Origin of the sequence: Mariniflexile sp. HMF6888 (assembly GCF_044335535.1) — a bacterium.
In the GTDB taxonomy this organism is placed as follows: domain Bacteria; phylum Bacteroidota; class Bacteroidia; order Flavobacteriales; family Flavobacteriaceae; genus Mariniflexile.
This window is the reverse complement of record NZ_JBIQVZ010000005.1, coordinates 173,015-288,357: the sequence shown is the minus strand read 5'-3', so window position 1 is coordinate 288,357 and position 115,343 is coordinate 173,015. Positions and strand designations below refer to the sequence as shown.

Genomic DNA, 115,343 nt, shown 5'->3' with positions numbered 1-115,343 from the left:
AGTGGGTACGCACAGTGCTGTTAAAGTAAGTAATTATAATTCACAGGGCTTAATTACTGGAGCCGATGTCGTTGGTTCAAATAAAATATATCTTTCTGGTTATTCAGAATCTGACGCCACACCTTTTTTAATAGAAATATATAATTTAGATATAAATGCACCTTTAAATCTTGATGTGTTTGCAAACAGTAAAAGTGTTAAGTTAAACAACTTTCTACCTTTGGGAAATCAAGTAGAAGGTATTTGTTTTATAGAAACAAATGGTTTTAGCGATACACTTTATATTTCGAACGAAAAATTGGTTGCAAGCATTTTTACCTTTCCTTCTAAAATAAGAGCATTAACCATTGATAATTCAACCTTAAGGGCGTTTAATTTCACAAAAAATGATGTCTTTATTATCTGTCCAAACCCCTTTGAAAATGAAATAAAACTCAGTGATAATGCTGAAGAAATTAAAATTTACAATAGTTTGGGCAGTTGCGTATTAAGTCAAAATGCAACCAATTTTATTGATACATCAGAGCTAAGTCCTGGTTTTTACACTATTTCAGTGACATACAAAAAAACGCTTGTTACTAAAAAAATGATAAAATAATAAGGTTTTAGTCAAAACAAAATACCCCTACCACTTATCAACCAATAGCATCCAATACTATTTTTTACGCATATATACACTTACAGGAACGCCTGTAAAATCGAAATGTTCACGTAATTTGTTTTCTAAAAAACGTTTGTATGGTTCTTTTACGTACTGCGGTAGGTTGCAGAAAAAAGCAAACTGTGGTTGTGGCGTTGGCAATTGCATGATGTATTTAATTTTCACATACTTTGCTTTATTTGCCGGTGGTGGATAGCTTTCAATAATAGGCAACATCACATCATTAAGCACACTTGTTTTAATCTTTTTGGTTCGATTATTATAAACCTCAACAGCCGTTTCTATAGCTTTATAAATACGTTGCTTAGATAATGTAGAAATAAATATAATGGGCACATCGGTAAACGGTTCCATTTCCTTTCTTATAGCTTTTTCATATTCAAGGGTTGTTTTATGGTCCTTTTCTACCAAATCCCATTTGTTAACTAAAATTACAACACCTTTTCTATTTCGTTCTGCCAACCAAAATATGTTTTGGTCTTGCCCATCAAATCCACGGGTTGCATCTAAAACCAATAAACAGACATCACTATGTTCAATAGCTCGAACACTACGCATTACTGAATAAAATTCTAAATCTTCTTTTACTTTAGATTTTCTTCGGATTCCTGCCGTATCAACTAGATTAAATTCAAAACCAAAACGGTTGTATTTGGTATCGATAGAATCCCTGGTAGTACCAGCAATATCAGTTACAATATATCTGTCTTCACCAATCAATGCATTAATGAATGACGATTTTCCTGCATTTGGGCGACCCACTACAGCAAAACGTGGTAGTTCTTCATTAACAACCGTTTCTTTTTCTGGTAAGGCTTCCACCAAAGCATCTAATAAATCGCCTGTACCACTTCCATTAATACTGGCAACGGTATAGTATTCGCCTAAACCCAATGAGTAAAATTCCACCGCATCTTCTGCTCGTTTGGCATTGTCAACTTTATTCACTACAAGAAATACAGGTTTGTTCACTTTACGTAATAGTTTTGCAACATCTTCGTCCATGCCAGTGACACCACTTTCTACATCAACCATAAAAATAATAGCATCAGCTTCATCAATAGCCAACTCTACTTGTTTATCTATTTCGGCTTCAAAAACATCGTCACTTCCCAACACATACCCTCCAGTATCTATAAGCGAAAACTCCTTTCCATTCCAATCACTTTTGCCATAATGGCGATCTCTTGTAACCCCACTCACAGCATCAACAATAGCTTCCCTACGTTGGATTAAGCGATTAAAAAATGTTGATTTCCCTACGTTTGGGCGACCTACTATAGCAACTATATTACTCATAATCTTTAAATTGTATGCAACAGCCTCAGGCTGATTTATTTATTTAACAAGATTTGCTAAATTTTTTGCAAAAATAGGAAATATACTCTACGCATTGGTGTTTTTTGGCAACTATTAAATTGTTTACTTTTTAGAAGAAAAAATAGTATTTTACAATCCTTAAAAACACAAACTAAATGCCAACTACTAACACCATTGTTTTACGGCCTCGTTTTAAAATTGAAATAAACAAAAATAACGAAACGGTGTTGCAAATGTTTCAGGATGCTAAAAAAACATCATCTGAGTTTATTATTAGTAGAATTGACGACCACGTATTTATAAAATTTCCAAAGTATAAACAACATTTTTGGTCTCCACAATTGCATTTAGAAATTAACGCTGTTGATAGCGATTCCTGTTTACTTCATGGTTTATTTGGTCCCAACCCCACCGTTTGGACACTGTTTGTATTTTTACACTTTATGGTTGCGGGCCTATTTATTGCCTTTGGTATTTGGACATATAGCAATTGGTCTTTAAAAATGCCCTATACTTTTCAATTTAGCCTCATGCTACTTATGGTAATCGTTTGGATTGCCTTATATTTTGTGGGAAGTATTGGTAAAGCTTCAAGTAAGGACGAGATGGCAGAGCTTTGCGATTTTATGAACAAAATCTTGGAGACTGTATCTTAATCTCTTGAAGTTAATTATTGTACCCAAACCTTCTTAATTGGTTTTGATTGCTTCGCCAATTTTTATTTACTTTCACATAGGTCTCCAAGTGAATTTGTTTACCAAAAAAAGCTTCCAAATCTTTTCTGGCTTCAACACCAACTCGTTTCAAGGCACTTCCTTTATGCCCAATGATAATCCCTTTTTGGGTTTCGCGTTCTACCATAATTACGGCACGTATTCTGATAATCTCTTCTTCTTCAAAAAATTCTTCGGTTTCAATTTCAACGGCATATGGGATTTCCTTTTTGTAATGAAGCAGAATTTTTTCGCGTATGGTTTCGTTTATAAAAAAACGTTCTGGCTTATCTGTTAATTGGTCTTTTGGATAAAATGCAGGTGACTCTGGAAGCAAATCAATAATTCTGTTAAATACTTCTTTTACGTTAAAACCTTCTAATGCAGATATTGGGAAAATCTCAGCATTTGGCACTTTTTCTGCCCAAAGTTGTACTTGGGTTTCTAATTGCTCTTGGTTTGACTTATCAATCTTATTTAAAAGCAACAACACAGGAATTTTTGAATTGGTTATTTTATTAAAAAAGGCTTCGTCTTTTAATTCTTGCTCACCAATTTCAACCATATACAACAGGATATCGGCATCTTCAAAAGCAGACTTTACAAAACCCATCATACTTTCTTGCAACTCGTATGCTGGCTTTATAATACCTGGGGTATCAGACAAAACCATCTGAAAATCGTCACCATTCACAATACCTAAAATACGGTGTCTTGTGGTTTGCGCTTTTGATGTGATGATGGATAGCTTTTCACCAACAAAGGCATTCATTAGCGTTGACTTACCCACATTGGGGTTACCAATAATATTTACAAAACCTGCTTTGTGGTTCATGACTTTTGTTTTTAAGATGCTACAAATTTACAACCTTGTTTGGTTTATTGGGTTATTTTAAGCTTTTAAACAAAAAAAACAGAAAGTTTCCCTTCTGTTTTTTTTGTTTAAACTAAGTATGTTTGTTACTTATTTAACTATTTCCAATAATTCAACTTCGAAAATTAAAGTAGAATATGGTTTGATTTTTTCGCCTGCTTGTCTTGCTCCATAGCCTAAATCTTGAGGAATGAAGAATTTATATTTAGAACCTACAGACATCAGCTGTAAACCTTCTGTCCATCCTCTAATAACTTGACCAACACCAAACTCAGTTGGCTCGCCTCTATCTACTGAGCTGTCAAACACAGTTCCATCAATTAATGTACCGTGGTAATGTACTTTTACTTTAGATTCCGCAGTTGGTTTTGCTCCAGTTCCTTCCTTTAAAACAATATATTGTAAACCACTTTCGGTTACTTTTACACCTTCTTTAGATTTGTTTTCTTCCAAGAATTTTTCGCCTACAGCTTTTTCTTTTTCAGCTTCTTCTTGCTGTTTTTTCATCTTCTCAGCTTGTTTCTTCTGAAAATAAGCAGTTAAAACTTGTTGAGCATTTTCTTCTTTAATTAAAATATTGGTTGAATCCAAAACATTCATATAGCCTTGAATAAATAGTTCACTATCTATTTCAGAAATACTTGTTTTCACATTTCTAGCTACATCCATACCAATAGCGTAACTTACTGAGTCTAACTCAGTTTTTAATGCTCTTTTTGAAACTCCTTGACCACCACATGATGATAAAACTGAAGCTGCTAAAACAACTCCTAAAAATTTAATTATTTTCATTTTCTTATTTTTATTTAATTTGATGCCAAAAATAACAAATTAAAACTCAGAATACAGTAGTCTTTCTATGATTTTTAACGTTGTATGACAGATAAATAGTTTAAATTTTAAAATAGGCGTTTTAACAAACCAAATACTGGAGCTTAACTAAACTTAAAAGCTATTTCTTTTTACTTTCTTTAAAAACTTCCAAACCACACTTTAAAAATTCAGCATAATCATCCTCATCCGGAGTATAATCAGCGGGTTGGTTTAAAATTTGAGTGCCATCAGAATTTAATAATACATAATACGGCTGCGAATTGATTTGAAAAAATTGCGTTTGAAAATTAGCCCATTTATGTCCATAATTTTCAAGTTTTCTTGTACCTCCATTTATACGATTTACTAAAACTTGTTCATCGGCAGGTAAGGCTTTTTTATCATCAACATAAAGTGAAATCAATACATAATCATTTCGCAAATAGTTGTCAATTTTTTTAGCAGACCATACATGCTCTTCCATTTTTCTACAATTTACACAAGCATACCCTGTAAAATCCAACATGATAGGCTTATTCACTTTCTTTGCATAAGCAATACCTGTCTTTAAATCTTTAAAACATACTAGATTATTAGGACAATCGTTTGGATATAAAAAACTGTACCCTACTGGTGGTGCCAAACCGCTTAAAAGTGTCAGCGGTGTAAATGTATTGGTTTCTTTATTCACTCTAAACCCAGATACTAAATATATAGTAAATGCAGCAACCAATACACCTCCTGTTATTCTTGAAAATGACAGTTTCTTTATTGGCGAATCATGCGGAAATTTAATCACTCCAAATATATACAATGCTAAACCTGCAAAAATAAGAATCCAAATAATTAAAAAAGGTTCTATTTTTAAAATGCCCCAATGTTGCACTAAATCGGCATTCGATAAAAACTTAAATGCCAGAGCCAATTCCAGAAACCCCAAAACAACTTTTGTTGTATTTAACCAACCACCAGATTTAGGTAAGGCATTCATCATATTAGGAAACATGGCAAACAATGCAAATGGTAACCCTAACGACACGCCAAAACCAGCCATACCTGCTGTAAGTTGCCACGCACCGCCATCGGCTGTTAACGAACCTGCCAATAGGGAGCCTAAAATGGGACCTGTACAAGAAAACGACACAATTGCCAAGGTAAGTGCCATAAAAAAGATTCCTATAATGCCACCTACATTCTCGCCTTGTGTGGTTTTGTTGGTCCAACTTGAAGGCAATGTTAATTCGTAATAACCAAAGAAAGAAAATGCAAAAAACAGGAATATCGCAAAAAAGGCAACATTCAACCAAACATTCGTGGAAATCTCATTTAAAATATCCGGATTTACCGAATCTAACAAATGAAAAGGCACACTTAATAAAATGTATACAGCAAAAATAAAAAATCCGTACAATAATGCTTTTGAAACACCCGAACCTTTATCATGCCCTCCTTTTTTTGTAAAAAAACTAACGGTTAAGGGTATCATAGGGAATACACATGGCGTTAATAAAGCTAATAGTCCGCCCAAAAAACCTAGTCCGAAAATGGTCCATAAAGAGTCGCGGTTTTGACTCAATTCCTCACCACATGTTTTATCTGGTTTTTTAATATCGCCTGCAGATATGCCGTACAGTTGTTGGTTTACCGCATTATTATCAATCTCATTTGCATTTAAGTTGCTTGCTTCTCCTTTAGAAGTAGAACTGTCATTAGAAGTAGAACCGTCATTAGAAGTAGAGTTTCCATTGGAAATAGAACCATCATTGGTAGTAGAATTGTCATTGGTAGTAGAACCATTATTGGAAACAGAACTATCATTAGAAGTAGGACTGTCATTATTGAAAGCAAATACCAAATCAACTTCTGTTGGGGGCAGGCATCTGGTATCATCACAAACCATAAACTCAACATGCCCTTCAATTGTTTTATAATCGTCTTTAAAACTCACCATTTGTTTAAATACGGCCTTGTTCTCAAAAAACTTAATCCGCATTCCAAAAATAGGATCATCAATAGTATGTCCCTCACCTTCAATTGTCTTTCCTTTTAACGAAAAGTCTTCCCTATTGTTATATGTAAAAGTTGTGGGTATGGGTCCATCTTCAGGAACATGTTGCGAATACAAATGCCAACCTTTATCAATTGTTGCGGTTGTTATCAATTCATAATCGGTATTTGAAACTTTTTTAACAGATGTCGCCCATTTTACAGGCTCTAACACTTGAGCCTGTGTATAGCCAGCCATTAAAAGTGTAAAGAATAAAAAGAGTGCTTTTATTCTTCTTTTTATTTGATTATTTTTCATAATCACTACTTTGAATTATACATTCTACAATAAATCATACTATTTTTTTTGAAATCTTAATAATTTTTCAAATATATAGATATATCTTTATTTAATATGAAGCCTAACAAAAGTTAACATACTTTTATCGTTTTTGTCATAGCTTTTGAAGTTGTATTTTGAATTATTACCCAATTATTTATGGGAATTCAAATTCAATTTACCACTTTTCAAGCCATTGCCCGAAACTGATAATTCAATAGTTCCTGATTGGTTTGTAGATTGCACCAATACAACCAGCTTACCACTAAAAAGTTTCATGGTCGGTAAATGAAATAGTTCTAATGAGGTGGCATCACCATTGCATGCTGCTCGATACGTTCCTGCTCCATTTACCTTAAATTTTAACTGATTGGTTGCATTTGGACAAGGAATACCGTTCTTATCAACCACAGAAACTTCAACAAAAGATAAATCCTTAGCATCTGCTTTAATCGTTTCCCTGTCTGGTTTTAATATAATTTTATAAGGTTTCCCTGCCGTATGTATTTCCTTTTCAGCAACGGCGTTTCCTTCATCATCAAAAGCAACAACTTTTAAAGTACCAGGAGCATATTTTACATCCATCCACATTAAGCGGTATCTGTTTTGTGGTGTAGAAGCGTTCTTTTTCTGAATTCCCATACTTTTTCCATTCACAAAAAGTTCGGCGCTATTGTAATTGGTATAAACAAAAACAGGGGTTGTTTCACCTTCACGTCCTTCCCAATTCCAATGAGGCAAAATATGTAAGGTTTCGTCCGCTGTATTCCAACGGCTTCTATATAAGTAAAAGCGGTCTTTAGGAAGTCCTGCTAAATCTGAAATTCCAAAATAAGAACTACGTGATGGCCAACTTTGATCATAAGGTGTAGGCTCTCCCAAGTAATCAAAACCAGTCCATACAAACTCGCCTATAACCCACGGTTTATCATCTTGTAATACAAAATCTTCATCGGGGACATTAGACCAACTACAGGCCTCCAAATCATATGAGGAACACTGAAGATCGTCATATTGTTTATTTTTTTCTTGAACAACAGGAAACTTATAAACACCTCTAGAGCTAACCGTTGAAGCCGTTTCAGAACCTAATATAAACCCTTGTGGAAATTTTTTAAAGGCTTCTTCATATAAATGTAAACGGTAATTTAACCCTGGAACATCTAATAATGCACCAAAACCAGATTCCATGGTTGCTTTTACTTGATCCATACCAACGGTTACGGGTCTTGTGGGATCTTCTCTATGGAAAATATCCTGTAGCCACTTTGCACGTTTCACACCTGCTTCTCCCCACTGATCTGGCACTTCATTTCCAGAACTCCACATCACAATTGAGGGATGGTTTCTGGTGGCTTGCACTAAATTCACGATATCTTTCTCGGCATAGGCTTCAAAAAACCTATTGTAACCATTCTTCACCTTTGGTTTTGCCCATTCATCAAAACTTTCTGCTAAAAACATAAAACCCATTTCGTCACATAACTCCAACTGTTCGAATGATGGCATATTGTGCGAGCTACGAATGGCATCACAACCCATATCTTTTAAAATGGTTAGTTGACGGCGCAATGCCGCTTTATTTATGGCGGTTCCTATAGGACCCAAATCGTGATGCAAACAAACGCCTTTAAACTTTCTCACTTCGCCATTTAAGCTAAATCCTTTGTTAGCTTCATACTTTACATCTCTAATTCCAAAACGTGTTGACACCTCATCTTTCAATTCACTTCCAACAAATAACTGAGACACTGCTTTATACAAATAGGGCGTTTCAGGACTCCATAATTTAGGATTTTGAACTTTGACATTTTGATCGAATTCATTCCCGAATTGCGTTGTTGATGCTTCTGAACTAATTTTTTGTCCATCTGCGTCATAAATTGTTGTTATTAAACGAACATTATCTCCCGATGTTTTTGTTTTTATATTGACTTTGGCTTCATCTTTATTAATAAATGGCGTTGTAATAAACGTTCCCCATTGGTTGATACTTTCCTTATTTTTTACAATAACACTAACTTTTCGATATAAACCCGCTCCAGGATACCAACGTGAAGCAAATTCTTTATTTGTTAGTTTTACAGCTAACGTATTTTCACCTTCTTTAATAAATTCTGAAACATCAAAATAAAAATAGCTGTAACCATAAGCCCATGCCCCTACTTTTTTGCCGTTTAAATAAATTTGAGGTTCGCTCATAGCCCCTTCAAAAAGTAAGATCACTTTTTTGTTCTTTTCGTAATTTGGTAAGCTAAATTTATTTCGATACCAAGCTGACCCAATATGTGGCAAAGCCCCTGTTCTCCCTGTTTTTTCTGAAGCTACTTTTTCTCCATTCTGAACAATGGCGACATCTTGTTTATCTATCTCTTTATCAAAAGGACCGTAAATAGCCCAATCGTGAGGAACGGTTACGTTTTCCCAATTAGAATCATTAAAATCTACCTGAAAAGCATTTTCAAAATCTCCCTTTTGAAATTTCCAATTGATATCTAATTCTTGTATTGTTCTTTCCTGTGAGAAAGATACTTGTATAAGGATTAAGAATATAAGGAGAAGAAATTTTTGTTGTTGCATATAAAACTTACTATTATGTTACGAAAATATTGAATTATTAATTTTTAGTAATGAGATTATCTTAAAAACGTTGATAGAATATATTCAACAATCAAATCACAAGCAAGCCGAAACTTTACTCCAACATATCTGGAGTTGCAATAGTTCTAAACCCAGTATGGTCTGAGCCCGAATCTGTACTCATACCCATTTTAGCTGAAATTCTGAAACTGGCACAATAAGATGCGTTACATAAAAAAGAACCGCCTTTTATTACGTGTTCTACTTGATAGGGATTGTTTGGACTAAAAGATGTGCTGGCTCCTTTAGGGTTTAAGATTGGTTGCGAATTGTTTAATTCTTTATAGTAGTTTACATTAAACAAATCGGCGGTTATTTCCCAAACATTTCCAAGCATATCGTATAATCCAATAGAATTTGGTGGATATGATTTTACAGGTGCAATCAATTCAAAACCATCTTTCGATTCGTTTTTTATAGGAAAAACACCCTGCCAAGTATTGGCATGTGTATTTAATATTTCAGGGTTATTACCCCATGTGTAAATATTATCGGTGTCTTTACCTTGAGCAGCAGATTCCCATTGCGCCTCTGTAGGCAATTTTCTGTTAGCCCATTTACAATAAGCTAAAGCATCTTCTAATGCGATGTGCACCACCGGATAATTGTCTTTACCTTCAATAGAACTTTCTGGTCCTTCGGGATGTTTCCAGCTAGCTCCTATTTTCCAAGTCCACCATTGTGTATAATTATCCATAGAAGCAACCTTGTTAACATCTTTATTGAAAATTAAACTTCCAGGTTGTAAAATTGAATCATGTGGTTTTGGAATGCCTTTAGGTAATTCCTTTTTCATTGCCTCCCAGTCCACCGGCCGTTCTGCAACCGTAATATATTTGGTGGCATCAACAAAAGCTTTAAATTGTTTGTTGGTTACTTCGGTGACATCAATAAAAAAACCATCAACAGTTACTTTATGTGCAGGCATTTCTCTGGGCATAGCATATTTATCACCTTCTTTAGCACCTTGTATGAATGTCTTTTCTGAAACCCAAACCATCCCTTCTGGAGTCTTAACGGGATTTACAGTTTCTTTATCTTCTTTATCTGTACTCTTCCTGTTATTCTTGGAATCGTTTTTACATGCTGCAAAAAGAATAATTAAAAGGTATGCTAAAAAGCTAAACATATGTTTTATTTTCATCTCTTTACTTTATTGTTTTTTTTAATTGTTAGATGGAACCCCTGAATAATCATCTCGTGTGTGTGCTGTTTTCGTGGGTATTTCATTTTTTATATGACCCACAAGATAAAACAAAAGACAGAACTAAAAAAAGCATTATTCTGTATTCATAGAAATAAAAAAAGGGTCTCAATTTCTTGAAACCCTTGTTATTTCTAGTAGCGGGAACTGGACTACCGTAATGAAATTCATTAGATTTCATATATTTTCAAATACCACCCTTGAAAGCCTTTTAAATAAAGGATTTACAGTACTAGCCATTTTCTTCAAATTTCATGAAAATTCAAGTAACTACATAAAAATCGGGAATATTTCGGGAAGATTTTATATATTAGTTATGGAAAGACAATTAAAAACATGGAATCAATTCGTTTTATAGTAAAAGGGAAGAAGAACCCATTTTTACTTTAGGTTTTATCATAGCAAAGATTTTGACGAAACAACTAAAATAAGATTGCTTATAAATCCAACCCATTGGAACAATAAACTACAGCGATTCAAGAGTATTTCTGAACACATTGAGGACAAAGAAGATATAATTAAAAATTAGAGGGTTTAAAGGCTACTATAGTGCTTGAATACAAATACAACAAGTCGCAAGCAATAGGCGAGTTAATTTCTAAGCAATGGCTTGACAATACAGTAAATAAGTTTAACAACAGACCTACTCACGAAAATGATATAACTGTATTTTTTATACCCTTTATAGACAACTATATTGAAGAATCAAATTCAAGAATAAATCCCGATACAGGGAAACCATTAACATAAAAACAATAAGAAAATACAAAATAACACCTACAAGATTAAAAGAATTTGAAACCAAGCACAAGACTAAACTTAAACATATTGATATTGGTTTACATTTTTTTACAAATTTTGTGAGTTTTCCATCTATTGAGGGCGGTTATTCAAAAACCACTATAAATAAATATATAAGTCAGGTAAAAATGTTTTGTAAGGCTATAAGTATAACCCCGAATACGAAAGCAGAAGATTTTATGTTAAAAGAGGTGAAACACTCGACACTTATTTGAACAAAGAAGAAATAAAAAAAATATTTGAATTAGAGATTAAAAATGAACGACAAGACAAAATCAGAGATTTGTTTATTATCGGACTATGGACAGGCTTAAGAGCAAGTGATTTTAGCGAAATAGAAAGATTAAAAATTGTAGGCGACAATATACTCATAAGGGCGACAGCGACAGTAAGACAATAGCACCCATCAAAATACCTCTACACCCACAAATAAAAACAATCCTCAGAAAAAGGGGCAGAAGTTACCTGAATTTGAATTAACACCTAAATCCCTTGAAAATTTATTTAATAAAGAAATAAAAGTGATTTGCGAAAATGAAGGTATTGATGAAAAAATTATAGGAAATTTAAGAAACTAACAGGAATGAAAGAGGCGTTTATGCGAAACACTTAAACAATTGTCTGACAAAGCAATAATGACCATAACCACACATAGTAGTCCTGAACAGTTACATAGATACAATAAAAAAACCGCAGAAGAATATCTTGAACAAGTAAGGGAACATTGGGAAGAAGAAAGAAAAGCAAAATTAAAAGTTATATAATTTACAAAAGGCTATATGGAGTAACCAAATAAAATTAAATTTGCAAATACAGATGAAAAACCCATTAAAAAACTTTTTAAAGCAACTTGACTTGTCAGATGCTGTTTTCTTTAAAGAAAATGGAGAAGTTTTCAATGGTTTTATTTCAGAGGTTCAAAAGAAAATAAACATAATTCAACCCGATGCTTATTATGTTTTCAACAAACAACCTTTAATTTTATTTTTTGACCTAACTAACCAAATATCTCCAGACAGAGAAAACGAAATTCATAAACAAGTCTGGTCTTTTGATAATTCGCCAATAGTTTTTGTGATAAAAGGAGACGAAATAAAAGTCTATAACGCTCTCAATTATGATAAAGATGCAGAAAGCCTTGAAGAAATATTACTAGAGGATAAAGAAATAAATAGTAAATTTTCTTTTTGGAATCTTCAAAGTGGGTTTACTTGGAAGTGGTTACAGAAAGAATATTTTGAGACTCAGTCTAAAAAACAGTACCGCAAAAGAGTAAATGAAAGGTTATTCGAGAATATCAAAGAGGTTAGAGAATACCTTACTCGCCATTTTACAAATCCTCTATCCGAAAATCAAGCTAATTCGCTAATATTAAGACTAATTTTCATTAGGTATTTAATTGACAGGAAGGTTAAAATAGATGAAAATTTAATAGCTGGCGATTTAGAAAATGTAAATAGCAGGAGAAAAAACTTTATACAATTAATAAAGAACCCATCTCAACTAAACTTATTATTTGAAAAGCTAAATAATAAATTTAACGGAGTCCTTTTTAAAGAATTGGATGTTACATTATCTCAAATACAATCTGATTATTTAGCGGATGTTTTTAAAGGGGAATTACAAGATGAAGCAAACTTATTTAATGGGTTTTTCTTTGAAATATTTGACTTTTCTATTATTCCTGTAGAAGTTATTTCAGGGATATACGAATCGCTAATTGATGAAGAAACAAGAAAGCTTGATGCAGCTGTTTATACACCTCCTTTTTTAGTTGAATACGTTTTAAATGATACTGTTGACAAATATTTAGAAGAAGAAAACTCTTCAGAATGCAAAATCTTTGAAGTTGCAGTTGGTTCAGGCATTTTTCTAGTCCAAAGTCTGAGAAAAATGATTGATAAGGAACTAGAAATAAATCCTAATCAAGATAACAAGAAATTCAGTAAACGAATTAGAGAAATAGTCAAAAACAATCTATTTGGTATTGACATTAATGGAGAGGCATTAAAAGTAGCCTGCTTCTCTATCTATATTGCTTTATTAGACTATCAAGACCCAAAAGACATTGATGTTTATGAATTTCCGAATCTACTTAACAACAATCTATTTAAAGCTGATTTCTTTGACATTGATCATAGCTTCAATAGTATAATTAAAAAAGTGAACCCGAAATTTATCCTTGGAAACCCTCCCTGGAAAAAAGATAAATCTAAAAAACATTTGGATTGGGTAAACTCTACTAAAACATATTCTAAAAGAATTGTTGGAAAATTAGAAATTGCTCAATCATTTCTTCTAAGAGTGAAAGATTTTATGAATGCAGAAACAAAGTCTGCAATTATTATTACTAGCACTTTGTTTTATAATGTTTCAAAAACCAATAAGGAGTTCAGAGCAGATTTCCTAACCTCTTATTGCATTAAAAAGTTTTTTGATTTATCTCCTGTTAAACAATCATTATTTGAGCAGCAGGAAAGCCCAACATCTATAGTTTTTTTCAAATTATCCCATAACAAAGACTATCTCAATAATTCTATTAAACATCAAAGCATTAAAGTGAACAAGTTTCTTAAACACTTTAAAATGCTCTTAATGCAAAAGCACGACACCAAAAGTATATTACAGAAGCATTTTATCAATAACGATTGGATGTTTAAAGTTGCACTATATGGTAATATTTTGGATTACAAACTATTAAAAAACGTAAAAAACAACTATGGTAGTATTGAAAATCTTATTGAAAACAATAAAAATATTCATAAAGGCGCAGGGATTGAGAGAGGACAAAACCCAAATTATTATCCCGATTTAATAGGACTTCCAATAGTAGAGAACAAAAGTATTGCTCCATATTTCACAATGGTAGATGAATCGATAACTTTGAAAGAAGAAGATGTATATTTATCAAGGGGAAGAGATATTGAAATATTCAAAGGTTCAAAAATTTTATTAAAGGAACAAGCGCAAGATTGGAGTCAGCCAGTAGTTTCATTTTGCCCAAATGATAGTGTTTTTAGAAAAGGCACATTTTCAATTAGCTCTAGTAATGAGGAAATATTAAAATCTCTGTATGGGATTCTAATATCTGATTTAGCTACATATTATTTATTTATGACTTCTAGTGCTTGGGGTATAGGCACAAGACCTGCTATTAGATTCAATGATGAATTTTTATCTTGCCCTTATATTGAACCAGAAAAAGAAAAAACAGAAAAATTAACATCTCTGGTCCATAAAATTTTAATCGAATTTAAAAATTATTACAGTTCTTTTCCTAGACCCGAAAATTCACCAATCAATAATATTGCATTAACTCAAATAAACAATATAATCTATGACATATACGGTATAAAAGAGTATGAAAAAGACCTTATTGATTACACATTAAATGTTTCTCGTTATCAATTTCAAGAAAGTAAGCAAAATTTAGTGTCAGATTTCTCAAAAGATGAAACAAGCTACAGAAATAGAGATTATATGTTAAAAAGGTATGCTGAAGTTTATTTGAATGAATTTCAAAAAATTTACACAAATGAATATCTTCAAATAGAGATATATCCTTTAGAACATTTTATAGCAATAAACTTTATTTTCTCTTCTCAAAAACCAAAAGAAAGCATAATCTATCCAAATAAAAAAAACGAAGCAGAAGTCTTAAAACGCTTGGCGAATAATTTAAGTATCTCCCAAATAACAAATACAACTGACCCAACTAAAAACATATTTATTCAAAAAGACATTAAAGGATTTGAAAAAAACTCATTTTACATTATAAAGCCAAATGAATATAAATGTTGGCACAGGGCTATGGCTTGGTACGACGTGGCAGAGTTCAAGGAAGCAATAGAAACCGCAGAGTTAAACAATTTAAGTAAAAGTGTGAATGAGTTTTAACGCTACTCTTTTTATAAATAACAGGCTTAATAAAACTTCTATTACTGACAATAGAATTAAATCAATTTTACACTACATAGTTGATTGTTATGATAAAATCATTGATGACAAAATTGTTTACGACTATTCCAAACGAGGGAAAGTAAGTCAAGAAAATTTTTTAAGGAACGGTTTAGTTGATGATTATTTAAGGAAGAATTTACATCTATTAAATAAAGGAACAGATGAGTATTCAATAGTAAATAAAGAAGCGACTGAAACTTATCTTAATGTTAATGACAATTTAGACCATGATGACCCAATAGACATTCATATTGTTGATAACGGCTTACAAACTAGTTGGGGTTCTAATAGCCAAGTCTACTATGCTATTGAATGCAAAAGAATAAAATCGTTATCAGATACAACTAGCTATGTTGATGATATTCGTAAATTTTCTGAAAGAAACTACAAGGAAGCACGCTTGCCGTTTGAAGGACAACTAGCTTTTATTGAGAATAAATCTTTAACTAACACCGTAGTAAAAGATGATATTAACTCAAAGCTTAAAACACACGCAACAGTAATTACAGACAAATATCTTTCTGATATTAAAATACATCACGTAAATTGTACCTACGATTCTGTACATAAGAAAAAATTTGGTGCAAATGAACCATTTTCAATATACCATTTGTTTTTTGACTATTCTAAAATAGTTATAGACTAAAGCTTTTATTTCAATAAACTTAAGTCAATAACAGCATTATTCTCTATTCATAGAAATAAAAAAAGGGTCTCAATTTCTTGAAACCCTTTTCTTTGCTAGTAGCGGGAACTGGACTCGAACCAGTGACCTTCGGGGTTATGAACTCTATGTCTATCAAATTTCAAACACATTTACTGGCCCACATGCCTTTCAATTCATAAAACCGAATGCAAAAACTCTTTTTTTTGTGCTTATCTTTCATAATTCATACTCAAAACTATCCTTTAATTCCAAAATGACGCATACAGGGCGGCCACAATGATCAAGACCGCAAATGCCCCAATATTAAACAATGGACCGGTCTTAAACGATTCCTTGGTGATCGGTATTCCCTTTTTGTCATCTGCTCCTTTATGCTGCATGTAACTCACAAGGGCTATGACACCCATGGTCAATAAAAAGGTGTACCCCATTTGGTCCATAAAAGGAACATCCACAAACAATGGGGAGGTTGACCATCCGTTTGGTGCCACTTTAAAATATAACGCTATCGGGATGGATGCCAGTGCTCCAACAATAGCCGCTTTGTTCGTAGTTTTCTTCCAGAACAGTCCCAACATAAACACGGCCAAGATGCCCGGGCTCACAATGCCCGTATATTCCTGTATAAATTGAAACGCCTGATCAATGCCACCCAATAGCGGTGCCATAATACTGGCTATGATCAAGGCAACAGCTGCTGATAACCTACCTACGTTAACGGTGCTCTTGTCACTGGCCGCTGGATTGATGTACTGTTTGTAAATATCCATTGTGAAAATAGTGGACGTGGAATTCAACATGGATGCCAATGAGGATACAATAGCGGCTGCCAAGGCTGCAAAGGCCACACCTTTCATGCCTGTTGGCAAAAATTGCAATAGCCAAGGATATGCCTTATCAGCTTGTTCTAAGGATGGTAGGTTATGTAAGGCCGAACTGCCCAATCTTGCCATGATCTCTGGGTCGTTGATCATAACATAGGCGGCTATTCCCGGAATGACCACGACCATTGGAATAATCAACTTTAGGAATGCTGCCAATAGAATCCCTTTTTGCGATTCCTTTAATGATTTGGCTGCCAACGTTCTTTGTATGATGTATTGATTGAACCCCCAATAGTATAAGTTTGCGACCCACATACCGCCCAGTAAAACACCCACACCCGGCAACATGTCATAATATTTATTTGACTTATCGAAAATCATTGCAAATCGCTCTGGGGCAGCATCATAAACGGTTTTCATCCCCGAAATAACACCTTCTCCGCCAGAAACCGTGTTTAAAGCGATATAGGTCGTTGCCAAACCTCCCAGTACTAAAAACACCACTTGGATAACGTCGGTCCACGCCACTGCTGAAAGGCCTCCGTACAATGAATATGCCGCTGCAAACAAGGCCAAGCCTATAACCCCGTAAACCATTGGAATGCCCATAATCGTCTCCAGTGCCAAACTGCCCAGGTACAATACGGATGCCAAGTTCACGAACACGTACAGACCGATCCAAAAGACCGCCAAAATGGTTTTTAGATTTGTTGAGAACCGCTGCTCCACAAACTCAGGAATGGTATACAGTCCTTTTTCAATGAAAATCGGCAAAAAGTATTTCCCAACGATTATCAGTGTGATGGCCGCCATCCATTCATAAGAGGCGATGGCCAGCCCCAATGCAAAACCGGAACCGGACATTCCTATAAATTGCTCTGCTGAAATGTTTGCCGCTATCAGTGAGGCCCCTATGGCCCACCATGGCAAGGATTTACTGGCCAAAAAATAATCCTCGGCATTTTTTTGGTGCCCTTTTTTGTCCCTGGAAACCCATAGCCCAACGCCCAATATTAAGACGGCGTAAGCAATGAAAATGAAATAATCCCAAAATCCGAAATGTGTTGTCATGGTTTATTGAATTAATGATTGAATTAATATGAGTCTTTTAAATTTTTATACAATAAACATTCTAAATTAATAAACTAATGTTTGAATTCCATGAGCTGGTATTAATTCTTAAAAATCTTGCAGATTATAGCCTACCCGTTTATCATGATTATCCGGATTTTTACTTTACTATATACGTTTTCTTATCAACACCAATGCCAGTTAGTTTTAACGATTTCCAATCCATAGGCAATTTTGATTTTACTTGGATAATGCCGTTGGGAGTAATCTCAAGCCCTCCAAATCCGTTAAGCATCGCCTGTACCAATCCGCCTGCTCCCGTAGCAAAATATGGATTAGTCCCACCAGCTGATTCAGCGAGCACACCAAAGGGTGGCAATGCATTGGGCTGGTATCCGTTCTTAAATGCAAGCAGCGCTTTCTCTCCATTACCAAGCCTCGAATACAGGATTGAAAAAATAGCATGTGTCATAGCAGGACCATTGCCAACCCTTGATTCATAATATTCAAGGTCTTTTTTTATAGCGTCGGGGTTGGTAACTTCGTGGAGCGGATAAGCCAGTAGATTAACGTCGGCCTGTTTAATATTTTCGCCCCTGTAGGTATCAAATTCTTTAGTCACCCCATCAGGAAATTTTAATACTGGTATGTTTTGTGCGACTGTTTCCCAATCAGGGTCAGGTTTTAATCCTAATATTTTTGCGGCAGCTGCGGCGTTTCGCAGATTGGCTTTCGCGGCAGCGTTAGTGAAGGCATCATTATCTATATTTTCTGCCCATTCATCCGCTGCAACAACATTTTTAATATCGTAATGACCCGGGCCATTCCTTTCTACCCGGCTGGTCCAAAAATCTGCAGTTGCAGACAGAATGGGCCAACCTTTTTCCTGTAACCATTGCTTATCCTGTGTAACACAATAATAATTCCATGCGGCAAGGGCGACATCGGCCGTAATATGATGCTCAAACGGTCCACTTAATGCCCAGACAGGTGTTTCCTCCACACCGCTATCGGCACTTTCCCAGGCAAACATGGCTCCTTTATAGCCATGCGCAAAAGCATTCTGCTTTGCCGCATTTAAGCGCTGGTAACGATATTCAACAAAAGATTTTGCAATTTCAGGATGTAATAACAGCAAACCAGGATACATCCATAAATCAGCATCCCAGAATACATGACCATTATAACCAAGTCCGGACAGCCCCATTGGTGAAGGAGCATAAGCACTTCCGGCACGGGAAAAGGAATACAGATGATACAGCATACTATGCACGTCCTGCTGCGCCTGTGAATCTCCTTCAATTATAATATCGCTCTTCCACAGATCTTCCCAAGCTTTTTCGTGGAACCTAATCAGACGCTCCCTACCTTCCAGTTTGGCAAATATGGTTAAGCGCTCGGCCTGATTTAGGGGATCGGCATCATGTGCGGATGTAATTGATGAGCCGGTAACTGCATATTGATACGTTTGGCCTGCTGCAATAGTTTTACTGAATTTCATCTCGTGTAGATTACTGTCCCACATCTGATATCTCACCCTAGGCTCCTGCCCGGATTGTTCATCAAACAAAAAAGTATTTGAAGCACAGAGCAACAATTTTCCTGTCGGACTTTTCGCGGTTGAAGTAAGTAGGCTGATAGAGCCAACTTCATTAAAATAGTTTTGAACATCGCGTAAAGCATCTGGTGTTTCAAGGATGCTGATTGCATTGATGGTAATATTTTTTTTTGCAATTATGGTTATATCCATCAAAACGTTAAACGGCAAATGACGAAGTGAATAGTATGTATATTTTATCGAAGCTTCCTCACCAAAATCAAGAGTTGTGGTAAAGCAGGCATGTTTCATGTCGAGCTCCTGTTTAAAATTGCTGACGTTTTTAGCCTCGACACGCTTGCCATTGATATCGAGTGACATATTCAATAAATTGAAGCTATTTAGAAAATTACTTACTCTTCCACGACCATATAAATCATAAGCTCCTGCCAGTGTTACATTATTTATCTTTAATACTTCTGGAGACGAAACCATGCCAATCATTCCATTGGCAACAGTAATTCCATAATAGTTTGCTGGATTAATGTTTGTCGCGGTTATTTTCCATGGATCCGGATCACTTGTTTGCGCCGAGCATATTGAATGTAGAAAAATTAAAAAAAGGATATGGATAAGTCTTTTCTTATCTTTCAGATGTGTAGTTTTCATTACTTTGTTTTTTTTATTTCAAATTAATAATAATTTCTTTAACATGTTAATTTTCATATAGCTTTAATGTTAATGACACCATATTGAATAATATCAGTCGAGAACTATACTGACGATTTTTATCAGGCAATGTAAATTAGCTCTATTTTAAGTACTCGTTCCAACTCAATCAATAAACCAGCGTTTGAATGCCATGAGCCGGAATTTTTAGGGTCGACATTTTGGTAGATATGATTAGATTGTAAGTAGTTTCTTTATTAGAGTGATTCATCACCACAGTTACCATTTTCCCGTCTTCATTCAGAAATGAAGTACTTAACAAACTACTTCTACTCGCAGCAGTACTTACTCTTTTTGCACCTGGACGAATAAACTTTGAAAAATGACCAATATAATAATAACTTGGTGTATAAATCAATTCTCCTGAATTGATATCGGCATGAATTGGTGCAAAGCAAAAATTACCAACATGATTAGGCCCTCCATTTTGATCTAAAAGGATGTTCCAATCGGTCCAGCCTACCGTTCCATTATTGAAATCGTTAATAATGGAAGTTCCATATCGTTCACCGTTTGCCCAAAATTGGTATTTTTTTGCATCAAAACTTTCGGCACAGCCTTCAGTAAACAATAATTTTTTTGTTGGATAAGCCTCCTGAACTTTACGAACGTTATCAAACATTGGCGCTCCACCTGCCCAAGATTCATACCAATGAAATCCCATTCCCCAAGCATATTTGGAAGCCTCTGGATCAGAAAAAATGACATTTGCCCGTTGGTTCATTAAATCGCGATTATGATCCCAAACCACAATTTTTTTATCTCCCAGGCCCTCTTTTTTCATCGTTGGACCTAAGAAATTCTTCAAAAAATCTCTTTCTGCTTCAGCGGTATATATACAAGATTCCCATGTTTGAACTGCCATAGGTTCATTTTGAACTGTAAGTCCCCAAATTGGTATCCCTTCTTTTTCATACGCTTTGATAAATTTTGTGTAATAGTTTGCCCAGGATTGATAATATTCTGGCAGTAATGTCCCTCCTTTTAGCATATTATTATTGCTTTTCATAAAAGCTGGGGGACTCCATGGTGATGCATAAATTGTTAATTTGCCTTTGGCAGATTTCAGTGCCTTCCTAAGCATTGGAATGCGAAACTGTCTATCATGGTCAATATTGAAAGTTTTCAAGCCCTTATCGCCTTCTGCAACGTAAGTATAGCTTTCGCTGCTAAAATCAGAACTGTGAATAGTTGTTCTTAACAATGAATAACCAATTCCTTTTTCTTCATCATAATAAGCATTCAAAAGTTCTTCTTGTTTTTCTTTGTCCAACTTTGCAAAAACCTCGGCACTTGCATCAGTAATCGCCCCTCCAATACCCAAAAAGGTTTGGAACTTTTTTTCAGGCTCGACAAAAATCGAGATTTCACTTTCCAACGGTTGTTTAGACGGTGAGAGAACCAACGTATCTGTGAGCGTCAATCTTAAATTTGTATCATCTGCTGTAGTATAAACCCTAACTGTTTTGTCTTTTGTTGAAAAGGGTTTCGATTGTATTTTGTTTTTTTGCTGGGAATATATACTGAATGAAACTAGTAAAACCAGTACGTAAATTGTTGTTTTCATAAATTTATTATATTTTACTTTTAAAAGAGACATCACAAGATGTTTAAAAAAAGGAACAAGTTTTCATTATACTATCCTTGATTATTTGATTGTTATTTTTATTTTTTTTGAAATATTGTTTGATGCATTTCCTATATAAATTAAATAATCGCCTTTTTCTAGATTCCAATTTGAAATGGATTCATCATAAAAACTTAAACTATTTACATTAATCGAAATTTGGACATCAATGTTTTCTCCTTTTTTAACCGCAATCTTTTGGAAACCTTTCAACTCTTTTTCAGCTCTATTAACTTTTGAATTTAGTTTTCCAACATAGACTTGCACTACTTCTGAACCATCCACATTTCCTGTATTGGAAACACTACCCGAAATTAAAATCGATTCGTTTTTTGCATATTCTTTCTTGTCCGTATTCCATTTTGAAAGTTCAAATGTTGTATAGGACTGTCCTTCTCCAAAAGCAAATAAGGGCTTGATTTTCTTGGTATCGAACCATCTGTAACCAACCAAAATATCTTCTTTGTAGTACTGATTGATACTGTCACCTGGATAGCTCAATTCTCCAAAAGAATGTGCTGCATTGTCACTTAATTTTTTAGGAAATGAAAAAGGTAATTTTCCTGAAGGATTTACATCTCCACTAATCACATCTGCAATCGCATCACCGGCAACACTACCTAAATACCAAGCCTGAATTAAGGCTTTTACCTTAGATATCCAAGGCATTTCAACAGCATTTCCACTCACTAATACAACTCCTATATTTGGATTAACTTTTAAAAGTTCATTTAATAATTCATCTTGTCCAAATGGTAATTTATACTCTTTTCTATCGGCTCCCTCACAATCTTGAAGGTGATTCTTATTTAACCCTCCAAAAAACAATACCGCATCTGCTTTTGAAGCCACTTCAATTGCTTCTTGTTTTAGTTTATTTAAATCATATTCTGAAGGAATAACCCTGTCATAGGCCGAAGGGCCGGAGGCATAGCCCATTGCGTGAATTATAGTGGCGTTTTTATAACGTTTTTTCAGTCCATCCAAAGGAGATATTTCTATCTTGGCTTTCAATTCAGAGGAGCCACCACCAATTGTCATGGATCTGGTAGCATTCTCACCAATAACTGCAATAATTATTTTTTTTGAGGTATCAATAGGGAAAAAAGAGGTGTCATTTTTTAATAATACAATACCTTCTCCAGCTATTTTTCTGGCGACATCAATATGTTCCTGATTGTTCATTCTTCCTAAAGGGCGATTCGGAGCCATGTTTGTACGAAACATTAAGCGTAAAATCCGCCTAACTTTATCATTTAAAACATCTTCCTTAACTTCGCCACTCTTAAGTAATTTTAAAAAAGGACCAGCCAAATAATACAAATCGTAAGCATTTTTTGTTGATGATGTTAAACCATCCGTACCAGTTCCCATTTCTATATCCAACCCATAAAGAGCCGCTTGTTTTGTATCATGGGTGCCACCCCAATCTGATATGACTACACCGTCAAAACTCCAATCTTTCTTCAATATATCATTCAATAATACTTTATTATGACCGCAAAACTGACCTCTAAACTGGTTATAAGCTCCCATGATTGACCAGACCTTCCCTTCTTCAACAGCGGCTTTAAATGCAGGCAAATAAATTTCGTGTAATGCTCTATCACTTACTTCAACATTAATATGACCTCTCCATAATTCCTGATTATTGAGCACATAATGTTTTACACAAGCAGCAACCCCATTTTGTTGCACCCCTTGAATGTATGGAACTACCAGTTTTGAAGCCAAAAACGGATCTTCTCCCATATATTCAAAATTTCGACCGTTTAAAGGAGAACGATATATATTCACGCCCGGCCCCAATAACACATCTTTTTTTCTATAACGAGCTTCCTCTCCTATACTTATTCCATAATCTTTAGATAAATTGGGGTTAAATGTTGCAGCTAAACAAGTCAATGCAGGAAAAGCAGTTATGGAATCGTTTGTCCATCCAGCATACCCCCAATTATCCCAATTAATTTCTCCGCGAACCCCATGAGGCCCGTCAGACATCCATAATTCAGGAATACCAAGCCTTTCAACTCCCGGGGTGCTAAATTTAGATTGTGCGTGGCACATTGCCACTTTTTCCTCTAAAGTTAATGAGGAAATTATATGGTCTATTTTAGCTTCTACAGATTTTGAGTTATTACTGTCCTGAGCATTAACAATTACAACTGTTGTTGTGCAAAAAAACAGTATTAATAATTTATTTTTTAAAAATTTTCTAAACATTAATTTTTAGTTTTATTATTTGTTAATTAAAAGTGTTATTGTATTATGCAGCTTCTACCCTAATTCTAATTAAAAAGGGAATTGCATATTACTAATCAGCTTTTGAATGATATTGTTACTATGGTTCTCCATTGAAGCCTCTACCAATTTACAAATAGAGACTCCCAATGAAGAACTACCCAAACTAACCCACTAACTATAAACTCTAACATAATCCATCTCAAAAGTGGAGGAAGTAAAATCAAGATCAATTATTCCTCCAAAATTACCTCCATATCACAATTTAAAACCATGAAAAAACCTGATTAAAGGGTTCCATAATATCAATTTCTCCAAATGTATTCGAAGAAACGGAGTTAATATTATCTCCCAACATCAATAAAGCAGACCAGAATCCACTACCAACTAACAATTTTCCTCTAATTTTTACTCTTCCGTATTTTAAAGAAAATTTATCTTTATAAAAATTCTGACTGAAGTATATTAACTTCAGCTAAAATTTTCTTTTTTGGTAATTAAAAGAGAGGGGAGGCTTAAATTTGTCCCACACACTCCCCTTATTTTAACTAAATTATATTGAAAAATCTGAAAGCCAGAAATACAAACTGTATTTCAACTAAATATTTAGTATCCAGGATTTTGTTTTATTGCACCTTTTGATGCTGTGATATCTGATTGTGGAATAGGATATAGGCTTCTATCCTCACTAACCATATCGGTACCAGATAATTGCTTTAAAGTTTCAACAAGTTTCCCATGTCTTATCAAATCTTCTCTACTAAATCCTTCACAATAAAGCTCGTGCATTCTTTCATTTAAAATGGCATCATTGAATGAAGCCATGTTTGCTGTCTTTTCAGAAGCTAAATCCGGTAACCCGACTCTATTTCTTATTTGATTAACCAAACCAATTGCTTCACTAGTAGGACCAGCCGTATTATTAATAGCTTCAGCCAACGACAAAAGAACGTCTGAATATCTAAATACTATATAATCTATTGTACTTTGATGACCATTTACATCTGGGTCCTCTCCATATTTCATTGGAATTGGTCCCCAATTAAAAATTCCATCCGGATCATTTGATTTTGTAATTAAGTCACCAGAAGTGGAAGTATATTCAGCAAATATGGTTTCCAATCTTTCATCAGCTACCTCAAATGTGTCATAAAAATCCCAGGTTATCCTGTATCCATTCCATTTACTAATGGTCGGATTAGTAGTAGGAAAATTATAAGGAAGTGTCCAGCTTAGCCAATAATTTGCACCAGTAACCTGACTCGCAGGAATTGAATAAATCAATTCTGTATTGCGTCTATTAGCTTTAGAAAATATATCTTTATAGCTATTCATCAATCCATACTTATTTAAAGCAATAATTTGCCTTGCTGTATTTGATGCATCCGTCCATTGTTTCTTGAACATTTGAAACTTTAGTAAAATCATTAAAGCATGTCCCTTTGTTATACGTCCGTAATCAGCATCAGGATATGATACAGGAAGCGCTGAGATGGCATCATTCAGGTCATCTGTGATTAACGTTTCAACAGTTTCGTTTGATGCCCTTTCTAATAACACTTCGTCAAGCGGGTTTTTCAATTGCTCAAGTGTTGCAATCGGAAATGTTCCAAATGTATTATAGAGCAAATAAGCGGTCCAAGCCCTAATTGCCTTTATTTCTGCGACATATCTGGTTTTAAGATCATCCGTTAACGAAGCGTCATTAATCCCATTAATTCGGTCAATATCCAGGGTGTATTTACTCAAATTCCGGTAATAAGCCCAAAGATTACGAGTAAACCCAGGAGATTCCGGTGTGTAGGATTGTCTAAATTGAACCGCCCAATCACTAGTTCCATTACCCCAATTGCATCTCATTACGTTAGTAGAAAGGTCGGTAACCAAAGGAAAACTAAAGGCTGAAAAACAATACATACCGCCATCTCCATTATGCATAATATCATAATAGCAACTAGTTACCAATGCCTTAGCATCATCCGCAGTTTTTAAAAAATTATTAGGGCTGATTATAGTATAATCATCAAGTTCTAATTCGTTGCAACCTGTTAACAAAAACAAGGAAGCAAATATTGTAAAAGCTATTTTTTTCATGACAAAATAAATTTATTATTTTAAAAAACTAGGTTAAGACCAATAGTAAAAGACCTTTGGTTAGGATATCCTGCAAAACTATCTGTTTCTGGATCAGTTCCTGAAAAAGATGTTAGCACAAACAAATTTTCTGCAGAAGCATAAACTCTGGCTTTGGAAATTCCAAGAGCATTTATTGTTGGCAATGTATAACCCAGGGTTATATTCTTACATCTTAAAAAATCAGCCTTTTCAATATTGTAATCACCTGTGCCATAAGAATTATATAATCCTGAAAGAACATTTGGTCGCGTACCAGTTGGGTTATCACTACTCCAGCTATCATTTTTAACTTCATTAAATAAATTCCAACCTTCAGTAATTCTATAGGCCTCTAACGAAAAGCTATTCCTTGTATTATTGACTTTCTTATAATCTAAAAAGGCATACATATAAATATTTAGATCAAAATTTTTATATTTAAAGGTATTTGAAAAACCAAGATTATATTTTGGATCCCAAGATCCCATTAGTTTCCTATCCGCATTATCCAAGACGCCATCTGGTTGTCCTGATAATACGAAGTGTCCATTAGCATCGGTTATTGGATCGCCATTCGCATCTCTTTCATAACCATTGATATCCTTGAATTTTATACTTCCCGGTATGGCACCAGGCATATGTGCAACAGTTTCACCCAATTCAGTTATTCCATCTGACTCATAACTGTATATAGCTCTAACGGGATCATGATAACCTTCATAAATTTCCGGCTTCCAGTTATCAGCCCTTTCTTGCCAGAATACACGTGTAGAAGACAAATTCAATCCCATATTCCATTTGAATTTGTCGGAGTTCAATAAATGTGAGTTAATTGAAAATTCAAAACCCTTAGCACGTATTGCCCCAATATTGTCAGGAATTGAAGTGATTTCGTTATGATTTGGCAATATTCTTGAACTTAAAAGGTCATAAGTTGTTTTTTGATAAATTTCAAAAGAGCCATTAATTCTTTCGTTTAGGAATCCAAAATCAAAACCAAGGTTAATATCTTTGGTTGATTCCCATTTTAAATCTTTGTTACCCAACTGGCTGGCATATACCCCAAAGGTTTCCAGATTACCAAACCCAAAATTCTGACCGACTCTATAGGCGTCGAGGGTTCTATTTCCTACATCATCATTACCGGTAACCCCATAACCAATCCTAAATTTCAAATTTGAGAATACTGGCTTTAAGCTTTGGAAAAATTGCTCTTCGGACACTCTCCAACCAGCAGATAATGATGGAAAATAGCCCCACTGTTTTGATTCTGCAAACTTGGGAGAGCCATCAATACGAAAATTTGCTGTTAATAAGTATTTCTCCTTGAAATTGTAGTTTAATCTGGAATAATATGAAATTAGGTTGTAACTACCACCATAGGAACTTATTAAAGGTTTTTCGGCTTGCCCTGACCCAATATTATACCATTTAAACGAGTCAAACATGAAATCTGTATTAGAAATACTTGATCCTGATGATTGAAATTTTTGATAGGAATAGCCTGCTAACAAAGATAAATTATGATCCGAGATTTGCTTTGTATATTTACCATAACCTTCAATAATGGTGTTATCAAATCGGTTATTTGAAATACTGGCTATACCTCCTTTATCAAATCCTTCTTTTGTTGATTTCGGAACATACTGATTCCTTTCAGTATGACTTCCATCATACCCCAAATTCAACCTAAATACAAGGTCTTTAATTGGATTAAATTCAATAAATGAATTAATTAACTGCCTTTTGAATTTGGTCACATCGGTTATTTCAAGCAGTGATGCCGGATTTGGAGTAAAAGTATTGTTAGGATCTTGCGGATAGCTCCCATCTGGATTTCGAACGGGTATTATTGGGTTTGCAGTTATTGCCAACTGAACAATTCCTCCAGCATTACCTCCGCCTAACGGAACATTATTTGTAGTATTGTTGGTTATCATAGATGAAATACCAACTTTAAAAAATTCTCCGATATTTTGATCCAAATTAACTCTTCCAGTAACTCTTTGAAAATCATTATTTTTGATTATACCATCCTGATTATAATAGTTAATTGAACTCATATATTTAAACGTTGATGTTCCACCAGACATAGACAAATTTTGTTGGTTTATAAAACCTGTTCGCAAAATAGCACCCAACCAGTCAGTAGGATTTTGACTCTTCTCAGTAATATCCGTATCACTATATCGTGGAGTAAATGGAACTGTGGCATCTGCTTCTGCAATTGTACCGTAAGGATATATGTCATTTTGTGCACGCCATCTTTCCTTTAATATTCTATTGGCTTGTAACATGTAGTCCTTTGCGCCTAGCATATCCCAAACTTCAGAATATCTCTGAGTTGAGCAAGAACCTTCATAGTTAACCTTAATTTTCCCTTCTTTTCCTCTTTTTGTAGTGATCAAAATGACACCATTGGCAGCACGTGCCCCATATATGGCGGTTGAACTGGCATCTTTTAAAACCTCAATTGATTCTATGTCATTGGGATTAATACTATTTAAAGCATTGTCACTACTGCCTGATCCATAAAATGCGCCCGACTCGCCAGAAACACCTGAAGTTGGAAAGCCGTCAATAACTATTAAGGGATTGCTACTGGCATTTTGTGTTGTAACTCCACGAATTACAAGACTTACAGATCCACCTGGTTGCGCACTATTTTGTAAAGCTTGCAGTCCAGTAGCTTTTCCTTGTAATAATTGACCAATTGAGGTACTGGTAGACTTATTAATTTCTTCTGTTTTAATACTCGCAACAGATCCTGTAAGGTTTGATTTTTTTTGGGTTCCATAGCCTACAACGACAACTTCGTCAAGAGCTTCAACATTCTCGATTAAGGTTATTGTAATACTGCTTTTACCATTAATTGGTGCCTCTATGGTCGTATAGCCAATATAGCTTACTACCAACACACCATTGGAAGGTGCCTCAATTTCAAATTTACCATCAAAATCTGTTATTGTTCCTTTTGTTGTGTTTTTAAGCAATATGGCAACTCCAGGAAGCGGAATTCCATTTCCATCACTAATTGTTCCACTTACTGTCAAGTCTTGAGCTTGAATGTAGGTGGTGAACAATAATGATAAAAAACACAAAACACGTAGTTTAGTAATTTTTTTCATTAGATAATAGTTTAAATTTAGTTTAGTTATTTTCTTTGCATCTTTGCAAACATGCCACAATTATAAGTGTATTTTGCAGGTAATCCATAATTAAACTCCTTAACAAAACCTTACAAACACTAATTATTACCAAAACAAAACCTTATCAAATAAATTTTAATATATTGATTTTAAGTAAATTAAAAAATTAAAATATTACTATTTATAATTTATTTTTTAAATTAAAGTTACATTCACAAAAAACGGCTAACTTAGTTTTGAAAATACTTTTTTATATCACAAAAGATTTAAATGACTAGGGATAAATAAATTCAAAATATTTAAAAAATATCAAGTATACGTTTATAGTTTAATTCATGAATCAAATAAAATTATTAACCACACTTTTTTTTCTATTATTTGTAATGTCCATTTTTGGTCAAATCAAAAACATTGGAATCCCTGATCTTAAAAATTATAAAAGATCCGATTATAAGGGTGGGCCTCAAAACTGGAATATTGACCAGGATAAAAACGGGAATATTTACTTTGCCAACAATAAGGGCTTATTTCAATTTGATGGTGTATCATGGCGAAAATACAACTCACCAAATTCTCCCCTAATTAGGTCAGTAAAAATTGATGATTCGGGTACAATATTTGTTGGTGGCATAGATGAATTTGGCTATTTTAAAGCTAATTCTAAGGGAAAACTGGAATATTTTTCTTTATCTAAAATGGTAAATTCAACTAAAGACAAGTTAGCTGGTTTCATTTGGAAGATACATATTTTTAAAGGAGAAGTTATTTTTCAATCTTTTGAAAGGGCTTATATCTTTAAGAACAACAAACTTAGAATATTGGAAGCACCCACTAAATTCCAATTTTCATTTCAAGTAAATAACCATTTGTATTTTCAAGATAAAATGGTAGGAGTAGTAGAGTATAAAAATGAAAAACTATTCCAGTTAAAAAACACCACTGTTTTAAATAACACGGAAATCTGGGGCATTTTTCCAATGCCTGATAACAAACTGCTCATTGCTACTTTAAACAAGGGACTTTTTATTTATAGTAATGAAAAAATGACACCATGGGATACCGAAGCGAATATTTTCATCAAAAAGAATGGTTCACTTGGAGGCATACCCATAAAAGATAAATTCATTGCACTCAATTCGGTCTTAGAAGGGATTATTATATGTGATTTAAATGGGAAAATCATTCAACATATTGATCGTGCCAAAGGACTCCAGAATAATACTGTGCTAACCTCTTTTATTGACAACAAAGATAATCTTTGGTTAGGTTTAGATAGCGGAATTACATTTATTAATGAAAATTCTCCTTTTAGCTATTTTGGCTTTAGCTATAATCTGGGCACTGTTTATGCATCCATCGTTTATAAAGAAAACCTGTATGTGGCAACAAACCAAGGCGTTTTTTATCATCCTTGGAATAAAAACTTCAAAGAAGGTAGTTTTACTCTTGTAGAAGGAACAACTGGTCAAGCCTGGAATATTCAAGTAATTGAAAATCAATTGTTATGTGCACATAATAATGGTGCTTTAGTGATTGAAGGTGGAAAAGTGATTAAAATATTGGATAAAAATGGCTATTTTGAATTTCAAAAAATCCCCAGTCAGCCAAAATTTGTTATTGGATCAAATAATAGCAATGGGTTTGCTATTTTCAAAATGACAGCTAATGGTTTTGAATTCATAAATCAAGTTGAAGGTCTTTACAAATCCTCTATATCTTTCGAACTGGACAATGACTACTTATGGCTAAAAAATGGTGGATTATTCTATCAAATGGCACTGTCTTCTGATTTGAAAAAGTTTAAATCAATAAAAACTATTCATAATCTGTCTGCTAATGACAAAGGTCTTGGAAGCATTCAGAAAATAAACAACAGCATTTACTTTCAGACAAACAATCATTTTTACAATTATTCAAAAGAGCAAGACTTATTCTACGAAGATAAAAAAATGAGTCAAATCTTTAAAGACATTCCAGAAATTAAAGCATTAACTGAGGATACCAATGGAAACCTCTGGTATGCATTCAATGAATCATTAGGCGAATTAAAGAAAAACAACAATGGAAGTTATACAAATATTGTCGCTCCATTTTCAAACTTGACGGGTAATTTAGTCGCTGATTTTCTTTCTGTAAACACCATTGACCCACAAAACATATTTATAGGACTTATAGACGGATTAGCACATTATAATTCACAACTATTAAACAACACCGACACTAAACCTACCGTTTTTATTCGAAGTTTTTCTTTTCCAGGCGACACACTAATTTTTGGAAACGATAAAAAAATATCTGAAAAATATTTAATCCCGTATGCTAAAAATCATGTGAAATTCACATTTTCATCTCCAACTTATGAAAATCTTGAAAATATTGAATTCTCTTATCAATTGGAAGGTTTTGATGACAAGTGGAGCAACTGGTCCACAATTTCAATTAAGGAATATACCAACTTAAGAGAAGGTGATTATAAAATGAAATTAAAAGCAAGAAATAGCTATGGTATTCAATCAGAAGAGGCAATTGTTGCATTTACAGTTTCTCCACCATGGTACAGGCATTTTTTAGCGTATTTAGTTTATATTTTACTTGCTATTGCAGCAATATTTTTTATTAGGAAACGAATAAAAATGAAAATAAGAAGGAACAAATACTATGAAACCATTGAGCAGAGAAGGCTTTATCTGGAAAAAGAATCCAGAATCAGGCAAGAACAATATAAGCTGGAAAAAGAAATTGAAAAGTTAAAAAAGGACAAGCTTAAAACTAAGATTTTAGCAAAAGACAAGGAGCTAGTTAATAACTCTTTGCAAGTAGTAAAGAAAAACAAAATCCTGAATGGAATCATTTACAAACTAAAAGATATCAATTTAGAATCCTTTGATGAATCAGCCAAAATTCAATTTACAAAGCTGAGAAGAAGTATTGCAAAGGAAATAAACGCTGATAAAAGCTGGAAAGATTTGGAGAAACACATCAAGAATGTTCACTTCGATTTTATTAAAAAATTAAAAGAGAAATATCCAACAATTTCTCCAAGAGAATTAGATTTATCTACTTATTTATTGATGAATATGTCAACAAAAGAAATTGCCGAAATTATGAACATTTCTATTGGTGGAGCAGAAGTTGCCCGTCACCGATTAAGAAAAAAAATAGGTCTTGATAAAAAAGAAAGCCTTACAGGCTTTTTATTGAGATTTAAAGAATAGGCAGTTCCTTTGTGAACTATAGAGCAATTGGTCTGCAGGAGCGTTTAAGGAATATGCCAATCTTACCAATTTGTATGCGTAATTTATCAATCCCACAGGTTTATTACTTGATCCCCGTTTATTACTTGATCCCCTTGATCCTTGATCCGTACATATGTTGTACAGAGAAATAAAAAAAGGGTCTCAATTTCTTGACCCCCTTTTCTTTGCTAGTAGCGGGAACTGGACTCGAACCAGTGACCTTCGGGTTATGAGCCCGACGAGCTACCTACTGCTCTATCCCGCGATATTAATTCCTAAAACAATTTACTTAGCTTTTAACTTTCGGTTCATAATGCCGACCAAATTGTTTCGGAATGCAAATATACAATCCTTTTTACTTTCTACAAGTATAAAATCATAAAAAATTATTGCTCCAAGCTATCTGCTTGAAAATCTATTAATTCAGAATTATTAAACTGCGCCGAAATCTGTATTGGATTACAACAGACTTCGCAATCTTCTATATATACTTGCTTAGAAACCGAATTATCTAATAGCATAGAGATTGTTTCCCAACAATACGGACAGGTAAAATAGTGCTCTAACATAACACCATAAAGTTAAAACAAAAACAGCCAACATAATTGCTGGCTGTTTTTGTTTTTCAACTAATTAATAAGTATAAATTTAATCTTTTTCAATATCTAATATCGCAGTAGCGTTTTCCGTTTGCATGAGTAAAAGGCTTGGTAAATTTTTACCCGAATAGCTTGTATATTCCTGATTTAAATTATTATCACTAACCATTATAGTGTTTAATTTCTTTAAGCCCATAAACTCTAATGGTAAATTACCAGTAAGTTGATTGGTAGATAATATTAACTCTTCCAATTGGGTTAATTGTGCTATTTCTACAGGTATTTCTCCTTCTAATTTATTATCCATCAAACTTAACTTTTGAAGCTTAGACAGGGCATAAATATTAGTTGGAATGGTTCCTGTTAAAAAATTACTTCCTAATAAAAGCTCTCTTAAGTTTGTTAATCTCATTAAAGCTTCTGGAATATGCCCTTCAAATTTATTACTGTATAATTTTAAGGACTCTAATTTTGTTAATTCACCTAACTCTGAAGGAATATTACCTTCAAATTGATTCATAAATAATTCTAAAGACCTTAATTCCTTTAAATTTTTTATTGAAGACGGCAGGGTTCCTCCTAATTTATTAAAACCTAAATTCATCTTCTTTAAATAAACAAGATTGCCTATTTCTTCAGGCAAATTACCTTGAAGGTTATTAAATTGAAGATTGATTTCTACTACTTTATCGTTTTCAACTTTAACACCATACCAAGTGTTAATAGACGCATCCATATCCCATGTAGAATTCCATTGACTACCACTAGTAGCATTATAAAGTGCTATTAAAGCCTCTTTTTCACTTTGAGAAACACTGGCAAATGAATATGCCGTTATAAAAAATGATAGAACTATAAGTTTTAAAATCTTCATGGTTGAATAAATTTGGGATTAATTCTAGTACGAAAATAACTTAAAACTAGATGAAAAACTATTTTATTCGACGAAATGCATTATTTTTTAACAAATACTAATCGACGAATTGCTCTATATCAAGTTGAATAGCTTCCCATTTATCCATGTAATCTTGTAAATCGGACTTTAATTTTTGATATTTATCAAAAAAATTAGGCTTAGATGTAACCGCTTCATAATTACTTTCAAGCTCTAGATCAATCTTTTTTATGTCGCGCTCTAATCTATTTATTTCGGCTTCAATATTACTCAACCTATTATTTAAAGACTTAAGTTTCTTTTGGTCGTCGTAAGATTGTTGTTTCTTTTCTTTGGGCGTTTCTTTAACCACTGTTCGCTTCTCTACATCGCGTAAACTTTCAACATTACGTTGTTCTAAATAATAGTCAATATCACCCAGATATTCTTTCAACTTATGATCTTTAAACTCATAAACTTTATTGGTTAACCCTTGAAGAAAATCACGGTCGTGAGACACTAAAACCAGTGTACCTCCAAACTTTTTTAAAGCCTCTTTTAAAACGTTTTTAGACTTAATATCTAAATGGTTTGTAGGCTCATCCATAATTAACACATTAAATGGTTGCAGCATTAATTTAGCCAACGCCAAACGATTGCGCTCTCCCCCAGAAAGTACCCGCACGTATTTTTCAGCTTCATCGCCTCTAAATAAAAACGACCCTAAAATATCTCTTACTTTACTTCTATTGGTTTCGTTGGCGGCATCAATCATGGTATCCAAAACCGTTTTATTGCCATCTAAATATTCTGCTTGATTTTGGGCAAAATAGCCTATTTGTACGTTATGTCCTAATTTTAAATGACCATCATATTTTATATCGCCCACCATAATTTTGGCTAAGGTAGACTTACCTTGTCCGTTCTGCCCAACAAAAGCCGTTTTACTATCGCGTTCAATTAATAAACTAACGTTCTTTAAAACTTGGTTATGTCCGTAGCTTTTAGAGATTTTCTCCATTTCAACTACGACTTTACCAGGTGTGATTGATACTGGAAAATTAAGTGTCATTACGCTGTTATCGTCTTCATCAACCTCAATCCTATCAATCTTATCCAGTTTTTTAATTAACGATTGTGCCATGGTTGCCTTGGATGCTTTTGCACGGAACTTCTCGATAAGTTTCTCAGTTTGTTCTATTTGCTTTTGTTGATTTTTTTGGGATGCTAATTGTTGTGTTCGCAATTCTTCACGCAACACTAAATATTTTGAATAAGGTTTCGGATAATCATAAATCCTTCCTAACGAAATTTCAATGGTTCTGTTCGTTACATTATCCAAAAACATTTTATCGTGCGATACAATGGCCACCGCTCCCGTATAATTCTTCAAAAAACCTTCTAACCAAATAATGGATTCAATATCTAAATGGTTTGTGGGCTCATCCAGTAATAAGATATCATTATTTTGAAGCAATAATTTAGCCAGCTCAATACGCATACGCCAACCACCCGAAAAAGTATCGGTTAACTTATTAAAGTCCTCACGTTTAAACCCTAAACCTTGAAGAATCTTCTCGGTATCTCCTTGATAATTATAACCTCCTAAAATTTCATATTGATGTTGAAGTTCGTTAATATCTACCATTAATTGATGGTAACCTTCGCTTTCATAATCGGTGCGTTCTGCCATTTGGGTATTAACGGCATCCATTTTAGCTTCCAACTGTTTTATCTCCGTAAACGCTTCGTAAGCTTCTTCAAGCACTGTTCTTCCTACAACAAAATCAATATCTTGCTTTAAAAAACCCATTTTAAGTTCTTTATCGGCAGCAATTTGTCCCGTATCTGGCTCCATTTCTTTCGATAAAATTTTAAGCATGGTTGATTTCCCTGCGCCATTTTTACCAATAAGCCCAACCCTATCGCCATTAACCAGTTTAAACGTAATATCCTCAAACAAGTATTCACCTTGAAATGAAATCGATAAATTATGGATGTTCATCATAGAAATATAACTTTTGCTACAGGATTTAAATTATTAAAACCGTATTTTTGTCCTGTAATTGCAGATGCAAAAGTACATTAAATTATATGTTTAAAAAAGGGTCAAAATTATATAGCATTTTAACGGGAACTTGCCCTAAATGCCATGAGGAATCTATGTTTAAAAACAAGAACCCATACATCTTATCAGAAGCATTAAGCATGCACGAAACCTGCAGTAATTGTGGTACTAAATACAAAATAGAACCATCGTTTTTCTATGGTGCTATGTACGTTAGTTATGCAGTTGGCATTGCATTTGCCGTAGCGGCTTTTGTAATTTCGTTTGTGTTTTTAAAAGCCAGTATCAATACTGTTTTTGCTTCAATCGTAGTAACTTTAATTGTTTTTTTACCGGTAATCATCAGACTATCAAGAAATATCTGGATTAATATTTTTATGCATTACGATAAATCATTGGCTAAAAAGAAGTAATTTATTTTTTCAGACTTGTTCTCCTTTAACAAGAAAACTATATTTAATAGAATCATCTTTGAGATGCGAAAAAGCTTTTCTTCGGTTATCCTTAGTGAAATCTATAAAGTCTTTTTCAGATTCAAACGAAATAAAGTGAATCTCATATGGCAATTCTTCCTCAAAAGAAACATACGTTTCTTTAGTTGGTCTAATTCTATAAATTAATTTTCCCCTATAATCATTCAATATTGGAATTGCCAAATCTTCAAATTGACAAAAAACAGTCTCTCTTCCTTCTTTTACAAAAATCATCATGGTTAAATAAATCATATATTATCTTGTTTTTAATTTAAAAAGCAAACCTTCTAATATCAATCTCTTTTTCAAGAGTCATCCCCTTTTCAATAAAATTATAAAGTTGCTCTGCTACATAAGGACCGATCATAACACCACGTGTACCCAAACCATTTAGCACAAACATATTTTTATATTTTCCATGTTGACCAACCAACGGGCGTCTATCTTTTACTGTAGGACGTATTCCTGCTACTTGGTTAACAACTTCAAATTCACAATTAATTAGTTTTTCAAGCTTGGTTAAAAGTTCCTCTTTTGCTAAATCTGTGACTTTACTGCTTAAATCTTTCCATTCGTAAGTGGCTCCAACAATATATAAATCGTCACCCAAAGGAATTAAAAAAACACTTGCTTTTAAAACATAGTCTATCTTTAAATTGGGCGCATGTATAGTAAGCAATTCCCCTTTTGCCGGTACTAATGGCAGATCTTTAAAAAACGGATTTTGTTTTACACCAAAACCTTCTGCAAATACGACGTGCTTTGCTATAGTATTTTTGTACTGAATAGTATCAGCTTCTATTTTTAAATCATCATATTCAAAAACAGATTCAACAAATAAGTCATGGCTCAATAGATATGATTTATAAGCTTCTATTAATGTTTTTACATCAATACGTCCGGTTTCTAACACTTCGCCATAACCATAAGGTGCATCAATAGACTTATTATCATTTTTAATGATCTTTGGTAAAAGATATTCTGAAAGTGTCGGTTTATCGGAAGCTGAAAACCAATCATTTTGTTCTTCTAGCGATGCAAATTTTCGATATACCGGAATTTTATAATCTAACTTCACCCCTAATTCCACTTCTAGATTCGCATACATTGGCAATGCTAAATCGAGTTGCTCTTTACATTTCCAAACAGGTGTAAAACGTTTTAAAACTACAGGGTTGTATAGACCTCCTGCAACTGTTGATGACTGTTGCGACGCATTATCAAAAACCACAAACGTTTTGTTATGAGCCTTTAATTGCTCGCAAAAGCTAATGCCCGCTAACCCAATCCCTACTATTATATAATCTACTTGCATGATGTTGCAAAGATAAAATAGATTATGTTATCTGATCTAGTTTTTGCAAAGAAGTGGTTTAAACTTTTTCGATTGAAGCAGGACGGAGCGTAAAAAAATAGCCCAATGGGTTATTTTAGCGAACGAGCCAGCCAGCGCAATGGCAATTTTATCCAATCGAAGCCTTTTTTGAGTTAGGGCCGAGCGTAAAGAAAAGGTTTAGTAAACCTTTTTAGAGAAGGAGCCAGCTTGCCGCGTTGGAAAAGCTACGGAAAGAAAAAAAGACAGGACAGAACGTTAAGAAACAGTAAGGTTCACGAACACGTATTTTTCAAATAATTAAGTGTCGTGAGTAAACAGTCCTGTGGACTGTTTTAGTGAAATCAAAGATTCGGCGTAGCCAATGGGCCGGGAGGCGCATAGAGAAAAAAAGGGCGATTTTTTAGCCAATTAGAAAAAGTTTAAACCTCTTCAAAATAAAAAAGCCCACTTGAAAGTGAGCTTTTATACTTTTTAATAAGATATTCAAATTAATATGTCCACATATCTAATTCAAAATCTCTAATTTTCTCTTTAATTCTTTCAGACTCTAATAATTGCATTAAAGCATTGTCCGATATATATTCTGTAACTGCTCTATCGCCTTGAACATTCTCTTCTTTATAAATATAAGCTTGAAAGCGTCTTGCATTTAACATATGATCGAATGAAAATGGCATCGAACTGTTTTTATTATTAAACGATTTAGCTTCGTGCAACACCCCTCTAGCATCTGGGAAAAACACCCAAAACAACTCTACTAAATCAGGGTTTTCAGAATCAATAAAGTTAACGTCTGGAGCAACTGGAGCAATTCCTAACAATCTGTATTTCATTTCAGCCTGACGCTTATCGAAATACCAAAGGCCTTTAATATGATACTCTGTAATATCGGCAGCAGTAATATCTCTTCTGTTTATATATTCTGCCGACAATTCTTCACCTGCATTTAGTTGTTCAATACCTAATTCGGTGGTATCAACCTTTACTAATGCCGCTTCAATATCTTTTAAAGTACGTTTTGTTTTAAAATAAGAATCATCATAAATGTTTTCAATCCTACCATTTTTAATGCTCTTCATAAGTACATCATACAAACAACGTCTATCGCTACCAATATTATTAGTATCTATTGGATAGTACAACGGAAAGTTAGCACGTTCGTCTAAAATAATTTTTTCCCAAACCATCTTAGAAAAAAGGATATCTCTGTCGTCCACATAACCATATTCTAATGGTTTATCATTATCTATGGCTTTTTGAGCATCTGTTCTAACCCCAATTTCTTCAGGGCTTTTAGCGTTTAGTATATTAGCTTGAGCAAATATGCTTGACACTGTAAAAACAGCTGTTACGGTTAATAAAAAACTTTTTAAATTCATGTGCTTATCTTTATTGTTATTTCAATGGTAACATGCAACATCCTTATTGGACTTTACGACTAATTTTCAGTCTACTTCAATAAGGATGTTTCATCTTATTATACATTTTTTAATCACTAGAGAATTAACAAAATGTTTATTCCTATATTAGTTTGTAAGCTCTATAATGATTGGAGATACTTTTTTAAGTATCACGCTTACACTACCTGCTTTAGCTTCAATATCAAATATCTGAACATCTGTTCCTCTTTTGGCTTTTAGTAATGCTGATTTAGCTCTACTATCAAGCTTATTTCCATTGACATCAATGGTTGGTTGACCAGGTACTTTAAATTTAAATCCAGTAACATGTAATGGCAATTCGAAATCGAAATCATCAAACTTAGCACCTACGGTTGAAATTTCAAGAGCGTTACGTTGCATTTTTATAGCACCGTCTTCACCTCTTATAGTTCCTGTCGGTTTTGGTAAATCTTTAATTCTGAATGTTGCTCTATCACTAACGGTTTGTCCTTCAATTTTACCAGTAACATTAATTGTGACTTCTCTACCTTGAATTCTTGTAGCATCCATTATATACTTGCTACCACTTACTCTACTTAAACCTTGTGCAGACGCATTTACATTATTATCGGCAATACCAGCAAAAGAGATTGTCATTGGGTTTTTAACACCTCGATATACTACATTCATTTTATCTGCTGAAATAGTTGCTGCATTAGGCTTAGGCACCGTAGCAAATGATGTTTTTACAGGCACTTCAATATCTTCTCCATCTTGTGCAAAGATTAGTTTACCTTCAATTTTATGTTCTCCAGGACTTCCTGTTCCAACTTTCAATTTAACTTTTCCATCTTCAATAGAATATTCTTTTTCAGTAAGTTTTCTTCCGTCCAAAGTTAATTCTACTCTATTTGGTTTAGTTGTAGCATCTTTACGACCTAACACAATTTGTCCATCAAATTGCTCACCATTAAAATAAGCTGATTTTGATGTTTCCATTAATGTTGTATAGTTTGTCATAGACACCTCGGTAGCAAGTGTGCCTTGTAACATCGTTGATAACACCTCAGACTGCGTTGTTTTAATATCGGCTTGAAGTTGTGTCATTTTTGTTAATGAAGCTACTAAAGGAAATCCTTTGTAATGATAATCTAACCAACTTTGTTTGATACCATCTCTGTTGGTAACATCGTCTGTGTTAAATTTTTCTTTTACATCTTTAACGACACTTTCCATCCCTTTTTCGTTTGCTAAAATTTTAGCTACGCCATCTCTATATGCTGCCATTTGAGCTAAAAACTCTTCCCCTCCTGGCTTTAATTTTGCACCTTTAAAGAAATTTTCGTCAAGGTAATCGCCCTTATCCATTATTTCGTAATCTGTAGGGTCATCTAGTCCTTCAACCATGTTACCTTTCAAATCTTCTAGGTATTTATTAAATTTTGATGCTAAATCATCTATCTGATCTGCTTTAGATTTTAATGATACATATTTTTCTGGTTGATCAACAGCTTTTTGATCTAAGCTAGCCATGAAAGCAGTATTTCTTTCTCCTGTGGCTTGATTAGACTCGGTAAGCTTTTCGTTCATTAATCCGAAGGCTGAAAGCACTTCCTTAGACATATTTAATGCTAGCATCGCTATAAATATTAAATACATCAGATTAATCATTTTCTGTCTGGGTGATAAATTTCCTGCTGCCATTGTCTAATTAGGTTTTTGGTTAATTATTAAAATTTGGGATTAACCCCTAATTAGTTTTTGGTCATAGCAGACAACATACCACCGTATACGCCATTTAATGATGATAAGTTAGATGCTAAAGATTGCATTTGCTCTTTTAATTTAGATGCATTTTCAACAGACTCCTCATTAATCGTTGCCTGTCTGCTAATGCTTTCTAACTGCACTTTATACAAACTGTTTAAAGATTCCATTTGAGCTGCTGCCAATGATAATTCTTCACCATATTTTTTGGAAGCTTCTATAGAATTTGCGCTAGATGACATATTTTTAGCAGCTCCTTCAAAGTTTTTAATACTTTCCCCTAAACTTGCCATTAACTCGCCATCAATTTTAGCGTCTTTTAATAATTCATCTAACTTTTTAGATAATAACCCTTGTGGGCTTTCATTTTTATCTTTTTTGCTTGTTTCTCCTCCTGCTAGTTCTGGATACACTAAAGACCAATCTAATTCGCTATCTACTGGTTCAAATGCTGATAATGCAAAAATAACTGCTTCGGTAACAAGACCTAATGTTAACATAGCGTTACCTGTAATGGGTCCAAACTCCATATGAGTAATTTTGAAAAGCGCTCCAATAATTACAATTGCCGCTCCTAATCCGTAAGCCATATTCATGAACTTTTTACTTGCTTTTGACTGTGCCATAATTCTCGATTTTTAATTTAAGTAAATACTTAAGTAGGTTAATTAATAGGTTAAATTTATTATTGATTTGATTAAATTTTAATTGATTTTATTTCTTCCCGGTTACTTGTGTCCCCATGTAATCTTGAACTGTTCTAAAACCAATATAACTTCTTGCAGAATCTGCATATTCGTAATCTCTTGAGCTTACTTGTAAAAAGTATGCTACATCTTTCCAAGAACCACCTCTAACAATTTTACGTTGATTATTGTTACTGTTAACACTTGGATTAATTGTTGACGTAAATTCGTAAGAAGATGGATCGTATGAAGCATTTACCCACTCGGCTACGTTACCTGCCATATTATATAAGTTATAATCATTAGGTTCGTAAGACTTAGCTTCTACAGTATATAATGCTTGGTCTGCTGCATAATCACCTCTTACTGGTTTAAAGTTTGCCATAAAACACCCTCTATCACTTTTTGTATAAGGACCACCCCATGGATAAGTCGCAGCTTGCAGACCGCCGCGAGCAGCATACTCCCACTCTGCTTCAGACGGTAATCTAAAAGTATTAACCATTGCAGCACCTTTTCTTGATTTTTGGTATGAGTTTTTCTTGATAGTTCTCCACTCACAGAACGCTTTAGCTTGTTTCCAAGTAACGCCTACTACTGGATATTCGCTGTACGCATCATGCCAAAAATAATCGTTATGCATTGGTTCGTTATAAGAATATGCAAAATCTCTAATCCAAACAGCTGTATCTGGATATACTTCTATTTCTTCTCTAACAATAGCATCTCTACGTTTTATACCTCTGTTTCTTGCCGCTTCTTGGATATCCATATAACTATACTGGAACTTAAACTTTTTAACATCCCAAGTACGTTGCCCATTATAAGAATCTTCTAAAGGCAAATACATGGTATCCATAACCTCGGCATAATACTCGTCTGGATATTCTGAGGTATCGAAAATCAAATCGACGTCACGATTAATTTTTCTGCCTTCATATCCTGTAGGGCCTAATCCTGTGTAGTTTTCGAACATATATTTCTCGTAAACCGACATATTTGCGGTATCTGCATCTTTAAATGCAAATTCGCCAATACCACCATCATCAGGAACCTTTCCTACCTCATCTGCTAAAATCGCTAGTTTCATTCTAATAATTGAGTCTCTTACCCAATTAACAAATTCACGGTATTCGCTATTTGTTATTTCAGTAGCATCCATATAAAAGGCTCTTACTGTTGCGGTTTTAGCTGGCGCGTCTTGAACACCCGCCAAATCGTCATCGCCTTTACCCATTATAAATGCACCACCAGGAATAAGTTCCATTCCATAAGGTTTTTCAGGATGCCATTTTTTTCCTTTAACACCCACTAGTTCGCCCTTATCGTTAGAGCCACAACTAGCAAGTATTGTCATTACTGCGGTTAATAATACAAACTTCTTCATATCCATAGAAAACTCGAGGTTAATTATTTAAGCTTTAATTTTGAGAGCGTAAACATATTTATATATTTTTTAAAAAACAACTTTTTTAAAGAAAAATTTACGTTTCATCGTGAAAAAATAACGTTTTACCGATAAAATGTACGCTTTAGCAGTTATTAATGTTAAATACAGTTCTTTTGAAACGCTTTATACCAACGATCTGGCACCTTATTGTTACATGCATCTAGATAATCTTGATGCATGCAAGGTAATAACGTATGTCTCTTTAATTTATTATTAATTTCTGTTAAAAAAGGAATTTCAATCCACCATCTGCCTGTTTTATTACTTTTATAAAACACTAATTCCTGGTCTTCTACCAAAGTGATGAATTTTTGATAGCTGCTATCCCCTAAAAAATCATCATCTTTCACTCTGAAATTAACGCCTTCAATAAAATACCACAGTATTTGGGAAATAAGCATACAAGTAATATCATCATCTTTTGATGGTTTATACTCGTAAATACCAAAAGAGCTTACTTTATTGCTAATACCAGCATACCTTGCTATAGCGCAAATTTCTTTACCATCTAACCCATTTGGCGAAAACTTTTGATTTAAACTTACCTCTGAACCTTTAACAGCATTTAAATCGATACTCACAATATTAGCATCACGCATTACAGGCTCTACAAGGGTAATATCTTTTGAAACCGAACCCAATCTGTAAGATTCAAAATAAAGACTATCCATTAAATCTTTTTCTTCTTGCGAATTAAAATACGTTTGATAGCCAATAGTAGCATAGTTAAAAAGATTATATGGCTGATCTAAAATTATTTTACCTACAAAACTGTCATTTTTAATAGGCTTGGCAGAGTCGCCCAAATCGAACTTACTATCTACATTCACAATATTTACCATAGGCATTATGGTATCATAAGCTCTGTAATTTGGATACGTAAGGTCTTGGGTGCCTCCTATAATAATAGGTATGATGTTCTTTTTGATTAAAATAGCAATGGTAGTTTTTAGAGCAAAATAAGTATCTTCTACACTTTCTCCCTTATTTATGTCTCCTAAATCGGCTATTGTGGTATGCCAACTACCAGGGAAGAGCCCATAAAAAGTTTTTCTAATTTCATTTAACTGAAATGCTTCTCCTATATAATTAATATCATTTCTATTTTCAAGAACTCCTAAAATGGCAATATTGACACCTTCTAAATCTGGAATTCCTTTTTGTACGGAATGAATTCTAATTTTTCTACCTAATGCTTGTAAAGAAAGTAACTCGTTATGAGCCAAAACCACATCTGAAACAGGTGAAAGAAAATTAAAATTCATTTAAAATGTACTATTTTGTATATAAAGTTGACTGTTTTATTTAGAATTCATTTTGTTTTTTTTGGTTAAAACCAAGATGAATTCTTAGCATGATTACAAATATGATAAGAAATAGTGACTTATTGTATGTGGTTAGCATAAAAATAATCTACTAAAAACTAAAATATAATAATTCCATACACTGTTCTCTATTTATGAACTCATCTTGACTTTTTCTATTTCCTAAAAAATGGCTAAAATCCGTCCATACTTCGTTTCTTTTTTTATGCTTAGCCCTGCTATGCCTATCAAAAAGTGCCTCATCTGTACAAATTTTATCTCATTTTCGGTTAAATACAAAAAGTCAAGATGAGTTCTATTGTTCAAAGCTATTGCTAAATTACTTTTTCTTTGCAGTAGTTTTTTTCTTAACAGCTTTTTTCTTAGGAGCTTTGGCTTCTATTAAAGCTTTGGCTTCTTCTAAAGTCATTTTTGATACATCAACAGATTTATCTAACTCTACTTTTATTTTTCCTTTTAGCACATTGTGCCTTCCCCAACGGGCTTTTTCAACGCGAATGCCTTCATCTTCCCAATTATGGATAACTTTATCTATGTCTTTTTGAATTTTAGTTTCAATAAGCTCAACAATATCATTGTCTGATAAATTGTCCCAATCGTACTTGCTACTCACGTTAATGAACATATTGTTCCATTTAATAAAGGGACCAAAACGTCCTTTCCCTTTTTGTACAGGCAACTTTTTATACATATAAATAGGTGCATCTGCTGCTTGCTTTTCTTTAATTAAAACAATGGCATCTTCTAATTCAACACTTAAAGCATCAACGCCTTTAGGCAAAGAAACAAAAGCATCTCCAAACTTAACATAAGGTCCGAAACGCCCATTATTCACCTCAACTTCTTCTCCTTTATATGTACCAAGATTTTTAGGCAACTGAAACAAGTTCATCGCCTCTTCGTAGGTAATAGTGTTTAATTGCTGGTCTGGACTTAGACTTGCGAATTGTGGTTTTTCCTCATCATCGGGAGTTCCTATTTGCACCATTGGTCCAAATTTACCTAAACGCACACTTACTTGTTTGCCTGTTTTTGGGTCGGTTCCTAAAACACGTTCACCAGATTCCCTGTCGGCATTTTCCTGAACATTCTCTACTTGTGGATGAAAGTCTTGATAAAACGTTTTCATCATTTTAGTCCAATTTTCTTTTCCTTCGGCAATGTTATCAAAATCCTCTTCAACTTTTGCCGTAAAATTGTAATCTAAAATATGTTCAAAATGATTTACTAAAAAGTCGGTTACAATCATTCCAATATCTGTTGGAACCAATTTCCCTTTATCAGAACCTACTTTTTCAGTTAATATTTTATCTTTTACTGTACCTTTTTTTAATGTGAGTTGGGTATAACTACGTTCTACACCTTCAACCGTACCTTTTTCAACATAATTTCTATTTTGAATGGTAGAAATTGTTGGCGCATAGGTAGATGGACGACCGATACCCAGTTCTTCTAATTGTTTAACCAAAGATGCCTCGGTATATCTATATGGTGGGCGCGTATAACGCTCGGTTGCTGTAATATAATTATTAAGTAAAGTTTCATTGACTTTCATTGCAGGGAGCATACCTTCTTGTTCAACATCTTCATCATCGGTACTTTCCAAATAAACTTTTAAGAAACCGTCAAAAGTAATAACCTCTCCATTTGCAGTAAAATGTTCGCTATGCGTGGATGCTGCAATTTTAACATTAGTACGCTCCAATTCTGCTTCACTCATTTGTGATGCGATGGCACGTTTCCAAATTAAATCGTACAAACGTGCTTGGTCTCTATCAATATCAACCGAATGAATTGCAAAATCGGTAGGACGTATCGCCTCATGCGCTTCTTGGGCACCTTTGGATTTTCCTGTATAATTTCTTGATTTACTGTATTTTGAACCGAAGGCACTTTCTATTTCTGCTTTTGCACCATTACGTGCTTCATCAGATAGATTCACACTATCCGTTCTCATATAAGTAATTAAACCCGCTTCGTATAGGCGTTGTGCCATTGTCATGGTTTTGCTTACCGAAAAATAAAGTTTACGAGAGGCTTCTTGTTGTAAAGTTGATGTAGTAAACGGTGCTGCTGGCGATTTTTTAGCGGGCTTTTTCTCTAAATCTGAAACTTTAAATGTAGCCGTGGCATTTTTTTCTAAAAATTTCTGTGCCTCTTCTTTAGTAGAAAAGGTTTTAGGCAATTTCGCTTTAAATGTTTGTCCTTCTTCATTAGAAAATTCGGCATCAATCCTATAGGATGCTTCCGCAGTAAAGTTTTGAATATCGCGTTCACGCTCTACAATCAATCGCACAGAAACAGATTGCACACGACCTGCCGATAAACCACCCTTAACTTTACGCCAAAGAACGGGAGACAACTCATACCCTACAATTCTATCCAATACACGACGTGCTTGTTGTGCATCCACCAAATCGTAATCTATCCCTCTTGGATTTTCAATGGCCTTTTGTATCGCTGATTTAGTAATTTCATGAAAAACAATACGTTTTGTTTTACTTTTATCCAACTTTAAAGTTTCTGCCAAATGCCATGCAATAGCCTCTCCTTCACGATCCTCATCACTTGCTAACCAAACCATATCGGCATTTTTAGCTAGATCTTTCAGTTTTTTTACAATCGCCTTTTTATCTTTTGAAACTTCATACTTTGGTTTGAAATCACCTTCAACATCTACCCCCAACTCTTTGGAAGGCAAATCAGCTATATGCCCAAAGCTAGACTCCACCTTAAAATCTTTTCCTAAAAATTTTTCGATAGTTTTTGCCTTTGCAGGTGACTCCACAATTACTAAATTCTTCGCCATACTTGATTTTTTTGTAGCTACAAATGTATATGAAAAAAAGTTTATCTGCCTAATTTTAGGGATTATCTGTTTTCTGTTTAAATAAAAAAACCTGTTTTTCGCAGTCAAAAAACAGGCTTTTTAAAGAAACTTAATTATTTATTCATAAGACATTCCATAGCTTTGGTTGTCTTCTTTTTTATCAAAACCTACAGATTCTTTATAGATAAAGTAAACTGGTAAATATGAAAAAGATGCGGTAACATAAATACCTATACAACACATTAACATACCTACAATGCCTGCTAATAAGCTAGATATGAATATCAAACCAAAAGTTAGCAGCCATTTTTTATTACCCAATTTAAATCCTGCTTTAACAATTTCTGACGTGGACAATTCTGGATTAAAAGCAAAAATAACATTCATCAAAGTAACAGGAATCATGACATATATTACAGGAAGTACACATAACAAAGTTGCTGCCAACGAAATTCCAAAAGTAGCCAAAGATAATTTTATAACTTTTCCCAAATACGGTTTCTTTAAATAGAAAAAATAATCGTCTGCACCCATTTCTTCTAAATCTTTGAGCTTACAGATTCTGAAGAAAGATGCTTTCATACCAAAACCAATTACCATGGCAAAAAACGAAAACACAAGGGCAAATATGAAAAACGGAATCATAAGTAAAGGTCTAAAATCTCCCATGTTTTCCATGTTTTGAAATGATTCAGGGTCAATTAAACCCATTCCAAGCATTGGCAAATACATAATTAAGTAAAAAGGCACCATTAAAAGCATGGTTAACAGGAGCATAACCAGACCTTGCACCCACACTTTTTTAAACAATTCGATGGATTGGTTAAAAATGGTTCCAAAATCCAAAGCCTTTGCTTTCTCAATTTTATCTAATAAACTATTAATTGTATTCATGTGTATCAAATATTGGTTAGTTTTGACCAAAGTAAACACTTTCCTGCATATTTTCAAAATTTAATAAATTTTTAAATCTGACACTTTGTCACAAAACATAAATAAATTGTATCTTTGCATGCTTATTGAAAATACGTGTTTCAACAACCTATGGAAAAGACAATAGACGAAAAAAAACAGGGGGAATCTTTAGTTCTTGAACAAAAGGAAGGCAACAAACGTAAACTTTTTATTGAAAGTTACGGATGTGCCATGAATTTTAGCGACAGCGAAATTGTAGCTTCAATTTTAGCCAATCAAGGATTTAATACCACCCAAAATTTAGAAGATGCTGATTTGGTTCTGGTAAATACCTGTTCCATACGTGATAAGGCTGAACAAACCGTACGTAAGCGCTTAGAAAAATACAACGCGGTAAAACGTTCGCACAATCCAAAAATGAAAGTGGGTGTTTTAGGCTGTATGGCCGAACGCCTAAAAACTAAATTTCTTGAAGAAGAAAAAATTGTTGATTTAGTAGTTGGCCCTGATGCTTACAAAGATTTACCAAACCTATTAGCTGAAGTTGACGAAGGTCACGATGCCATTAACGTTATTCTTTCAAAAGAAGAAACTTATGGCGATATTTCACCTGTGCGATTAAACAGCAATGGGGTTACCGCTTTTGTATCTATTACACGTGGTTGCGACAACATGTGTACCTTTTGCGTGGTGCCTTTTACACGTGGGCGCGAGCGTAGTAGAGATCCACAAAGTATTATTGAAGAAATTAACGATTTATCGAGCAAAGGCTTTAAAGAAATAACTCTTTTAGGTCAGAATGTAGATAGTTACCTTTGGTATGGTGGCGGCCTGAAAAAAGATTTTGATAAAGCTTCCGATTTACAAAGAGCTACTGCGGTTAATTTTTCGAATTTATTAGAATTATGTGCCAATGCGCAACCTAAAATGCGGATTCGTTTTTCGACTTCCAACCCACAAGATTTAACTATGGACGTGGTTGAAACCATGGCGAAACACCGCAATATTTGTAATCATATCCATTTACCAGTGCAAAGTGGCAGCAACCGCATTTTAAAAGAAATGAATCGTTTGCATACCCGTGAAGAATATATGGAATTAATAGATAATATTAAACGTGTCATTCCAGATTGTGCCATCAGTCAAGATATGATTGTTGGTTTCCCAACCGAAACCGAAGCCGATTTTCAAGATACCATATCGTTAATGAACTATGTGAAGTATGATTTTGGTTATATGTTCACTTATTCAGAGCGTCCAGGAACTTTAGCTGAACGTAAAATGGAAGACGACGTTCCTGAAGAAACAAAAAAACGAAGACTTGCAGAAATGGTTGAACTCCAGCAAGAGCACAGTGGTTATAGAACCAGGCAAAATTTAAATACGGTTGTTGAAGTTCTTATTGAAAAAGAATCTAAAAAATCGGACGCCCATTGGTCTGGTAGAACTCCACAAAGTTTGGTTACTGTTTTCCCTAAAGGCGACTATAAAATTGGTGATTTTGTAAACGTAAAAGTCAACGATTGTACCAGTGCTACCTTAATTGGGGAAGCTATTGGGTATTCAATTAATAATGAGTAATAAGCAATGAATAATTAAAAATAGTATGAGTAATACTTTCAACCTTTTACTTTTCAACTTTTAACTTAACGAATGGAATCAATTCAAGCTATAAAACAACGTTTTGGTATTATTGGCAATTCGCCTGCACTAAATCGTGCCATAGAAAAAGCAATTCAAGTAGCTCCAACCGATATTTCGGTGTTGGTTACTGGCGAAAGTGGTGTAGGTAAAGAAAGTATTCCAAAAATAATACATCAATTATCACATAGAAAACATAACAAATACATTGCCGTAAATTGTGGTGCCATACCCGAAGGAACTATTGACAGTGAACTTTTTGGACATGAAAAAGGCTCGTTTACAGGTGCTTCCCAAACTCGTGAAGGTTATTTTGAAGTCGCCGATGGTGGCACTATTTTTTTAGACGAAGTAGGCGAACTACCATTAACCACTCAAGTACGTTTATTGCGAGTTTTAGAAAATGGTGAATTTTTAAAAGTAGGCTCCAGTAAAGTACAAAAAACCAATGTACGTATTGTAGCGGCGACAAACGTAAACATGTTTGAAGCCATTGAAAAAGAAAAGTTTCGCGAAGATTTATATTATCGTTTAAGCACGGTAGACATACATTTACCTCCGTTACGAGACAGGCAAGAAGACATTCATTTGTTGTTTAGAAAGTTCGCCAGCGATTTTGCAATAAAATATAAAATGCCAACCATCAAATTAACCGATGCTGCCATACAAACCCTTTTAAAACACCGTTGGGCAGGTAATATTCGTCAGTTACGAAATATTGCGGAGCAACTATCTGTTTTAGAGCAAAATAGAACCATTTCTGCCGAAATCCTAAAAAGTTATTTACCAACAGCGGGTAGCAATTTACCTGCCGTAATAAAAACATCCAAAGCCGAAAGCGATTTTAGTAGCGAACGCGAAATTCTATACAAAGTGTTGTTCGATATGAAAAGTGACTTAAACGATTTAAAGAAGCTTACTTTAGAACTCATGAAACACGGCAACACTAAAGATGTTGAAAAAAATAACGAAAGCTTAATTCAAAAAATTTATGGTGACGATGAAGATGATGCCGAATATGAAGAAGACCCCGTAGATGACAGCAAAGTGCTTTCAATACCAGAACACAGTGCAAACCCTACATCGCCTGAAACTTTAGACAAATACCATTTTGCTGAAGAAATTGAAGAAGAAGAAACCTTATCATTACAAGATAAAGAATTGGAATTAATTAAAAAATCGCTTGAACGTCATAGCGGAAAGCGTAAATTAGCAGCAGCCGAATTAGGCATTAGCGAGCGTACTTTGTACAGGAAAATTAAACAATACGACTTGTAAATAATTAGTAGTATTCAGTTCCAGTAAACAATTAAAAATGCAACAATGCTAACTATAAATCGTTATACAATTATTAACTAAATGTGTCACACTGAGCGCAGTCAAGGTGTTTTTATATATTTATGAAAAACTATTTTTTTTACTTCTTAATTACAACTTTTAGCCTGTCACTTTTTGGCTGTGGTTTTTATTCATTCACAGGCGCATCGGTTCCTGCAAATGTAAAAACCTATCAAGTAAATCGTTTTGAAAACAATGCGCTTTTAGTAGAACCGGGTTTAGAACGCGATTTTAAGTTAGCCCTTGAAGATTTAATTCAAAACCAAACCAATTTAAATCTTGTACAATCTAATGGTGATTTGGTTTATGAAGGTGAAATAACCGATTACCGCATTTCTCCAACCACAGCAACATCACAAAATACAGCGGCTCAAAACAGATTAACAATAAGCGTTAAAGTAAGATTTTTTAACAAAAAAAAGGAAGATGACGATTTAGAACAAACCTTTTCATTTTTTTACGATTATGACGGAAGATCCCAACTGACAGGACCCACAAAAGCAACAGCACACGAAGAAATTTTTGAACGCCTTACTCAAGATATTTTTAATGCTACATTAGCTAAATGGTAGATAGGTATTGGGTGTTGGGTGTTGGGTGTTGTGAAAATTAAAAATTTTGAGCTAGCTTTGAAACTATAAGCTTTGAATCTCTGAAACTTTGTAGCTTTGTAACTTTCTTTAAAAAAAAAATGAACAACACCGATTTTACATACATACTTCAGCATCCGCAAAGCATCTCGCATCAACAAACCGAAGCTGTAAAATCCATCATTAATGAATTTCCTTATTTTCAATCGGCACGTGCCTTATACCTTAAAGGTTTAAAAAACGAAAGCAGTTTTAAATACAATCAAGAACTTAAAACCACGGCTGCTTATACGGCAGATCGCAGTATTTTATTCGATTTTATAACTTCAGATGTATTCGTCCAAAATGAAATTTCAGAATTCATCCAACAAAATACGGCACATTTAAAAGATATTGACATTGATATTGAAGACATTTCAGTAAATAAAAGTGTAAAAATTGACGATGCCTTAAAGCAACAAATAACGGCAACCATTGGTGTTTTAGACCCTACCCTGTTTAAAGCAAAAAAGGAACAAACGCAAAAATCAACTGCTTTTACCTTAGATGAATCTGAAAATATTGAAACTACTACCAAAGAAATAGTAACTCCTGAAACCGCTGCCAGTAATATATTAAAACTAGGCAAACCTCTTGAATTTGATAAAAGAGAAACACATTCTTTTAATGAATGGTTGAATTTAACACGCCTGAAACCTATCGAAAGACATGAAGATGTTATTAAAGAAGAACCGAAAGAACCTGAAACCCCTTCTAAGATAGATAAACTTAAAAAGTTTAAGCTCATTGAAGAGTTTATCAGCAAAAACCCAAAAATAAACCATACCACTTTTTCTCCTTCAAAAGTAAATCTTGCCGAAGCACAAATGATACAACCCGAAGCCTTAATGACCGAGACTTTGGCTCGAATTTATGTTGAACAAAAAAACTATCAAAAGGCAATTCAATCTTATAAAATTTTAAGTTTGAAATATCCAGAAAAAAGTAGTTTCTTTGCAAACCAAATTAAGGCAGTAGAACAATTACAAGAACAAAACAATAAGAAATAATGAGTACGTTTACAATATTTTTAGCATTAATAGTTGTGGTAGCATTTTTACTAATCGTAGTAATCATGGTTCAAAACCCTAAAGGCGGCGGGTTATCATCATCTTTTGGAGGTGGTGGAACACAACAATTAGGTGGTGTGAAAAAGACAACCGACTTTTTAGATAAAAGTACATGGACATTAGCAACTTTATTATTGATATTAATTTTATTATCTAACGTTGCTATTAACAAAGGTGGTGAAAACGCAGATTCCAAAGCTTTGGATCCTGACGCTACAACATCACAACCTTTACCAACACCAGCAAAACCTGCAAACAACACTGCTCCGGCAGAATAATTTGCACTACTATAAAACAAAAAATGCCAACTTTAAACAAGTTGGCATTTTTTGTTGCTGTAAGTTTGTCAGTTCGCAGCCATTGGCACACTTTTAGAATAGTACATACCCGTTAACATTAATTTTTAAACTTAAAAATATATCACAGATGGCATTAAACATTAAACCATTAGCAGACCGCGTTCTTATTGAACCTGCACCCGCTGAAACTAAAACAGCATCGGGAATCATTATTCCTGATAACGCTAAAGAAAAACCACAAAAAGGAACCGTTATTGCTGCTGGAAAAGGCACCAAAGATGAGCCTATTACCGTTAAAATTGGCGATACTGTTTTATATGGTAAATATGCTGGTACCGAACTAAAATTAGAAGGTAAAGATTATTTAATAATGCGTGAAAGCGATATTCTTGCAATTATTTAATTGCAAATTCCAAAAAACAAAAAAAACAAATTCCAATAGCTTTCAAAAATAGATACCGGTTCCAACTTTGGAATTTGGTTTTTAAAATATTGAAAGATTAAAATTTTTAAATTATGGCAAAAGATATAAAATTTGATATTGAAGCACGCGACGGTTTAAAACGTGGTGTTGATGCATTAGCAAATGCAGTAAAAGTAACTTTAGGCCCTAAAGGTCGTAACGTTATTATTAGTAAATCATTCGGAGCACCTCAAGTAACTAAAGATGGTGTGACTGTAGCTAAAGAAATTGAATTAAAAGACGCTCTTGAAAACATGGGCGCACAAATGGTAAAAGAAGTCGCTTCTAAAACCAACGATTTAGCCGGTGATGGTACTACGACTGCGACCGTTTTAGCACAAGCTATCGTAAAAGAAGGCTTAAAAAATGTGGCTGCAGGTGCTAACCCAATGGATTTAAAACGTGGGATAGATAAAGCTGTTGAAGCTATTGTTAAAGATTTAGAAAAACAATCAAAGAAAGTGGGTAACTCTTCTGAAATGATTAAGCAAGTTGCTTCTATTTCAGCTAATAATGACGATACTATTGGCGATTTAATCGCTAAAGCATTTGATAAAGTTGGCAAAGAAGGTGTTATTACTGTTGAAGAAGCTAAAGGAATGGAAACGTATGTTGACGTTGTTGAAGGTATGCAGTTTGACAGAGGATATCTATCGCCTTACTTTGTAACAGATACCGACAAAATGATTGTAGATTTAGACAATCCTTATATCTTACTATTCGACAAAAAGATTTCTAACTTACAGGAAATCCTTCCCATACTAGAACCCGTGGCACAATCTGGCCGTCCGTTATTAATTATTGCCGAAGATGTTGATGGTCAAGCATTGGCTACATTAGTAGTTAACAAATTACGTGGCGGATTAAAAATTGCAGCAGTAAAAGCACCAGGATTTGGAGACAGACGTAAAGCCATGTTAGAAGACATCGCTATCTTAACAGGTGGTACTGTTATTTCTGAAGAACGCGGTTTCACTTTAGAAAATGCCGATTTAAGCATGCTAGGTACTGCCGAGACTGTTACTGTTGATAAAGACAATACTACTATTGTAAACGGTTCTGGTGATACCGATGCTATTAAAGGACGTGTAAACCAAATTAAAGCACAAATTGAAACGACTACAAGCGATTACGACAAAGAAAAACTACAAGAGCGTTTAGCTAAATTGGCTGGCGGTGTTGCCGTACTTTATGTTGGTGCTGCTTCTGAAGTAGAAATGAAAGAGAAAAAAGACCGTGTTGATGATGCATTACATGCTACAAGAGCTGCTGTTGAAGAAGGTATTGTTGCTGGTGGTGGTGTTGCTTTAGTAAGAGCAAAATCTGTTTTAGAAAAAATCACAACCGAAAACCTTGACGAAACAACAGGTATCCAAATTGTAGCGCGTGCCATTGAAGCACCTTTACGTACCATTGTTGAAAATGCAGGTGGCGAAGGTAGTGTCGTAGTTTCTAAAGTTATGGAAGGTAAAGGGTCTTTTGGTTACGATGCAAAGTCCGAAACTTATGTAGATATGCTAAAAGCAGGTATTATCGATCCTAAAAAAGTAACACGTATTGCCTTAGAAAATGCGGCATCGGTTGCTGGAATGATTTTAACTACCGAATGCGCTTTAATTGATATTAAAGAAGATGCTCCAGCGATGCCAGGAGGTATGGGTGGCGGTATGCCAGGCATGATGTAGTCGGGAAACCTCGGCACGAAAATAATAAAATCATGAAAGAACGCTTCAATTGTATACTGAAGCGTTTTTTCTTTTTAAGCTTCAACCATTTGCCCAATTGGCAAATCAAACCAAAATACAGAACCCTCACCAACCTTGCTCGACACATCTATATTGGTTTGATGCAATTCTAAAATCTTCTTCACAATAGCCAAACCTATTCCCATACCCTTCTTAGCGATTCTGTCTTTACCCAATTGTTTATGGCGTTCAAAAATATGTGTTATCTCTTCTGCCGCTATGCCTATACCGGTATCTACAATTTCAACTTTTACATGAGATTTAGATTCTTTGAGCTTAATGACAATACTTCCTCCTTCAGGCGTAAACTTCATAGCATTATCTAATAAATTTTGAAATACACGTTCTGTTAGCGCTATATCCGCAAAAACGGTTGGTAATTTTTGAGGTGCTTCAAGTTGTAATGTAATAGACTTTTCCTCTGCCTTAAATTTGTATGCCATCAATATATCAGACACTAACTCGTTCAACAGAAAAGGTTCTTTCTCCGGTTTTACTAGATTCGCCTCCAATTTAGCGTATTGGAATAATTGATCGACTAAAACTGAGAGTTTCTTTGTCTTATCATGCATAATATCCAAATACTTCTCCCTGTCAGCTTCCGAAAGATTATCCATTTTAATCATTAGAGTTTCAATATAACCTTGAATAATGGAAAGCGGTGTTCTTAAATCGTGTGAAATATTAGCAATTAATTCCTGTCGGTATTTATCGGTTGCAGTAATCTTATCAAAATTATCAACAATAACATCGGCCATTTCGTTAAACGTTGTACTAAGCATACCCAAATCACCTCTGTCATGTTCCTCTATTCTAGCCGAGTAATCCCCTTCTTTAAATCGTTTTACGGTAGCCGTAACTTTACTTATGCTATTGGTCATTAAATAGAATATAGCCACACCAACAATGAATGCCACTACTAAAGCCATAAAGAAACTATAACTCCCCAATCTTAAATAAAATTGACCATTTAATGACTTTAAAATTTCCTTTTGCTTGGTACTCGCAAGTACCGCATAAACATAACCACTTAATGTTCCATTTTCATAAACAGGTGCTACAGAAAATATACTAAGTTCGTCGGGCTGTTTAGGATTATCTCCCAGAGGGCGTTTCCCTTCTCCATTCAACCAAGCATGAACCTTATCCATATCTACTTTATTCATATGAACCGTTGTATCCGGTACAACGTAGTCTACAATCACCCCTTCGGGATTTAACAAATACACCTCGACACTGGGGTTGGCCACCATGGTCGAATGAATAATATCATGAGTAACAGCCTTATCTGGTTTTCCATTTTTAAACGGCTGTGTAACCGTTGCCAAATGCCCCGCAATATCACCATATAACTTCTGATTAGCATCAGTATAATAGGTTTTGGAGAAATGTGAAGCAATAATCACGAAGACAATTCCTAACACAATAAGTAATACAGTAAAAACTCCTGTAATTTTCCAAAAAAGTAAATTACCTTTTATTTTATATGATTGCATAATTTATAATTCTTCATTAAACCTATAGCCCACACCCCAAGTGGTTAAAATATATTGAGGGTTAGATACATCTTTTTCAATCTTTCCCCGGAGCCTGTTGATATGGCTATTAACTGTATGTTCATAACCTTCAAAATCGTAACCCCAAACCAATTTCAACAAGCGTTTTCGGCTAAAACTTTTACCGGGATTTGAAATGAGCAGCACCAACAAATCAAATTCCATGGGAGACAGTTCTATTCTCGACTCTCCTATCATGACTTTACGCTTGTCGATATCGACTTGTAAATCTGAGAAACAGATAACGGATGAAGCAGAAAACGTATCATTTAAATACGAATTGTTCTCCTTACGGCGGAAAATAACTTTAACCCGCGCTATTAATTCCCGAATGCTAAAGGGCTTGGTAAGATAATCATCTGCTCCGGTTTCTAGACCTATCACCTTATCAATCTCTTCCGATTTCGCAGTAAGCATTAAGATCGGTGTATAAATATTGTTTTTCCTTATTCTTCGACAAATTTCGATACCGCTTAAGCCGGGTAACATTAAATCTAGAATAATTAAATCGTATTGCCCATTAAAAGCTAAGTCCAACCCCTTTTTTCCTTCGGTTGCCACATCTATACTGCATCCCAAATCCTTAAGGTGAATGGTTAGTAATTCAACAATATGAATATCATCTTCTATTATAAGTACCGCATTGTGTCCCATAGTTTCACAAATTTGGCAAATTAATTTGGTTTATTTACCATTGTGATACTTTTGTTATAATTCTAGAACTTTTCTGTGACATCTTATGGCTTCATTTGTATTGAATAAAAAACAAATAAACTATGAGACACTCTATTTTAAAAAACATTACTATGCTGGCACTGGTTATTACCGTTTTTAGTGCCTGTGACAAAGAACCTATGGAAAATGCCGATGCGTTTAATCTGGGCATCTCTAAAATTGATAAGTCTAAAGCCATTCACAACCAAACCATAACGGTTGAAAACGTATTACAAGCACAACCCTTGGTACAATCCGGAGCATTTATGGGCGATGGTACGCCTCCTGTTATTTTTCCCGGTCAAGAAATATCGTTTAGTTTTTATGCGGGAAAGGGACAATATTTAAGCTTTGCGACTATGTATGGATGGAGTAACGACCTTTTTTTCGCTCCTGAAAACCCTGGTATTGCACTATATGATAACGATGGTACACCTATTACCGGTGATGTATCATCACAAATAAAACTATGGGACAATGGCACAAGAGTAAATCAGGCTCCAGGTATGGATGTGGAACATCCTGGTGTTTTAGAAGATCCTATAAAAAACATTAGTGAGATTAACGGCATGGACGCATACTCGAACACCTACCCTATGGCTTCAGAAATGATGAAATTATCACTTAACTACGATGGGAACTCTATGTTTACCATAACCATTATGAATACTTCAGACCAAACCAGTAACACCACGCCATTTAGTCCTGGGGTTTGGGCAATTTCGTATGCTCCGGGTGGCAACCTATTAATGCCTGAACCTATTTTTCAAGATGTTACCACTGAAGGTTTAACCCACATTGCTGAAACAGGAAATATTGCTATAATGCACGAGTACTTAACTAGCAAAACCGGAATTTTCACACCTCTATCACCTGTTCTTGTTGTTACCTATGAGGGCAATATGAACCCTATATACGAAGTAGGCTCCTACGATATGGGCGAAGGTTTAAAAGACATAGCGCAATTTGGTAACGCTGAAATCCTGGCCGAAAACCTAAGGCAAAAACCAAACGTAAAAGATGTTTATATTTTGGCCGACCCTGTAAGCACAGTGTTATTACCTAGCATCAACGGTAATGCAGGTAGCAAAGTATCACAAGAATTACAAATTACAGGAGGCAGTAAAATTGCCATTGTGACCATGTATGGTTTATCGAACGACTGGTTTTTTGCCACCAAAGGCAACTTTATTAATGCCTTACGTGTAGGTGATATTTCTTCTACCATAGGGTTATTTGATAATGGCACCGCTGTTAATGAATATCCTGGTGCTGGAGAAACACAAGCTGCTCAAGGTGGTACTCCTATAGAAAATATGGAACCCATCAGCGAAGTTACCAACCCAAATGAATTTAACACCCTACCTCCTATAAAAGATATATTAAAAGTAACTTTAGAATAGCTTTTGAGGATGACTAATACTTCTCTATACGTATCGTATTAATTAGAAAATAAGTAGACAAAAAAACGCCTCAAAAAATGGAGGCGTTTTTTTATATCAAGCATATGGCAGATATGATCATCGTTAGCATAACTTAAATCAATCCATTGCTTTCCGGCATATTGTGAAAAACCATTACCAAAGCAAAGTGCTGATAATATAACAATAAAAAGACTTTTTCCCATGGTTTATAAAGTTGTTCATTGCTAATTTTATTCATAAAAAAGTCCAAACTAGGTAGCTTGGACTTTTTACATTATCACTCTTAATGGGCATCTGCAGCCATTAGTTCTCTATACTGGTAATAACCTATACTTTATGAACCTCATCATTAACTTTAAATTTTTAGTATTGTGTCCAACAGTAAAAATGTGCTTTTCAATTGTTTTTAATTCAGTTTATGGGCATCAAAAATAAATTTCACAAAAAACTCCAAAGCCATAAAACCTTGGAGTTTTTTTAACTTAAAAAATCATTTACCTACCTCCCGGTGGGCAATACGTTTTTAAATAATTGGTGAACAATGTTTTTAAATGCGCTGTTGTGCCTTCGCCCTCTCGAATACCGTGTGTACGGTTTGGATATGGCATAAACTGAAACTGCTTGTTGTGTTTCACCAATTCGTTTACTAAAATTTCGGCATTTTGGTAATGTACATTATCATCGCCTGTACCATGAATATATAATAAGTTGCCTTGTAAATTTTCAGCATATGTTACTGGCGACCCCTTTACAAAATCTTCCATATTCTCTTGTGGTAAGCCCATATAACGTTCTTGATAGATGTTATCATAAGTTAACTGGTTTGAAATAGCCGCTAATGAAATGCCTGTTTTATAAATTTCAGGATACTGGAACAACAAATTTAAAGTTGCAGAACCGCCTCCACTATGCCCCCAAACTGCGATACGTTCTGGATCTACAAAATGCCATTTTAGTATTTCTTTGGCTGCCATGGCTTGATCTTTAATATTAATTCTTCCTATGTTTCTATAAATACTTTTACGCCATGCGCGTCCTTTTGGCGCTGGTGTTCCTCGGTTATCCAATGATATATAAATATAGCCATCATCTGCCATGCTACCATTATAATTCCAGTTTCTACCTGCGCCATAAGAATCGTTTACCGTTGTAGATGCAGGTTCAGAATACACATAAAATACCACGGGGTATTTTTTTGAAGCATCAAAATTGGTCGGTTTCACCATCCATCCGTCCATGTCAACACCTTCGGCAGTAGTCACTTTGAAAAATTCAACTTTAGGCGTCTCTTGCAATCTAGACAGATTGGCTTCTATACTGGCTTCTATACTAATTGGTTTATGGTTTTCAAACGAAATAAGCTCAGAAGCTGGTTTTGTAAAATGGTTTGAAAACGAGTGTACAGCAAAAGCACCTGTTGGCGACACGTTGTAACCATGTGTACCTTCTAATACTTTTGGACTTACCAACTCTAAAGTTCCTTTACCATTTAGCTTCGTTTTGTAAAGATAGCTTTGTGTGGCATTGTTGGGCGATGCCATAAAATACACATAGCCATTTTTGGCATCAATGTATGACAGGTCTATAAAATCGTAGGCACCTTTGGTTATTAATTGCTCTTTCTTTCCTTCCAAAGACACATTATATAAATGCCTCCAACCATCTTTTTCTGAAGTCCATAAAATATTTTTTCCGCTGTTGTACCAAATAAAATTGTTAGTAAAATCGATGCTATAGTGGTTTCCTGCTTCATAGATATCTACCCAAGCTGCATCGGTTTCTTCTTGTATAACTTTAGAAATACCCGTTTTTGGTTCGGCAATAAAAAGTTTGCTTTGGTTTTGTTTTCTGTTTAATTGCTGAATTAATAAGTTTTCGGTCGCTGGTATAAACTCCATACGTACCAAATAGTTTTGACGTGGATTTCCTGGAATGTCCATCCATTTGGTTTTGGCATCATCAATAGTGACAACACCGACTTTACAAGACGACGGTGTTTCACCAACTTTGGGATATTCTAAAGGCACTATTTGCGAATAAATAGAGTCGGTATTATTAATCATATAAAACGTCTTGGTATCGCTCGCATCAATTTGCCAATAGGCTATCGATTTACTATCTGGACTCCAACGAAACCCATCGCGACAGGCAAATTCTTCTTCATAAACCCAATCAAACGTTCCATTAATTAATGTTGCAGTCCCATCGGTTGTTAGTGCTTTTATTTTTGAGTTGCTTAAGTCTTCAACATAGATATTATTGTCACTTACATAGGCGGCCAATTTACCATCGGGAGATATTTTAGCAAACATAAGTGAGGCTTCCGGCAAGGTTTTACCTAGTTGCTGTAAAGCGCCTGTTGCCATGTTTAAAACCCAATAATCGCCTTTGGTATTTAAGCGCCATACACGTTTAGTATTAGTAAACAGCAACACTTTTTGCTCGTCTTTTGAAAACGTAAAATAACTTACTGTCAAAGGTGTGTTACTACCACTAGGTATTAATTGCTCTTTTGATATTAATACATCAGCATCATTTGAAGGTAAGGTATACTGAACAATGCCCTCGCTTTGAATTGTATAATACGATTTACCATCGTTAGACCATTTTAATCCTGCATCTTGAGAAAACCCTTGTATTGACAATAAACTAATAAGTAAAAAAACTAAGGATACTTTAAGTTTGCTTTTGAAACTAAAAACCAATTTAAAAATGTGCATAAAAGTTGTGCTTTAAATGAATAAAATTTAAAATGAATAATAGAGACTGTCTAAGTTTTATCCTTTGGTTCTTTTATGCGTCTTTTTCCACCATACTTCAGCTGTTTTTCGATCCATAGCTATGGCTATGAACCTCTAAATACCTTCGTCTGACGAAAAAATACACTATAAAATATTCCAAAAATAAAATTTAGACAGTCTCATAAATTTCCGAAGTTAATATTTAATTTGAAATTGCCAATATTCAGACTCTTAGTTTAACAGCATCTTATGATGCGTTTATTAAAGGATAAAACTTAAACAGTCTCTTGGCTTTTAAATTTATTATAATAAAATGCAGGAAGCAACAATATTAAAATGATGGGTTGAATGATAAATCTGCGCACATTAAAAAACAAATAATAGTCTTCTTGTCTTGGGTTAATAACAAAATACAAATAAATGGCCATTAAAGTTACAAAAGCCAAAGTGTATATAAACACTGAGAACTTTATAATGCTTTTGTCTTTAAAAACCACATAGAGTATTCCTAATGAAATGACTGTATTTAGAATGTATCGAAATGCAGTAAATATGGCGACTTTAAAAATTTCGCGTCTGGGACTATCAATATACAGGTAATCGTTTTGAAAAAATGTTAAATAAGGATCGTAAAACAAGTCGTCTTCAAAAACTCGAATTAAAATCAACAATCCGAATAACACAATTAATAAGATGTATTTTGTTGGATTATTCATTGCCTCTCTTCAATTTAGAAAAACGATTCACCCACAAAACCCATAATAAAAATACCATCCCATAAATAACAGCAGGAAAAACAACCTTATGAAAAATATCTTTTTGATATGGATAATGATACAAACCTATAGTCAACAGAACAATACGCAATAAATTAACTGTATAAATCAAAACACTTCCCGCAAGGATGTAGAAAAATGTTGTTTTAAACTTAGAAGCAAAAGCCACGATGAATGACACAAATAATATAATAACACTAATAGAATTACAGCCTTCAACAACACGTGCTAAATACTGGTTATTAACAATTAGCTTCATTGATGGTTCGTTTGGATGTGGCAATACTTGTGCATGATATCCAAAAGTATTTAATAACGATTCACTTTGTTTGGCTACTAAGTGGGTCATATAATCTGGATAAAATTTAGCCCCGTCAGAAAACTGCAAATAGAACTTATAGAGTATTGACAGAACAATATACGTCAATAAAAACGCAATTATAAACTTAATAACCAACTTATATTTTACTAAAAGTGTTTTCAAAAAAACTTATTCAAATTTTTATAAGGTTAAAATTATGCAAACCAAATATATAATACATCTCTTTTTAAATACTTTTACCAAAACTTTACCATTTATGATTTTCGAACAACTAAAATCCCAAGTAGAAACTATTGTTTTAAATACCAGCAAAACAGTAAGCGAACGCCTTTTAAATATTTGCGAACTTCTTGAAAAACACGTTAGTTATTATAACTGGGTAGGGTTTTATTTTAGAAATGGCAAAAAAGAAGAACTTATTTTGGGACCGTATGTTGGCGCACCAACCGATCATACCGTAATTCCCTTTGGAAAAGGTATTTGCGGACAAGTAGCGGTTAGCAACCAAAATTTTGTGGTGCCCGATGTCTCCGCACAAGACAATTATATAGCTTGCAGTATTACGGTTAAAGCTGAAATTGTTATCCCCATCTTTGTAAATGGCAAAAACATAGGGCAAATTGATATCGACTCGAACACTCCAGATCCTTTTACTGAAGCAGATGAACGTTTTTTAGAGTTTGTTTGTACACAAGTTGCTTCAATACTTGAGTAATTTTTAGTATTTTAAAACGCTTGTCGATAATTTTCTAATTTAGTTAAAAAGTCGTCTCGTTTTTTGTTTTATAAACAGTTGTATTTTAGTTGAAATAACTACTTTTGCAACTTATAATTAGATTAAAAAAATGAGCAACGAAAAAACAGTAAAATCAGCATTAATTTCTGTATTTAGTAAAGAAGGTTTAGAACCTATTGTTAGAAAACTAAACGAACAAGGTGTAACCATTTATTCTACTGGTGGTACCCAAACATTTATTAACGATTTAGGCATTGATGTAGTTCCTGTAGAAGAAGTAACATCATACCCCTCTATTCTTGGTGGTCGTGTAAAAACATTACACCCAAAAGTGTTTGGAGGTATTTTAAACAGACAAAACCATGCAGGAGACGCCTCTGAATTAGAAGCTTTTGAAATCCCTCAAATTGATGTCGTTATTGTTGATTTATATCCGTTTGAAAAAACTGTTGCTTCGGGTGCAAGTGAACAAGATATTATTGAAAAAATTGATATAGGCGGTATTTCGTTAATTCGTGCTGCCGCAAAAAATTATGCCGATGTTGTTTGTGTAGCCTCTGTTGATGATTATGCTGAATTTTTAAATCTTATTTCAGAAAACAACGGAAGCATTTCTTTAGAAAACAGAAAACGTTTTGCTGCAAAAGCATTTAACGTATCGTCGCATTACGATACTGCCATTTTTAATTACTTCAACAAAAACAACGAAGAGACTGTTTTAAAAATTAGCGAAACTAATGGAAACGTATTGCGTTATGGCGAAAACCCACACCAAAGAGGGTTTTTCTTTGGCGATTTTGATGCGATGTTTACTAAACTTAACGGAAAAGAACTAAGCTACAACAACTTATTGGATGTTGATGCCGCAGTTAATCTAATAAACGAATTCAAAAATGAAGCGCCAACATTTGCTATTCTAAAACACAACAACGCTTGTGGTTTTGCTCAAAGCAATACTATTCACCAAGCGTATAATGATGCTTTAGCTGGCGACCCTGTTTCTGCTTTTGGTGGGGTTTTAATTAGTAATACTGAAATTGACAAAGCAACTGCTGAAGAAATAAGCAGTTTATTCTGTGAAGTTATTATTGCGCCTTCATACCATACTGAAGCTTTAGAAATTCTTAAAGGAAAGAAAAATAGAATCATATTAATTCTTCATGATGTAGAGTTGCCTCAAACCAACGTAAGAAGTTGTTTAAATGGGGTTTTGGTCCAAGATAGAAACACTGTCACAGACACTATTGAAGGATTAACTTATGTGACCAACAATAAACCATCAAAAAACGAGTTAGAAGATTTAATATTTGCTTCAAAAATTTGCAAGCACACAAAATCCAACACCATCGTTTTAGTTAAAAACAAACAATTATTTGCTAGCGGAACTGGACAAACCAGTCGTGTAGATGCTTTAGAGCAAGCGATTCATAAAGCGAAAACCTTTAATTTCGATTTAAACGGTGCTGTTATGGCTAGCGATGCATTTTTCCCGTTTCCAGATTGTGTAGAAATTGCCAAAAAAGCTGGTATTACTGCTGTAATTCAACCAGGAGGATCTATTAAAGACCAGTTGAGTATTGATTATTGTAATGAAAATAACGTTGCCATGGTGTTTACTGGAACGCGTCATTTTAAACATTAAAAATAAAAAGATATCATATAAAAAAGAGCGCTAATAAAATAGTGCTCTCTTTTTTTAAAATTAATTATGATAATTAATCTCCCTAAAAGTTAAAATCCATTAATTTACTTAATCGATATATTAAAAGTCCCAATTGAATTAAAACAGCTACCATAAGCAATAGCATGAAGTAGTTTGATTTCGTTTTTCGAGTTATCTTATTTATAATCATCCCTGATTTAACTTTTAAATTATTTTTTCTTAGCAACATTTTTCAGAAAACATTTAGCTCTTTAGAGTGTTCTGTTTTTATTCTTTTACAAGAATATTACTTAATTAAAGGTCACTTAAAAAAATAGGCATAAAGCAAGTTTTTTTATCCATAAGAACGGATAATCAAAAAAAGTGAAGTGTAAATCCTGAACTTTTAACTTTGAACTCTGAACTTTGAATATCCAACTTCGCTAAAATTTATCCCGAACTCATGTTTAGAGATTATCAGTAGTTTTTATTTTGAATGACATTATTTTAAGGTAGGTAGCTTTTTTAGGATATCTTTATAGCTCTCACTTAGTGTCACTTTATGGTTTCCAGATAAAATTATAAGATTATCGCTAGGTATAATCTCTATTATTTTTTCTGCTTTTACAATATAGTTTCTGTGGGTTCTAAAAAACATAGAATCATCTAACAGTTTCAGCATTTTTGTTAGCGATATCAGAATTACAAATTTTTCTTTTTCTGTTATTATATTACAATATTTCTCTTCTACTTCTATATATATAATATCGGCAATAAGTGCTTTTTTTAAGGATTTCCCTTTTTTTATAAACAAGTATTCTTTGCTTATAACGGTGTCTTCCTCTTCACTCAAAAACACATCTGTTTGCGCATAAAATTTTTCGACAGCCATCTCTAAAGCATAGAGAATTTCCAATTCGTTAAATGGTTTCACCAAATAACTAAAAGGCTGTGTTAATTTTGCTCTTTCAAATATTTTTCGATCTGTAGAACTCGTTAAAAACACAAATGGTTTTGATGCATTAGGACTTGCATTAATGGTTTCGGCAAAAGAAATTCCGTCTGGCAGACCATTTAAAAAAATATCAATAACAACAATATCTATCTTACTACTATAAAACAAATCTAAAGCTGACTTAAAGCTAGTTGCTACACCAACAATACTGTAATTATTAGCTTTAAGCACTTCTATTAAAGCATTGCTTTCAGATGGTATATCTTCTACTATAAGTACATTTACATTCTCCATTCTATATTGTTTTAGGTAAAGATACAATCATTTTTGTGCCTTTTCCTAATTCACTTTCTATAGAAAATCTTCCGTTGTTCTTTTTAATCAGCGATTTACATAATTGCAAGCCTAACCCAGTGCCTATAATGCCTTCATGCTCTTTTTTCGATAATAACGCGGTGTCTTTAAGCAGTTCTAACCGAACCGTTTCGCTCATTCCTAATCCAGAATCTTCAACAACCAAATCGCAATAAGTATTATTAGTGTTTATAGTATAAATTTTAATGATGCCGTTCGTATTTGAAAACTTTATAGCATTATCCAACAAATTTCTTAAAACAATTTTTAAAGATTCCTGGTCTGCAAAGACAACATCGTTTTTTGAAACCCTATTTTCAAACTGGATATTTTTTTCGAGCATCAATGGCTTGTAGTTGTAAGCCATTTGTTCCACTATAAAAAACAGGCGAATAGATATAATCTCAAAATACGATTGCTTGGTTTGCAATAACGCCCAATGCAACAGGTTATCTAATAAATTATAGGCGCCGTTTACAATAGCACTATTATCATGCAGAAGATGGTCTAATTGATCTAAATTTTTAGCTTCCAAATGATTTATTAACTTCGTATTACTTGTTTTTAAAGCATTTACTGAAGATCTTAAGTCGTGGCTTACAATAGAGAACAATTTATCCTTTGTAGCATTTAATGTGTTTAAATCTTCTTTTTGGCTTACTATAATTTTATTCGTCTTTATTTTTTCTTTATAAAAATACATGGTTACTCCCAGCAACAATAACAAAACCATCACCGAATAAAACAACCCATTTCTCTCTACTACTTTAGCCTTATTTTCGGCTTGAAGTAAACTAACTTCTTTTTGTTTTGCCTTAACCGCAAACTCCCTTTCGAGTTTAGCAACTTCGTAAATTTTATTTTGATCGTTTAAGGAATCTTTCCATTGTTCGTACTCTTTTCTGTAAGCTAAAGCTTTTTGAAAATTTTTACGGTTCTCTTCTACCACAGCCATATTTAAAGCCGAGTTATGCTTAGTTTTTATGTCTTTTGATTTTTTTGATAGTAGATATGCTTTTTCAAAATACGGAATGGCCAAATCATCTTGATATTGTTCATAATATAAATTGGCTAAATTTCCGTAAGCATGTATTAATTTAATAGTATCTTTTTTCTGTTCTTCTATCTTTACGTTTTCAATTAAATATGGTTCTGCTTTTTTAAATTCCCCTAAATGTAGGTGGCATAATCCTAAATTATGGTTGACCGTACTTTTTTTAAAATACTTATAATTATTATCCGATAAACTTATTAATTCTTCATAATAAGTAATCGCTTTTTTAAATTGTTGAAGTTCTAAGGCTATTTCCCCCAAACGCATTTTAATGATATAATAAAACCCAAACTCAGTAGATATTAATTTGAACTCTTTTTGAGCTTCTTCAAATAGCTTTTTTTGTTTAAAACTATAGCCTCTTAAGTAATGTGAATAATCTTTTACTTCGCTGCTATTTTGGGGATCATTCAGCTGCTTCATAGTATAAACCAACGTAGAATCCCATTTTTTGTTAAGAAAAAATGAGGCCGATTTATAAAAAAATACATTGGATTTATATGCCTTTGCTTTTTTATTGATTACTGAATCAAAAAGCTCATTTTCTAGTTCATTTTGGGAAAAAGAACAATAACTCGAAACTAATGAAATTAAAATCAATGCTAACTTAATTTCAATTTTTGCGTTCATAGAAGGATTTATAAAAGCAAATATATTTAAAAATCCATGAACTTTATGGTTCATGGATTTTCATTATTTAAATTTACAGACTACTTTTATCCTGGATCAACTTCAGTAACAGTACCTCTAGAACTAACAGGATCTTCGTCCCATAAATAAGACTCAATATATTTAATAGAGTTAGTTGGATCTTCTATCTCAAAACTAAATGTGTAAGGATATAATGCACTAGGTACTTCTTCCTCATAATCATACACAAAATAAACATCTTGTGTATCTCCTGTTAATGGTTCTGTTATATAAACGTCTAAACTACTTAAATCATCTGCTGCATCTACATATACAGTAGCGGTAATTGTAATTGTAGTTCCGTTCTCTAAAGCACTTACATGATCTGGTTCTAGTGGAGTTACTGTAGTTTGAGTCGAAGGGCTTATTATAGCACCTTTCTGTAAATTAGTAATTGTGGTTAAAAAAACAGTTCCTGGCGGTAACACTTTGTCTTCTGTACTCATAATTATATTTTGATTTAATAGTTAACATTTAGGGCATATTATAATCTTTCAAGAAAGAGAACTCATATTTAAATAACAAACATAACCAAAGAAACAATAAAATATTTAGGGTTTAAAAAAAAAGGAGCAAAACAAGCATTTATTAGCATTAAACAATGAAAATGTCCCATAAGACGGTTTTCTTTCTTTAAATTTTTAAATTTTTAAATTTTGTATAGGCACTATTTCAATTACTTAAGAAAAAAATATGCAAAACCGTAGCTAAGTTTACATTTTTTGTAGAACCATAAACTATAGAAAATTAATTCTATAACTAAATATAATAAACTCTTTTTTTTTGTTTAGATTTATTACTTTTACAGCATTCGTTTTTAAACCTCTAATACTACTTACGGCTTATGGGCTTTTTTGACTTCTTAACCGAAGAAATTGCAATAGATTTAGGTACTGCAAATACTCTTATTATTCATAACGACAAGGTTGTGGTTGACGCACCTTCCATTGTAGCTCGTGATAGAATTACCGGAAAAATTATTGCCGTCGGTCAAGAAGCCAGTTTAATGCAAGGAAAAACGCATGAAAACATTAAAACCATTCGCCCTTTAAAAGACGGTGTTATTGCCGATTTTGATGCTTCAGAGCAAATGATAAGTATGTTTATTAAAAACATACCCGCATTAAAAAAGAAATTTTTCACTCCGGCGCTTCGTATGGTAGTCTGTATTCCTTCGGGTATCACAGAAGTTGAAATGCGTGCAGTAAAAGAAAGTGCCGAACGTGTAAATGGCAAAGAAGTATACTTAATACACGAACCTATGGCTGCGGCTATTGGTATTGGAGTTGATATTATGCAACCTAAAGGCAATATGGTGGTTGATATAGGTGGTGGTACTACCGAAATTGCGGTTATTGCATTGGGCGGTATTGTTTGTGATAAATCGGTAAAAATTGCAGGTGACGTATTTACAAACGACATTGTTTACTACATGCGTACGCAACATAATTTATATGTGGGCGAGCGTACTGCGGAAAAAATAAAAATCCAAATTGGTGCTGCCACCGAAGATTTAGATTTACCTCCAGAAGACATGAGTGTCCAAGGACGTGATTTACTTACTGGTAAGCCCAAACAAGTATCTATATCCTTTAGAGAAATTGCAAAAGCATTGGACAAATCTATTTTACGTATTGAGGATGCCGTTATGGAAACCCTATCGCAAACACCTCCAGAACTGGCTGCCGATATTTATAATACGGGTATCTATTTAGCTGGTGGTGGTTCTATGCTAAGAGGATTAGACAAACGTTTATCTCAAAAAACAGACTTACCAGTTTACATAGCCGAAGACCCTTTACGTGCTGTTGTAAGAGGTACTGGCATTACGCTTAAAAATTTAGCTAAATACAAAAGCGTTTTGATTAAATAGGCTTATAAAACATGCAACAGATTATTAATTTCATAATAAGAAACAAAAACTTTTTGTTGTCCTTGTTGCTGTTTTCTATTTCTTTTGTTTTCACAATTCAAACACATTCTTACCATAAAAGTAAGTTTATAAACTCTGCCAATTTTTTAACTGGAGGTATTTACAATTCCATTAATAATTTTACGGGGTATTTAAGTTTGAAATCTCAAAACCAAGTATTGGCAGAAGAAAACAATCGTTTAAAAATGCTGCTATTTAATTCTGAAAACAAAAAAGACTCTACCTATTTAGATACGGTTACTTATAAGGGTTCCTACAAATTCACGTTGGCAAACGTTATAAGAAACACCTATTCTGGCGCCAATAACTTCCTGCTTTTAAATAAAGGAAGAAACGATGGTTTAAAACAAGATTTAGGTGTTATAAGCTCAAAAGGTATTGTTGGTATTGTTGACCGCACCAGCAAACATTATGCAACGGTTATTTCTGTATTAAATACCACAAATAAAATTAGTGCACAGCTAAAAAAAACAAATCATTACGGGTCCCTTTCGTGGAATGCGAAATCACCTCATTATATTCAACTTACCGACATACAAAAAATTGCTCCTGTAAAAAAGGGCGATACTATTATTACTTCAGGGCATTCATCCATTTTCCCTAAAGGAATTCCAATAGGTATTATAAACGATTTTAAACTTGATGCCGCCGAAAATTATTACGAAATAAACATCAAGTTGTTTAATGATATGACCAATCTTGAACATGTTTATACTATTGAAAATATTGACGCTGATGAGATTAATGATTTATTAAAGACAACCGTCAATGAATAACACTGTGTTTGTCCATATTACGCGTTTTATTTTATTGGTTTTTTTACAGGTTGTGTTGTTCAGTAATATTAACTTTTCAGGCTACATTAACCCGTTTGTCTATATTATGTTTATAGCGTTGTTTCCTGTAAAAAACAACCGTTTTATTATTATTTTTTTAAGCTTCTTCTTAGGATTAGCTGTCGATTTATTCTCAGACACTGGTGGTATTCACGCCGCAGCCTGTGTTTTTATAGCCTATATAAGACCCGTTATACTAAAATTCTCTTTTGGAGTAATTTACGAGCATCAAACTATAAAATTTAATACCGTTGAATTCGGCGAAAAACTAACCTATCTTACCATTCTCACTTTTCTACATCACTTTGTATTGTTTTTTTTAGAAATGTTTAGTGTTTCAAAAATAATATTAGTGCTTCAAAAAACGTTATTCTCAAGTATTTTTACTATTTTATTAATTCTAATTATAACCATCATTTTTAGTAAAAAAACTAAATGAGACGATTCTTACTTGTTGGGGCAATAGCCGCTGTTGGACTTATATTTATACTCAGGCTTTTTTATTTACAGATATATAGCGGGGGCATTCAAGATTTGTATGAAGACAACGCCATTAGAAAAGTTTACGACTATCCAAAACGAGGTTTTATATTTGATAGGAATGGTGAATTACTGGTTTCCAACCAACCGTCGTACGACGTTATGTTTATTCCTCGCGAGGTAAAACCTTTGGATACTTTAGAGTTTTGTAGTTTATTGAAAATTGAAAAAGCCAGATTTAAAGAAATTTTTGAAAAAGCATATCATTACTCCCCTTGGTTGCCTTCCGTTTTTATTCCGCATTTATCAAAAGAAGACTATGCTAGTTTACAAGAAAAAATGCGAAAGTTTGAAGGTTTTTATATCCAAAAACGCTCCTTAAGACATTATGAAACCACTATAGGCGCCAACGTTTTAGGTGATATTGGCGAAGTTAATGACGCTATTATTGCCCGAGATCCTTATTATAAAATGGGCGACCTTATAGGGAAGCAAGGTATTGAACTCTCTTACGAAAAAACATTACGCGGTGTGAAGGGCATTAAGTTTATTCAAAAAGATAGATTTAACAGAGATTTAGGACCCTATAAAGATGGTATTTTCGACACATTACCAAAACCAGGTAGCGATGTCACCATTACCATCGATGCCAAATTGCAGGCTTATGGAGAATTGCTCATGCAAAACAAACACGGCGGTATTATTGCCATTGAACCTAGTAGCGGCGAAATTTTAGCCATGGTTTCAACACCAACCTACAATCCTAATTTATTAGTTGGACGTCAACGCTCAGTTAATTTTACAAAATTATATAACGACAGTATTAACAAGCCTTTATATGATAGAGGCCTTCAAGCCATGTATCCGCCTGGGTCGCCTTTTAAAATTTTAAGTGCACTTATTGGTTTGCAAGAAGAAGTTGTAACTACCGAAGACCGATTTTATTGCAACCACGGGTATAGTTACGGTGGCAGAAAAATGGGATGTCATAGCCATCCAAGTCCTTTAGCAATGAATGGTGGTATTTACAATTCTTGCAATGCCTATTTTGCCAATGTTTACAGAAGAATTATAGACAAAACTAAAAGTCCTGCTATAGGCATGGATATTTGGAGCAACCATGTAAAGAGCTTTGGCTTAGGCGATTATTTGAATAACGATTTATCGGTAGGACAACCTGGTAAAATTCCTAGCAGTAAAACCTACGACCAGCTTTATGGCAAAAACAGGTGGGGAAGCACCTTCAACGTATCAAATGCTATTGGGCAAGGTGAAGTATTAACAACACCTATTCAATTAGCAAATATGACCGCAGCTATTGCCAACCGAGGTTACTATTACACACCTCACATAATAAAAAATATTGAAGGACATACCATCGATGTTAAATATACCACCCCTAACCATACCACCATAAACAAAGAACATTTTGAACCTATTATCCAAGGTATGTTTGATGTTTATAACCACGGAACCGCTGCAAGTCTTCAAGTAAAAGGTATTGAAATTTGTGGAAAAACTGGAACTGCCGAAAACTATGTAAAAGTTAATGGGCAACGCATGCAGCTTACAGACCATTCTATATTTATAGCATTTGCACCAAAAGACAATCCTAAAATAGCGCTTGCTGTATTTGTAGAAAACGGATATTGGGGAGCACGATTTGCTGGAAAAATAGCCAGTTTAATGATTGAAAAATACATTAATGAAACTATCACCAGAACCGATATGGAAGATTGGCTTTTAGAGCATACTTTAGAACATGAGTACACAAAACCATATTCTGGACAACCCTTTGGAATTAACAAGAATACAACTTTAGAAGTTGTAGATGATTTAGAATTTAAAGCGCTTAAAGAATTATTGAATCAGCTAAACAACAAATCAAGAAACCCTGATGAATTGAAGAAAACACAAGGTGTAAATTTATAAATTGAATTAAAGAACTTAACACAGACCATAAACATTAATGATAACGGAAGCTAGCAGATATTACAAATTCGATTGGATTACCATTGTTTTATTTCTAATGCTTGTTGGTTTTGGATGGTTAAATATTGTATCTGCCTCCCATTCTGGAGACACCATAAACTACTTTGATTTTTCGCAACCTTACGGAAAACAGCTCATGTTTATCTTTTTAACCGTGGGACTCATTATCCTGATTTTAGCAATAGAATCTAAATTCTACGAACGTTTTTCTAGTGTTATATATATTATTTCCATGCTGTCATTGGTTGGTCTTTTTCTGTTTGGAAAAAACGTTAACGGTGCTACCTCTTGGTATGCCATAGGCGGCATGACAATACAACCCAGCGAATTTGCAAAAACCGCTACAGCACTTGCGGTTGCAAAATACGTAAGCGACCTAAATACCGATATTAAAAGGATCAAAGACCAAATGACTGTATTTGCTATTATTGCACTTCCTGCACTATTAGTATTACTTCAAAAAGATGCTGGTAGTACGTTGGTTTATGGTTCTTTTATTTTTGTACTATACAGAGAGGGCTTATCACCAATCTATTTAATCCTCCTTTTAATGCTTGTCGTAATTTGCCTATGTTCCTTAAAATTTGGGGTTGTCATAACATCTCTAATCATAGCAGTGTTTGTGCTAGGGCATCATTTTACCAGACGGAGAAAACCGTTGTTCATTCAACCTATTTCAATTATTTTATTCAGTATTTTAATTTCATTTGGTGTTCGATATTTCTACGACAACCTATTGCCTTTTCATCAAAAAGACAGAATTACCATTTGGCTAAGCCTTGAAAAAGACCCCATAAAGCTAGAGCGTATGAAGAAAACCATCGCTTACAATTTAAATGAATCTGAAAAAGCCATTAGTTCTGGTGGCTTAACAGGAAGAGGTTATTTACAGGGCACTAGAACCACTGGGAAATTTGTACCCGAACAACATACCGATTACATTTTCAGTACCGTAGGCGAAGAATGGGGGTTTGTTGGTAGTGCGGTAGTAGTTATTGTTTTTATATTACTTTTTCTTCGTATTTTACATTTGGCCGAATTACAACGCTCCCAATTTAGTCGCATGTATGGCTATGGGGTTGCTTCCATATTTTTTATGCACTTTTTTATAAACATTGGTATGGTAATGGGCATTATTCCTACCATTGGTATTCCGTTGCCTATGTTTAGTTATGGTGGTTCAGGACTTTGGGGTTTTACCATTTTATTGTTTATTTTTATTAAGTTAGATTCAGATAGAATCAACCAATGGTAAGTCAACAACAAACGCCTTTATTTTAATCTCTTATGATGAGAAATTGTTTTCTTTTAATGGGTATTGCCATCATACTTTCCTCTTGTTACGGATCAAAAAGTATGTTGAAGAATTCTTTTTCGGTTGAACAATCTAAAATGATACTGGATTCAGATTCTCTAATTCCCATGCGGGTTTTCAAAATAACCAACAAAAGAGATTCGTTATTGCTTAGAACCAAAAGTCAGTACGTTAAAGCAAACCCCAACGATGTTGTTCTACAACGTTTTGTGAAAAGATTATATACCACCGTTAGAGACAGTATGTCTTTAGGCGTTGGTATTGCGGCACCACAAGTGGGTATTTTAAAAAACATTATTTGGGTGCAACGATTTGATAAAGAAAACTTTCCTTTTGAAGTGTACTTAAATCCGGTAATTAAAACCTATTCAGATAATAAGCAAACCTTTAGAGAAGGCTGTTTATCTATACCCAACAGAACTGATACCTTAAACACCCGAGCTTTTTCAATTGTAATTGAATATGACACGATGAAAGCTGAACATAAAACCGAAACCGTTGAAGGTTTTACATCGGTAATATTTCAACATGAAATAGACCATTTAAATGGCATTTTGTATTTGGACCATTTGAAAAAAGAGGTTCGTAATGCAAAAGAATAAACGATTGTTCGTCATATTACTAGTAGCCAGTTTGCTTCTGATAACCCCTTTGGTTACCATGGTATTTACTAATGACGCTAATTGGAGTGCTTTCGATTTTGTCGTTGCCGGTGCTCTCTTTTTTAGCTTCGGAATTATTTTGGAAATCATTTTAAGAAAAAAAATAACGAATCATTTTGTACCATATTCTTGTTTTACTCTTTTTCCTTATTGGGCAGAGCTTTCCGTGGAGTTTTTAGTTTCTCTTTTTACAGGAAACCAACCTTTAATATCCCATAAGTTGCCTTAAAAGTAAAAGTTATGAAATTGTTACAATGCTTAGGCCTAATAATTTTTTGAAAGATATTTCTTTTAAAGAAGAGGGTTTTATTTTTATTTTAAGAAAAAAAAACTTACATTTAAAAAATTTTAAATAAAACTACTTAAATTAAGTATTCTAAAAATCACTTTTTAATCGCCCAAGGAAAAGAACTTTTATTATTATTTTTTTACTTTTAATGAATTGTGAAAATGAAAATTCTGATACCAATAAAAATAATTATGTGGTGCCAGAAACTTCAATTTCTATGGTTGAAAATTATACAGAAATTGAAACCAACAAATTTTCTAACTACTCAGATGGTCTAGAGTATGTAATGAAAGATGAAGGCGACTTACTAAAATTAAACAATATTAAATTATTGTCATATAAATTGCTTACAGATAGCGAATATAAAAAAGGGAGCGATTTTGATAATAAACATACAATAATACTTGAGCGCTATGATTTTGAAGGGGATACAAAACAAACTTACAGCAAAAAAGATTTTAACAAGTATTCTATAAATATAGTCCCTAATTCAAGTGATATTAATAAAGATTACTTACTAAAAAAGAAGAAGTTAATTTCTAATATGTTAATCAATGAACCAGACTTAAAAATAGTTAGCTTAAATTGGCTTATAGATGGGGGAAAACTGAATACCATAGCGTATTTCAAGAAAGGAGAGCTGTTATATGATGACATATTGTCTAATTATATCATATTAGACATTGATAATTCTAGCACTGAAGGTTCTTCGAGTAAGAACAATGCCACGAACAAAACAACGAGCACTACAAATAATGAGTATTATCCATATGACTGCGCATCTCAGTACTATGGTACTGATTACCCCATATATTTTTCTGATGGAATATATAGACATAGCATAACTGATAGGTGGCTTGGGGAAATTGCCTATGCATCTTGCTCACTTAACCTTCATGGTATTCAATTAGCCACTGATTGTTCAAAATACCTTAATGGTGGTTCTAGCTATGGAGATTATGGCGGCTCTGCTTGGGCAACTGCAGATGCCAAAGTCGAAGCAATATTAAAAGGTTTTTCGCCATATACCGGCCCTGGCTATTGTGACTACAAGATGGCGATTGCCCTGCAAACAAAACCTTTTTGGTCGAACATCACAATTTCTATCTCTTATCAAGGTAGTGGTTTTACGGTTACAGCCAATCCCGACGGTGGATCGGTAACCTTTGAACAAAAATTTGGATATGCTACTGCTAATGACTTAAATTAATTGCCTGTTTACATGAAAACTTTTTTTGTAATTATACTCATCTTATTTATAAATACTTGTAACTCACAAACTAAGCCAAAATTAGATGATAAAGATTTGGTTAAGGCAAGAAAACATTGGAAATCCTTCTTTGAATATGCAGTAGAAAATCCATCAATCTTTAATAATCCGCATCTTAAATTGGTTGATTACGAATTATTGGATGAAGATCACGATATGGGCATCGAAGATTTTTTAAGATTACCCATTGATAGTTTACAAGTTATTCCTAAGATGGTAATTTCTGAGGAAATGGTAAAGCAAATCAACGAAGGCGAATATGCTGAGTCAAAAATAGAATTGGTTGTGTTCTCAAAGATGCCTTTAAAAGAACAGTATGGTTATATTGCCCAAAAAATCCACCTCACTACAGAATCGTTGTTCAAAAAAGAAGATATAAAACTGGTAAAATTAAACTGGAAATATTTCGACAATCTTTTTCATACTTATTGTGTGGTCTCAGATAGAGACTACAAAATGAAATACGACATTATATTTTCTAATTTACAGGTTTACATTGTGTCTGGGAAAGAGCAATAAAATCACCTCTATTTCTTAATCTCCAACTTTTCAGCAAAATAATCACAGAAATCTTTCATAGTGGCAGTCATTTTTTCATCTTGGGTCGCTCTATGAAACGTATCGCTCATTGCCACTAGGGTTTGATGGAAAAACACTTTCATTTCATCAACAGGCATATCTTTAGTCCATAAGTCAATACGCAAGGTTTCTTGGGCTTTAGAATCCCAAACCGCCAACATCATTGCTTTAGCTTCTTCATTGGTTATTCCGCCATCTTCAGCAGTCCAATGAAGTTTTTCAGGGACTCTGTTAGCATCAAGTTCTACGTTTAATTCTATTTTGGATGTAATCTTCGACATTATTTTCTTGGTTTAAACTTTGAATTATTAAAAATTTCTTCAGGGCTTTTTATTAACATGTCTTTTAAAGACACTTCATTTTGCTGCATGTAAGCCCTCACTATTTGCCAACCTATATAGTGCCCTAAACGCCCAGGCGATTCGGTATCAATATCTTCTAAATAAAATTTGGAAAAAGGTGCGGGTGTAATAAACCTGCCAGATAATTTAGCATCGGTGCTAAACAACAATTCGCGTTCTACAAAATACCTCCAAATATAACTTTCATTAGCTATGGCCCAATCAAGTTGTTCTTTGGTGTACCCAATACGCGCTGCCTCAGTTTTAAACGGAATAATAGCGTCTTTAAAATATAGTTGTTTACCGAAGTAAATAAGTTCATCTAAAAACGTTTTACTTGGCTGTTGATAGATGTATTTTTTAGCGTATTCTGCTGCTAAATCGACTACTATTTGTTCTTTTTTTAAGTCCTCCCTTAAATATTTAGGTATGTTTTCATAAAATTTGTGATTGCTACCTAAATAAGTGTCTAATGCAATGACTACAATCGTATCGGTTACAATAATGCGGTTTCTATAATCGACATCGCTTGTCGTTGTAATGATTCTGGGCGTATGAAACTCTGGAAAATAATATTTTAAATGATTGAATAATGATTCAATCTCCAATTCGGTTTCACCCATATTCAAAAATGTTTTTTCAACCTCTTTAAATAGTTGTTTTTGTAAGGTGTCTTGCGCCTTTTCAATCCAGAAAGAATCTTGATATTTTTCTGAAAACATAAAAGGATATGCCTGCTTTAATTTAGGAAGATTTTCATTATTAATTTCAGCAAATAGCAAATCAAATCTTTCAATATGAGCATCTAAATTAATCTTGGCTATACTATTTTCTAACTGACTTTTATTTTTGCAAGAAAAAACTGTCACTATAATGCTTAAAAAAATTAATATATACTTCATATAAAACTTAAACGCCATAAATTTTTATTAATTAAGTGTTTCGTCTATTTTTGTTTGCAAAGGTACTATTCTTAGTTTTAAATTCATTTAATATGCAAACAGAAAAAGTTGTAAATTATATAGTTAATTGGTTAAAAGATTACGCAACCAAAGCAGGTGTAAATGGTTTTGTTATTGGAATTTCTGGCGGTATCGATTCTGCAGTGACTTCGACACTTTGTGCTAAAACAGGATTTCCTTTGCTTTGTTTGGAAATGCCCATTCATCAATCACCTTCGCAAGTTAACAGAGCATTATGTCATATAGAATGGTTACAAGAAAAATTTCCAAAAGTGAGTATGACCCAAGTGAATCTAACTCCTGTATTTGATAGTCTGGTTGCGTCCTTACCTTTTGTAAAAAATGAAGAAGACCGTTTTATGTCTTTAGCGAATACGCGAGCCAGATTACGAATGACTTCTTTATATTATTTTGCAGCTTTACATAAATATCTAGTTGCTGGCACTGGTAATAAAGTTGAGGATTTTGGTGTTGGTTTTTATACAAAATATGGAGATGGTGGCGTCGATTTAAGTCCGATCGCCGATTTGTTGAAAACCGAAGTCTATACCATTGCAAAGCATTTAGGTATTAATCAAGATATTATTGAAGCCGCCCCAACAGATGGCCTTTGGGGTGATGACAGAACTGATGAAGATCAAATAGGTGCATCGTATCCAGAGCTTGAATGGGCCATGAAAATGGATGAAGCAGGCAAACACGCAGAAGACTTTACAGGTAGGGAACAAGTCGTCTTTAATATATATAAACGCTTTAATACCGCCAACAAACATAAGATGATTCCTATACCTATTTGCGAAATTCCTAATAATTTGATGTAAATGTTGCACAATATCCAAATATTCACTACATTTACGGCAAGCTTATTCTCTCAATTATAATATTCTCTCTAACCAAATTATAATAAAAAAAAGCTTTTACAATTATGATAAAATTATTGATAGCAGACAACCACCCTATTACCAGGAAAGGGCTTGAGGTTCTTTTTTCGGCATCTTCTAACATTAAAATTGTTGCAAGTGTTGATAATGGCGAAGCCATTTTAGAATACATCAAAAAAAATCCTGTGGACATTATTTTAACTGAAGCTGATCTTCCAAAGCTTAACGGTTTAACTGTTTTACGTTATTTAAAAAATGATTATCCAGACATTAAAACTATTATTTTAAGTGCACAACCTGAAGAAGTGTATGCCGTAAACGCTATTAAAGCGGGTGCTCATGGCTATATACACAAATCAGAGAACGTTATTACCATTAACGAAGCTATTTTAAAAGTTCACGATGGCGGTATTTATTTAAGTAACGACCTAACACAACAATTAGCCTTTGGCAACAGGGTTAACAAAGGCGGAACTTTCTACAAAAAACTATCAACCAGAGAAGCAGAAGTTTTAAAACTTTTAACTATTGGTAGAAAAAACAAAGAAATTTCTAAAGAACTCGATATTAACGAAAAAACGGTTAGTACTTATAAGGCACGTTTAATGCGTAAATTAAAAGTTACTAATTTAGTTGATTTAGTTAACCAAGCTAAACTTAACGAGTCGTTATCATCATAACACCCGATTAAGTTTTCTAGACAACAACATTTTTAGACCCGAATAGTCTTTTACTTCTTCAAGTATATTTCTATTCGTGTCTATTTTGTTTTGTAAGGTTTCTTGCTGAAATTCTTTTACTTTTTGATCTATTAAAAAGCATCGAAGGCTTAAAATGGTTTCACTTACCAATTGTGCGACAGTGTGTGTTTTTTCCTTTGGAAAAATATTCATGCGTTGCCAGTTATCTAAGGCATAGCGCTCATCTTCCATTAAAATATGGGTAATTTCGTTACCCATACTAGCATCTACCTGATTAACAAAATTTTTAAGTTCAAACGCTGGGTTTTGGTTTAAAGTATCTATAATGGTATAATATAAGGCTTTAAACTGCTGATTGGTAAACTCCATTTCATCATCCTGAAGATCTAAAAATACTTTTTCAAATACTTTGGCTTGGTGGATAACGGGTTCTAAAACCAACTCCCCTTTCGCATTTTCCTTTAAAACCAAATCTTCAAAATCTTCTGTTCTGTTACCGTAAAGCAACAATACTTCAATTATTTTTCGCTCTAAAATATACTGAACGTCAACTTTTTCTATAGGTTGTTGATGCTTAATAACTTCAAAAGCTTTTTGTTCGGTTTTAAACTGTTTGTTTTCTTCCTGAAACTCTTTTTTGTTGATTTGAGCCAGTGTACTAAATAACACTTCCTCACTTATATCCATAATTCTGGCGCATTCCTGAATATAGATTTCTTTTTGAATGCGGTCTGGAATTTTAGAAATGCTATTTACAATATCCCGTACCGTGTCGGCTTTTTTTATAGGGTCGTTTTTAGACTCTTCAAATAAAATAGATGCTTTAAACTGAATAAAATCCTTAGCATTTTCGGCTAAATAAACAGACAATTCTTCCAACGTATTTTGTTTGGCAAAACTATCGGGGTCTTCACCTTGGGGGAACGAACACACTTTAACGTTCATGCCCTGTTCTAAAATTAAGTCAATGCCACGAAGCGATGCCCGCATACCCGCAGCATCCCCATCAAAAAGAACGGTAATGTTTTTGGTTAGACGATTTATGAGCCTGATTTGTTCGGATGTTAAGGCAGTTCCCGATGAAGCTACCACGTTTTTCACACCTGTTTGATGAAATTGAATCACATCGGTATAGCCTTCAACCAAAAAGCAATTATCTTCTTTAGCAATGCTTTGTTTGGCATGAAAAATCCCGTAAAGCACATTACTTTTATGGTAAATATCACTTTCAGGTGAGTTTACGTATTTAGCCGCTTTTTTATCATTAATTAAAATACGGCCACCAAAACCCAATACACGCCCACTCATACTTTTTATTGGAAACATAACCCGCCCTTTAAACCTATCGAAACGCTTCTCTTCTTTGACAATGGTAAGTCCAGTTTTTTCTAAAAATTCCAGTTTGTAACCTTGTTTTAAGGCTTCGTCCGTAAAGGCTTGCCATTCATCTAATGAGTAGCCTAAATCGAATTGTTTTATAGTTTCTTCCGTAAAGCCACGTTCTTTAAAATAGCTTAAACCAATTGCTTTTCCTTGGTCGGTTTTATGTAGTATTTTTTGAAAGTAAGTGTTTGCAAACTCACTTACCAAATACAAACTTTCGCGTTCACTAGCCTTTTCCTTTTGCTCATTACTTTGCTCGGTTTCTTCAATTTCTATATTATATTTTTTAGCCAGGTATTTTATAGCTTCGGGATAGGTAAAATGCTCGTGTTCCATTAAAAATGATACCGCGGTACCACCTTTACCCGTTGAAAAATCTTTCCATATTTGCTTTACGGGCGACACCATAAAACTAGGTGAACGCTCGTCGCTAAACGGACTCAAGCCTTTAAAGTTACTGCCCGATTTTTTAAGTTGTACAAAATCGCCAATAACCTCCTCTACGCGAGCAGTTTCAAAAACTAAATCTATGGAAGCTGGTGATATCAATTACGGAAAATTACAATTAAAATGTAAATGTAATTATAAACTATTGATTTTTGAAATTTAGAATTATTGGAAGTTTGAACTTGTACGAAAAAATCGATATGTTTGTTTGACTTAAGATATAAAACATTAAATCAGTTTCATATTTATATAGTAACCTGAAAATTGAAAAAAAACTAAATGGCAAAAAAGAAAAAAATACTTGGAATTTGTGGAAGCGCCAGTCAAAATTCAGCGAATCTTGCTATTCTGAAAATTATAGCTGAATTTGGGAGGTCTGATTTTGAGTTAGAAATAGTGGATGATTTGACCGAATTACCACATTTCAAAACAGAATTGACCGATAAAAATGTACCAGAAAAAATTGTTGAATTTAGAAATAGAATAGCAAATACCGACGGAGTTATTATCTGTACGCCAGAATATGTTTTCAGTATCCCAAGCGGACTTAAAAACGCCATTGAGTGGTGTGTATCGACAACTGTTTTTTCCGATAAACCCATTGGACTCATAACAGCTTCCGCAAGTGGTATAAAAGGTCACGAAGCGCTAAAACTGATTATGAAAACCGTACAAACAAATTTTACAAACGAAACAACACTTCTCATTCAAGGAATAAAGGGAAAGGTAGATAAGGAAGGAAAGATTCTTGATAAAGAAACCGAAAATGAACTGAAAAAATTTGTTCAGTCGTTTAAAGACCTGATGAGAAACCCAACAGATAAAAAAGCAAAAAAATAATTGCTGTATTTAGTTATTATCTACGGCAATTGCCGTTATAATTATTCTGATTTTCCTATAGAAAATACTCGCATACTAACATGCAACTTTTCAGGATAAACGTTACCTAAAATGTTAAAAAAAATTACTTCAAATAATAATACTTACCTTAATCACATCGGAAATTATTCTTGGATTTAATATATACGCGACTGAATTAAAAGTACTTTAGGTAAGCTGTATATAAAAAGTTATTAGTTTTAACCAAAGTTAGTTACTAGCTTGTTAGCTTCCAATGTCCCCAAGGAAAATCCTCGCACATAAACACACAACATTTCAATAGAAGTTAAACAAAAAAAAGCTTCCTATTCAGAAGCTTTTTGTTATAATTAAAGTTCACATCTAATCCATATCAAACCTTAAACCAATAGATATATTGTTTTGTTTTATGGTTTGGTCTTTGAAAATAGGCGACAAATCGTATTTAACATACAACGCCACTTCGTCAAAAGCAATATAACCACTTAAACCATACACCAAATTGCTGGTGTTAAAGCTTTGTTTTTGCTTTTCTTTTTTTCTATCACCATCTAACTCGTATTTTAATTTTTGGCGTGTACCAATGTTAAATCCGCCATAACCTCCAAGTCCTATTTTAAATTGATTGTCGGTTGAATATCTAAAATAAGTGTCTTTCTCTATTTTTTTTGAAGGTCCAAATTCAAAATGCACTGGAAACACTAAATTGGTAATGGATAGTTTCGATTTTTTTAAATCCTCAGGAAAAACCTCTAAAGCTGTTTGGTTTCCTTGCTGAACAAAATACTGGTTATCGATTGGTTTTAAACCATTTATCTGAAAGGAGTATCCATATTTAAAGCGCATAAAATTAGATTCTTTAAACACACGTGTTTTCCATGCCCATCCTATTTCAAAAAAACGTGACCCGCCAAATTTATAGGGTGAATTGTCTAGCTTTTCACCTTCAATAATGGCATTGTTTAATCCGAATGCCAAAACAAAATCGCTTGTAGTTCGTAAATCGTATTTTTTAGGTTTGTTATCTTTTTTAATTCTAAAACCTGCAAAGCTACCCTCATCACCTCCTATACTAATACCAATTTCAGAGGTGTCTTCATCGTTATTGGTTTGGTAACCATCTTCATTTCGTTCCAAAAGCGCTATTTTATTATCAATAATAGCCATGCGATTTTCAATATTTAAGGCACGTTTTTTTGCCGCTTCCTTTTTTAGTATTTCAGCTTCAGTATCAGTAATAGTACCGTTTTCCAACCGTTTATTAATGGCTTCAACTTCTACTTTTAAAAAGTCACGTTCTTCATTTTGAATTTGCTCTTTTACTTTTAGCAAGGCTTCAATTTTGTCCTTGTTATTTGTCTTTTGGATTGTGTCTTGTGCATTGATGAATTGCACACTTAAACATAGCGCAGCTAACGCTAAATACTTGGTAATTGTTTGCATAACTGTTCGTTTTTTTATGCTGAAATGTCACCTTGAATACAGTCGAGAGGCTATTTCAGCATTTGTTAATGATTATTGATTGATGAATTGTTTATAGTATATAAATTATGTTTTTTCCATTTATTGCTGGGATTCCTACTTTCTCAGGAATTTATTAATTGTTTCGTTGTGCCACAGCTGTTTTTACCGAATTATAGCTCGCTTTTATAGCTTCAAAAACTTTACTTCTAAAGGATTGGTCTAAATCGTTTTCAACATCTTGAAGCAACATATTGGCATCGACCACGCCACTCGTCTCATTATATAATTGTTTCAATCGCATTTCTTGTTGTGCCTCAAGCAACAGCGCATCAATAACAGCATCCGAAACCTCTTGGTTATTATCTTTTAGCAGCTGTACTTTAGCTACAACATCCTGTATTTTTTGGGCTTCAAACGTTAAACTTTCTTGCGCTACTTTTACCGGTTGAAGCACTTCTTCTTTTTTAATTAAGGCTTTGTACTTAGTAATAGCAACAGGATTTTCATTAATTTGAATGGTTGAATCATGTTTTAACGGAAGTTTTTCGGTCTTCTCATTAATCTGTATTTCTTTTTCGACACCCTTTGACACTTTTACTTCGTCAACAGCAACTTGTGTGTTTTCATTTTTCTGAATAACTCTTGGTGAATCGACTATTACGGGCTTCACTTCTTCGGTATTAAAAAATTGAAATGCAACAAACAAAACACCTACAACACTGGCTGCAATACCCAACCACCAAATAGCTTTGTTATTTTGTTTTTTATCTTCCTTTTCTAAACGTTCCGAAAGTTTCGCCCATGCATTGTTTGATGGCTGTAAGCTTCTGCTTTCTAGTTTATCTTTTATACTGTTGTCAAATTTATTTGATTCCATAACTTGTTATTTTTTCCAATTCCTGTAACCGTTCCTGAAGCATTTTTCGTGCTTTATATAACTGGGATTTTGATGTGCCTTCGGTAATACCAAGCATATCTGCAATTTCATGATGTTTATATCCTTCAATGGCATACATAACGAATACCATTTTATAGCCTTCTGGAAGCCCATCTATAAGTTGTTGTATTTGGGCAACCTCAATATCTGTGTTTATATGGTTATTGTAATCATTTTTAAAATCGACTTCTTCAACAGAAAATTCGATTTGCTTTTGCTGTCTTAAAAACGAAATAGATTCTCTTACCATAATTCGCCGAATCCATCCTTCAAAACTACCTTCCGCCCTATAACTGCTTAAATTGGAAAATACTTTAAAAAATCCATTAAGCATGGCTTCTTCAGCATGCTGCAAATCTTTAATATAATACCTGCAAACGCTCAGCATTTTTGGTGCGTACAACTCATACAGCACATGCTGCGATTCACGATTGTTTTTAATGGCACTTTTAATGAGTGCCGATTCGTTTTTATGGAGTTGTATGACTTTCAAAAATGATTTCATTTAGCCTTCTGTTTATAAAGACGCCAATTTTATGTTAATGGTTGCCTAGTGCAAATTATTTTTCTTAGAACTCGTCTTGACCTTTTTGATTGAAGCGAAAAATAGAAACTTTTGTCCTAAATTTTAGCTTTTTAGCACTTCATAGCAACGCTACGGAGTAAAAAAACAGGTAAAATATGGGGCAAAAAGATCATTTTGCAGCCAATTGAAAAAGGTCAAGACAAGTTCTCAAATATAACTTTAAGTTGTGTTATTAGTAAATGAACTCGTTTAAACTTTTTTAATTGAAACGAAAATTTAACCCTGCATGAGCTGGCTCATTTCTAAAATAACACACTGGACTGTTTTTAGGGAATGAGCTGGGAGGTACATGGACAAAAAAAGACGTTTTTTTACCGTTTGCTAAAAATTTAAATGGGTTCAATACAGTTTAGTAAATTAAATACATGCTTTTTTCTGAAAATTATTTAGAATATAATTAAAGTAGCAAAAAATAAGTCATTTGTTAAAATTTCAAATTATTTTCATCAAATTGAAATAAATGATAAATTTTATTTAATCAAATACATAAATAACTGTATATTATTTAATGAATTTGCTATATTTGGTATTATAGCTTATAATATATGAATGACAATCATCTTTTCTCGTCTTACGAAAAACTACCAAACACTTGGGATGAAATGTACTGTGAAAATAAAGAATTCAGAGCTCAATACGAAGGCTTTATTGAATACCTTAAAAAAACTTCACCCGAAAAACTCACTAAAAAAGAAGACCTTTCCAAACAGTTATTTATGAGCCAAGGCGTTACCTTTACGGTTTATAACGATAATGAAGGTATCGAAAAAATATTTCCTTTTGATATTGTTCCAAGAATTATAACAGCTCAAGAATGGGACAAAATTGAAAGAGGCATTAAGCAACGCCTTAAAGCTCTAAACCTATTTATAAAAGATATTTATAACGAGCAGTTCATAATTAAAGATGGCCTTATTCCTGTCGACTTAATTTACTCTTGCCCAAATTTTTTACGTGAAATGAAAGGTGTAAAAGTACCTTACGATATATATATACACATTTCCGGAGTAGATTTGATAAGAAATAATGATGGTGAATTTTATGTGCTTGAAGACAACTTAAGAACACCATCGGGTGTTAGCTATATGCTGGAAAACAGAGAAATTTCCAAACGTTTGTTTCCTGGTATTTTACCAAAAAGCCAAGTACGGTCGGTTTCTAATTATCCTGACATGCTTTATAAAAAGCTTAAAGAACTTTCGAACCTCATAAACCCTAATATTGTACTATTAACTCCTGGCATCTATAATTCTGCCTATTACGAACACACAACCCTAGCTCGATTAATGGGAATTGAATTGGTTGAAGGCACCGATTTGGTAGTGAAAAACCACTTTGTTTACATGAAAACCACTAACGGTTTAAAACAAGTAGATGTTATTTACAGACGTGTTGACGATGATTATTTAGATCCTTTGGAATTTAACGCGCAAAGTATTTTAGGAGTAGCGGGTATTATGGCTGCTTACAGAAAAGGCAATGTAAATATTGTAAACGCACCTGGAACCGGTATTGCAGACGATAAGGCTATTTATATTTACGTGCCTGACATGATTAAATATTATTTAAATGAAGATCCTATTTTAAAAAACATTGAAACCTATCAATTAGGACGACCAAATGAACTTGAGTATGTCACCAAAAACATTCGGGAAATGGTTATTAAAAAAACCGATGGTAGCGGTGGCTATGGCATGCTAATGGGCCATGAAGCAACCGACGCCGAAATAAAAGATTATTTGGATAACGTTAAGAAAAGACCCGAAAATTTCATTGCGCAGCCCATACTACGCTTATCAACAGCTCCTTGCTATATCAATGGACAACTATCACCACGCTGTATCGATTTGCGCCCCTTTGCCCTTGCCGGAAAAAATGATATCGACATTTGTCCAGGTGGTCTTACTAGAGTCGCTCTTAAAAAAGGTTCATTGGTGGTTAACAGCTCTCAAGGCGGTGGCAGCAAAGACACATGGGTATTGCAATAATTCAGAAAATATTAAAATATGTTAAGTAGAGTAGCAAATAACCTTATTTGGTTAGATAGATATATGGAACGAGGCAATGGTATCTTAAGTTTACTAAAAGTAAATTTTTATGCAAACCAAGACTCTCCCGAACTATTTTCATGGACACCAATTATTAATAATTTTACCACTTCAGAAAATAAGTTTTATACGGAAGATCCCATTGAATGCATAGATTTTATGGTATTAAACCCTAGTAATGCTAATTCCATTTTAAATATTGTTACAAAGGCAAGAGAAAATGCTCGCAGTGTTCAAGAACATATTTCTAGAGAACTTTGGCTATGCATCAACAACTACTACCTTTATCTTACCAATAATGACCTATCAAGAAGGCTTCGGGAAGAAGACCCAGTACAGTTTTTAGAAGACCTTAGGAAGTTTCATTTAATTTATTACGGAACCTCGGATATTACACAAGAACGAGGTGCTGCATACAACTTTATGAACGTTGGCAAGTTTTTAGAACGTGTTATACAAATTTCAGATTTCACAGCACTTAAACTAATTGAAATAGGAAAAACGTCTGACAATTTAGAAAAAAGCTTCTACTGGAAAAATTTATTGCTATCGGTTGGTGGTTATCAATTATATTTAAAAACCCATAAATCTACTTTTAATGAAGATCACATAATAAGTATGGTTTTCCAAGACAAATTATTCCCAAGATCGGTGTATTATTGCGTAAACAAATTAAGCAGACACATCAATCAACTTATTGAAAGTAACGAACTTGAAAAAAATAGTTTAGAATTTTTGCTTGGAAAGCTAGAAAGTACCATTAAATATACCACAATTGAAAGTATCAATGCGCAAGGTTTGCACAATTATATTGAAGGAATTAAAGACGATATAAGAAATATTTCCGCAAATATTAATTCGGTTTACTTTTCTAAAGCAAATTGATTTTTTTTTAAAATTATTATGCCAACATTCTATATAAAACATATTACAAAATACAGTTATAGCAATCCTGTAATTGATGGTGCAAATTTAATTAGATTACACCCTATAAATGATCCTTATCAAAAGGTTGTCTCTCATTTTTTATCGGTTACAAACAATCCCTTCATTGAAACATATACTGATTTTTACAACAACAGGATAGGCACATTTTTTATACCAGAACCACATGATGAATTATCTATTGTATCTGAAATTGAAGTCATAACTTATGATAGATTATTTCCAGATGACACTATAGATATCAAAACCCAATGGGATAAAATAAAATCGGAAAAATATGATGTCGAAGTCTTTGATTTTTTAAAACACGTCTCTTTTAATGGATCTGACGATATTTTAAATTTAATTAAAGAAAAAAATCTTATTGAAAAAACACCTTTTAAAGCTGCTTTAGAGCTTTGCGAATATGTTTATACCAACTTTAAATACATAAAAGGTATTACTAACGTAGACTCTACTTTAGATGATGTTTGGAATTTAAAAGCTGGCGTTTGTCAAGATTTCACTAATATTTTACTGCAAATGACTAGAATGTCTGGTATTCCAGCACGTTACGTTAGCGGTTATATTTGTCCCTCTGGTGACATATCCAGAGGAGAAGGCGCCACCCACGCCTGGATTGAAGTTTATATCCCGTTTTATGGCTGGCTAGGTTTAGACCCAACAAATAATGCCATTGCAAACGAAAACCATGTTCGTTTAGCCGTGGGTAGGGATTATGCCGATTGTTCTCCTGTAAAAGGTGTTTTTAAAAGAAAAGTAGAATCTGACCTGTTTGTCAAAGTAGAGATTAGCACCTCAAGACAACAAGAAGCTACTATTATACCACCAAATACCTTTACAGGTTCTAACACAAACAATAGCTACCAACGCAACTTAGAACATATTCAACAACAGCAGCAACAGTAAATTTTTAAAAAAATATGTAAAATATTTTTGATATCCCATACATTAATCGTAATATTGCAATGAAACAATTAAATAAAAAATGGGATTAGCCAAAACCGACATGTTTACCGATGAGCAAAACGAAATTTCTTTGTTCGCCAAAGTCTTTGGACACCCTGCAAGGGTAGCCATTCTACAGCACTTATTCAAAATCAACTCTTGTGTTTGTGGTGATTTGGTCAGTGAAATAGGATTGGCTCAACCTACAATTTCACAGCATTTAAAAGAATTAAAGCATTTAGGCTTAATTAAAGGAAATGTGGAAGGAACAAGCGTTTGCTATTGTATCAACACCGAAAATTGGTCTAAAATGAAAGATGTTATGCACCAATTTTTAAACCAGGACATACCTAAAGCAGATTGTTGTTAAAAAAATTTGAATTCATTAATCGTATCATCGCAATAAATAAATATAGTTGTGAAACGAACATGCTAAAAGATTTATTAATCAAAAAAAATAAACAGATGAAACTATCAGAAGTAAAATTAGTATTAAAAGAATTAGAAACCATAGGTTTTCAATTGCCAAACGGAACTTTAGTCCCTAGCCACTTTCATGTTACAGAAGTTGGTAAAATCACAAAACATTTTATTGATTGTGGTGGCACCGTAAGAAATGAAGAAGTGGTAAACTTTCAACTTTGGAATGCCAACGACTATAACCACAGATTGCATCCGGAAAAGCTCATCCACATCATAGAATTGTCTGAAAAGGTTTTAGGTTTGGAAGATGTAGAAATAGAAGTGGAGTTTCAAGGCGAAACCATACAAAAATTTGGATTGGATTTCGACGGTAAAAATTTCTTATTGACATCTAAACAAACCGATTGTTTAGCGAAGGACAAATGCGGGGTTCCTACAGAAAAAACGAAAGTAAAATTAGCTGATTTGAACAATGAACCTTGTTGTTCGCCAGATGGAAATTGTTGCTAACAATAAAACAAACGTTAAGAAAATGACAACAACACAATCAACCTTATTTTCAGGAATAGAAAAATTAATCAAGGGATTAAATCCCCAAGCTATTACAGATGAACGTAAAGCTGTTTTACAACCGCTAGCTGATTTTATTCAGTTAAAAGTTTCAAATGGACAGGACATTCGAATCAACTTTATCTGTACCCACAATTCACGAAGGAGTCATTTGTCACAAGTTTGGGCACAAACAATGGCTAACTACTTTAATATTAAAAATGTGTTTTGTTATTCAGGTGGCACAGAAGCTACGGCACTTTTCCCAATGGCGGCAAAAACGTTGCAAAATTCAGGTTTTGAAGTCAAAACGATTTCAGAAGGCAACAACCCTGTTTACAGTATTAAATACGCTAAAAACGAGCATCCTATTATTGGATTTTCAAAAAAACTGGATGATGATTTTAATCCGAAATCTGGATTTGCAGCTATTATGACCTGTGATTCAGCAAATGAAGCATGTCCGTTTGTTCCAGGAGCAGAGAAACGTATTCCTATAACTTTTGAAGACCCAAAAGCATTTGACAACACGCCACAACAGACTGAAAAATACAATGAAAGAAGTCTGCAAATTGCAACCGAATTATTTTACGTTTTTTCTCTAATCAATTCATAAAGAATGGCAACAAAAAAATTAAGTTTCCTTGACAGAAATCTGACTTTATGGATATTTGTCGCCATGGCTATCGGCGTTGGACTTGGATATCTTATCCCTACATTTCCCAACATCATAAATTCGTTTAGTAGCGGAACAACAAATATCCCCATTGCAATCGGCTTAATATTAATGATGTACCCGCCTCTGGCAAAGGTTAACTATTCTCTGTTGCCGAAAGTTTTCAGAAACACAAAAATCCTTTCGATTTCGCTTATTCTAAATTGGATAATTGGCCCTGTTTTAATGTTTGTATTAGCTATTACATTTTTACGTGACTATCCCGAATATATGGTTGGACTCATATTAATTGGTTTGGCTCGTTGTATTGCAATGGTTTTGGTATGGAACGACCTTGCTGAAGGCAGTAGTGAATATGGTGCAGGATTGGTTGCTTTGAACAGTATTTTTCAAGTGTTTGCCTATAGTTTTTATGCATGGATTTTTATAACCGTTCTTCCACCCTATTTCGGATTTGAAGGTGCTATTGTGGATATCTCAATCGGCACCATTGCAGAAAGTGTCGCTATTTATTTAGGGATTCCTTTCGTAATGGGAATATTGAGCAGGCTCATTTTAGTGAAGCTAAAAGGTGAGGAATGGTACACAAAGAAATTCATTCCAACCATATCACCAATGACCTTGATTGCCCTTTTATTTACCATTGTGGTTATGTTCTCATTGAAGGGAGAATTAATCGTTGAAATCCCAATGGATGTATTGATTATTGCAATTCCTTTACTTATCTATTTTAGCTTCATGTTTATTATTGGTTTTTTCTTTACCAAGGCAATAGGGGCGGAATACGACAAGACAGCTTCAGTTGCTTTTACGGCAGCAGGAAATAATTTTGAATTGGCGATTGCAGTTGCCATTGCAGTTTTCGGGCTGAATTCAGGACAAGCATTTGCAGGAGTCATTGGTCCATTGGTCGAAGTTCCCGCATTGATTTTATTGGTTCGGGTTTCGTTTTGGTTGAAGAAAAAGTATTATGCAAAACCAATATTATAAAATAATATGAAGTGAACACCAATGACATTTTTTAAATTTTGGGACTTCGACAAACTTCTTTAGATTTAAAAAAGAGAAAGGAAATGGCATTAAAACAGCCTGTCAAGCTGAGCCTGTCGAAGCTATCTGAAAAAAGTGGCAGTAATGGACTTCGACAAGCTCAGTCTGACAAACTAAACGTCATTTTATAATGCTTTTTTTAGAATAAAAAGATATCTCATTTTACTTCTTTCTGTCAATAACATAATTCACCATCAATACTAGTGAACTTTTATAATCAGATTCTGGATAGGTTTGAAGAATTTGTAGTGCCTCTTCTTGAAACTGCTTCATTTTAGTGATGGCATAATCTAAACCGCCATTGTTTTTAACAAAAGCTATTACTTCCTTAACGCGTTTTGTGTCTTTATTATGGTTTTTTATGGAATTGATCAACCACTTTTTATCTTTTTTATCGGCTTGATTTAGCACATAAATTAAAGGCAGAGTCATTTTTTGCTCTTTAATATCAATACCCGTTGGTTTCCCTATTTGGTCGTCACTATAATCAAATAAATCATCTTTTATTTGAAATGCCATACCTATAAGCTCACCAAACTTACGCATAGATTCTACATGAAGCGACTCTGGTTTTACAGAAGCAGCACCCAAACTACAACACGCAGCGATTAAAGTGGCTGTTTTTTGACGTATAATTTCATAATAAACAGCTTCTGTAATATCAAGTTTACGGGCTTTTTCAATTTGAAGCAATTCGCCTTCGCTCATTTCACGTACCGCAATAGAGATGATTTTGAGTAAATCAAAATCGCTATTATCAATACTTAAAAGCAAGCCTTTTGACAACAGATAATCACCAATTAAAACGGCTATTTTATTCTTCCAAAGGGCATTTACAGAGAAAAATCCGCGGCGGCGGTTGCTATCGTCCACCACATCATCATGCACCAAAGTAGCCGTGTGGATGAGCTCAATAACCGAAGCACCTCTGTAGGTACGCTCACTTACTTCACCGTTCGATACCATTTTTGCCACCAAAAACACAAACATGGGACGCATTTGCTTGCCTTTTCGGTTTACTATATAAGTTGTAATTCTGTTAAGTAAAGCCACTTTACTAGACATTGAAAGCAAGAACTTTTGCTCGAAAAGGTCCATTTCAAAGGCTATGGGTTGTTTTATTTGCTCTACTATTTTCATTCAGAGTTTAAATATACTATTTCATATGTAAATATCTATTTTTTTTATAAGTCATATGGTATCGCTTTATTTTTATTGGTGTTTATCTCACAAATGTTATTTTCATTGGTGTTCGATGATTATCAATTGCGTTTCCAAATCATGGCGATTTCAAATGAATTAAATTAAAAAGTTTGTTATTGAATTCATTATTTAGCAAGCAGGTTCTAGCCATAACACATATAACAAAAATACCTTTTAACTTTTATTTGCTAATTGTCCGCATGCCGCATCAATGTCTTTACCTCTACTTCGGCGTACATTCACTACAATTCTGTTTTTTTCTAAGGTAGCGATATAATTTTCCAGTGCTTCGTTTGATGCTTGTTGGAACTCACCATCATCAATAGGGTTGTATTCAATAATATTGACTTTACAGGGCACATATTTACAGAATTTCACAAAAGCATCAATATCTTTTTGTGTATCGTTAATGCCTTTCCAAACCACGTATTCATAGCTTATTTTGCGCTTGGTTTTAGCATACCAATATTCTAAAGCTTCTCGTAAATCGTCTAACGGAAAATTTTCATTAAAAGGCATAATGGTAGTTCTAACCGCATCGATAGCTGAATGCAACGAGACCGCTAAATTAAATTTCACGGCATCATCTGCCATCTTTTTTATCATTTTAGGCACGCCCGATGTTGAAACGGTTATACGTTTTGGCGACATTCCCAAACCTTCGGGAGATGTAATCTTATCGATGGCTTTAATAACGTTATTATAATTCATAAGTGGTTCACCCATACCCATAAATACGATATTACTTAATGGTCGATTGAAATACAATTTGCTTTCGTTATCGATGGCAACTACTTGATCGTAAATTTCATCGGGGTTTAAATTACGCATACGTTTTAAACGCGCTGTGGCACAAAATCTACAATCTAAACTACAACCTACTTGACTTGACACACATGCCGTTGTTCTAGTTGCTGTTGGAATTAAGACAGACTCTACAATTAAGCCATCGTGCAAACGCACTGCATTTTTAACCGTGCCATCGCTACTACGCTGCATAGTATCGACTTTTATATGGTTGATGACAAAATTATCTTCCAGCATTTGACGGGTTTCTTTGGAAACATTCGTCATATCATCAAATGTATGCGCTCCTTTTTGCCACAACCATTCATAAACCTGATTGCCACGAAAGGCTTTATCACCTTGTTTTTCGAAGAACTCACGAAGTTGTTCTTTGCTCAATGCACGAATATCTTTTTTTGTTGTTGCCATAAGTGATGCAAAAATAGGGAAAATATCCTCCCTTAATCCCTCCAATGGAGGGAAACTGTTTGTTTAACGATTTAAGATTTTTTATTTACACGTTTCACGATTCATGTATCACGATTTGTTCAATTAACGATTGACGAGTAACGATTGACGATTTATGAGTTGGAGTTGTGATTTGCATTAACGATTGAGATTTTGTCGAAGCTCTTTTGTTTTTTCCATAGGGAAGTGACTGCCGATAATGCAACTGCTTATCTTGAGCGCAGACAAAGGGTGTGGTAATACGTAAAAATTACTTAGAATGCTTTGCTTTCACAGGAATAAAAAAGCCTTGAATTAACAAGGCTCTTTAGAATTTATATGATTAGCATGGCATCGCCATAACTGTAGAATTTATACTTTTCTTTTACGGCTTCTTCGTAAGCTTTTTTAATAAAATCGTGACCTGCAAATGCCGAAACCATCATTAACAAGGTTGATTTTGGTGTATGAAAGTTAGTAATCATGCAGTTAGCGATACTAAAATCGTAAGGAGGAAAAATGAATTTGTTTGTCCATCCATCAACTTCATTTAATCGCCCACCTGATGAGACCGAACTTTCTATAGCACGCATTGCCGTAGTACCTACCGCACAAACACGTTTTTTATTTTGAATGCCTTTATTTACTATTTCTACTGCTTTTTCATCTATTTTAAGCTCTTCACTATCCATTTTGTGTTTAGAAAGATCTTCAACTTCAACTGGATTAAAAGTTCCTAAACCAACATGCAACGTAACCTCGGCAAATTTAACACCCTTAATTTCTAAACGCTTTAATAGATGTTTTGAAAAATGAAGTCCAGCAGTTGGAGCCGCTACAGCACCTTCATTTTTAGCGTAAATGGTTTGGTAACGTTCTTCATCTTCGGGCTGTACTTCTCTTTTTATGTATTTTGGAAGTGGCGTTTCACCTAATTCGTTTAATTTTCTACGGAATTCTTTATAAGATCCATCATACAAAAAACGCAATGTACGGCCACGAGATGTCGTGTTATCAATAACCTCTGCTACTAATGTATCGTCGTCACCAAAGTATAGTTTATTACCAATTCTTATTTTACGCGCAGGATCTACCAGCACATCCCAAAGGCGTTGCTCCTCGTTTAACTCTCTTAATAAAAACACCTCAATTCTTGCCCCTGTTTTTTCTTTATTACCATATAATCTAGCAGGAAATACTTTAGTGTTATTTAGAATTAAAACATCATCTTCATCAAAATAGTTGATAATATCTTTAAACATTTTGTGTTCGATGGTTTGCTTTTTTCTATCCAAAACCATTAAACGAGATTCATCTCTATTTTCCGCAGGGTATTCTGCTAATAATTCTTCTGGTAAATTAAAACCAAAGTGTGATAATTTCATTTAAAATAAAGTTTAAAAGTTTAAAAGTTTAAAAGTTTAAAGTTTTTGCTTTAGCTTTTAAAAATCAGGCTGCAAATATACGATTGTGAGATAGGCCTTGTCAAGTAAATACGTGATTATTATTTAGTTATTTTAAAACCTATAGATTCAAGATCATCCCAGAAGGTTGGATACGATTTTGAAACCACCTCAGCATCTTCAATAACTATTGGTGTTTTGAGTGCTAATGGTGCAAATGCCATAGCCATTCTATGATCGTTATAAGTCGCAATAGGCACGTATTCTTTTATGGCGTTTGAAGCTGACAGATGTAAAGATTTATCTGTTATATCAACGTTTCCTCCTAATTTTTCTATTTCGGTTTTTAAAGCCACTAACCTATCGGTTTCTTTAATTTTTAAGGTGTGAAGTCCCGTTAAATCACAAGGCATTCCCAAAGCAAAACAAGTTACGGCTATGGTTTGGGCAATATCGGGCGCATTCTGCAAGTTTAAAGTTAAAGGTTCAAAGTTGAAAGTTTCTTTTTTAAGCGTGACACTATTACCATTAAAAGTTGATGTCACCCCAAAATGTTTATAGATTTCTACCAAAACAGAATCACCTTGCAGGGAGTTTTCTTTGTATGATGATAGTGTAATCTCTGTTCCAACGTCACAAAGTGCCACAATACTAAAATAATAAGATGCTGAAGACCAATCCGACTCTACTGTTAAAGTTGTAGGTGCTAGGTGTTGGGTGTTAGGTTTTATGGTAATTGTATTGCCAACAAATGAAGATTCAACACCAATTTCGTCCAATAAACTAAGCGTCATTTTTATATAAGGTACTGAGGTTATTTCACCCTTAAGGGTTAACTCCAATCCGTTTTCAAGCCTTGAAGCTATCAATAATAAAGCTGAAATATATTGACTACTAACATTGGCTTGTAATGATACTTTATTTTTAAGTAGTTTTTTTCCTTTGATTTTTATAGGTGGATAACCTGCATTTTCAACATATTCAATGTCAGCACCAAGTTCTTGAAGTGCCTCTACCAAAATTTGAATGGGACGCTCTTTCATTCGTTTAGAACCTGTAAGCGTTACTTCATGGCCTTCTTGAATAGAAAAATAGGCTGTTAAAAATCGCATGGCGGTACCTGCATGATGAATATCGACAACTTCGGAAACTGATTTTAAAGCCTCGGTCATTAAACAACTATCATCTGAATTTGAAACATTTTCTAGATTAATGGTTGGGTACAGAGCTTTTAAAAGTAACAATCTGTTCGATTCGCTTTTAGAACCTGTAATGGTAACTTTAGATTGACGATTTGCAATTTGCGATTTTTGAAGTGTAATATTCATTTTATAAGTTAAAAGCTAATATAGTTCTCGATTGTACTTCGACAAGCTCAGTGTGACACGCTAGAACTGACCATAAAAAACGCTTCTTAAAAGAAGCGCTCAAATATACTTATAATTTATTTTAATTTTTCATTATTATGGTGCCTATCATGATCTCGTTTTGCTTTCTTATCCATTCGTTTGTCGAAAGCTTGCTGCAAATCGACTCCCGTTTGGTTTGCTAAGCATAACACTACAAACAACACATCGGCAAGTTCTTCGCCAAGATCTTTATCTTTATCGCTTTCTTTTTCGCTTTGCTCTCCATATCGACGGGCAATAATACGGGCTACCTCACCTACTTCTTCCGTAAGTTGTGCCATATTGGTGAGTTCGTTGAAATAACGAACTCCGTGGTCTTTTATCCAGTTATCTACTACTTGTTGCGCGTTTTTTATGTTCATGTTTTTAGTTTTTTAACCCAATCAAGGTTTAAAACCCTAATTAGGATCTATACTTTAGTTAATACTATTTGTTCTGCTTCTTTTTCTACCATTTTTCTAAAATACTCTTTTAAAGCTTCATAATATATAGGAGATATAATCGATTCGTTTATTTCTGTATCTATAACCAACTGAATTTTTTTATCGCTTGCAGATATATTGTATTTAAATGTTCCCAAGTTATCTGGCATAGTTATAACCAATGGCTCTGGAATAACTTCAACTTTATAACCCTCTGGAAGGTCAATATTTACCATGTATTTGTTACTTGAAGGGTAACCAAAATCTACAGGGAACTCTCTTTTTTCTAGTTTAAATGGACTTTCTTTTGTTCTTAAAAAGAATAGAGGAGAAAAATATAACTTATCTGCTATAATATCTGCTTGGTTTTCTAAAGTGAATTTAAATGATTCCATAACAGGCTTAGATAAATCCATTTCGTTTTTAACCTCAAACCCATCTATCTCCATATTATTGTACTTGCTTTCAAGTTTTTCCAAATATTGGTTTTTATCGGCTTCTAAATATTGCTCTCTATAAATCATGGCATCATGATTGGTTTTCACAGTTCTAATTCCCCCTTCTAAACTACCAGTATCTTTTAAACTTGCAATTATTGATACCGTTTTTTTAGACTTCTCTTTTGGATACAAACTTATTGTAGAAGAACTTTTATCTTTTCGAACAATTCTACCTTCCCAATTTAATGTTCTAAAAGGCAAAATATTTGGTGTACTGTATTTACTCGTAGCGTCTAACAATATAACACCATCTAATGTTTCTATGGCTGAAACAACATAGTTATAACCGTCTAATGTTGGAAACAAGGGAATGCCATTGTTCCTTGAACTCACCAAAACAGGATTTGCGTTTAACCCAGCATATCTTAACATAGCTGTTAACATTAAATTTATTTCGGCATCATTGCCTACTTGGTCTTTATATGCCTTACGCACACCACCATCGGTATATTTTCCGTAATAGCCATTCCATTTGACCCTGCTCTTTACATGATTATAAATTAATGATGCCCTTGCTAGTGGATCTGAAATGCTATTTATCAAAGCATCAATATCTTCTTCAAAATAACCTGTTTTATCTAATTCAATATCAAAACTTGGACTTTCATAAATAGTTTTAACAACATCTTCCCAAGTTGTAGAAAAATATTTTAATGGTGAGTTTGGAAACTTTGTATAAGACAATTCATATTTAACTGCCGAACGGTAATTATTAATATTATTTACAAAAGGCTCATCTTTTAAAGCTGGGACATTAGAAAGTTTATATGTTGATGTGTTTTTTATAAATTCTAATTCCGAAGAACTAAATGTTGTTCCGTTCGAACCATTAAAACCACCGGCTCCTCTATTCGTACTTGAAAATCTTATCACATCCCTTTTAGCTTCGGTTGTTGGTTTAAAACCAAAATATCCTTTGGGAATTGGCTTAAAATTGAAATACTCTGGAGCTTCAAATACAGCTTCTACAAGTTTTATGGGAATGTCATTCTGAAATTCAAAATCATCAATATTCCAATAAAAAGGGGACGTAATTGTATATTTGTATTCTATAACAGAACCTTCCTTTATATTTGGCATTGTAAATTTTGTTTGATTACGATACTTAGATTCTTCTGTTTTAAAGATACCGTCTTTTTCAAGCTTTGTTTCGACTAACTTACCTTCTACTAAGTTATGTGTATATCCCTTTAAACTTGAAATTTGTTCGTCGTCATTTCCTCTTTTATAAAGATTCACTTCTTTGGTCGCATAATCAAATCCTTCTTGGTTATATATCTTAATTCGTTCTTGTATATCAGTAACCAACGAAAATCCTTCTTCTTGTCTATATTGCATATATGTTCTTCTATATTTATACAAATAGGTTGCGTTTGCCGAAGAATCCAATGGATTAAATTTTTCCTCTAATTCCTCTTTTGAAACTTTGCCAAAACTAAAATTTTGAGCAAATGTGTTAAAACAAAAGCAAAGGCCTAATAATAGTGTTGTAATTCTCATTTATTATTGGTTTTTAATTAATGCTATTTTTGAATTGTCTAGTTTATTTATTTCTTTATAGAACTCTCTATAAGCCTCGTAATCTTCTTTTGGGTATTCGCCATCGTTAATTAACAACTCGCGTTTATAAAGTATGGTAGAGGTGTCTTTAACTATAATTTCGGCTTTATAGCTGCCGAATTTATTTTCTATAACCATATTATTAGGAGATGATTCTATAGTAAAATCTGTTGGTAACTTAATTTCAATTTCATCGACATCTTTAAAACCTCTTTTAATTTTAAGCGGCAATTTTCTATCCCTATATCGGTCTGGGATATCGGTATTTCTATTTAACGCATTTACTGGAAGCAACATTCTATCGCCTACAAGTTTAGAATAATTGGGCGCAACGAAACTAATGGCTTCAATAAACTCATTATTTATTTTATCGTTATTAATCTGCATGTTATTTATGCTCATACCATTAACATATCTCCAACGTTTTTTGTAATGGGTATCTAAATCCCGCTCTGTTTCGGTTTCTAACCAATATTTATCATCATATTGAATTCCTTTAGAATTAACATGTATGCTTACATCAATATCACCGTTGGCGGATACCTTGTAACCTCCTTTTATTACTTGTAAATTCTCGTTGGTATGGTATTTTTTTGTGTGCTTTATTTTCCCGCCTTCGGGGGTTATTACTAACACATCTCTGTCGTCGGTAAAATCGCCTATAAAACCAAATGGAAGTTTTTGGCTGGTACATTCCAACCAAATATCGTCTTGGTTTTCTACTGGGATGTTTAGAATAACGTGGTTAGTTTGTCCACCAAATGAAACAAAGTCTTTTTCTACACTAATTTGATTTGTAGGAGATGCATAGAGCCTTGTATAGTTAGACTTCACGCCTACTATATCTAAAAGTGCCTTGGTATAATTTGATAATCCTTTACAATCTCCATATTTAACCAAATCAACTTGCTTTGCTGAAATTGGCTGCATACCTCCTATACCAACCTGAACACTTATGTAGCGGGTATTTTCCTGCACATATTGATAAACTATTTTAGCTTTTTCTATTGGATCGCTAACACCTTCAACCAAATACAAAATTTGCTTTTTAGTTTCATCATTTAACTCTGATCTTCCACTAAGCAAATTATTATAAAACCATTTACCCATACTTTCCCAATCTTCAACTTCAGCATAAACTCCTTCATAACTAAACTTATTAGTAGCTAGTAATACTACAGGAACTATATTTCTAAAAGCAGGACTATAAGCTTCCGGTTTTATAGCTTCTATATTTTTTACTGTATAACTTATTTTATTTTGAAGTGACTCCTTAGATACATCAAGTCCTTCTAAATTCTTTTCCTTGGTTCTAATCGTTATATCGCTTGGAAAATTTATAGTATATGAACTGTTTTCAACACTTAAAAAATGGTCGTTAACCGGCGTAAACGACTCAATAAATGCCGTATTTTTGGTGTTGATTTCACAAACAAACTCTACGGTATATGGATATGAAATAGGTGTATATTCTAAATACTTAACCCTAGAATCTGAATATAAAGTACCTCCATCTACAGCACTCACATCTTTAAAATCGTTCTTTTTAACTTTTTTAATAAGTGCCCCAGATTGGTTAAACACTAAAGCTTCTAATGTTTTTATTTTTACATTATTATCATAATGCACAAAGGCATCTATATTACTATTCCCTTCTTTATTTAATATAGTTATAATACGCTTTTCATAAACGGCCATGTCATCAACAGAATTTATTGTGATATCCAATTGGCTAGAGCGTACAACGGCATTCGCATTTTCCTTTAAATTGGCTGGAATTGAAAAACTGGCATGTAAGTTTTCCTGGGAAGAAATTTGTAGTGTTGTGAACAAAACAAAATATAAAATAATATACTTTACCTTCATAAATTGTGCTTTAAGTTTAGAACTCATCTTGGCTTTTTCAATTGGCTGCAAAATAATCTTTTTGCCCCATATTTTACCTTTTTTTTACTCCGTAGCGCTGCTATGAAGTGCTAAAAAGCTAAAATCTGGAACTAAAATCTCTATTTTTCGCTTCAATCAAAAAAGTCAAGATGAGTTCTAGTTAAAACTTTAAATATAAAATATTACGAGAATTAATCAGATGAGAAAAATCATATTTCGTTATAATACCAGTCTTTTAGTTTAAAAACTAAAAATCTTACACACAAGATAATAAAACAAGGCAGAACTACGTACTTTATTTCACTAAAAATCACTTTTGCTCCCCATTCTGAAAAAAACTTATCTATACCAATTGGGGACACTTTTATTCCTCTAAAAGGAAAAAAGAACCGTTCGTTATCAAAAGGAATAAAAAAACCAACACCTTTGCCTCCAGAAGTCATCGCATCTAAAATACCATGCGATAGCGTCGTTAAAAAAATAACAAAAAACCAAATAAGTTTACGATGTCTTCCTAAAGTGAACGTTAAAACAAATGCCCATACAAAAGCAAATAGTATAGAATGCGTAAACCCACGATGCCCTAAAGGGTGCTGATACGGAATTCCTAAACGGAAACTTATAACGTCAAAATCGGGTAAAATGGTAGAAAAAACAGCAGCAAGGAGCAGCCATTTGGTATTGTTTGCATCTATAACTTTTGTTAAGGTGTAACCAACAACGCTATGTCCAAAAATGGAGGCCACTATTCTTTATTTTTTGAATCTATTATGATGGTTACAGGGCCATCGTTAATCAATTCCACTTTCATGTCTGCACCAAATTGTCCCGTTTGTATAGACTTGCCCAAATCTGTTTCTACTTGTTTTACAAATGCTTCATAAAGCGGAATAGCAACATCTGGTTTTGCAGCTTTAATATAACTGGGGCGGTTGCCTTTTTTGGTTGCAGCGTGTAACGTAAATTGGCTTACAACAATAACATCGCCATCTACTTCTAAAAGCGATTTATTCATAATCCCATTTTCATCATTAAAAACACGAAGGTTTACTGTTTTGCTAGATAGCCATTTAATATCTTCTTTCGTATCATCAGTTACTATACCTAAAAACACCAAAAGCCCGTTTGAAATATCGGCCACTTTTACATTCTCAATAGTTACGCTCGCTTTTGAAACTCTTTGAATGACTACTTTCATTATCTCTTATCTCTAATCCTTCCAAAAGAAAGGGAACTGTTATGTTGAAATTAAACTTTACTGCAAACTACTACTGAACACTGCTCACTGTTTACTGAACACTGCTCACTGAACACTGTTTACTGGTTTTCCCAAGTATCCGTTCTATAATGCTCATCTTCCCCTTCTACAATTTGCAAATAGCTGCGGTAGCGCGAAAAGGCAATCTCGTCGTTATCTAACGCTTTTTTTACCGCACAATTTGGTTCTTTAATATGCAAGCAATTATTAAACTTACAGTCTTGTTTTAGTTTAAATATTTCAGGAAAATAATCACCTATTTCTTCTTTATCCATATCCACCACTCCAAAACCTTTTATTCCAGGTGTATCGATAATTTTCCCTCCAAAAGCTAAGTCAAACATCTCAGCAAAAGTTGTAGTATGTTGCCCTTGCATGTGAAGTGTGGAAATTTCTTTGGTTTTTATATCCAACGTTGGTTCAATAGCATTTACAAGTGTCGATTTACCAACGCCCGAATGTCCCGAAAACATACTTACTTTATTAAGCATTAAAGCTTTTACCTTATCTACGTTTTTACCTGTTACGGCTGAAACACCAAGGCATTCATAGCCTATTTTTCGGTAAATATGTGCTAAGTATCTAACTTCATCTAAGGTTTCTTCGTCATAAGTATCTATCTTATTAAACAGCAATACGGTTTTTATGGAATAAGCATTGGCAGTTACTAAAAACCGATCGATAAAACTGGTTAAGGTTGGTGGATTGTTAATGGTAATCATTAAAAATACCTGATCGATATTGGATGCTATGATATGCGTTTGCTTGGAAAGATTAACCGATTTCCGAACAATATAATTAGTTCTATCGTGTATATTATGAATGACACCCGACACTTGGTTGTTATCAGTTTCCAATTCAAAATCCACAAAATCGCCTACCGCAATGGGGTTCGTACTTTTAATGCCTTTTATTCGGAATTTACCTTTTATACGGCATTCGTAGGTATCGCCCAAAGGGGTTTTTACCGTATACCAACTTCCTGTAGATTTATAAACGAGTCCTGTCATAATTTTTTCAAAAGTAGTTTAAAATAATTATTTTTTACGTAAGAATAATTAACATATATTAGCATCCTAATTAAAAACTCACCAACATCATGAAAAAAATTTTAGTATCCTTTTTACTTTTTGCATTCATTCAAAATGTTTTGGCACAAACTAATTTATATGAAAACCCAAACTTTGATGCTATTGCGAGCACACACAAGATCATAGCAATTGTTCCTTTTAAAACTCAGGTTAAATTAAGACCTAAACAAATGAAAGACATGAGTGCGGAACAACTTAATCGTGTTGAAAAATCTGAAGGCGAAAGCATACAAAGTGCTATGTATTCTTGGTTTTTGAAACGTAAAAAAAGAGGTGATCTTCAGTCTTTAGAAGTTCAAGACCCTAGAACAACCACGGCTATGTTAAAAAAGCAAAACATTGATTATAATAACATTATGGATTTCACTCCACAAGACTTAGCAAAAATACTAGGAGTTGACGCTGTTATTTCTGGTGATTTTGAAACTAATAAACCAATGTCTGAAGGTGCTTCGGTTGCATTAGGCGTTTTATTTGGCTTTTTTGGCAGTACAAATAGTGCTACAATAAACATGAGTGTTCATAATGCTGCTGATGGCGTTTTACTCTGGAATTACAATAAAAAAGTTAGCGGAAGTATTGGCAGTAATACTGAAGACTTAATTAATGTTTTAATGAGAAAAGCTTCACGAAGATTAGCTTACACTAAAAACAGCAAAGAACAAGATTAATATTTTCAACAAAACTACTAATAAAAACTCCCTTTTGTTGTGAATTAAAAATGTGGGTCATACTAGATTATTTAAAATGATCCAGATAAAAACCACTCCTGCAAATACAATCCCATACGCCTACAGCGTATTAGGAATTTTTGTTTCCTACAAGCCAGCAAGTCTCCGACTTGGGCTTTCCGGAAACAAAAATTCCCAATGCTTGACATTGGGATTGTGCTTGATGTGGGTCATACTGGATTCGAACCAGTGACTTCTACCCTGTCAAGGTAACACTCTGAACCAACTGAGTTAATGACCCATTTTATTTATAAATATATTAATTTTTATAATATATCATTATTGTAGAAACAAAAAATCCTAAAGTGAACACTTTAGGATTTTTTTTGTGGGCAATGAGGGATTCGAACCCCCGACCCTCTCGGTGTAAACGAGATGCTCTGAACCAACTGAGCTAATTGCCCCTGTAATCGGTGTGCAAATATAAGCTAGATTTTTAATCTGCAAAAACTTTTTTAATAAAAATTTAAATTATTTCTGCCACCACAAATGTACTGCCACCAATAAAAATAAAATCGTTTAAAGATGCCTTTTTTAAAGCATTATTATATGCTTCATTAACAGAATCATAAGCCTCACCCTTTAGTCCATAACCATTTAAAACCTCTTTAAGTTCTTTGGCGTCCAACCCACGAGGAATATCTGGTTTACAGAAATAATAAGTCGCTTTTTTTGGTAATATGTCTATAATAGACGTTAAATCTTTATCATTTACAACCCCAAAAACAATATGCAAGGCATCAAACACTTCGTTTGACAACTGTTTCATCACGTAATTTAAACCGTCTCTATTATGTCCGGTATCGCAAACTACTTTAGGATTGGTTCTTAAGATTTGCCAGCGCCCCATGAAGCCCGTATTTTTAACAACATGCAACAAGCCTTCCTTTATATTCTGATATGATATATTGTAACCTTTATGTTGAAGTTCTTTTATGGCCTGTATAACGGTAATGATGTTTTTTGATTGGTAAATACCTGTTAAATCTGACGTAAATGTTTCAATAACCTCAGCATCGGCAAACAGAATTTTTGCGTTATTTTTATTTGCCAACTCTATAAAAACAGGCGCTGTCTCTATTTGGGTTTCTCCTATAACTACCGGAACATTCGGTTTTATAATACCTCCCTTTTCATAGGCAATAGCTTCTAATGTGGTTCCTAGAAACTGGGTATGATCTAAGCCTATATTTGTAATTACAGACACTTCTGGTGTTACAATATTTGTAGAGTCCAACCGGCCACCAAGACCAACTTCAACAACAGCAATGTCGACCTTTTGTTTCGAAAAATATTCGAATGCCATGCCTACGGTCATTTCAAAAAAAGACAGTGAGTTTTCTTGAAAAAAAGACTTGTTTTTGTTTATAAAACTGGTAACATATTGCTTACTAACAACGTGGCCGTTAATCTTAATACGCTCTCTAAAATCTTTTAAGTGTGGGGATGTGTACAAACCAACTTTATAACCTGCTTCTTGTAAAATGGAAGCTAGCATGTGGCTTACTGACCCCTTTCCGTTAGTGCCTGCCACATGAATGGTTTTAAAAAACCTTTCTGGGTGATTTAAACGTTCGGCTAGTTTGAAGGTATTTGATAAATCTTTTCTGAATGCCGATTGACCCTGTCGTTGATACATTGGCAGTTGAGAAAACATCCAATTGAGTGTATCTTGGTACGCCATTCTTATTGCCCTAATTTGAAGTTTACTTTTACAAAACCTATTTGTTTTGTAGGTGCATTAGGGTCTGGACGCCATTTATGTGACAAGGCTATTTTTTTAGCGGGTTCTAACAAACAAGCCGCTGTATTAGTAGTTCCTCTCACGCCTGGTTCTGCTTCAATAACATTACCATTTCTATTCACCACTATTCTAACAATCACCATTCCAGACTCGTTACAATCTTGTTTAAGTGTTTGATATGATGCGCTTCCTCTACCATTTAGTCCGTAACCTACACCACCACTTCCAGAGCCTCCTGAACCAAAATAACTTGGTGCATATGGATCGCCATCTAATTGTCCTTTATCGCCTGCTTTAGTATCGTCGCCTTCACCACCTGTTGCCGTGCCTTCCGATTTACTAACGCCACCAATTAAAGCGTCTAATTTTTTCTTTTTCTCTTCTAACTCACGCTTCTCTTTAGCGATTCTTTCTGCTTCTGCCTTAGCTTTGGCATCAGCAATTGCTTTCGCCTTGGCTTCAGCTTCCTTTTGTTTTTTTATAGCGATTTCTTCCGAATTATCGGCAGTTAAAACTTCTTCTTTCGCTTCAGCAGCTTTTGTTGGTTCTACTTTGGAAACTTCGGGTTCCGTGGGGCGATTGATATCTAAAGGTTCAGATTTTATAGGTTTTAGGGGCTGGACTGTACCTGAACCAAAATCGGTAGTGCCAAAATTTACTGAAATGCCGTATTCTTCCGGTGGATCCATATAAGGCGCTCCCACCACAAACAATAACAGTAAAATAATAACAGAAATTAGTGCTGTTAATTTTGCCGAATCTCTTTCATGTTTGGTTTCGAAATACTTCATTTAGATTAATGATTTCTTTGGTTGAAACGAACTAAAATCGTGCCACTTCCCACTACGAAAGTAAATTAATTGGGCTTTACGGCTAATATAACTTTAAACTTGTTTCTATTTGCGATATCCATAACCTTTACTACATTTTCAACAGGTACCGATTTTTCGGCTCTCAAAACAATGGTTGGCTTTTCTTCTGAAGCCAATGCTGCTAATAATTCGGTTTCTAAAACACTTTCGCCTATACGTCTTTGGTCTATATAATAAGTTAAGTCTGCTTTTATACTAACAGCTATAGACTTTTTGTTCTCGGTTTTTCCGCTAGCCTTAGGCAACAAAATATCAATAGCACTTGTAGAAACCAATGTAGAAGCTATCATAAAAAATATTAGTAACAGAAAAACAATGTCTGTCATGGATGACATATTGAATTCTGGTGATACTTTATTTCTTCCTCTAATATTCATATATAAATATCTATTATTTTTTAATGGTCATATGGACACGAGCGATAGCGAACTGGCGAAGCAATCGCTCTATTTTCATTGGTGTTTATGTTTCCAAAATGGCGATTTCATACTATGATGGTTCGTTTAAATGATCTAGAAACTCCAATGAATTGGCTTCCATTTGATATACTACTTTATCGGTTTTTACTACCAAATGATTATATGCCATAAAGGCAACAATCCCAACAATTAAACCAGCAACCGTAGTTGTCATCGCTGTATAAAGCCCACTAGCCAACACATCCATTTGAATAGTGCCTCCTGCATTTGCAAGTTCAAATATGGCTAATATCATTCCTATGACAGTACCAAGAAATCCTATCATAGGCCCTGCACCAGAAATAGTAGCTAAGATACTTACATTCTTCTCCAATCCATAAATCTCTAATCTTCCAGCATTTTCTAAAGCTGTATTAATATCTGCAAGAGGTTTTCCTATTCTAGAAATACCTTTACCAATTAATCTAGATACTGGCGAATTAACCTGTGCACATAGTATTTGGGCAGAATCGACTTTACCGTGCGTTACATGGTCTTTAATTTGATTCATAAAATTCGCATCTATTTTTGACGCTGCTTTTATAGCGAACAAGCGTTCAAAATAAATATAGATTGCCAAAACAAGCATTAAAAATAATACGGCAATTATAAGTTGTCCAGCAAGCCCTCCACTACTAATTAATTCTATAATGGAAAGCGTTTTTTCTACAGGCTCAGCATCAGTAAGTAACTCGGTGCCTTCTTGGGTATTTTGTAATAATGTATTCAACATAAAAAATATATTTCTTGAACTGTATAACGATTCTTTTTGTGTTTAAGTATTTCAAAACACTTATTCTTTAATTCTTTCTTATTGTAAGAATGAAAACTGCACGAAAATAATAAAACTGAACTAAAATAAGGTTCTAGTTACCATAAATGCTGCCGACCCTACAAGGAAACCAATTGCTGCAAGCCATGAAATCTTTTTTAGATACCAGAAAAAATCAATTTTTTCCATTCCCATAGCAACAACACCTGCCGCAGAACCTATAATTAACATACTACCTCCGGTTCCTGCAGAAAATGCCACGAAATGCCAAAGCTCATTATCAATAGGTTCTGAGAACATACCTAAGCTAGCTGCCACCAAAGGCACATTGTCTATAACTGCTGAACCAACTCCCAACAATAGCATCACTAGGTCTGATACTCCTGTATGGTGCAACTCGGTACCAAGCATTGGCATCCCTTCTTTTAACGAAGCGGCAAACTCAAATAAAATGCCCAAAGACTCTAAAGCTGCAACTGCCATTAAAATACCTAAAAAGAATAAAATACTTGGTAATTCTATTTTAGATAATGAATGGTGTACCGGACTATGGTGCGCATGTGCTTCACTTTCTTCTGCTCTGTTAAAATCGCTTATGCTGAATTTTGAAGAGCTATACATTTCTGCAAAAACTGCCACAACACCCAAGGATAACATCATGCCCACATAGGGAGGCAAATGGGTTACCATTTTAAATATGGGCACAAATACAATGGCTCCAAGTCCTAAATATAACATGATGCTACTAAATTTTGATTTAGTTGTTTCTTCTTCTACTTCCTCAATTTCTAAATTACCTTTAAAAACTGGCAAAAAGGACGCTATAAACGTTGGAACTGCCATACATAAAAACGATGGCACAAATAAATAACCAACTAAATGTCCTGTTGATACTTTTTTACCAATCCAAAGCATGGTGGTTGTAACGTCGCCTATCGGTGACCAAGCACCTCCAGCATTGGCCGCAATGATTATTAGACCTGCATACCAGATACGTACATCTCTGTCTTTTACGATTTTTTGAAGAATTGAAATAAGCACAATAGTTGCGGTAAGGTTATCAATAATTGCAGATAAAATGAACGCTAAAAAGCCAAAAAGCCATAATATTTTTGTTTTCTTTTTAGTTTTCACGAAGTCTTTTATAGTAGAAAATCCATCGAAGTAATCAATAATCTCAACAATGGTCATTGCACCTAAAAGGAATACTAATATTTCAGCTGTTTTTCCAAGGTGATGCAATAAAGTTTCTTCCATCAAATGCATTTTTTCTTCTGGCGCAAATCCTGCAAATCCTTCTACCAAACTATGCTTGGCCGAATCAAACCAGTTAGGAAAACTCTCTAAGCCTAATGATATTAACGCCCAACAAATGGCCATCATAACCAAAGCGGGGATAAGTTTATCTACTTTTAGGTTATGCTCGAGAGTAATTGCTAAATAACCTATTACAAATACTAAAATAATTGCTGCTTCCATAAAAAATTTAAAAAATTATATAAGTTGACTTAATGCAATTTCAAAAGCAGTTGCACTAATACCGGTTTTAGATTGGTTTTTATTATATACGTTTTCTATTGCCTCCTTAATTTTGTTTGATGTATCATTAAATATGGCTTCATCCGTCATTTGAACACGGCGTTCCATAAAATAGGCAAACACCCGGGCCATTCCACAGTTTGAAATAAAATCCGGTATTAAGCTCACCCTGTAATCGGTATGTTCCATAATGTTTCCAAAGAAAATTTCCTTGTCGGCAAACGGCACATTGGCCCCACAAGAAATGACCTCTAGCCCACTATCAATCATTTCGTCTATTTGATGAATGGTAATTAAACGTGATGCTGCACAAGGCGCAAATATCTCTGTTTTAATTGACCAGATTTTTTGATTAATTTCTTCAAAAGGAATCAAATTATCACTTACCAAAGTGTTTCCAGTTTTAGCTAAAAACAGGTTTGTAATCTCTTCAAAAGTAAAACCTTTTTCATTAATTAAACCACCTGCAATATCGATAATTCCAACCACTTTTGCACCCATTTGAGACAAATAAAATGCGGCGGCGGCACCCACATTTCCAAATCCCTGAATTACAGCACGTTTTCCTTTTACAGAACCTCCATAAATGTTATAATAGTGTTTAACGGCTTCGGCTACGCCAAAACCAGTTATCATATCGGCAACGGTATATTTTCTTGAAACATTAGGAGAATAGACTGGGTTTTCAATAACTTTAATAACCCCTTGTCTTAACTGCCCAATGCGGTTTATTTTATCGGCTTCCGTTGGTTTAAAATGGCCATTAAAAACTCCTTCCTGCGGGTGCCAAACACCGCTCTCTTCAGTTATTGGGATAACTTCGTGTATTTCATCAACATTTAAATCGCCTCCAGTACCGTAATAACTTTTTAACAATGGTGAAACGACTTTATACCAACGCTCTAATACGCCTTTTTTTCGAGGATCTTTAGGGTCGAAGTTAATTCCAGACTTAGCACCTCCAATAGCAGGACCAGATACGGTAAACTTAATTTCCATGGTTTTTGCTAACGACAACACTTCGTTCATATCAAGACCTTTACGCATGCGTGTTCCTCCTCCAGCAGCTCCACCTCGTAACGAATTTATCACCACCCAACCTTCGGCTTCGGTTTCAGAATCCTTCCAATTAAAAATAATTTCGGGCGCTTTATCTTCGTACTTTTTTAATAATTCTTTCATTTATATAGATGGATTCAATTTTTAGCTTTCATTTTTCTCGTTTATTTACTGTACATATTTGTATATAGCTAAAGCTGAGTCATTTTAGGAAAGTGATTTAATTATTAATTTGACAAATATAAAAAACTAAAATCCGTAGAGGTTAATTTTACATTATTTTTTAATCCGAATTATGTATTAGAACTTCGTAATGAGGGTTGAAAATACAATAAAATATATTGGTTTCTTAATTTTAGCATAGCATCGCTACGGTTAAATTAAAAAACAAAGTAAAATGTTAGATTTTGCAGTAGTTTAGCTCATAGGTTTATTGATTTTCATTGGAATTCGTGAATCTCTCTTCGTTCGATTTTGAGCCGAAATAGATTTTCTAATGCCTAATTCAGGTTTAAGGAATATATATTTTACCAGAACTGTGGTTTTTGCTTGCACCCGTAACACTTTTTAAACAATTCACCTCATTACGCAGCTTTAAAACACCTAAGAAACCAAAAATTAAGGCTTCTTTAAATTCTACTATAGCTTTTGACGGGATCATTATTTCGTTCTTTGAATACGCCTCGATCCTGTTCACTAAATAGGTATTATAAACACCACCACCTGTCGCCAAAACCAAAGCATGGTTTTTCTTATTTATTTCTGAAGCAAGCTGTATAGCAATATGTTCTACAAATGTTTTTAAAACATCCTTTATTTCTAATTGAAAAGAATTTATAAGAGGGAAAATATTTTTATCGACCCATTCGAGTCCTAAAGATTTAGGGAAATTGGCTTTATAAAATTCTAAACTATTTAGTTTTTCAAGTAATTCATTATTAATAGTTCCTGTTGAGGCTATCTTCCCTTCATCATCATAATTGAGCCCTAATTGTTCAACATATCGGTTTAAAACAATGTTTACGGGACACACATCATAAGCAATTCTATCAACACCGGTATCGGTAGAAATATTGGCAAACCCTCCTAAGTTTAAACAAAAATCATATTCAGAAAACAACAATTTATCGCCTATTGGCACTAAAGGAGCCCCTTGCCCTCCTAATGCGACATCTTGCACCCTGAAATCACAAACCACTGTCCTTCCTAATAAAACTGCCAAATGCGGCATGTTACCTATTTGGTAGGTGATTCCTTTTTCCGGTTGATGTAATGCGGTATGTCCATGCGAACAAATAGCATCAATATCCTTAATTTCGAATTTATTTATAAAAGCTTCAATTTGCATGGACAAGTAATTGGTATAATTATTATCCATTTCCTTTAAGTCTTCCAAACTGTAAGAAACCAAACCTTTTAGGCTTTCCACCCATTCCGAATTGTATGCTATCGTTTCAGAATAAATTATTTTAAAATGCCAAGTTCCATCAAATTGAAATGTTGCGTAAACAAAGTCTATCCCATCTAACGATGTTCCTGACATAACACCTATAACCTTATACTCGTCTTTCATCATATTGAACAAAAATAACAATCCAAATTAAATAATTAACACTAAAAAGCTATATTTGTAAATATTTTTTAATGAATCACCGCCTTAATTGAGAATTATGAATTTTAATCTTTCCGAAGAACACATTATGATACGCGATGCCGCTCGCGATTTTGCTCAAACAGAATTATTACCAGGTGTTATTGAACGCGACGAAAACCAACATTTCCCTAAGGAGTTAGTTAAAAAAATGGGGGATTTAGGATTTCTTGGCATTATGGTCGACCCAAAATATGGTGGTAGTGGCATGGATACTATATCGTATGTGTTAATCATGGAAGAGTTATCAAAAATTGACGCTTCGGCTTCGGTTATAGTGTCTGTTAACAATTCCTTAGTATGCTACGGCATTGAAACTTTCGGAACTGAAGAACAAAAACAAAAATATTTAACAAAATTGGCAACTGGTGAGTTTATTGGTGCCTTCTGTTTAAGTGAACCCGAAGCTGGTAGTGATGCGACGTCCCAAAAAACCTCGGCTATAGACAAAGGTGACCATTATGTATTAAACGGTACTAAAAACTGGATTACCAATGGTGGACGCGCCGATGTGTATTTAGTCATTGCACAAACCGATAGGGACAAAGGTTCCCATGGTATTAATACTTTTATTGTTGAAAAAGGAACCGAAGGGTTTCATGTAGGGCCAAAAGAAAATAAATTAGGTATTCGCGGTAGCGACACCCACACGTTGCAATTTAACGATGTAAAAGTACCCAAAGAAAATCGCATTGGGGAGGATGGTTCAGGATTTAGATTTGCCATGAAAACACTATCTGGAGGGCGTATTGGTATTGCTTCACAGGCTTTAGGTATTGCTTCCGGCGCATACGAATTAGCATTAAAATACTCAAAAGAACGCAAAGCTTTTGGCACCGAAATATGCAACCATCAAGCGATTGCTTTTAAACTGGCAGATATGCATACCGAAATTGAAGCAGCTCGCCATTTAGTAATGAAAGCCGCTTGGGATAAAGACCAAGGCAACAACTACGATGTGTCGAGTGCCATGGCAAAATTATACGCATCAAAAGTAGCCATGGAGCACACAGTAGAAGCGGTTCAAATACATGGAGGCAATGGTTTCGTAAAAGATTATCATGTGGAACGATTGATGCGTGATGCTAAAATCACTCAGATTTACGAAGGCACTTCCGAAATTCAAAAAATAGTTATTTCAAGAAGTTTGATAAAGCAATAAAAACCTTTAAACTAATAAGACATTCAAGTTCATTATTTAACTTTATAAATAATGAACTTTTTTTTGTTAAGTATATTAAAACCTTCCGACTTAAAGCCAATAGATTTTTATCTTTAGAAAAAATACTTTATGCAAAAAACATATTACGACCCCGCCGATTTAAAAAAGTTTGGAAAAATCTCAGAATGGAATGAAGAATTAGGTGCAAAATTTTTCGATTACTACGGAAAGGTTTTTGAAGAAGGCGCACTAACCGAAAGAGAAAAATCGTTAATAGCCTTGGCTGTATCCCACACCATCCAATGCCCTTATTGCATTGATGCCTATACGGGTGATAGCTTACAACGAGGTATTACCAAAGAAGAAATGATGGAAGCACTGCATGTTGCCGCAGCGATTCGTGGTGGCGCCTCGTTAGTCCATGGAGTTCAAATGATGAATAAAGTGAATAAGTTAGATATATAAAACGGTT

The 115,343-nt window shown here is 34.0% G+C and carries 96 protein-coding genes and 3 tRNA genes (1 of these 99 cut by a window edge); 41 read left to right on the top strand and 58 right to left on the bottom strand.

The genetic code is table 11. The annotated features are described in order from the left end of the window. Window positions 1-598 carry the 3' portion of a T9SS type A sorting domain-containing protein gene (locus tag ACGLWY_RS13500; RefSeq protein ID WP_396620190.1) on the top strand. It extends 539 nt beyond the left edge of the window, so 598 of the gene's 1,137 nt are visible here — the last part of the coding sequence; its start codon lies off the left edge, out of view; the stop codon is at window positions 596-598. A 57-nt stretch (window positions 599-655) separates the two neighbouring features. Here the strand turns inward: ACGLWY_RS13500 and der are convergent, their stop codons facing one another. After that, the gene (gene der, locus ACGLWY_RS13495) at window positions 656-1,960 is read right to left on the bottom strand and encodes a ribosome biogenesis GTPase Der (RefSeq protein WP_396620189.1); all 1,305 of its coding nucleotides are present in this window, start codon (window positions 1,958-1,960) and stop codon (window positions 656-658) included. Window positions 1,961-2,136: 176 nt separating this feature from the next. On the opposite strand from der, the gene ACGLWY_RS13490 reads away from it, so the two are divergent. After that, a complete protein-coding gene (locus ACGLWY_RS13490) occupies window positions 2,137-2,637 on the top strand; it encodes a GTP-binding protein (RefSeq protein ID WP_396620188.1) in 501 nt (166 codons plus the stop codon). A 10-nt stretch (window positions 2,638-2,647) separates the two neighbouring features. Here ACGLWY_RS13490 and era read toward each other — a convergent pair whose 3' ends face one another. The 5 genes from era to ACGLWY_RS13465 all read right to left on the bottom strand — a co-directional run bounded on the left by era (window position 2,648) and on the right by ACGLWY_RS13465 (window position 10,491). Beyond that, window positions 2,648-3,529, bottom strand: coding sequence for a GTPase Era (gene era, locus ACGLWY_RS13485; RefSeq protein ID WP_396620187.1), 882 nt, complete (start codon window positions 3,527-3,529; stop codon window positions 2,648-2,650). Window positions 3,530-3,658: 129 nt separating this feature from the next. Continuing rightward, window positions 3,659-4,360, bottom strand: a complete 702-nt coding sequence (locus ACGLWY_RS13480) for an FKBP-type peptidyl-prolyl cis-trans isomerase (RefSeq protein ID WP_396620186.1) — start codon at window positions 4,358-4,360, stop codon at window positions 3,659-3,661. Between the two features lie 160 nt (window positions 4,361-4,520). Further along, complete coding sequence (locus ACGLWY_RS13475; protein WP_396620185.1) at window positions 4,521-6,686, bottom strand: cytochrome c biogenesis protein CcdA; 2,166 nt, start codon at window positions 6,684-6,686, stop codon at window positions 4,521-4,523. Window positions 6,687-6,860: 174 nt separating this feature from the next. Continuing rightward, window positions 6,861-9,287: a DUF4982 domain-containing protein gene (locus ACGLWY_RS13470; protein ID WP_396620184.1), complete on the bottom strand. Its 2,427-nt coding sequence runs from the start codon at window positions 9,285-9,287 to the stop codon at window positions 6,861-6,863. Window positions 9,288-9,402: 115 nt separating this feature from the next. After that, window positions 9,403-10,491 (bottom strand): formylglycine-generating enzyme family protein, encoded by a 1,089-nt coding sequence (locus ACGLWY_RS13465; RefSeq protein ID WP_396620183.1) that lies wholly within the window; start codon window positions 10,489-10,491, stop codon window positions 9,403-9,405. Window positions 10,492-11,255: 764 nt separating this feature from the next. Here ACGLWY_RS13465 and ACGLWY_RS13460 point away from each other — a divergent pair. From ACGLWY_RS13460 to ACGLWY_RS13440, 5 genes are all read left to right on the top strand, one after another. Next, the gene (locus ACGLWY_RS13460) at window positions 11,256-11,567 is read left to right on the top strand and encodes a phage integrase SAM-like domain-containing protein (RefSeq protein ID WP_396620232.1); all 312 of its coding nucleotides are present in this window, start codon (window positions 11,256-11,258) and stop codon (window positions 11,565-11,567) included. Beyond that, window positions 11,564-11,752: a hypothetical protein gene (locus tag ACGLWY_RS13455; protein WP_396620182.1), complete on the top strand. Its 189-nt coding sequence runs from the start codon at window positions 11,564-11,566 to the stop codon at window positions 11,750-11,752. The genes ACGLWY_RS13460 and ACGLWY_RS13455 overlap by 4 nt, the downstream gene beginning before the upstream one ends. A gap of 235 nt (window positions 11,753-11,987) precedes the next feature. Beyond that, window positions 11,988-12,116 carry a hypothetical protein gene (locus ACGLWY_RS13450; RefSeq protein ID WP_396620181.1) on the top strand — a complete coding sequence of 43 codons (129 nt, stop codon included), beginning with the start codon at window positions 11,988-11,990 and terminating at the stop codon, window positions 12,114-12,116. 52 nt (window positions 12,117-12,168) lie between these two features. Then, window positions 12,169-15,249: an Eco57I restriction-modification methylase domain-containing protein gene (locus ACGLWY_RS13445; RefSeq protein WP_396620180.1), complete on the top strand. Its 3,081-nt coding sequence runs from the start codon at window positions 12,169-12,171 to the stop codon at window positions 15,247-15,249. After that, window positions 15,239-15,958, top strand: coding sequence for a hypothetical protein (locus ACGLWY_RS13440; RefSeq protein WP_396620179.1), 720 nt, complete (start codon window positions 15,239-15,241; stop codon window positions 15,956-15,958). The genes ACGLWY_RS13445 and ACGLWY_RS13440 overlap by 11 nt, the downstream gene beginning before the upstream one ends. A gap of 263 nt (window positions 15,959-16,221) precedes the next feature. On the opposite strand, the gene ACGLWY_RS13435 is transcribed toward ACGLWY_RS13440, so the two are convergent. The 6 genes from ACGLWY_RS13435 to ACGLWY_RS13410 all read right to left on the bottom strand — a co-directional run bounded on the left by ACGLWY_RS13435 (window position 16,222) and on the right by ACGLWY_RS13410 (window position 29,251). Continuing rightward, complete coding sequence (locus ACGLWY_RS13435) at window positions 16,222-17,874, bottom strand: sodium/sugar symporter (RefSeq protein WP_396620178.1); 1,653 nt, start codon at window positions 17,872-17,874, stop codon at window positions 16,222-16,224. A gap of 160 nt (window positions 17,875-18,034) precedes the next feature. Continuing rightward, window positions 18,035-20,080, bottom strand: coding sequence for a glycoside hydrolase family 65 protein (locus tag ACGLWY_RS13430; RefSeq protein WP_396620177.1), 2,046 nt, complete (start codon window positions 20,078-20,080; stop codon window positions 18,035-18,037). A gap of 169 nt (window positions 20,081-20,249) precedes the next feature. Continuing rightward, window positions 20,250-21,707, bottom strand: a complete 1,458-nt coding sequence (locus tag ACGLWY_RS13425; RefSeq protein WP_396620176.1) for a glycoside hydrolase family 30 beta sandwich domain-containing protein — start codon at window positions 21,705-21,707, stop codon at window positions 20,250-20,252. Between the two features lie 81 nt (window positions 21,708-21,788). Continuing rightward, window positions 21,789-23,990, bottom strand: a complete 2,202-nt coding sequence (locus tag ACGLWY_RS13420) for a beta-glucosidase (RefSeq protein ID WP_396620175.1) — start codon at window positions 23,988-23,990, stop codon at window positions 21,789-21,791. 624 nt (window positions 23,991-24,614) lie between these two features. Then, window positions 24,615-26,102, bottom strand: a complete 1,488-nt coding sequence (locus ACGLWY_RS13415) for a RagB/SusD family nutrient uptake outer membrane protein (RefSeq protein WP_396620174.1) — start codon at window positions 26,100-26,102, stop codon at window positions 24,615-24,617. A gap of 20 nt (window positions 26,103-26,122) precedes the next feature. Next, window positions 26,123-29,251 carry a SusC/RagA family TonB-linked outer membrane protein gene (locus tag ACGLWY_RS13410; protein WP_396620173.1) on the bottom strand — a complete coding sequence of 1,043 codons (3,129 nt, stop codon included), beginning with the start codon at window positions 29,249-29,251 and terminating at the stop codon, window positions 26,123-26,125. Between the two features lie 356 nt (window positions 29,252-29,607). On the opposite strand from ACGLWY_RS13410, the gene ACGLWY_RS13405 reads away from it, so the two are divergent. Then, window positions 29,608-32,487 (top strand): triple tyrosine motif-containing protein, encoded by a 2,880-nt coding sequence (locus ACGLWY_RS13405; RefSeq protein ID WP_396620172.1) that lies wholly within the window; start codon window positions 29,608-29,610, stop codon window positions 32,485-32,487. A 213-nt stretch (window positions 32,488-32,700) separates the two neighbouring features. Here the strand turns inward: ACGLWY_RS13405 and ACGLWY_RS13400 are convergent. From ACGLWY_RS13400 to ACGLWY_RS13385, 4 genes are all read right to left on the bottom strand, one after another. Then, window positions 32,701-32,773: transfer RNA gene (locus ACGLWY_RS13400), tRNA-Met, on the bottom strand. Window positions 32,774-32,894: 121 nt separating this feature from the next. Continuing rightward, a complete protein-coding gene (locus ACGLWY_RS13395; RefSeq protein ID WP_396620171.1) occupies window positions 32,895-33,077 on the bottom strand; it encodes a CPXCG motif-containing cysteine-rich protein in 183 nt (60 codons plus the stop codon). 79 nt (window positions 33,078-33,156) lie between these two features. After that, the gene (locus ACGLWY_RS13390) at window positions 33,157-33,981 is read right to left on the bottom strand and encodes a Two component regulator three Y domain protein (protein ID WP_396620170.1); all 825 of its coding nucleotides are present in this window, start codon (window positions 33,979-33,981) and stop codon (window positions 33,157-33,159) included. Between the two features lie 97 nt (window positions 33,982-34,078). Further along, a complete protein-coding gene (locus ACGLWY_RS13385; protein ID WP_396620169.1) occupies window positions 34,079-35,989 on the bottom strand; it encodes an ATP-binding cassette domain-containing protein in 1,911 nt (636 codons plus the stop codon). An 86-nt stretch (window positions 35,990-36,075) separates the two neighbouring features. On the opposite strand from ACGLWY_RS13385, the gene ACGLWY_RS13380 reads away from it, so the two are divergent. Further along, on the top strand, window positions 36,076-36,462 hold the full coding sequence (locus ACGLWY_RS13380; RefSeq protein WP_396620168.1) for a DUF983 domain-containing protein: 387 nt from the start codon (window positions 36,076-36,078) through the stop codon (window positions 36,460-36,462). A gap of 9 nt (window positions 36,463-36,471) precedes the next feature. Here the strand turns inward: ACGLWY_RS13380 and ACGLWY_RS13375 are convergent, their stop codons facing one another. The 9 genes from ACGLWY_RS13375 to ACGLWY_RS13335 all read right to left on the bottom strand — a co-directional run bounded on the left by ACGLWY_RS13375 (window position 36,472) and on the right by ACGLWY_RS13335 (window position 48,192). Further along, a complete protein-coding gene (locus tag ACGLWY_RS13375) occupies window positions 36,472-36,774 on the bottom strand; it encodes a hypothetical protein (RefSeq protein WP_396620167.1) in 303 nt (100 codons plus the stop codon). A 19-nt stretch (window positions 36,775-36,793) separates the two neighbouring features. Continuing rightward, a complete protein-coding gene (locus tag ACGLWY_RS13370) occupies window positions 36,794-37,837 on the bottom strand; it encodes an NAD(P)/FAD-dependent oxidoreductase (protein ID WP_396620166.1) in 1,044 nt (347 codons plus the stop codon). Window positions 37,838-38,346: 509 nt separating this feature from the next. Beyond that, window positions 38,347-39,237: a gliding motility protein GldN gene (gldN, locus tag ACGLWY_RS13365; protein WP_396620165.1), complete on the bottom strand. Its 891-nt coding sequence runs from the start codon at window positions 39,235-39,237 to the stop codon at window positions 38,347-38,349. A 147-nt stretch (window positions 39,238-39,384) separates the two neighbouring features. Continuing rightward, the gene (gldM, locus tag ACGLWY_RS13360) at window positions 39,385-40,944 is read right to left on the bottom strand and encodes a gliding motility protein GldM (RefSeq protein ID WP_396620164.1); all 1,560 of its coding nucleotides are present in this window, start codon (window positions 40,942-40,944) and stop codon (window positions 39,385-39,387) included. Window positions 40,945-40,994: 50 nt separating this feature from the next. Beyond that, entirely contained in the window at window positions 40,995-41,633 is a 639-nt protein-coding gene (gene gldL / locus ACGLWY_RS13355) for a gliding motility protein GldL (protein ID WP_396620163.1), read from the bottom strand. 88 nt (window positions 41,634-41,721) lie between these two features. Beyond that, window positions 41,722-43,080, bottom strand: a complete 1,359-nt coding sequence (gene gldK / locus ACGLWY_RS13350; protein WP_396620162.1) for a gliding motility lipoprotein GldK — start codon at window positions 43,078-43,080, stop codon at window positions 41,722-41,724. A gap of 161 nt (window positions 43,081-43,241) precedes the next feature. Beyond that, complete coding sequence (locus ACGLWY_RS13345) at window positions 43,242-44,408, bottom strand: formimidoylglutamase (RefSeq protein WP_396620161.1); 1,167 nt, start codon at window positions 44,406-44,408, stop codon at window positions 43,242-43,244. 379 nt (window positions 44,409-44,787) lie between these two features. Beyond that, window positions 44,788-47,277, bottom strand: coding sequence for a type I DNA topoisomerase (gene topA / locus ACGLWY_RS13340; RefSeq protein ID WP_396620160.1), 2,490 nt, complete (start codon window positions 47,275-47,277; stop codon window positions 44,788-44,790). Between the two features lie 138 nt (window positions 47,278-47,415). Beyond that, on the bottom strand, window positions 47,416-48,192 hold the full coding sequence (locus ACGLWY_RS13335) for a hypothetical protein (RefSeq protein WP_396620159.1): 777 nt from the start codon (window positions 48,190-48,192) through the stop codon (window positions 47,416-47,418). Between the two features lie 150 nt (window positions 48,193-48,342). Here ACGLWY_RS13335 and miaB point away from each other — a divergent pair, with 150 nt between their 5' ends. The 7 genes from miaB to groL all read left to right on the top strand — a co-directional run bounded on the left by miaB (window position 48,343) and on the right by groL (window position 55,338). Next, complete coding sequence (gene miaB / locus ACGLWY_RS13330; protein WP_396620158.1) at window positions 48,343-49,794, top strand: tRNA (N6-isopentenyl adenosine(37)-C2)-methylthiotransferase MiaB; 1,452 nt, start codon at window positions 48,343-48,345, stop codon at window positions 49,792-49,794. A 72-nt stretch (window positions 49,795-49,866) separates the two neighbouring features. Further along, on the top strand, window positions 49,867-51,132 hold the full coding sequence (locus ACGLWY_RS13325) for a sigma-54 interaction domain-containing protein (RefSeq protein WP_396620157.1): 1,266 nt from the start codon (window positions 49,867-49,869) through the stop codon (window positions 51,130-51,132). Window positions 51,133-51,254: 122 nt separating this feature from the next. Next, window positions 51,255-51,764, top strand: a complete 510-nt coding sequence (locus ACGLWY_RS13320) for an LptE family protein (RefSeq protein ID WP_396620156.1) — start codon at window positions 51,255-51,257, stop codon at window positions 51,762-51,764. Between the two features lie 119 nt (window positions 51,765-51,883). Continuing rightward, window positions 51,884-52,831 (top strand): hypothetical protein, encoded by a 948-nt coding sequence (locus ACGLWY_RS13315; protein ID WP_396620155.1) that lies wholly within the window; start codon window positions 51,884-51,886, stop codon window positions 52,829-52,831. Next, entirely contained in the window at window positions 52,831-53,169 is a 339-nt protein-coding gene (gene secG / locus ACGLWY_RS13310) for a preprotein translocase subunit SecG (protein ID WP_396620154.1), read from the top strand. Before ACGLWY_RS13315 ends, secG begins: the two co-directional genes overlap by 1 nt. 148 nt (window positions 53,170-53,317) lie before the next feature. Beyond that, complete coding sequence (gene groES / locus ACGLWY_RS13305; RefSeq protein ID WP_117175179.1) at window positions 53,318-53,593, top strand: co-chaperone GroES; 276 nt, start codon at window positions 53,318-53,320, stop codon at window positions 53,591-53,593. Window positions 53,594-53,706: 113 nt separating this feature from the next. Beyond that, complete coding sequence (gene groL / locus ACGLWY_RS13300; RefSeq protein WP_396620153.1) at window positions 53,707-55,338, top strand: chaperonin GroEL; 1,632 nt, start codon at window positions 53,707-53,709, stop codon at window positions 55,336-55,338. A gap of 74 nt (window positions 55,339-55,412) precedes the next feature. Here the strand turns inward: groL and ACGLWY_RS13295 are convergent, their stop codons facing one another. Together ACGLWY_RS13295 and ACGLWY_RS13290 are read right to left on the bottom strand one after the other, a co-directional pair. After that, entirely contained in the window at window positions 55,413-56,894 is a 1,482-nt protein-coding gene (locus ACGLWY_RS13295; RefSeq protein WP_396620152.1) for a sensor histidine kinase, read from the bottom strand. A 3-nt stretch (window positions 56,895-56,897) separates the two neighbouring features. After that, complete coding sequence (locus tag ACGLWY_RS13290; RefSeq protein ID WP_396620151.1) at window positions 56,898-57,608, bottom strand: response regulator transcription factor; 711 nt, start codon at window positions 57,606-57,608, stop codon at window positions 56,898-56,900. Window positions 57,609-57,730: 122 nt separating this feature from the next. Between ACGLWY_RS13290 and ACGLWY_RS13285 the strand changes: the two genes are divergently transcribed. Then, complete coding sequence (locus tag ACGLWY_RS13285) at window positions 57,731-59,071, top strand: spondin domain-containing protein (RefSeq protein ID WP_396620150.1); 1,341 nt, start codon at window positions 57,731-57,733, stop codon at window positions 59,069-59,071. A gap of 515 nt (window positions 59,072-59,586) precedes the next feature. Here the strand turns inward: ACGLWY_RS13285 and ACGLWY_RS13280 are convergent. The 3 genes from ACGLWY_RS13280 to xrtF all read right to left on the bottom strand — a co-directional run bounded on the left by ACGLWY_RS13280 (window position 59,587) and on the right by xrtF (window position 63,093). Next, the gene (locus ACGLWY_RS13280; RefSeq protein WP_396620149.1) at window positions 59,587-61,812 is read right to left on the bottom strand and encodes a DPP IV N-terminal domain-containing protein; all 2,226 of its coding nucleotides are present in this window, start codon (window positions 61,810-61,812) and stop codon (window positions 59,587-59,589) included. A gap of 296 nt (window positions 61,813-62,108) precedes the next feature. Further along, complete coding sequence (locus tag ACGLWY_RS13275; RefSeq protein WP_396620148.1) at window positions 62,109-62,549, bottom strand: exosortase F system-associated membrane protein; 441 nt, start codon at window positions 62,547-62,549, stop codon at window positions 62,109-62,111. Continuing rightward, entirely contained in the window at window positions 62,542-63,093 is a 552-nt protein-coding gene (gene xrtF, locus ACGLWY_RS13270) for an exosortase family protein XrtF (RefSeq protein ID WP_396620147.1), read from the bottom strand. The genes ACGLWY_RS13275 and xrtF overlap by 8 nt, the downstream gene beginning before the upstream one ends. Window positions 63,094-63,187: 94 nt before the next feature. Between xrtF and ACGLWY_RS13265 the strand changes: the two genes are divergently transcribed. Together ACGLWY_RS13265 and purH are read left to right on the top strand one after the other, a co-directional pair. Then, entirely contained in the window at window positions 63,188-63,646 is a 459-nt protein-coding gene (locus ACGLWY_RS13265) for a GAF domain-containing protein (protein WP_396620146.1), read from the top strand. Between the two features lie 130 nt (window positions 63,647-63,776). After that, window positions 63,777-65,309: a bifunctional phosphoribosylaminoimidazolecarboxamide formyltransferase/IMP cyclohydrolase gene (gene purH, locus ACGLWY_RS13260; RefSeq protein WP_396620145.1), complete on the top strand. Its 1,533-nt coding sequence runs from the start codon at window positions 63,777-63,779 to the stop codon at window positions 65,307-65,309. A gap of 502 nt (window positions 65,310-65,811) precedes the next feature. Here purH and ACGLWY_RS13255 read toward each other — a convergent pair. The 3 genes from ACGLWY_RS13255 to ACGLWY_RS13245 all read right to left on the bottom strand — a co-directional run bounded on the left by ACGLWY_RS13255 (window position 65,812) and on the right by ACGLWY_RS13245 (window position 68,808). After that, window positions 65,812-66,558, bottom strand: coding sequence for a LytR/AlgR family response regulator transcription factor (locus tag ACGLWY_RS13255; protein WP_396620144.1), 747 nt, complete (start codon window positions 66,556-66,558; stop codon window positions 65,812-65,814). Between the two features lies 1 nt (window position 66,559). After that, on the bottom strand, window positions 66,560-68,302 hold the full coding sequence (locus ACGLWY_RS13250; protein ID WP_396620143.1) for an ATP-binding protein: 1,743 nt from the start codon (window positions 68,300-68,302) through the stop codon (window positions 66,560-66,562). Window positions 68,303-68,388: 86 nt separating this feature from the next. Beyond that, window positions 68,389-68,808 (bottom strand): hypothetical protein, encoded by a 420-nt coding sequence (locus ACGLWY_RS13245; RefSeq protein WP_396620142.1) that lies wholly within the window; start codon window positions 68,806-68,808, stop codon window positions 68,389-68,391. Between the two features lie 398 nt (window positions 68,809-69,206). On the opposite strand from ACGLWY_RS13245, the gene ACGLWY_RS13240 reads away from it, so the two are divergent. From ACGLWY_RS13240 to ACGLWY_RS13200, 9 genes are all read left to right on the top strand, one after another. After that, entirely contained in the window at window positions 69,207-70,235 is a 1,029-nt protein-coding gene (locus ACGLWY_RS13240) for a rod shape-determining protein (RefSeq protein ID WP_308990679.1), read from the top strand. Window positions 70,236-70,246: 11 nt separating this feature from the next. Beyond that, the gene (gene mreC, locus ACGLWY_RS13235; RefSeq protein WP_396620141.1) at window positions 70,247-71,071 is read left to right on the top strand and encodes a rod shape-determining protein MreC; all 825 of its coding nucleotides are present in this window, start codon (window positions 70,247-70,249) and stop codon (window positions 71,069-71,071) included. Continuing rightward, the gene (locus tag ACGLWY_RS13230; RefSeq protein WP_396620140.1) at window positions 71,064-71,570 is read left to right on the top strand and encodes a rod shape-determining protein MreD; all 507 of its coding nucleotides are present in this window, start codon (window positions 71,064-71,066) and stop codon (window positions 71,568-71,570) included. Before mreC ends, ACGLWY_RS13230 begins: the two co-directional genes overlap by 8 nt. Beyond that, window positions 71,567-73,543, top strand: coding sequence for a penicillin-binding protein 2 (gene mrdA / locus ACGLWY_RS13225; protein WP_396620139.1), 1,977 nt, complete (start codon window positions 71,567-71,569; stop codon window positions 73,541-73,543). Before ACGLWY_RS13230 ends, mrdA begins: the two co-directional genes overlap by 4 nt. A gap of 37 nt (window positions 73,544-73,580) precedes the next feature. Next, entirely contained in the window at window positions 73,581-74,858 is a 1,278-nt protein-coding gene (gene rodA / locus ACGLWY_RS13220) for a rod shape-determining protein RodA (protein WP_396620138.1), read from the top strand. Between the two features lie 32 nt (window positions 74,859-74,890). Beyond that, window positions 74,891-75,520 carry a peptide deformylase gene (gene def, locus ACGLWY_RS13215; protein WP_396620137.1) on the top strand — a complete coding sequence of 210 codons (630 nt, stop codon included), beginning with the start codon at window positions 74,891-74,893 and terminating at the stop codon, window positions 75,518-75,520. Beyond that, window positions 75,507-75,809, top strand: a complete 303-nt coding sequence (locus ACGLWY_RS13210) for a hypothetical protein (RefSeq protein ID WP_396620136.1) — start codon at window positions 75,507-75,509, stop codon at window positions 75,807-75,809. Before def ends, ACGLWY_RS13210 begins: the two co-directional genes overlap by 14 nt. A 208-nt stretch (window positions 75,810-76,017) precedes the next feature. Further along, window positions 76,018-77,079 carry a hypothetical protein gene (locus ACGLWY_RS13205; RefSeq protein WP_396620135.1) on the top strand — a complete coding sequence of 354 codons (1,062 nt, stop codon included), beginning with the start codon at window positions 76,018-76,020 and terminating at the stop codon, window positions 77,077-77,079. Window positions 77,080-77,091: 12 nt separating this feature from the next. After that, complete coding sequence (locus ACGLWY_RS13200) at window positions 77,092-77,658, top strand: hypothetical protein (protein WP_396620134.1); 567 nt, start codon at window positions 77,092-77,094, stop codon at window positions 77,656-77,658. Window positions 77,659-77,666: 8 nt separating this feature from the next. Here ACGLWY_RS13200 and gldC read toward each other — a convergent pair whose 3' ends face one another. Both gldC and gldB read right to left on the bottom strand, forming a co-directional pair. Continuing rightward, complete coding sequence (gene gldC / locus ACGLWY_RS13195; RefSeq protein WP_396620133.1) at window positions 77,667-77,999, bottom strand: gliding motility protein GldC; 333 nt, start codon at window positions 77,997-77,999, stop codon at window positions 77,667-77,669. Beyond that, the gene (gene gldB, locus ACGLWY_RS13190) at window positions 77,999-78,979 is read right to left on the bottom strand and encodes a gliding motility lipoprotein GldB (RefSeq protein ID WP_396620132.1); all 981 of its coding nucleotides are present in this window, start codon (window positions 78,977-78,979) and stop codon (window positions 77,999-78,001) included. The genes gldC and gldB overlap by 1 nt, the downstream gene beginning before the upstream one ends. 74 nt (window positions 78,980-79,053) lie before the next feature. Between gldB and nadE the strand changes: the two genes are divergently transcribed. After that, window positions 79,054-79,842 (top strand): NAD(+) synthase, encoded by a 789-nt coding sequence (gene nadE / locus ACGLWY_RS13185; protein WP_396620131.1) that lies wholly within the window; start codon window positions 79,054-79,056, stop codon window positions 79,840-79,842. Between the two features lie 104 nt (window positions 79,843-79,946). Further along, window positions 79,947-80,582 (top strand): response regulator, encoded by a 636-nt coding sequence (locus ACGLWY_RS13180; RefSeq protein ID WP_396620130.1) that lies wholly within the window; start codon window positions 79,947-79,949, stop codon window positions 80,580-80,582. On the opposite strand, the gene dnaG is transcribed toward ACGLWY_RS13180, so the two are convergent. Continuing rightward, entirely contained in the window at window positions 80,577-82,535 is a 1,959-nt protein-coding gene (gene dnaG / locus ACGLWY_RS13175) for a DNA primase (RefSeq protein ID WP_396620129.1), read from the bottom strand. The two genes, ACGLWY_RS13180 and dnaG, sit on opposite strands and share 6 nt — an antisense overlap. A 177-nt stretch (window positions 82,536-82,712) precedes the next feature. On the opposite strand from dnaG, the gene ACGLWY_RS13170 reads away from it, so the two are divergent. After that, window positions 82,713-83,273 carry an NADPH-dependent FMN reductase gene (locus ACGLWY_RS13170; RefSeq protein ID WP_396620128.1) on the top strand — a complete coding sequence of 187 codons (561 nt, stop codon included), beginning with the start codon at window positions 82,713-82,715 and terminating at the stop codon, window positions 83,271-83,273. A 381-nt stretch (window positions 83,274-83,654) separates the two neighbouring features. Here the strand turns inward: ACGLWY_RS13170 and ACGLWY_RS13165 are convergent, their stop codons facing one another. The 3 genes from ACGLWY_RS13165 to ACGLWY_RS13155 form a co-directional block, all read right to left on the bottom strand. Then, the gene (locus ACGLWY_RS13165; RefSeq protein ID WP_396620127.1) at window positions 83,655-84,734 is read right to left on the bottom strand and encodes a hypothetical protein; all 1,080 of its coding nucleotides are present in this window, start codon (window positions 84,732-84,734) and stop codon (window positions 83,655-83,657) included. Between the two features lie 154 nt (window positions 84,735-84,888). Continuing rightward, on the bottom strand, window positions 84,889-85,632 hold the full coding sequence (locus ACGLWY_RS13160; protein WP_396620126.1) for a hypothetical protein: 744 nt from the start codon (window positions 85,630-85,632) through the stop codon (window positions 84,889-84,891). After that, a complete protein-coding gene (locus tag ACGLWY_RS13155; protein ID WP_396620125.1) occupies window positions 85,619-86,197 on the bottom strand; it encodes an RNA polymerase sigma factor in 579 nt (192 codons plus the stop codon). Before ACGLWY_RS13155 ends, ACGLWY_RS13160 begins: the two co-directional genes overlap by 14 nt. 626 nt (window positions 86,198-86,823) lie before the next feature. On the opposite strand from ACGLWY_RS13155, the gene ACGLWY_RS13150 reads away from it, so the two are divergent. The 7 genes from ACGLWY_RS13150 (at window position 86,824) to arsB (ending at window position 92,857) form a co-directional block, all read left to right on the top strand. Continuing rightward, window positions 86,824-88,266, top strand: a complete 1,443-nt coding sequence (locus ACGLWY_RS13150) for a circularly permuted type 2 ATP-grasp protein (protein ID WP_396620124.1) — start codon at window positions 86,824-86,826, stop codon at window positions 88,264-88,266. Between the two features lie 18 nt (window positions 88,267-88,284). Further along, window positions 88,285-89,211, top strand: a complete 927-nt coding sequence (locus ACGLWY_RS13145) for an alpha-E domain-containing protein (protein WP_396620123.1) — start codon at window positions 88,285-88,287, stop codon at window positions 89,209-89,211. Window positions 89,212-89,229: 18 nt separating this feature from the next. Beyond that, window positions 89,230-90,180, top strand: a complete 951-nt coding sequence (locus ACGLWY_RS13140; protein WP_396620122.1) for a transglutaminase domain-containing protein — start codon at window positions 89,230-89,232, stop codon at window positions 90,178-90,180. 79 nt (window positions 90,181-90,259) lie between these two features. After that, window positions 90,260-90,589, top strand: a complete 330-nt coding sequence (locus ACGLWY_RS13135; RefSeq protein ID WP_396620121.1) for an ArsR/SmtB family transcription factor — start codon at window positions 90,260-90,262, stop codon at window positions 90,587-90,589. A gap of 95 nt (window positions 90,590-90,684) precedes the next feature. Next, a complete protein-coding gene (locus tag ACGLWY_RS13130; protein ID WP_396620120.1) occupies window positions 90,685-91,152 on the top strand; it encodes a DUF6428 family protein in 468 nt (155 codons plus the stop codon). 22 nt (window positions 91,153-91,174) lie between these two features. Continuing rightward, window positions 91,175-91,807: a protein-tyrosine-phosphatase gene (locus tag ACGLWY_RS13125; RefSeq protein ID WP_396620119.1), complete on the top strand. Its 633-nt coding sequence runs from the start codon at window positions 91,175-91,177 to the stop codon at window positions 91,805-91,807. A gap of 3 nt (window positions 91,808-91,810) precedes the next feature. After that, window positions 91,811-92,857, top strand: coding sequence for an ACR3 family arsenite efflux transporter (gene arsB / locus ACGLWY_RS13120; protein WP_396620118.1), 1,047 nt, complete (start codon window positions 91,811-91,813; stop codon window positions 92,855-92,857). A gap of 222 nt (window positions 92,858-93,079) precedes the next feature. Here arsB and ACGLWY_RS13115 read toward each other — a convergent pair whose 3' ends face one another. From ACGLWY_RS13115 to rsgA, 10 genes are all read right to left on the bottom strand, one after another. After that, on the bottom strand, window positions 93,080-94,057 hold the full coding sequence (locus ACGLWY_RS13115; protein ID WP_117175108.1) for a polyprenyl synthetase family protein: 978 nt from the start codon (window positions 94,055-94,057) through the stop codon (window positions 93,080-93,082). 237 nt (window positions 94,058-94,294) lie between these two features. Further along, window positions 94,295-95,335, bottom strand: coding sequence for a 23S rRNA (adenine(2503)-C(2))-methyltransferase RlmN (rlmN, locus tag ACGLWY_RS13110; RefSeq protein ID WP_396620117.1), 1,041 nt, complete (start codon window positions 95,333-95,335; stop codon window positions 94,295-94,297). A gap of 353 nt (window positions 95,336-95,688) precedes the next feature. Continuing rightward, window positions 95,689-96,738 carry a tRNA preQ1(34) S-adenosylmethionine ribosyltransferase-isomerase QueA gene (gene queA / locus ACGLWY_RS13105; RefSeq protein ID WP_117175104.1) on the bottom strand — a complete coding sequence of 350 codons (1,050 nt, stop codon included), beginning with the start codon at window positions 96,736-96,738 and terminating at the stop codon, window positions 95,689-95,691. Between the two features lie 119 nt (window positions 96,739-96,857). Then, on the bottom strand, window positions 96,858-98,084 hold the full coding sequence (locus tag ACGLWY_RS13100) for a 3-phosphoshikimate 1-carboxyvinyltransferase (RefSeq protein WP_396620116.1): 1,227 nt from the start codon (window positions 98,082-98,084) through the stop codon (window positions 96,858-96,860). A gap of 116 nt (window positions 98,085-98,200) precedes the next feature. Continuing rightward, window positions 98,201-98,527, bottom strand: coding sequence for a nucleotide pyrophosphohydrolase (locus ACGLWY_RS13095; protein ID WP_396620115.1), 327 nt, complete (start codon window positions 98,525-98,527; stop codon window positions 98,201-98,203). Window positions 98,528-98,574: 47 nt separating this feature from the next. Next, window positions 98,575-100,587, bottom strand: a complete 2,013-nt coding sequence (locus tag ACGLWY_RS13090) for a DUF3857 domain-containing protein (protein ID WP_396620114.1) — start codon at window positions 100,585-100,587, stop codon at window positions 98,575-98,577. Window positions 100,588-100,590: 3 nt separating this feature from the next. After that, window positions 100,591-102,540 (bottom strand): DUF3857 domain-containing protein, encoded by a 1,950-nt coding sequence (locus ACGLWY_RS13085; RefSeq protein WP_396620113.1) that lies wholly within the window; start codon window positions 102,538-102,540, stop codon window positions 100,591-100,593. A gap of 203 nt (window positions 102,541-102,743) precedes the next feature. Beyond that, on the bottom strand, window positions 102,744-103,280 hold the full coding sequence (locus tag ACGLWY_RS13080; RefSeq protein WP_396620112.1) for a metal-dependent hydrolase: 537 nt from the start codon (window positions 103,278-103,280) through the stop codon (window positions 102,744-102,746). Beyond that, the gene (gene dtd, locus ACGLWY_RS13075) at window positions 103,280-103,732 is read right to left on the bottom strand and encodes a D-aminoacyl-tRNA deacylase (protein ID WP_396620111.1); all 453 of its coding nucleotides are present in this window, start codon (window positions 103,730-103,732) and stop codon (window positions 103,280-103,282) included. Before dtd ends, ACGLWY_RS13080 begins: the two co-directional genes overlap by 1 nt. A gap of 119 nt (window positions 103,733-103,851) precedes the next feature. Next, window positions 103,852-104,802, bottom strand: coding sequence for a ribosome small subunit-dependent GTPase A (gene rsgA / locus ACGLWY_RS13070; protein ID WP_396620110.1), 951 nt, complete (start codon window positions 104,800-104,802; stop codon window positions 103,852-103,854). An 89-nt stretch (window positions 104,803-104,891) separates the two neighbouring features. Between rsgA and ACGLWY_RS13065 the strand changes: the two genes are divergently transcribed. Further along, window positions 104,892-105,554, top strand: coding sequence for a hypothetical protein (locus tag ACGLWY_RS13065; RefSeq protein ID WP_396620109.1), 663 nt, complete (start codon window positions 104,892-104,894; stop codon window positions 105,552-105,554). Between the two features lie 226 nt (window positions 105,555-105,780). Here ACGLWY_RS13065 and ACGLWY_RS13060 read toward each other — a convergent pair. From ACGLWY_RS13060 to ACGLWY_RS13020, 9 genes are all read right to left on the bottom strand, one after another. Beyond that, a tRNA-Val gene (locus ACGLWY_RS13060) sits at window positions 105,781-105,855 on the bottom strand. A gap of 88 nt (window positions 105,856-105,943) precedes the next feature. Then, window positions 105,944-106,018: transfer RNA gene (locus tag ACGLWY_RS13055), tRNA-Val, on the bottom strand. 62 nt (window positions 106,019-106,080) lie between these two features. Beyond that, the gene (locus ACGLWY_RS13050; RefSeq protein WP_396620108.1) at window positions 106,081-107,298 is read right to left on the bottom strand and encodes a bifunctional folylpolyglutamate synthase/dihydrofolate synthase; all 1,218 of its coding nucleotides are present in this window, start codon (window positions 107,296-107,298) and stop codon (window positions 106,081-106,083) included. Between the two features lie 2 nt (window positions 107,299-107,300). Further along, complete coding sequence (locus ACGLWY_RS13045; protein WP_396620107.1) at window positions 107,301-108,149, bottom strand: energy transducer TonB; 849 nt, start codon at window positions 108,147-108,149, stop codon at window positions 107,301-107,303. A gap of 65 nt (window positions 108,150-108,214) precedes the next feature. Beyond that, on the bottom strand, window positions 108,215-108,607 hold the full coding sequence (locus tag ACGLWY_RS13040) for an ExbD/TolR family protein (protein ID WP_396620106.1): 393 nt from the start codon (window positions 108,605-108,607) through the stop codon (window positions 108,215-108,217). Between the two features lie 112 nt (window positions 108,608-108,719). Next, a complete protein-coding gene (locus ACGLWY_RS13035; protein WP_396620105.1) occupies window positions 108,720-109,421 on the bottom strand; it encodes a MotA/TolQ/ExbB proton channel family protein in 702 nt (233 codons plus the stop codon). A gap of 120 nt (window positions 109,422-109,541) precedes the next feature. Then, window positions 109,542-110,939 carry a sodium:proton antiporter NhaD gene (gene nhaD, locus ACGLWY_RS13030; RefSeq protein WP_396620104.1) on the bottom strand — a complete coding sequence of 466 codons (1,398 nt, stop codon included), beginning with the start codon at window positions 110,937-110,939 and terminating at the stop codon, window positions 109,542-109,544. Window positions 110,940-110,954: 15 nt separating this feature from the next. Next, entirely contained in the window at window positions 110,955-112,181 is a 1,227-nt protein-coding gene (locus ACGLWY_RS13025; protein WP_396620103.1) for a Glu/Leu/Phe/Val dehydrogenase dimerization domain-containing protein, read from the bottom strand. A 388-nt stretch (window positions 112,182-112,569) separates the two neighbouring features. Continuing rightward, entirely contained in the window at window positions 112,570-113,634 is a 1,065-nt protein-coding gene (locus tag ACGLWY_RS13020; RefSeq protein ID WP_396620102.1) for an anhydro-N-acetylmuramic acid kinase, read from the bottom strand. A gap of 94 nt (window positions 113,635-113,728) precedes the next feature. On the opposite strand from ACGLWY_RS13020, the gene ACGLWY_RS13015 reads away from it, so the two are divergent. Both ACGLWY_RS13015 and ACGLWY_RS13010 read left to right on the top strand, forming a co-directional pair. Continuing rightward, window positions 113,729-114,871, top strand: a complete 1,143-nt coding sequence (locus tag ACGLWY_RS13015; RefSeq protein ID WP_396620101.1) for an acyl-CoA dehydrogenase — start codon at window positions 113,729-113,731, stop codon at window positions 114,869-114,871. A 129-nt stretch (window positions 114,872-115,000) separates the two neighbouring features. Beyond that, a complete protein-coding gene (locus tag ACGLWY_RS13010; RefSeq protein WP_396620100.1) occupies window positions 115,001-115,336 on the top strand; it encodes an arsenosugar biosynthesis-associated peroxidase-like protein in 336 nt (111 codons plus the stop codon). Window positions 115,337-115,343: the final 7 nt, after the last annotated feature.

Bases quoted from the DNA above. Each gene is read 5' to 3' on its own strand.
- der (WP_396620189.1), bottom strand. From the start codon at position 1,960: ATGAGTAATATAGTTGCTATAGTAGGTCGCCCAAACGTAGGGAAATCA.
- ACGLWY_RS13490 (WP_396620188.1), top strand. From the start codon at position 2,137: ATGCCAACTACTAACACCATTGTTTTACGGCCTCGTTTTAAAATTGAA.
- era (WP_396620187.1), bottom strand. From the start codon at position 3,529: ATGAACCACAAAGCAGGTTTTGTAAATATTATTGGTAACCCCAATGTG.
- ACGLWY_RS13480 (WP_396620186.1), bottom strand. From the start codon at position 4,360: ATGAAAATAATTAAATTTTTAGGAGTTGTTTTAGCAGCTTCAGTTTTA.
- ACGLWY_RS13475 (WP_396620185.1), bottom strand. From the start codon at position 6,686: ATGAAAAATAATCAAATAAAAAGAAGAATAAAAGCACTCTTTTTATTC.
- ACGLWY_RS13470 (WP_396620184.1), bottom strand. From the start codon at position 9,287: ATGCAACAACAAAAATTTCTTCTCCTTATATTCTTAATCCTTATACAA.
- ACGLWY_RS13465 (WP_396620183.1), bottom strand. From the start codon at position 10,491: ATGAAAATAAAACATATGTTTAGCTTTTTAGCATACCTTTTAATTATT.
- ACGLWY_RS13450 (WP_396620181.1), top strand. From the start codon at position 11,988: ATGACCATAACCACACATAGTAGTCCTGAACAGTTACATAGATACAAT.
- ACGLWY_RS13445 (WP_396620180.1), top strand. From the start codon at position 12,169: ATGAAAAACCCATTAAAAAACTTTTTAAAGCAACTTGACTTGTCAGAT.
- ACGLWY_RS13440 (WP_396620179.1), top strand. From the start codon at position 15,239: ATGAGTTTTAACGCTACTCTTTTTATAAATAACAGGCTTAATAAAACT.
- ACGLWY_RS13435 (WP_396620178.1), bottom strand. From the start codon at position 17,874: ATGACAACACATTTCGGATTTTGGGATTATTTCATTTTCATTGCTTAC.
- ACGLWY_RS13430 (WP_396620177.1), bottom strand. From the start codon at position 20,080: ATGAAAACTACACATCTGAAAGATAAGAAAAGACTTATCCATATCCTT.
- ACGLWY_RS13425 (WP_396620176.1), bottom strand. From the start codon at position 21,707: ATGAAAACAACAATTTACGTACTGGTTTTACTAGTTTCATTCAGTATA.
- ACGLWY_RS13420 (WP_396620175.1), bottom strand. From the start codon at position 23,990: ATGTTTAGAAAATTTTTAAAAAATAAATTATTAATACTGTTTTTTTGC.
- ACGLWY_RS13415 (WP_396620174.1), bottom strand. From the start codon at position 26,102: ATGAAAAAAATAGCTTTTACAATATTTGCTTCCTTGTTTTTGTTAACA.
- ACGLWY_RS13410 (WP_396620173.1), bottom strand. From the start codon at position 29,251: ATGAAAAAAATTACTAAACTACGTGTTTTGTGTTTTTTATCATTATTG.
- ACGLWY_RS13405 (WP_396620172.1), top strand. From the start codon at position 29,608: ATGAATCAAATAAAATTATTAACCACACTTTTTTTTCTATTATTTGTA.
- ACGLWY_RS13395 (WP_396620171.1), bottom strand. From the start codon at position 33,077: ATGTTAGAGCACTATTTTACCTGTCCGTATTGTTGGGAAACAATCTCT.
- ACGLWY_RS13390 (WP_396620170.1), bottom strand. From the start codon at position 33,981: ATGAAGATTTTAAAACTTATAGTTCTATCATTTTTTATAACGGCATAT.
- ACGLWY_RS13385 (WP_396620169.1), bottom strand. From the start codon at position 35,989: ATGATGAACATCCATAATTTATCGATTTCATTTCAAGGTGAATACTTG.
- ACGLWY_RS13380 (WP_396620168.1), top strand. From the start codon at position 36,076: ATGTTTAAAAAAGGGTCAAAATTATATAGCATTTTAACGGGAACTTGC.
- ACGLWY_RS13375 (WP_396620167.1), bottom strand. From the start codon at position 36,774: ATGATTTATTTAACCATGATGATTTTTGTAAAAGAAGGAAGAGAGACT.
- ACGLWY_RS13370 (WP_396620166.1), bottom strand. From the start codon at position 37,837: ATGCAAGTAGATTATATAATAGTAGGGATTGGGTTAGCGGGCATTAGC.
- gldN (WP_396620165.1), bottom strand. From the start codon at position 39,237: ATGAATTTAAAAAGTTTTTTATTAACCGTAACAGCTGTTTTTACAGTG.
- gldM (WP_396620164.1), bottom strand. From the start codon at position 40,944: ATGGCAGCAGGAAATTTATCACCCAGACAGAAAATGATTAATCTGATG.
- gldL (WP_396620163.1), bottom strand. From the start codon at position 41,633: ATGGCACAGTCAAAAGCAAGTAAAAAGTTCATGAATATGGCTTACGGA.
- gldK (WP_396620162.1), bottom strand. From the start codon at position 43,080: ATGAAGAAGTTTGTATTATTAACCGCAGTAATGACAATACTTGCTAGT.
- ACGLWY_RS13345 (WP_396620161.1), bottom strand. From the start codon at position 44,408: ATGAATTTTAATTTTCTTTCACCTGTTTCAGATGTGGTTTTGGCTCAT.
- topA (WP_396620160.1), bottom strand. From the start codon at position 47,277: ATGGCGAAGAATTTAGTAATTGTGGAGTCACCTGCAAAGGCAAAAACT.
- ACGLWY_RS13335 (WP_396620159.1), bottom strand. From the start codon at position 48,192: ATGAATACAATTAATAGTTTATTAGATAAAATTGAGAAAGCAAAGGCT.
- miaB (WP_396620158.1), top strand. From the start codon at position 48,343: ATGGAAAAGACAATAGACGAAAAAAAACAGGGGGAATCTTTAGTTCTT.
- ACGLWY_RS13325 (WP_396620157.1), top strand. From the start codon at position 49,867: ATGGAATCAATTCAAGCTATAAAACAACGTTTTGGTATTATTGGCAAT.
- ACGLWY_RS13320 (WP_396620156.1), top strand. From the start codon at position 51,255: ATGAAAAACTATTTTTTTTACTTCTTAATTACAACTTTTAGCCTGTCA.
- ACGLWY_RS13315 (WP_396620155.1), top strand. From the start codon at position 51,884: ATGAACAACACCGATTTTACATACATACTTCAGCATCCGCAAAGCATC.
- secG (WP_396620154.1), top strand. From the start codon at position 52,831: ATGAGTACGTTTACAATATTTTTAGCATTAATAGTTGTGGTAGCATTT.
- groES (WP_117175179.1), top strand. From the start codon at position 53,318: ATGGCATTAAACATTAAACCATTAGCAGACCGCGTTCTTATTGAACCT.
- groL (WP_396620153.1), top strand. From the start codon at position 53,707: ATGGCAAAAGATATAAAATTTGATATTGAAGCACGCGACGGTTTAAAA.
- ACGLWY_RS13295 (WP_396620152.1), bottom strand. From the start codon at position 56,894: ATGCAATCATATAAAATAAAAGGTAATTTACTTTTTTGGAAAATTACA.
- ACGLWY_RS13290 (WP_396620151.1), bottom strand. From the start codon at position 57,608: ATGGGACACAATGCGGTACTTATAATAGAAGATGATATTCATATTGTT.
- ACGLWY_RS13285 (WP_396620150.1), top strand. From the start codon at position 57,731: ATGAGACACTCTATTTTAAAAAACATTACTATGCTGGCACTGGTTATT.
- ACGLWY_RS13280 (WP_396620149.1), bottom strand. From the start codon at position 61,812: ATGCACATTTTTAAATTGGTTTTTAGTTTCAAAAGCAAACTTAAAGTA.
- ACGLWY_RS13275 (WP_396620148.1), bottom strand. From the start codon at position 62,549: ATGAATAATCCAACAAAATACATCTTATTAATTGTGTTATTCGGATTG.
- ACGLWY_RS13265 (WP_396620146.1), top strand. From the start codon at position 63,188: ATGATTTTCGAACAACTAAAATCCCAAGTAGAAACTATTGTTTTAAAT.
- purH (WP_396620145.1), top strand. From the start codon at position 63,777: ATGAGCAACGAAAAAACAGTAAAATCAGCATTAATTTCTGTATTTAGT.
- ACGLWY_RS13255 (WP_396620144.1), bottom strand. From the start codon at position 66,558: ATGGAGAATGTAAATGTACTTATAGTAGAAGATATACCATCTGAAAGC.
- ACGLWY_RS13250 (WP_396620143.1), bottom strand. From the start codon at position 68,302: ATGAACGCAAAAATTGAAATTAAGTTAGCATTGATTTTAATTTCATTA.
- ACGLWY_RS13245 (WP_396620142.1), bottom strand. From the start codon at position 68,808: ATGAGTACAGAAGACAAAGTGTTACCGCCAGGAACTGTTTTTTTAACC.
- ACGLWY_RS13240 (WP_308990679.1), top strand. From the start codon at position 69,207: ATGGGCTTTTTTGACTTCTTAACCGAAGAAATTGCAATAGATTTAGGT.
- mreC (WP_396620141.1), top strand. From the start codon at position 70,247: ATGCAACAGATTATTAATTTCATAATAAGAAACAAAAACTTTTTGTTG.
- ACGLWY_RS13230 (WP_396620140.1), top strand. From the start codon at position 71,064: ATGAATAACACTGTGTTTGTCCATATTACGCGTTTTATTTTATTGGTT.
- mrdA (WP_396620139.1), top strand. From the start codon at position 71,567: ATGAGACGATTCTTACTTGTTGGGGCAATAGCCGCTGTTGGACTTATA.
- rodA (WP_396620138.1), top strand. From the start codon at position 73,581: ATGATAACGGAAGCTAGCAGATATTACAAATTCGATTGGATTACCATT.
- def (WP_396620137.1), top strand. From the start codon at position 74,891: ATGATGAGAAATTGTTTTCTTTTAATGGGTATTGCCATCATACTTTCC.
- ACGLWY_RS13210 (WP_396620136.1), top strand. From the start codon at position 75,507: ATGCAAAAGAATAAACGATTGTTCGTCATATTACTAGTAGCCAGTTTG.
- ACGLWY_RS13205 (WP_396620135.1), top strand. From the start codon at position 76,018: ATGAATTGTGAAAATGAAAATTCTGATACCAATAAAAATAATTATGTG.
- ACGLWY_RS13200 (WP_396620134.1), top strand. From the start codon at position 77,092: ATGAAAACTTTTTTTGTAATTATACTCATCTTATTTATAAATACTTGT.
- gldC (WP_396620133.1), bottom strand. From the start codon at position 77,999: ATGTCGAAGATTACATCCAAAATAGAATTAAACGTAGAACTTGATGCT.
- gldB (WP_396620132.1), bottom strand. From the start codon at position 78,979: ATGGCGTTTAAGTTTTATATGAAGTATATATTAATTTTTTTAAGCATT.
- nadE (WP_396620131.1), top strand. From the start codon at position 79,054: ATGCAAACAGAAAAAGTTGTAAATTATATAGTTAATTGGTTAAAAGAT.
- ACGLWY_RS13180 (WP_396620130.1), top strand. From the start codon at position 79,947: ATGATAAAATTATTGATAGCAGACAACCACCCTATTACCAGGAAAGGG.
- ACGLWY_RS13170 (WP_396620128.1), top strand. From the start codon at position 82,713: ATGGCAAAAAAGAAAAAAATACTTGGAATTTGTGGAAGCGCCAGTCAA.
- ACGLWY_RS13165 (WP_396620127.1), bottom strand. From the start codon at position 84,734: ATGCAAACAATTACCAAGTATTTAGCGTTAGCTGCGCTATGTTTAAGT.
- ACGLWY_RS13160 (WP_396620126.1), bottom strand. From the start codon at position 85,632: ATGGAATCAAATAAATTTGACAACAGTATAAAAGATAAACTAGAAAGC.
- ACGLWY_RS13155 (WP_396620125.1), bottom strand. From the start codon at position 86,197: ATGAAATCATTTTTGAAAGTCATACAACTCCATAAAAACGAATCGGCA.
- ACGLWY_RS13150 (WP_396620124.1), top strand. From the start codon at position 86,824: ATGAATGACAATCATCTTTTCTCGTCTTACGAAAAACTACCAAACACT.
- ACGLWY_RS13145 (WP_396620123.1), top strand. From the start codon at position 88,285: ATGTTAAGTAGAGTAGCAAATAACCTTATTTGGTTAGATAGATATATG.
- ACGLWY_RS13140 (WP_396620122.1), top strand. From the start codon at position 89,230: ATGCCAACATTCTATATAAAACATATTACAAAATACAGTTATAGCAAT.
- ACGLWY_RS13135 (WP_396620121.1), top strand. From the start codon at position 90,260: ATGGGATTAGCCAAAACCGACATGTTTACCGATGAGCAAAACGAAATT.
- ACGLWY_RS13130 (WP_396620120.1), top strand. From the start codon at position 90,685: ATGAAACTATCAGAAGTAAAATTAGTATTAAAAGAATTAGAAACCATA.
- ACGLWY_RS13125 (WP_396620119.1), top strand. From the start codon at position 91,175: ATGACAACAACACAATCAACCTTATTTTCAGGAATAGAAAAATTAATC.
- arsB (WP_396620118.1), top strand. From the start codon at position 91,811: ATGGCAACAAAAAAATTAAGTTTCCTTGACAGAAATCTGACTTTATGG.
- ACGLWY_RS13115 (WP_117175108.1), bottom strand. From the start codon at position 94,057: ATGAAAATAGTAGAGCAAATAAAACAACCCATAGCCTTTGAAATGGAC.
- rlmN (WP_396620117.1), bottom strand. From the start codon at position 95,335: ATGGCAACAACAAAAAAAGATATTCGTGCATTGAGCAAAGAACAACTT.
- queA (WP_117175104.1), bottom strand. From the start codon at position 96,738: ATGAAATTATCACACTTTGGTTTTAATTTACCAGAAGAATTATTAGCA.
- ACGLWY_RS13100 (WP_396620116.1), bottom strand. From the start codon at position 98,084: ATGAATATTACACTTCAAAAATCGCAAATTGCAAATCGTCAATCTAAA.
- ACGLWY_RS13095 (WP_396620115.1), bottom strand. From the start codon at position 98,527: ATGAACATAAAAAACGCGCAACAAGTAGTAGATAACTGGATAAAAGAC.
- ACGLWY_RS13090 (WP_396620114.1), bottom strand. From the start codon at position 100,587: ATGAGAATTACAACACTATTATTAGGCCTTTGCTTTTGTTTTAACACA.
- ACGLWY_RS13085 (WP_396620113.1), bottom strand. From the start codon at position 102,540: ATGAGTTCTAAACTTAAAGCACAATTTATGAAGGTAAAGTATATTATT.
- dtd (WP_396620111.1), bottom strand. From the start codon at position 103,732: ATGAAAGTAGTCATTCAAAGAGTTTCAAAAGCGAGCGTAACTATTGAG.
- rsgA (WP_396620110.1), bottom strand. From the start codon at position 104,802: ATGACAGGACTCGTTTATAAATCTACAGGAAGTTGGTATACGGTAAAA.
- ACGLWY_RS13065 (WP_396620109.1), top strand. From the start codon at position 104,892: ATGAAAAAAATTTTAGTATCCTTTTTACTTTTTGCATTCATTCAAAAT.
- ACGLWY_RS13050 (WP_396620108.1), bottom strand. From the start codon at position 107,298: ATGGCGTACCAAGATACACTCAATTGGATGTTTTCTCAACTGCCAATG.
- ACGLWY_RS13045 (WP_396620107.1), bottom strand. From the start codon at position 108,149: ATGAAGTATTTCGAAACCAAACATGAAAGAGATTCGGCAAAATTAACA.
- ACGLWY_RS13040 (WP_396620106.1), bottom strand. From the start codon at position 108,607: ATGAATATTAGAGGAAGAAATAAAGTATCACCAGAATTCAATATGTCA.
- ACGLWY_RS13035 (WP_396620105.1), bottom strand. From the start codon at position 109,421: ATGTTGAATACATTATTACAAAATACCCAAGAAGGCACCGAGTTACTT.
- nhaD (WP_396620104.1), bottom strand. From the start codon at position 110,939: ATGGAAGCAGCAATTATTTTAGTATTTGTAATAGGTTATTTAGCAATT.
- ACGLWY_RS13025 (WP_396620103.1), bottom strand. From the start codon at position 112,181: ATGAAAGAATTATTAAAAAAGTACGAAGATAAAGCGCCCGAAATTATT.
- ACGLWY_RS13020 (WP_396620102.1), bottom strand. From the start codon at position 113,634: ATGATGAAAGACGAGTATAAGGTTATAGGTGTTATGTCAGGAACATCG.
- ACGLWY_RS13015 (WP_396620101.1), top strand. From the start codon at position 113,729: ATGAATTTTAATCTTTCCGAAGAACACATTATGATACGCGATGCCGCT.
- ACGLWY_RS13010 (WP_396620100.1), top strand. From the start codon at position 115,001: ATGCAAAAAACATATTACGACCCCGCCGATTTAAAAAAGTTTGGAAAA.